This is a genomic window from Lagierella sp. ICN-221743 (genome assembly GCF_037890055.1).
In the GTDB taxonomy this organism is placed as follows: Bacteria; Bacillota; Clostridia; order Tissierellales; family Peptoniphilaceae; genus Mediannikoviicoccus.
The window spans coordinates 57,672-146,486 of the sequence record NZ_JBBKBD010000003.1 but is presented as its reverse complement, the minus strand read 5'-3'; the positions used below and the strand labels follow the sequence as shown (position 1 = coordinate 146,486).

Sequence of the window (88,815 nt, the reverse complement as noted above, 5' to 3'; positions counted from 1 at the left end):
ACCTCTACCAAATTCTTATGATTTGGAGTTTAGAGACATAGAGGCAGATACTGGGGGAGAGACAGAGGCAGGAACTATTCAGAGAGATATTGTTAGAAATAAAGTAGCAAGTATTTCTGTAGGTTTTTCTTGTAGTCCTAAGCTTGTAAAAACATTGAGTGGTTTTTCTAACAAGTCTAATCTTAAAGTTAAATACTTAGATACAGAAACATTAGAATTAAAAGAGACACAAATGTATATAGACAAGTTTCAAGTCAAATTAATAAAAGATACTTCTTATAAAGGATTGTGGGAAGTATCTTTTTCATTGGAGGAGTACTAATGTATCCAATAAGCAATGAATATAAAATAGCAATCAAAAAGAATTCTCGTAAATTTTACTGGACGGGAAATATCATCTTAAAAGACGAAACTACTATTCCCTTTACCAATAAAGATATTCTTAAAGGGTCTGGATACATTCATCGTTCATGCTCTGGATCTTCTGAACTTGAAATAGGTACAGTTTATGCTGGAGAGTTTGGAATCAGTCTTTTTTCAAATATAGATAGGTATTCTCTAGAGAATTCCAAACTAGAACTTTTTTATCATCAAGAATTAGAGAATAAAAAGATAGAAACCATACAAATGGGAATTTTTGATGTCACTGAAGCAAATAGGTCTAAGAAAATTTTAGAACTAAAAGGCTATGATTATATGCTTAGGTTTGATAAGAATTTTCCAGTAACAGATACCTTTGGTACAGCTTTTGAATTACTTACATTATCATGTGAAAAGTGCAAGGTAGAACTGGGAATGACAGAAGATGAGGTAAAATCTTTTGTAAATGGAGAGGAAGTTCTGGCAATTTATCAAGACCATGATATAGAAACTTACAGGGACTTTATTCACTATATAGCATCAACTCTTGGTGCTTTTGCTGGGGTCTCTCGTGATGGTAAATTGGTTTTAAGAAAGTATGCAGAAAGCATATCAACTGAAATTAAAACAAGAGAAAGATTTTCTTCATCAATATCAGATTTTAAAACAAGATATACAGCCATCAACTCAACAAATGCAAAGACTAAAATAGCTGAATACTACTCTTTAGAAAATGATGATGGGTTAACTATGAATCTTGGAATAAATCCTTTAATGCAATTAGGACTTCCAGAAAAAAGAAAAAGAATGTGTGAGGCTCTTCTTACTGAAATTTGCAAAATTCATCACACACCTTTTGATATGGTAACAATAGGAGACCCAAGTCTTGATGTAGGAGACAGAATAGCTATTTCTTACGAAGAAGAAAAGATTGAAGGACTTATTACTGACATTGAATATAAAATAAATAGCAAGCATAGAATTCTTGGTGTAGGAAAAAATCCCTATTTATCTAAAGCTAAGAGTAAGAATGATAAGAATATAGTAGGACTTTTAAATCAAATTGAATCTGAAAAATTAGTAGTTCATGCCTATTCTAATTACTCTGCCTTTAGTCTTTCTACAACAGATACACCAATAATTCGTATAGAATTTGCCTCCAATAAAGAAACGGAGGCAATTTTTAATGCATCTATTTTGTTAAATATCATCTGTGATACCGAAGAAAAGACAAGAAAGATTTCAAGGAGTGTCAAGAAGCAAGTAGAGGTTTTAAATAACGATGGAAAATCCTATGATCCTCCAAAGTTTGAAGAAAAAGAAGAAGTAGAGGAATTAGACTTTATTGAAAACATAGAAATACCAACAAGGATAGTTATTACTTATGTTTTCAATGATACGAAAATAGAGCATCACATTCCAAAGGAAACCTACCTAAGTGGCGACCACATTCTAAATCTTTTCTATCCACTAACTAAACTACAGGAAAAGACTATGAACAATTTCTCGGTATTAATTAGGCTTGAATCAGGTAAGGCTATGATTGGAAAAGATAACGCTCTAGCAGCTATTTCTGGTCAGTCTCTTGGTTATACGGAGGCTTGGGATGGAAAGATTAAGATTGATGAATCCTGGAAGAGAATAGAACTTAGTCATTCATTTGTGCTTAGGAAATTAAAGGCTGAATACAAAGTAGAAAGACAAGTCCCAAGGCCACTAGTATTTAATGAAAAGGTAGGAAGATTCAAATATCAAGGATTGATGCTTGGAAAATATACGGAAGAAATCACTACAGAATTTAAAGATAAGGAGGAAGGAAATGCTTAAGGGTAAATCAGTCATTGAACTAACTGATGTGAGGACAAATAGGAAGGAGATATATGAAGATGAAAACTTAATAACCAATGCAGTCTCAGATTTATTAAGACTGAATCCATCAGGTCTTATGTATCCATTAGATAATGGAACAGTTCAGTTTAAAGATGAAATATTTCCCATAGCTAATAAATGTTATGGTGGAATATTATTATTTGAAAATCCTTTGGAGGAGGATTCAAATAAAATAATTGCACCTTCAGACAATCCAATTATTGGTTATGCATCAAATGATGTTAATGATACTGACAATTCCAAAAGAGGATCTGCTAACTTGACGGAATCCAAACCAATAGATAGAGGATATAAATTTATATGGGACTTTTCAACCTCACAAGGAAATGGAAGGATTTCGTCCTTAGCTTTAACTCATTATAGAGGAGGCAAAAGCTTTTATGGGAACTCTTATGACAGAGAATCAGGAATTCTTATGTTAAACAAGGTTAGTACAAAAACGGACAAAGCTGTTCTATCTTATTATGCAGGTCTTGTTGAAGTAAACTTAAAAGACCAAAGTTTTTATTCTATTTGGCCTATGCCCGATAGACAAATTCAAATAGCTAAAATCAAGGAGTCATTTTTCAATATAGGACTTAATGATACGATTTTAGGTATGCCTACACAAGATGTTGAAGTAAATTATATTAAACCTGAAAAATTTTTTCCTAGTAGATATAGCATTAACTGTTCCTTCCATGATGGAGAAGATGGATATTGGTATGGATTTTCAACGGAAGGGGAAACGAACAGCAGGGGAAATGCTGAAATATATACGATAAAAATAAAGAAAGATGATTTGTCATTTACGGAGGATAAATGGACTTTGGAAAATGTACAACTAATGTATATAGGACGGTATCCTAGTTCAGAAAATGAAAGCCACTATCGAACGATAGCTAGCGTTGTTAGAGGCAAATATTTGTATTGTTTAAATTACAAAAAAAATGGTGTTTATAAAATAAATATTAATAATCCAGTGGACATTACATTGATTAATTTGGAAAGCGAAGTTGATATATTAAGAGGAGAATATACAAATCAGTATTTTTACAAATATGGGGATTATATAGGAACCAGACAATTTTTAATTGATAAAAATGACAATGTTATTTATACAGCTACTGTTGATATGAAGTTTTTAACTTCACCTTTAATTAATATTGGTCCATTTATGATTGGTTTTGATACAGATTCTGGTTATGGAAATTATACTCTTTATAAACTTCTATTCCTTCACACGCAATATCTTGGAACAATTAATAACCTATCAAGTCCAATATTAAAAACGGCAGATAAGACAATGAAAATAACTTATACATTAACTGAGGAGGAATAAAATGAACAAATTCTTTGAAATACTAAAAGTATGTTTTACAGCTATCGGAGGATGGTTGGGATTTTATCTTGGAAGTGTAGATGCTTTTATATACACACTACTTGCTTTTGTGATTGCTGACCATCTAACAGGAGTTTTAAGAGCAGGGGTTGAAAGAAAGCTATCCTCATCCATAGGATTTAAAGGGATAGCTAAAAAGATTATGATTTTTATAGTTGTAGGAATAGCAAACCTATGTGATGTAAATTTAATTAAAGGTGATGGAACTATGATAAGAACAGCCATCATCTTTTTTTATATAGCAAATGAAGGTCTTTCTATTTTAGAAAATTCTGTAGCTTTAGGTTTGCCAGTACCAGAAAAATTAAAAAGAGTATTGGAACAATTCAAGGAGGAAAAATAAATGAGTAATAGCCCATTAGTACAAGCAACAATTCTCTCACCTAACCATAGCGGTAGAAGAAATCAAAAGATAACGAAAATAGCTATTCACCACACAGCTGGAGTTATAAATGGTAGAAATCTTGCTGGAGTATTTGTGCCAAGGTCAAGACGAGCATCAGCTAACTACAACTTAGGTTCAGACGGAGTTATTGTTTTAGGGGTTGATGAATCTAACAGAGCGTGGACGACCTCATCTTCCTGGTGTGACAATAGAGCAGTAACAATAGAAGTAGGAAACTCTACGAGAGGACCTCAGTGGTTAGTTTCTGATTATGTTTTAAATAGACTAATTGATTTGGTGACAGACATCTGCAGAAGAAATGGAATCTATCCTTGCACCTACACTGGAGGTAAGGATGGTGTTCTTCAAAAACACGAATGGTATAAAAGCACTAACTGTCCTGGTCCATATCTTGGCAGCAAGTTTTCATATATAGCAAATGAAGTAAATAAAAGACTCAGAGGGAATAATACTGTTAGTAAAACAACAAGTGGACTATATAGAGTTAGAAAATCCTGGTCTGATGTAAGTAGCCAGAAAGGTGCATTTAAGAATCTAGATAATGCCAAAAGATGTGCTGATAGATTTAGGTTAAAAGTATTCGATGCTAATGGCAAGATAGTATATCCAGTTGGGAAGACAATCGACCAATTAGCCAGAGAAGTTATAAGTGGAAAATGGGGAAATGGAGAAGAAAGAAAAAGGAGATTAACTCAAGCTGGATATGATTATTATGCTGTTCAGAAAATAGTAAATAAATTAATTTAATACAATAATTAAAGCCTGATAGATTTCTAATTTAGAAGTTTATCAGGCTTTTTTATGTGGTAGAGTAGAGCAAAATTTATAATTTGATTGATATTGAAAATTTTTTTCAATTAAGCTATAATAAAAACCGAGGGAATCCTCGGAAAATAATCGAATGATTGGAGGTATTTTATTGAAAGATAATGAAACAAAAGTTGGTCAAATTAGAAAAAAAGAAATTCGAGATGCAGCAATGAGATGTTTTTTGAATAAAGGATTTCAGAATACAACAATGGAAGATGTGATTAAAGAAGTTGGCATGAGCACAGGTGGTGTCTATCATCATTATAAAAGCACAGCTGAAATGCTTAAAGATTTAATGCTTGATGGAAATCAGTATAGAAATAATTTAATTGATAATTATTTAGAAGCTCACATAGGTCAAGATAAATATGAACAGATGAGTGAAATTTTAGTGGATAAGTGTCTACCAGATACAGATATTACTAAGGTTTATTCTCTTTTATTACAATCAAAAAAATATAATGAAGATTTAGAGAAGATGTTTCAAGATTTGAAAACAGAAACAGTAAATCAATTAGATTCAATATCTAATAAATTAGGAATTGATTCAAAGATTTTTGAAGATGGTTTTTTAGTAAATTATATAAATGGAATGATATTAAGCTCGCAAGTTCTTAATGCAAGAGATTCATATGATGAGAATAGGAAATATCTAAAAGATACAATTTTAAATTATATTTTAGATTTAGAAAAAAATAGATAACTAAGGAGGTTTTAGAAATGAATAAGAAATTAGAAGTTAGAGATTTAATTAATGTTGGTTTGTTTGCAGTACTTGGGTTTATTTTTATGCTAATAGGCTCATTTACAGGTATGGTTCCTGTTTTGATGCCAATTGTTCCCTTAGTACAGGGGATCTTAGTTGGACCTAGTAACATGCTTTTTTCAACAAAAATTAAGAAGCCAGGAATGCTTTTTATTCAAACAATACTAATATCTTTAGCTTATGTCATTATGGGTCATGGTCCATGGGCACTTTTAACAGGAGCAATTGCAGGATTTATTGGAGAAATAATATTAAAATCAGGCTCTTATGACAGTAAAGGAAAATCTAGATTAGCATTTTCTTTTTCAAGTCTTTGTACTTTAGGAAACTATGTTCCAATTATCATCTCAAGAAATGAGTATGTACAAGAGCTTTTAAATCAAGGTTATAAGCAAGAATTTATTGACACGATGATGAAAGTTATGCCTGATTGGATTTTAATAGTCATGGCTATTTTAGGATTTATTGGTGCTTTTGTAGGTTGTAGCTTAGGAATTGTGTTTTTGAAAAAACATTTTTCAAAAATTGGTAAGTAAGAATTAGGGAGCGGGTTATTAGATATGATAAGGATAGATTTTAGAGCAAAATTATTTTTAATGTTGGTTATTTCTTTTATTATGACAATTGGAAATATTCAAAGTCTAAATCCTATATATTATGTATTAATATGTATGCTCCCTACTTTTTTATTATTTTTATCTGGACATATAAAATCTGGGATTAAAGCAATCATATTTTTTATAATATTGAATATTATAGAAATTAATATTAGGGAATTAAATGATTCTATAATATTATCACTTATACACATAGTTATAATTATAATAAAAAGAGTTTTTGCACCTATGGTTATGGGAAATTATATAATTTTAACAACTAGTGTAGGAGAAGCAATTTGTTCATTAAAAAAGGTGAAGTGTCCTGATCAGATAGCCATTCCTGTTGCGGTTATGGTTAGATATTTTTATGCAACAAGAATTGAGTATAGACAAATAAAACAAGCTATTTATTTGAGGGGTATAAGTTTTAAGAAATTTCTTAAGAATCCTATTTTATTAATTGAATATAGGATAATCCCACTATTGATGACTCTATCAAATTCTGCTGATGAATTGACAGTAGCTTCATTAACTAAGGGTCTTGCTGTCAATCAAAACAGATCAAATATTAGAGAAGCAAAGTTAACATTTGCTGACTATTTAATTTTTTTTGTTTCTATTTTGGTTTTATTTTTTTATATAAGAGGTAGAAAATATGCTTAAAATAAGAAAGCTTGATTTATCTTTTGATGGTGAAAATATCTTAAAAAATCTAAATTTTGAATGTAAAGCTGGTGAAATTACAGTTATTACAGGACATTCTGGATGTGGAAAAAGCACACTATTAAAAACAATTAATGGAGTAATACCTGAATACCTTGATGCTAATATTAGTGGAGAAATAAAATATAACAACCTAGATTTACTTAGTAAAAATATATTTGAAAGATCATGTATTATTTCAAATGTATTTCAAAATCCAAAATCTCAATTTTACTGTATGAATTCCACTGAGGAGTTAGCCTTTCAGCTAGAAAATAGAAATACTGACAAGTCAGAGATAATCAATAGAATAAAGAAATACTCAAAACTCTTGAATATAGAATACTTATTAGACAAAAATATATTTGATTTATCTGGTGGAGAAAAGCAAATGATAGCACTTGCAGCTTGTGCAATTTCTGAAAATGATATTATCTTATTAGATGAACCATCTTCATCATTAGATAATGAATCTATAGATAGGTTAAAAGAAGCCTTAGCGACATTAAAAGAATTAAACAAGATAATAATTGTTGTGGAACATAGATTGTTCTATTTAAAGGATATAATGGATAAGCTATGTATTATTGATAATGGGTCTTTAAATTTATACGAAAAAGAAGATTTAAATGATTATAATTTGAAAGTTATTGCAGAAAGATATGAGCTTAGAACATTTAATAAAATAGAGAAAAGTGATTTAGAGATTAATAAATATTATAAAGTAAATTTATTGGATGATAAAAATAATTTCAGCAATGGAGATTTATCATGTCATAATTTTAAGAAAAAATATGAAAATAATAAAATTTTTGACTTTAGTATTTCCTTTAATAAGGGAGTAAATTTTATTATTGGAAAAAATGGAATAGGGAAAAGTACTTTCATTAAATTATTGACTGGTATCACAAAAGGTTACGGAGATGTATTTGTTAATCAAAAAAAAGTTACAAAACAAAATAAAGAAATTTTTATGGTAATGCAAGATCCTAGCTCTCAGCTTTTTACAGAAAGTGTATTATCGGAAGTATCAACAGTAAGTGAAGATAAAAGCCTAAATGAAAAAATGTTGGAAAAGATGAGATTATTATCAAAGCTTGAAAAACATCCTCAAAGTTTATCGGGGGGAGAGAAGCAAAGATTGTTGATTGCTATAGCAAGGCTTAGTAATAAACCTATTATTATCTTAGATGAGCCTACAAGTGGATTATGTAAACCACAGATGAATACATTAATTAATTTCTTACACGATATGGAGAAAGAAGGAAAACTCATTATAATTATTACACACGATTATGAGTTTATAAAAAACTGTGGAGGTAATATTTATGAGTTTTCAAAATAAAATATTTTAGAATGGAGGAGTGTTGTGGACTATTTAAAACGCATTTGGGAATATGCAGAAACAGAGAAAAAGTCGATTAAACTTGCTATTATTCTTTCTAGTATAGGGGTTTTATGTGGAATTATGCCATATATTTTTGCTAGCAGCATTATAAATAATCTAATTCAAGGGAATCATGATACTAAATATTATATGTTACTATGTCTTTTTATATTTCTTGGATATAGCTTAAAATCAATTTTATATTCATTTGCACTAAAAATTTCTCATAAAGCAACCTTTTCAATTTTAAAGAACTTAAGAATAAGTATAGCTCAAAAACTTCCTAGAATGCCTTTAGGAAAGATAATAGACACAAGTAGCGGAGAATTTAAAACAACTATTGTTGACCAAGTAGAAAAAATGGAAAGACCATTAGCTCATTTGCTTCCAGAAATGACGGCAAACATATTAGGACCGCTATTTATCATTATTTATTTATTAATCATTGATTGGAGATTGGCAATTCTTTCTTTAGTTTCAATTCCAGTTGGTATGATGTTTATGGGTTTAATTATGAAAGATTACGCAAGTGATTATGCTAAATCTGTTGAGGTCAATACTAATATGAATAAGTCAATTGTGGAATATATCAATGGAATTGAGGTTATAAAAACTTTTAATCAGGGTGAGAATTCCTATTCTAAATATGAGAATAGTATTTATGCAAATGCTGAATATTTTTATAAATGGATGAAGAAGACCCAATTTTCTATGTCGTTATCTAAAGCAATATCACCTACTACTTTGATAACGATACTGCCTATAGGTTTTTTGATGTATATAGGTGGTAGCCTAGAAATTAGTAGTTTTATAATGGTCATAATACTTTCATTAGGAGTAGCAGGTCCTTTATTAGCCGCAATTAATTTTATTGACAGTTTAGCACAAGTAGGAACAACAGTTAATAGAATAGATTCTATTTTAGCAGCTGATGAACAGATTCATAGCGATAATATAACTTATTTTGAGAACTATGATATTAAGATTAAGGATTTACATTTTGCATACGATGAAAACAAAGAAATTTTAAAGGGCGTAGATTTATTTGTAGAAGAAAATACAGTTAATGCTTTAGTTGGACCTTCAGGTTCTGGGAAGTCCACTATAGCAAAGCTTATTGCTGGGTATTGGGATATTAGTGATGGAGTAATTACTATTGGAGATAAAAATATATTAGATATTCCACTTAGACAACTATATGATTTGGTAGCATTTGTATCTCAAGACACTTTCCTTTTTAATGATACTGTGATGGAAAATATAAGAATGGGAAAGGTAAATTCTAGTGATGATGAAGTAATAGAAATGGCAAAAGCTTCGGGTTGTCATGAATTTATTATGTCATTAGAAAAAGGATACCAAACGATAGTAGGTTCTGGGGGAAGTAATTTATCTGGTGGAGAAAGGCAAAGAATTACTATAGCTCGAGCTATGCTTAAAAATGCACCAATTCTTATATTAGACGAAGCAACAGCTTATATAGATCCGGAAAATGAAGTTAAATTACAAGAATCAATTTCTAAATTAATAGAGGGAAAAACTGTTATAATTATTGCTCATAGACTATCTACTGTAACTGATGTAGATAAGATTTTTCTAGTTGAAGATGGGAAAATATCTTGTGCTGGTAATCATGAAGAATTACTAAACAAAAGCAATACTTATAAAGATATGTGGAAAGCAAATCAAAAAAAATAAGGAGTGCAAAATGATTAGTGGACTTAAAAAAATTTGGAACTTTGCGGCTCTTGAGAAATCTAATTTAAATGTCTCTGTGGTCTTTGAGTTTATTTACGCTATATTTAATATGTTACAGATTGTGGCAATTTACATTGTATTAAACTCAATCTTTTCAGATAATAAAAATATGAAAGCTTCATTAATAGTTTTAATATTACTAACTTTAAGTATTATTGGAAGAAGCTATTTTAATTCTCTTGCCCAACTTAAACAGGTACACACAGGATATTTTATGGTAGCTAATAAAAGAGTAGAAATAGGGAAACTTTTAAAAACTGTACCTATGGGATATTTTAATAGAAATAATACTGCTTATATAACAGGAATAACTACTTCAGTATTGGATGATATAGAAAACACTGCACCATTTATTCTAGTAGGTGTATTAAGTGGTTTAATAAATTCAATAGTTTTTACTTTAATGATTTTTATTTTTGAATTTAAACTAGGATGTATTGTTTTTATAGGAACATTATTATACTTGTGCGCCGTATCCTATATGGAAAAGAAGTCAAGAGCCAGTTCTGCTGCTAGGCAAAAATCTCAATCAGAACTTGTGCAAAGAACTTTAGAATATATACAGGGGCTTTTTGTAATAAAAGCTTTTAATCTTGAAGGTATAAGAGATAAGGAAATAATATCGTCTATTACTAAGAATGAAAAAGTAAACTTAGAAATGGAAGGAAGTCTTACTCCATATATCATAATTCAAGATATTATTATAGCTTTCTTTAGTGTCATTATGATAGCAACATCATTGCAATTATTTTTTAAGGGAAGTATGAATATTTCAGACGGGATAATGGGTATAATAATGTCCTTTCTAGCCTTTAATCATATAAAATCAACGGGTAGTGTATTAGCAACTTTAAGACTAGCAACAAGTTCTATTGAAGAAGTTGAAAAGACTATGAGTATGCCTAAAATAGATATAGATGGCAAAAACATAGTTCCGGAAAAATATGATATAGAATTTAATGATGTTTCTTTTTCCTACGAGGATAAAAAAATATTAAAAAACATATCTTGTAAAATTAAAGAAAATACAATGACTGCAATTGTAGGACTTTCAGGTTCAGGGAAAACAACTATGTGCAATTTAATTTCCAGGTTTTGGGACATTGATAAAGGAAGTATAAAGGTAGGTGGAATAGATATAAGAAAATATAAGCTAGAATCACTTATGGAATTAATAAGCACAGTTTTCCAAGACGTCTATTTATTTGAAGATACAATTGAAAACAATATAAAATTTGGGAAACAAAATGCAAGCCATGAAGAAGTAGTTCAAGCTGCAAAAAAAGCAAGATGTCATGAATTTATAGAAGCTCTACCAGAAGGATATAACACTATTGTTGGAGAAGGGGGAGCAAGTCTATCAGGTGGAGAAAAACAAAGAATTTCCATAGCAAGAGCTATGCTAAAAGATGCAGACATAATTATATTTGATGAGGCGACAGCAAATATAGACCCAGAAAATGAAGATAAGCTTAAACAAGCTATAGAATTATTAACAAAAAATAAAACAGTGATTATGATTGCCCATAGACTAAAGACAATCAGAAATGCGGACCAAATTTTAGTCTTAAAAGATGGAGAAATAGTAGAACGTGGAAATCATGAAAAATTGATTGAAAATAATGGACTTTATTCTGACCTTATAAATGCAAAGGCTAAGGCAGAATCATGGAAATTAAATAATTAATATAGAATGGAACTATAAACAATATTAAATTTTAAGATATAGTGACTTAATGAACGGAGACTAATATGAACATAATTAAAACAAAAAATAATACACCTTTTTTCTTTAAGTTATTATATATACAGTATAGATAATTCATTTGTAAAATTAAATCTAGTTAATATCAGAAAGAGTTTCTTTCATTTTAGAGGACTAACCATGCCCAAGAGCAGGAGTCCTCCTTTTTTTGTCTGAAAACATAAAGACAAAAATAGAATGGAGGAAACATAAATGACAAAAGAATATTACCTTTATGTCGGTGGGCAAAAAATCAAAGTAAGCGAGCAGATATACAAAGTCTACTGGCAAGAAAGAGAACATGAAAAATATTTAGAGCAGGTGGACAGAAAAAACCACCTGCTTTTCTTTTCCTCTTTGGATCATGATGGGAATTTTGTAGATAACATCACTGATGAAAGCGTTGATGTAGAAAAGATTGTTGAAACACAGATGATGATTGAGGCGGTCAGAAATGCTATATCAAAACTAAACGATGAGACGTGGATAGTAATACAGGCCCTTTGGGCCGCATGAGAAAAGGCTGGGGGATATTTATTTTGTTTCAAAACATGCTATAGAATATGATCTTTCGTGCTTTCATAAATTGAATATGGGCAGTAGATGGATGACATTTAAATGAAGATACCAAGATTTTTTCATCATTTTTTTCACTCTTGGTAATATAATATATTGCCAAATTTGGAGTTGATTCAATTTTATTCTTGCAAATAACACCAGTTGTATTAGTAGCTTTTGCAATCTGGTTTATTTTATTTGTTACATTTGAAAGCACCATTGTAGGTTTCTAAATGGTTCTAAATCTACAACATAAATTTCTTTTTCTAATACATATTCTAAGAAAGTGGGATATAGTTTTGCGATTTGCAAGTTTAATTTTCTTTTTAAAAACTTCCTTTTCTTCTTTGGTTAGTTTTATTTCTATTCTTTCATTATTAAATCTATTTGCCATTTTATTCTCCTTTATAAAATATATTTCGGGGTCTTAGGGTTCTCCCTAACAAGGTAAAGATTAAAAAAATGGAGCATTCCGTAAATGATGTGTACCAAAAAAACTGGACACATTAATATTTAGTTTACATTTATGGATGCTAACCTATACAAAGTAGGTGGCATCCATTTTGTTTTCTTCTGAATCCTTTCACTGTTATAGTAGTATATATATTCATCGATTGCTTTTGAAAACTCTTTACTCAAAAACACTTCCTTTGTCCTAAGGAATATAGAGATAAGGAAATATAGGTTAAAAATAGCCTTAATTTCTTTGCCTATGATATAGGAGGTGGAGTATGAGAGTAGAAAAGTTGGAAGGCAGAAAAGAAATTTTAAAAACTGAATATACAGAAAGAGATTTAAAAGCAGAGATTAACTTTTATCTATCGGATAAATTCATCCAAGACCTCTTTCTTTTAGATGAAATTAGCCTTGAAGAATATAGAAAAGTTAGGAGAGAAAACATTAAAAGATTCAGACCCATTCTTTCAGAATTAATGCTATAAGACTTGATATATACTCATTTGTACGGGAATATAGCACTAAGAGAAAGAGAGGTGAGACGATGAAAAAGATAACAAAAATAGAAGCAAATCAAAAAGAAGAATCTATATTAAGAGTTGCTGCCTATGCAAGAGTATCGACAGATGAGGAAGCTCAGCTTGTGAGTCTTAAAACGCAAAAAGCACACTACGAAAAGATGATAGCAGAGAACAATTCATATACTTTTGCAGGTCTATACTTTGATGAAGGCATCACTGGAACAAAGAAAGAATGTAGGGATGGACTTCTAGAAATGCTAAAAGACTGTGAAGACGGAAAAATAGACTTTATCCTAACCAAATCCATCTCAAGGCTTGCAAGAAACACAACAGATTGTTTGGAAATCGTAAGGAGACTTCTCGATTTAAACATTGGTATCTATTTTGAAAAAGAAAACATTGATACCAGGACAATGGAAAGCGAGTTGATGTTATCCATACTTTCATCCCTTGCAGAAAGTGAGTCCAGGTCTATATCAGAAAATAACAAATGGTCTATAAAGAAAAGATTTCAAAATGGAACCTTTATCATATCAAGTCCACCCTATGGCTATGAGAATATAGACGGAAAGATGGTAGTGAATGAAGAAGAAGGAAAAATTATAAAAGAAATATTTGAAGAGTATCTTTCGGGTAAGGGAACACATAAAATTGCAGAAAACCTAAATAAAAGAAAGATTAAAGGACAAAAAGGAGCAAGCTGGCACGGGTCGACTATAAATGGAATCTTAAAAAATGAAAAATACACAGGGGATGTTATCTACCAAAAGACTTATACAGATGAAAATTATAATAGACACAAGAATAAGGGAGAAGAAGACCAGTATAAGATAATAGACAACCATGAAGCCATTGTAAGTAGAGAGGACTTTGAGAAAGTTCAAGACCTAATAAGGATAAGGGCTATAGCAAAAGGAAATGGAGAAAACACAAAAAGATATCAAAATAGATATAGCTTATCAGGAAAAATCAAGTGTGGCGAGTGTGGTTCAAGCTTTAAGAGAAGGCATCACTATAATGGCAAAGAAAAATATATAGCTTGGACTTGCAGTGAACACCTTAAAGATATTAATAAATGTTATATGAAGTTTATTAAAGACAAGGACATAAAACTGGCATTTGCGACTTTAGTAAACAAGCTAGTCTTTGGAAAAGATAGTATCCTTACACCACTCTTAGAATCCTTAAAGAGAGTGGACAGCAAGGAAGAAGTCGAGAAGATAAATGGAATTGAAGAAAGACTAGAAAAACTAAAGGAAAGAAAAGAGGTTCTAAGCAAACTAATAACTTCGGGAGTTTTAGATGCAAGTGTTTACGCAAAAGAAAGCAGTGAAATTTCTAGTGAAGAAAGTTATCTACTCAGGGAAAAGGAAAGAATTAAAAAAGCCATCCTTGGAAATGATGAAGAAATAAGAGAACTTGAAAAATTAATAGGAATCTTAGGAAAAAGTGAAATGATAGATCACTTTGAAGATGACTTGTTTGAAGAAATCATTGACCACATTCAAGTTGTTAATAGAGAGACCCTTGATTTTCATTTAAAGTGTGGACTTGTACTTAGAGAGGAAGTGAAAAATAATGTCTAGGTTATGTTATGGCTATACCATAAGAGACGGAAGATTAGAAATTCAAGAAAAAGAAGCGGAGAATATAAGAAAAATCTTTAAAAACTACCTTGCTGGCAATGCCCTTATAAAGTCAGCAGACCTTGCAGGCGTGAAGAAAAACAGCTCCAGTGTAAAAAGAATCCTTACCAATAAAAAGTATTTAGGAAATGAAATCTATCCCAAGATAATAGATAGAGAAAGCTTTGAAAAAGCAGGTCAAATGTTAAAAGAAAGGGCAGTGGCCATGGGACGAGTTTGGGAAAAGGAAGAAGAGATCATTAGAGTTCCATGCAAGTTTAGATACAAAAGTGAAGAAGTTCTACCACTAGATCCCTTTGAACGAGCGAGTTATAAGTATAGGTTAATCAAGGTGATAGATGATGAATAGCAAGGTCATAGTAATACCAGCGAAGAAGAAAAAAGGAAATTCCATCAAGGAATCAGAAAAGAAGAAACTGAGAGTGGCAGCTTATGCGAGGGTATCAACAGATAGCGATGAACAAGCAACTTCTTATGACACTCAAGTAGACCACTACACAAATTATATAAAGAAAAATCCAGATTGGGAATTTGCGGGAGTTTTTTCTGATGAAGGAATCAGTGGAACATATACCAAGAAAAGAGCTGGCTTTAATAAAATGATTGAAGAAGCCATGGAAGGAAATATCGACTATATTATTACAAAGTCCATATCGAGGTTTGCCAGAAATACCCTGGACTGCTTAAAATATATTCGAAAACTTAAAGAAAACAACATCCCAGTCTACTTTGAAAAAGAAAACATCAACACTATGGACGCCAAGGGAGAAGTTCTTCTTACCATTATGGCATCTCTTGCTCAACAAGAAAGTCAGTCTTTATCACAAAATGTGAAGCTAGGTTTTCAATACAGATTTCAACAGGGTCAAGTCCAGGTAAATCATAATAGGTTTTTAGGCTATACAAAAGACGAAGAGGGAAAACTTGTCATCGTTCCTGAAGAAGCAAAAATTATAAAAAGGATCTATAGAGAATATTTGGAAGGGGCAAGCCTACGAGATATAAAGGAAGGATTAGAGAAAGACAAGATAGTAAATGGAGCAGGAAATAAGAAGTGGCATGTATCGAACCTCAATCAAATTTTAACCAATGAGAAATATATGGGAGATGCCCTCTTACAAAAAACCTATACAGTAGATTTTCTAAATAAGAAAAGAGTAAAAAATGATGGAATAGCACCTCAATATTATGTAGAAAATAGCCATGAAGCCATCATACCAAAAGAAATCTTCATGCGAGTCGGGGAAGAAATGTACAGACGAGCAAATATGGTGAGCGGAAAAGGAAAGAGAAGAATTTATTCAAGTAAATACGCACTTTCAAGTATTGTCTATTGCTCTAAATGCGGAGATATTTACAGGAGAATAGCATGGAATAATAGAGGAAAGAAATATACTGTTTGGAGATGCTGCACAAGAGTAACCCATGGACCAGAAGCATGTGAAGCAAGAACCATAAGAGAAACTGATCTACAAGATGCAGTAGTTGAAGCTATCAATCAGCTTATATCGGAAAGTAGTGAATTAAAAGAAATAATAAAAGAGAATATTGAAAAAGCCATCACAGGTGATGAAAGTGGTAGGATAGAAGAAATAGACAAAGAAATGCTAAAAGTTCAAGAAGAACTTTTAAAAGTAGCTAATGCCAAGAAAGACTACACTGGACTTGCAAATAAGGTAGAAGAATTAAGAAATGAAAAAGAAAAGATACTCCTAAGTATTGCAGAAAAGAAGAACGAACAAAGCAGGCTAAAGGAATTAGAAGAGTTTTTAGACAATCAAGAATTAGAAATAGAAAGCTATGATGAAGATTTGGTAAGAAAACTTATAGAGAAGATTATAGTTTATGATGAAAGTCTTAAAGTGATATTCAAATCAGGACTTGAAGTTGAGATAGAAAATTGACAAGGATAAAAAGTAAATATACAATATAACTAACAGTACCCGACACGCTTCTTAGTATGAAGCGGACCTAGTCGGGTCTTTTGATTTTACTTAATAGACTTAATATAATTGGTATAATATTATCATAAGCAATTAAGAATAATCTTTAGCAAATAAAAAAATAAGTAGTTAAGTTAATAACTACTTATTAGGAAATCCTGAAATTGCAAATATGGCATCAATTGATATACTAGTAAATTTATCTTCATATTTATTTTTGATGGAGCTAATTGATGAGATTAAAGATTGGTATTCTTTTTCAGGAATAACTAGTTTAAGGACCAATATTAAATCGTGTAAATTTTTTCCAGTATAATTCTCATCAAAAAACTTTTCAAATATAGCGGTTTGACCAGCTTTATTCAATGAGAATGAATACATGACTTCATCATGGGCACAAACATTTCTGAAAAAATTACAGATTTTAATTATATCTATAAGTTCAGTTTTACTAATTTTTTCTTTAGACTGGTAACTATCTTTATATCTTTCACCAAAATCTCTAGCAATTTCATTTTGAAGAGATTCATCTAGGGAATTATAAAAGTAAGATATATTTCCTAAAGTAAGGAAATTTACAAGAACCCAAAGAGGAATATGGTCATGCTTTTTTATATAATGCTTAATAGGTTTCTTGCCATTTGAATTTTTATTTTCTCTACTTATGGCATTGGATAATGTCCCTATATTTTTCAAAACATAATTTAGCTGATGCTTTGATGCAGAATAATTTTCAATTTGTAAGTAAGGATATAGTCCATCTCTGTATAAGTCTGAAAAATGATAAGCACAGGATGTTTTTAGAAGTTTCTCAAAACGGAGCAGAGAAGAAAAAACCACTTCTTTTAATTCACGATCCATTTCATGAAGAGCATAAATTTCTTCAAAACTACTACCAGCTTTATATACATCATCTACCTCATTAGAAGATGTATTATCTAAAAATGGAGTTTTGTAGCCATTGATAAGGTTATAGTAATTAACTTGTGATAAAATAATCTTAGCATATTCTGGATTATTAATGTCTAAACCTCTATTTGAGAGTATTTCAATTTGTTCATCATAAGTTTTAAATGGTTTACTCATATATGCACCTCATAAAAAAACGCCCCGCCACGTATGGCAAGGGCTTGTTCCTTAACTAAATTATAGCAGAATTATACTTAAAGTCAAGGATTGTAAGAAATAATTTTTTATGATGTATAATCAAAGATAGACATATTCCCACATACGAGGCTTTCCTAAAAAATTAAAATTTATCCATACTGACCACTCAAGCCATTGTGAGTGTGTGGCGTTGTTGACAAGGGACTAAAAGGGAATAGCTGAAAAAATGCGATAAAAAATTAGGAGATATTAAAAATATAATATTAACAAATGAGTCCATAGGTAGTTAGTGAATATAATTTTATTGAGGTGATTTTTATTAAATATGTAGTCAATAATATTGAATTTATAATTTCTACGTGCATATCAGTGCTAGCTATAATTGTTTCAGCAGTTGTTGCTAAAAATATACTAAAAAAAGAATTGCAAGAAAATAGAAAATTAGAACTTGAATTAAAAAATGCTGAAATTTTACAGCAAGTGAGAAATTATAATAATACATTAGTAATAAGACAAATAGACAACTTGATAGAAATATCTTTTGAAATAATTGATTATTTGAATGAAATAGAAAGTCTAATGTTGTCAAATAAACTCTTTTATTTACTAGAGGACATTTCAAAAATTCCAACTATGATTAAGAGGTACGATTTGTTTCGGGAATTTGCCGCGGATTATAGATTAAATACTATCAATAAATATAATTATCTTATTAAAAAAATAAATAAAAACAAACATAGGTTTAAATTATTAGAAAATACTATTGAGTTCAACAAAGTAAGGATATCAATTGAACTTCCAGATTTTGAAGAACTAATGGATGATATAATACGAGATACTAAAATTTGCCAAAATATAATTTTAGAAACAAATAAGCTAGAGGAAAATATATTAACCACTGATGATGACAGAATAAATTATATGAATAAAAAAATTGAAAGTGAATTAAAAAATAAAATTTTTTCAAATAAAAATAGTTATGATGTCTTATATAATGAAATGTCATGTGCAATAAGTTTATTATATAAAATGCAACCAGTAATATCTGAATTTATAATTGACTTTGAGGAAGATGAAAACAATATATAAATATTAAATAATGTAAAGATTTTGTAAATATTAGCGGATGTATGCAGTTTTAAATATATTATCATCAAGAATATTATATTATGTTGTAAGATGAAAAACTTTTGAAAATAAATTCTTCAAGATTTATGGATATTTTATTTAAACATCCAATTTCAAGCATAAGCACAACTTAATTTTAAGTAATACTAACGTGAGACTAATAAATGAACGAAAAACAATTGTAATAAATATTTGTAGAAACAATCAATTAGCTTATTTCTAAAAGCAGCGAATTAAAAGAAATAATAAAAGAGAATATTAAAAAAGCCATCACAGGTGATGGGAGTAGGCAGATAGAAGAAATAGACAAAGAAATGATGAATGTTCAAGAAGAGCTTTTAAAAGTAGCTAATGCCAAGAAAGACTACAGTGAACTTGCAGACAGGGGTGGAAGAGTTAAGGAGTGAGAAAAAAATATACTTCTTGAAATGGCAGAAGAGAAGAATGAACAAAGCAGACTAAAGGAACTAGAAGAGTTTTTAGAAAACCAAGAATTAGAAATAGACAGCTATGATGAATAATTGGTAAGGAAACTTATAGAGAAGATAGTTGTTTATGAAGAAAAACTAAAAGTAATATTTAAATCAGGACTTGAGGTTCAGATTGATTAGTAAACAGCTCATATTAAGAGCTGTTTTTGATTTATTCAATACATGACATATGACCTCCTATAGGAGTAGATTGAAAGTTCAGTTTAGGGGTTTTGTATGAATAAATTTTGTTTTAGATATTAAATATAAGTCGACTTAGGAAAATGTTGAAAATAGCATTTTATTTGTTCATGATAAGGATATCTAGACATATCCACATCAAGAGATTTTAATGTTATAAAACATATAGTATCATGACTTGCTGCTCATATAGAGGCATCAATAGTTAATATAAGAATACTAAGAAAAACACAATTAAGCTATTGACGAATAATACTATACGACATATAATATAGACAAGGATACTATATGACATATATCATAATAAGTTTAAAAGTGAGGTGATTGGGATTGTTTGAAATAGATACTCGAGTTTTAGAGCTATGTGTTTTAATAGCAATCGATAAGGAAGATACCTATGGGTACAAGTTGACTCAAGAGTTGTCAGATGAATTTAATATTTCAGAATCTACCGTTTATCCAGTATTAAGAAGGTTGCAAAAATCCAATTATCTTGCAACATATAATAAATCCATAGATGGAAGAAATAGGCGATATTACACTTTAACAGATGATGGGAAAAAGGAATTGGAGAAGCAATTAGAAAGCTGGTCAGAGTATAAAAATACAGTAGATGATTTTATTACGAAAAGTAAGGAGGGTAGATATGATTAGGAAATCTTTTTTACAAACTTTGGATAAAAAATTAAAGAAATTTGATAATAATGAAAGAGAAGAGGCAATTCTATTTTATTCAGAGTTATTTGATGAAATGAATTTAGCGGATGAAGATGAAATACCAAATCAATATGATGTAAATAAAATTGCTAGGGAATTAAATTTATCTACGAAAATAGATGATTGGGATACTGAAAATAGTTCAATTAAGAAAATTTTTAAAGGTATACCAATAATTGCCTTAAGCATTTTATCGATACCAACAATTTTGGTAGGATTAATAGTACTCTTGGCTTTATTATTTACAGCTATTTTTTTAATAGCTGCTACTTATTTCACAGTAATCTTATTTGTTATTGGAACAGTTAAAAATTTCTTTTTAGGTGGATTTTCGATATCAAGTTTATGTTTGCTACTGGGAGTAATACTTTTAGTTATTTCAGCAACAGGGATATTGATTGAAATAATCAACCTAATTGGGAAATTAATAATAAAAAGAATCAAGGAAAAAACATCAATAGTTAGAAGGGGGTTTTAATATGAAAAAGAAATTATGGATTACCTTGGCATTGGGTATAGTTTTAACGCTTGTCGGATGCAGTATGGGAGGAAAACTAAATCTAAAATTATCTGAAGATGAATATTATATTGACAAAAATGGGTTAGATCCTGTAGTGGCATCTAGTTATACAGGAACAAAAAAATTTGAAAAAATCAAAGAATTACAAATTGATACAAATATTACAAATATAGAGTTAATATCCAATACACGTGAAAATTACAATGTAGAGATTGAAAATTTAAAATCAGACTATGTGAGTCCTATAGAGGTTGAAGAAAAAAATGATGTAATTAGTATCTCTAATAAGCTATTAAAACAAAAACCAATAGGAATACTAGACGAAGAATCATCTAAATTGAAATTGGTAATTGAAGGACCTATCGAAAACATAGATAAGATTTCTATAAATGATAGAGTTGGTTCAATAAGTATTAAGAATGCATCGCTTAAGAATGTAGGGATTAAGGGTAATGCAATTGATGTTGATCTTACTGATTCAACGATTAACAAATTAAATCTTGATTTAGAATTATCAGATTTAAGTATGAGTTCTACAAATATTAGTGATAGTAAACTAAATTTAAATAAATCTCGAATATTTGGAGAAAAAAATGAGTTTAAAGGAGATAATATATTGAATTTCTCTATTGTTGAAGGCGAACTTGGTTTAAAAAATTATGATGAGATATTTAATCAAAATACGTCCGATAAAATAAAATTAGAAGGTAAACTAAATAGATTTGAATTTATCAATGAGAGGTGAAAAGATCATGAAATATATTAAAGCTGAGATTTTTAGAATTTTTCATACAAGAAATTATCTTAAATTTATCTTTGCTATTACATTGATATTACTAGGAAGTATGATTTATTCATCCATAGACTCTAATTCGGAAGAATATTTCGAATCTATGGAAACATTTTTAAAGATTGTTAGTATTATAATTTCAATTTTTTTCAGCGTGACTATTTTTAAGAAAAAAGATATAAAAGTAGAGCTACTATCAATGGGGCTTAGTAGAAAGCACGTATTTGTATGCGACCTTATTACTTTACAAATTTTTACTCTTTTTTCTATAGTAATAATGGGAGGATTGATTTTATTATTCAGTTTATTAAAAAATCTAGTGGGATCTGATTACACTGGAGGATCATATATCGGATTTGTCTTTTTCTTGATTAGAATGATAATATTGATGATAAATGTAAACAATGGTGTCATGGGATTAACTTATTTATTGAACAATGTGGCTCTAGGCATTGCAACTTCCTTTGTTATAATTCCATCAGTTTTTCAAATAGGAATGTATATGACTGAAGGAAAAATCTACGATGTATTTAATAACCTTCTTCTTATACAACCATTCAAGCTATTAGATTTAGGATTGGCTACAGAGCAAATTGGAAATAACTTTATGAAGACAGCTGGTATTAGTTTTGTTTTTGTCTTTGTAATTTATCTAATGAGTGGATATGTAAGATTTAGTAGAAAAGAAATCAATTGAGGTGGATTATGGATGCTATAGTTAAAACAGATAATCTTTCAAAAAAATATAGTGATAAATACGCATTAAATAACTGTTCGCTAACAGTGAATAGAGGAGATATCTATGGTATAATTGGTAAAAATGGTGCTGGAAAATCAACACTGATGAAAATTCTCTGTGGAATTACCGAGAAAACTCAAGGTGATTATGAATTGTTTGGAGGAAAGAATCTTTCAGAAGGAAGAAAGAAAATTGGAGCAATTTTGGAAAATCCAACCTTGTTTGGTAATTTGACAGCTAGAGATAATTTGAGATATTTTGCCATTCAAAAAGGCATTACTAATGAGAATACTATAAAGAAATCTTTAGAATTAGTTGGATTAAACTACGATGATGGTAAGGTAGTTAAAAACTATTCAGTTGGTATGAAGCAGAGATTAGCTTTATCTGTATGTCTTTTAGGAAAACCGGAACTTTTAATTTTAGATGAGCCTATTAATGGAATAGATCCTACAGGGATAGTAGAAATAAGAAGCTTGTTGAAAAGGCTAAATGAAGAAAATGGAGTGACTATTATTATTTCTAGTCATGTACTTCCAGAATTAGAAAATTTGGTAAATAAAATAGCGATTATTAATGACGGTCAAGTGATAGATAAATTAAGTTTGGATGATTTGCATAGCAGAGATTTTAATTATATAGAAATCTACACTTCAGATATTAATAGAACTGTAGAAATATTAAAGGAACAAGAAATCTCCAAAATTGATATTCAAAATGGCAGGATTCGAGTTAAAGAAAATATAGAAGACAGTTCAGAGATTGTTAGTCTATTAGTAAATAATGGCATAAAAGTCTATGAAATTTTTAGAAAAGAAGAAACATTAGAAGATTTTTATTTAAAGATGATCAGCTAATTTGTTAATGATTTAAATTAAAATAATCAGTAAAGCTTCTATGTAATTTAAATATATAGGGAAGAGACAGCTCCACATCAGGAGCTGTTTTTGCTTTGTGTAATCATGATATAATATGTGACGGAAAGCGAATTTATTCTATAAATATATTCCCACATACGAGGCTTACTTAAAAAATTAAATTTTATCCATACTGACCATTCAATCCATGTAGAGGGTGTAGTATTGATGTCAAGAAAATAAGTATCTACAAGGAGGAAAAATGATAAAGAAAATAGGAATTGTTAGTTTATCTAGTGGTGTTTTAGGGGAAAGCTTTATTGAGCATGAAATAAAAATAGGAGTAGACAGATTAAATAAGCTAGGAGTAGAGATAGAGTTTTTACCTAATTCTTTGAAAGGCATTGATTTTTTAAAGAATCATCCGGAAGCTAGGGCAGATGATTTGATACTTGCTTTTGAAGATGACACCATTGATATGATTTTATGTGCTATTGGTGGAGAAGATACTTATAGATTAGCCCCTTATCTGTTCGAAGGAGATAGATTAAAAAATATTTTTAAACAAAAACTTTTTTTAGGCTTTTCTGACTCAACAATAAATCACTTTATGCTAAATAAGCTTGGCATAAAAACATTTTATGGTCAGGCTTTCTTGCCAGATGTGTGCGAACTATCTGATAATATGTTGGCTTATACAGAAAAATACTTTTTAGAACTTATAAAAACAGGGAAAATAAATGTGATACATCCTAGTGAAGTTTGGTATGACGCAAGGGAAGATTTTAGCGAGAAAGCTATTGGAATAGAAATGAAAAGTCATAGTAATACTGGTTTTGAGCTTTTAAGAGGAGATCCTATATTTAGTGGAAAAATTTTAGGCGGATGCATAGAATCAATATATGATATGTTCGATAATTCTAGATTTGAAGATACAGTAGAAATTTGTAGCAAATATGAGTTATTTCCAAGCCTTGAGGCATGGAAGAATAAGATTTTACTTATAGAATCAAGCGAAGAAAAAACAAAACCAGATTTATATAGGAAAATGATACTTGCTCTAAAAGACTACGGAATATTTGATAAATTATCAGGAATACTAGTAGGGAAACCTCAAAATGAAATCTATTATGAGGAGTATAAATCTATTTTATTAGAAGAAATTACCAATAAAGATTTACCTATTGTCTATAATATAAATATTGGACACTCAACTCCAAGATGTATAATTCCTTTTGGGGTAGAAGCAGAAGTAAATGTAAGTAGACAAACTATATCCTTTAATTATTAAACAAAATTGAGCTAAGCCATGAGCTGTTTTTTTCCTACTTTAGAATGATTTAGTAAATTATAAGATGCTTATTGATTAACCTATTTCCACATACGAGGATTTTGAGAAATATTTAAATTTATCCATACTGATTACTCAAGCCATGTAGAGAGTGTTGTATTTATGACAAAGGGACATTGAATAAAGGCTTAAAAAAGAAAAGAGAGCAGGCGAACTATGACTTATGGATAACAAAGATATATTATGATAACAGGACCTAATAATTCATTATGGATCTATTCAAAATTTATTGAAGACCTAGCTAGATATATGATCCGAACAGTTGCCGTAGCAGTTTAGATTGTATAAAATTTAGAAAGCAAGGATTTTACAGTAATTAATTAACAAATTATTAAAGGATGTTACAAAGTATTTAGGGTATAAGCAATGTACATTACATTGTAAAAGATATTTATATTATAGGGGAACTTATGAAATTAATTAGACCGGATAGGAAATATATCCAAAGTTATATAGAAGCAAATGAAGAAGATGAAATTTTTAGACCGAATGCAGAAAGGCGTTTTAGAAACTATGAAACAATTGTAGAGAGTTCTTATAATTTGGAACATGGTATAAATTTACCTACAGATTATGTTAGAGCTACTACATTTTGGTTGATAGATAATCAAAAATTTATTGGTGAAATTAATATTAGGCATGAATTAAATTCATTTTTAATTAACTATGGTGGTCACATAGGGTATGAAGTTAGACAATCTGAATGTATGAAGGGCTATGGAACAAAAATGCTTTCTATGGCACTTAAATATTGTAAAGAGGCTTTGAATCTAAATAAGGTTTTGATTACATGTGATGATGACAATATCGGATCAATAAAAGTTATAGAAAATAATGGTGGAATTTTGGAAAACAAAGTGAAAAATATATTACCAAGAGGAAATGTTACAACAAGAAGGTATTGGATTACTATATAGGAAAAAATATCAATTTAATCTGTGCAATATTTAAACCAATTGACATATTCCCACATACGAAGCTTTTGAAAAATATGAAATGTTATTCGTGCTTACTACTCAGCCACCTGGTAGCAATAACCCTGATTTCACGATATTAAAACAGTTAATCAACGTGAAACAACGGCAGGTGCCATGCAAAGTTTTCCCAATAGATAGTATCGATTGGCAAGAAAGCGATTGTTTAGACGGTGGCATTATTTATGAGTATTTAAGGCATTAAAATTAAAAAGCGGGTGATGTATTTATGCATCACCCGTAAAATTTTCGTTTTCAATTAATATTTTATAATATTATTTTTATGACTTGTCTAGGATATTGTGGTGTTTAATATCTAAATAAAATATCAAATTATTATCTACATAGAACTAAATAATACCAATATCATTAAACATAATATACCTCATCAAAAAATTCCTGTATGGTATAAAGTCTTTGACCAACACATTCATGGCATGCTGGTCGATAGATAAGACCAAAACGTTTAAGTTCTAGGTTCACAAGAATCACAGGATAGGAATCGTTCCAAGAAACACATTCAAATCCCTCAGATACAAGAAAATCATAAAATTCTTTTCTTTTTTTTGAATCCGTATCTCTAACGCCATATGGTATTGATTTGGGTCCTTCCTTGTAAGCGCCGTTACGATTTAGTTCGTAAACTTTGTAATAAACTTCAAATAACATTTTTCCCTCCTTGAATTTAGAGAAGAAAAAAAACACCCATCGATAGATGGATGCAGTTTTAATATGTATCCATCGTTCAAGCATTAGCACCTTTCCTTTTGGTAGGTTGCTGAAGGGTCGATGAGCTTGTCTCTCGCCTTCTCTTTATGGTGATTTAATTTTATCAAAATAAAAGGTGAATGGCAAATAATTTTAGAGGGAATCTTAATCTCTAGGAGTGATTTCCCTACCAAGGGTGACGTCCATTCATACAAAAAACGGATTAAAAGGGGTACTATAGAATGTCTTTCCAATTATCAGGGAAACCCATAAATCTATAATTAAAGTAGCTATGGTATTTATGGAAGGTATTTTGTAAATCTTTTAAGAGTGATTCCCATTGGTCATTTGAGTTTAAAATTCTCTTTATTATTAAAAGAATTGGAAAAATTTTATTTTGTTTTCCTTTATATTGTTCGTTCTCGGAATAAAGTCGAGGATTTTCTTTTAAAGGCATATTGTAAAGTCTAGTATAGTGAGCACAGATATTTCGAACCTCAACTAGGCATAAAATCCAATTTTTCAAATATTTAGGATCAGTGTTATAATAATTTGAAATTTCTTTTTGATCTTCATCTTTAAGAATACTAAACAAAGAAGATAAATTTCCAAAAGACATGAGTTCAACAGAAACCCATATTGGAAATTGACCTTCATACTTTCTTAAGTGATGTTTAACAAAGGGTTTATTTTTCTGTCTGGTAATTTCCTTTTTAAGATTCTCATTAATAATAGAGTATATGGTTTGTCCCCTTTTATTTGTTTTATAAATAAAATTATCTTCGTGCATAAGAGCACCAGAACCATACTTAATAGACAAGTAGTAAGCGATTTGAGTTCTAAGCTCTATTTCAATCTGCTCGATAGTTCTAATAAGATTATTTTTAAATTGACTGTCAAAGCAGTAAAGATTAAAAAGATGTTCTATACTTATGTGGTTTTTGTAATGTTCCTTATTATCAGACTTTTTTAGGCCAATGCCATAACCTGAAAGTCTATAATAGTTTACTTTATTTAAAATTTCTTCTGCGAACTTATCATCAGATATTAAAAGATTATGGTCGTCTTTTAGTTTTAAGATTTGCTCTTTGTAATTCAAAGCTGGCTTTAATTCCATAATAAACTCCTTAATATAAAAAAGCCCTCTCCGTGGTCCGCATGTAGAAAACCTACATTAAGCGTGGAGAGGTTCTGTTAATATGATTATAGCATACGAAAATTAAAATTTAAAGTGTTACACTAAATCAAAAAGACAAAATAAAGCTTGCAGAAGGAAAACTTTTAATATCATTATTAACTATAGGAGGTACAATATGAAATTTAACGAAACAATAAGAAAAATTTGTTTCTTTAATACTTTGTTATGATTTAATTGATTATGGTATAATGCACATAAGAATTTGAGAGGGGTGTATATTGTGAATAATAAAAATAAAATTCAAGGTTTTTTATTAATTATTTATTTTGTTATTATATGTGTATCTGGATGTTATAATAATGAAAGTAAAGAAGTATCAATTGATGAAACGCAAGGAATCTCGGTTAACAAAACAATGGAAGAAACAATTAGCGATGAAGATACAAATATATATGAAGAGGAATCAAAAGTTGAAATAACTGAAGATAATGAAGAAAAGTTAACTTTTGATAGTGAATATAGATGCAAAAACTCTTACGAAAAAATAAAAATTGTTTTTAATAGTATAGAATTAATTAGTGATTATAATGGAATACTTCCTGAAAGAGAAGCTTTTTTAATATTTCATCTAAAGTATAGTGTACCATCCACATACTCAAGAGATTTTATACATTTACCACCGATTATATCTGGTCCAAATTTAAGTTATACTAAACCAATGGGTAATAATATTACAAGAGAATTTAAAGAATATGAATCAATAAATAGTTCTCCCTACCCGTCAATAGAAAAAGAAGATGGTTTGAGCTATGATTTAGTAACTCAAATTAATTATGATTTAGGCTATATCGATTTACCTGAGCCAAATAAAAGAGGTTATGTGAAAGCGATTAATAATGATTATGTGCTTACTAATGGAGAAAGTGATGGTTTTGAGAGAGCGTTAGTTTTTGATGTCAATAAAAATGATGCATTAAATCCTGAAAATTATTTAGTGTATAATCCTCATGCAAAACCAGGTGAAGAAGTGGAACATCCAGAGGAGAAAATTTATTTTAGTCAATTTATAGAAGATAAAACGAAATAAGAAGCTACAAGAGCTATTATTCTATATAATCTGAACTCAAAATCTAAATTCGATGGAGGGACCCAAGTCATATCTATATGACAGTTATTAATCCAGAAACTGTTCTAGTAGATATTAGGGTCTAAATTACGCTAAATAGCATATTATCAACTAAAGTCAAATTGGATATTAATAGTATTAGAGAGAAAAGACAGATGATAAAACATTGAACTATTCACTTGAAAAATCTAAATACAAAATATGGGAATATAAACTATGGCAAAGATTGAAAGATTTCGATTAGAAGACAAAACAATATTAACGGGACGATGGGCATTAAGTTTTGAAAAAATGTTTGATGAAAATGGCAAATTTTCTGAAAATGTAGTGTCAGGTGATTTAGAATTAACGGAAGATCACATATCGCTTAAATTAAATGGAAAGCTAGATAATTCAACTAATATTTTAGATAAAGAATTTAATAGGATTTATGGATACTCCAGTAATGGATTATTTATTATTTTAGAAAATTGCTTTGTTGAAAATTTAAGTTTTAGTGTTCCAGGTTACGAAACAGAAATTTATATTGCTAACAGCGGATATATCATAGAGTTAAACTCTAATAAAAATATGATAAAAAATGAAATATTAGCAACTAAAGTTAAGTTTGGAATCAATTACTTGAATGATTGGCTAAATGTAGAATTACCAATAGCAAACTTTGAAGAACCTAATACTTATACATTAACATATAATAATAATTTTTTTGAGGAAAACAAATATTATACCTTGGACGGAAAATATGATATGAGTTTAAGACGAAATATCAAGGTTAATAATAATATCAATAAGGGTAGCTCAATAGAACTTGATCCATATGTTTCAATATCTACAAAAGATTATAGTGCTATATCAGTACGTGAGTTTATAGAAATATCATCTTGGCTTTTAAAATTGCATGATTTTTTATCTCAAACATATGGGAAATATGAATATTTTGAGTTTTACTTGGAAGATAAAATTAATAATTTCAGTATAGAAAAATTAGAAAATGGAAATATGAAATTTAATTTACCTTTTTATAAAGGAAGATATATATTTCCTCAGATGCTCACTGCTGAAACTAATCTTGACATTAAGGCTTTAAGATTAAATGATATAAAAGATGAATATGGTGAAATAGTAAGTAATTGGTTTGAAAATCAAGAAAGTTTAAAATATATCATTAATCTATATTATCAAAATGCAATACCGACTATGGATATAGAAAGTATTATAGTTAACAAAATAAAAATGTTAGAAGCATATTATGATAATTATATGAAAAATGAGTCAGAAAATATTACTGACTTTGATAAAAAAGTCAAAAACACAAAAACTATAATTAAAAAATGCTTGGAAGATTCCGATATTGAAATACCTGTTAAGGAGGAAATAATTAGAAGGCTAGATAAGAATGGAAGTAGAAATATTTTCTTAAGAGAAAAGCTCACAGTATTATTTCAAAAAATACCAGACGAATTAAAAGAAAAAATTTTCAACCTTAATCCTGATTGGGGAAATAGCGATGAAACCATATCTATTTTTTCCGAAAGACTAAAAGATACACGTAATTTTTATACACATGGAGCAAATGTTAACAGGCATAATAAACGATTAAAAACAATTAAAGAGTTTATAATCTCTGATATTATCCTTGATATTATAATTTATTATTATGTTCTAAAGGCCTTAGGAATTGATGATGAGAAAATAATAGAATATCCTTTTATTAGAAAGAAATTGAAAGAAATTGAATTTAATTTGGAGTAATAAAAGTATAATATTAGGCTAATTTTACGAGATAAAATAGGTTAGTCCTAAGTAAAAGTAATAAGTAAATGAAGAAATTTTCAATAGTTTAAAATCTCAAAGATAAGTGTTTAGTGTATTTAAGATTTTTTAATGTAGCAACACTATAAATATTTTAATAGGTCGTGTTAAAAGTATCGAAGATATATTAGATAATACGAATTTGATTTTAGGAGAAATTGAGATGGAGCATGATTGTGGTTTTAGAAAAGGAAATAAGTGGTTCAGATTTAGAGCTGCAGCAATTATAGTAGAAGATAACTGCGTCTTATATGCAGGAAATGACGTTGATGAATATTACTACTCCATAGGCGGAGGAGTTCATTTAGGGGAAACATCGGAAGAAGCGGTTAAAAGAGAAGTCTTTGAAGAAACAGGTGTCGAATATGAGGTAGACCATCTCGCTGTGATACATGAAAACTTCTTTGTTGGAAGCTCTGACTTAAAGGACGTCGATTGCCATGAGATTGCCTTTTATTATATGATGAAACCGAAGGGAAATAAAAATCTTAACAGCCAGAGCGTTACTATGGGCGACATAAAAGAAACTATGCACTGGATACCGATTGATGAGCTTGAAAAGTATAATGCTTATCCATCATTTATGAAAGAATTTCTGCAATCTGAACATAGCGGTGTAGAGCATATAATTACAAATGAAAAAGATTAAAATAATTAAATTTGTTTAATTGATACCAATGAGGTGAATTATGGAATACACTTTTGAAAAGCTAAACAAAGATAATTTTAATAAGTATTATGATTATTTATTATTAGCTACCAAGTTGGAACCGGAACTTATGTGTTCCTCAGATATAGATAAAGAAGAACTTTATAAAAGATTAGATGATGAATTAATAAAAAGAAGCACTTCCATACTTGCCATGTATGAAAATAAAGTGGTCGGAAGAATTGAATATCATTTTTATTCTTGTTTTCAAGATGGATATAGAATATGCTATGTAGATTAGTTATATGTATTGCCGGGCAATAGAAATAAAGGGATAGCTAAAAAGTTGTTTAGTGAAATGACTAAAGATTGCGTTAAAAATAATATTGATGAAATTCGATTAATAAGAGCTACAAATGAAAAAGCAAACCACTTTTATGAAAGTTTTAAATCTGCCAAAATTTGTGAGATGCCATTTTTTATACAGCATTTACATTAAAATATTTATATGCTTCAGGTAAAAGGTCAAATTTTAGGACGTTATAATCTATCAATAATATTTAAAGCTCGTGATAGTAATTTATTTAAAGTGAGTATCAAAAATGATATATAAAAACCAATAGTACCCGACATGCTTCTCATTATTAAATCGGAGCAAGTCGGGTCATTTTGATTGTAAAAAATTTTGCCATGTAAGGTAATGGCTTGTTCAGAAGTTATTATATAATAAAAATCTAAATACAGAATAGTGACCAAATACTCGAACAAATACCTGAAGAAAAATAAAGAAAATGCTCAATGAAAAAGTAAGAAACTAATTTAAAAATATGTCCGATATGGAATTATTTATAAATAGATTGAATTATATGACCTTACACAGTAAAATATACTTAGATTAAGTTCCAAAACGGAAATAAATCTAAATAGAAAGAGGTGTCTATTTATGGAAATAAAGCGTGATTACTATCTAGATAAATTAATACGGAAAAAAGATAATGGATTTATTAAGATTATTACAGGAATAAGAAGAAGTGGTAAATCTTATTTGCTTAATAATATATTTTATAATCATTTAATCCAAAGTGGTGTTGATGAAAACCATATTATTAAATTTGCCTTTGATTCAGGAAGAGATTTATTAAAAATTGGCGAAGATTTAATAGATTTAGATGTACTAAGCGGTGAAAGATTAGTAGATCCTAAAAAATTTTTAAACTATATCATGAGTAAAACTAATGACAAGGAAAAATTTTATATCCTCTTAGATGAAGTTCAATTGCTTAAATCTTTTGAGCAAGTCTTAAATGGATTTTTGCGTCAAGATAATTTTGATGTTTATGTTACCGGGAGTAATTCTAAATTTTTATCTAAAGATGTCATAACTGAATTTGCAGGTAGGGGTGATGAGATCCATATTATGCCACTTGTATTTTCTGAATTTCTTCAAACTTATGATGGCGACAAAGAAGACGCTTTTGCTCAATATCAAGTTTACGGCGGTTTACCAGCTGGAGTTTTAATGAAAAGGGATGAAGATAAGATGGATTATCTAAAGGGGCAACTCGAAAATGTATATTTGCGAGATATTGTTCATAGATATGATATACGTTTAACTTCTGAACTAGAAGACTTACTCAATATTTTAGCATCAGGAATTTCAAGCCTTACGAATCCAAGTAAAATAGCATCAACTTTTAAGTCAATAAAAAAATCTAAAATTTCTGCAAATACAATTGATAAGTTTATAGGCTACTTTGAAGACTCTTTTATGTTAAAAAGAGTATATAGATATGATGTGAAGGGAAGAAAATATATAGGAACGCCTTATAAAATATACTTTGAAGATGTAGGACTTAGAAATGCAAGATTAAATTTTAGGCAGATAGAACCAACCCACTTAATGGAAAATATAATTTATAATGAATTAAGATATCGTGGCTATATGGTAGATGTAGGAATGGTCATGAAAAGGGAAAATATTAATAATAAAGATATAAAGAAGCAGCTGGAAGTTGACTTCATAGCTAACCTTGGAAGTAAAAGATATTATATTCAATCTGCATATAGCCTCCCATCCACAGAAAAAATAAATCAAGAAAAAGCGTCCTTGTTAAATATTGATGACTCATTTAAAAAAATTATTATTGTGAGAGATCGAATAAAACCATTTTTAGATGAAAATGGAATACTCACTATTAATTTATTTGACTTTTTGTTAAACAAGGAAAGTTTAGACTTGTGATGAATAACTTAACTTACTAGTTATGGATATATTCCCACATACAAGGATTTTTAGAAATATGAAATTGTGTTCATATTGACCACTCAATCCATGTGGAATCAATATCTTTTATCAAAAAAATCAATAAATAAATTATAAGAATTTTGAAAGAACTTTAGAAGTCTTTTTATGTTAAAATTATCTTTCCTTAATATGAAATTTAATTTTATTTCATAAGGAATTATTATACCAAATTTAAGTAATTATTGAATACGTTTTAAATGAATTTTTAATTTTAAGGAGCAAAAAATGGTTAAGATATATATTCCAAAATATAAAGATCTATGGTTTAGAGAAAGGTTACTATCAGATTCAGATACTATGTCTTATAATAACGCATGGGGAGGAACTATTGATTTTTCAGAATCTAAGTGGCAAAGATGGTATAATTGTTGGATTGAAAAGCCAGAAGGAAAAAGGTTTTATAGATATTTGGTTAATGAAAATAATGAATTTGTTGGAGAGATAGCTTATCATTTGGATGATGTAGAGAATAAATATTTAGCAAGTGTAATTATCTATTCAAAATATCGTGGTATTGGTTATGGACGTGAAGGTTTGAAACTGTTATGCTCTTCAGCAAAAAATAATGGATTAAGAAACTTATATGATAATATAGCTTTGGGAAGTAGTGCTATAAATCTTTTTTTAGAATGTGGATTTACTGAAGAGTATAGAACCAAAGATATAGTTATGCTTAAAATAGATTTAGAGTAAAGACCTAAAGCTTACTGGCTTTTATGTATAAATATAATAATAAGAAAGAAAAATAAAGTTAGAGCAAATTATGTGGTTAATTTTTAAATTGTTGCAAGAATATTTGTAATATTAAATGTGATGACAATAATAAAAAACATTAATGCAGAACAATTTTTGAAAGGTGAAACAAATTTATAATGCAATGATAATAAAAGTTTTAAGATGTTTTCTGAAAAGTAATAATGGCTATTTTATTCATAGTATGATTTTTGACAAGTGGATATGGTAGTGTTGTTAACAAGAAAATACACTAAAGGCTTACAGATAAAAGAAGCTTTAATGATATTTTTAACTATAGGAGGATAATATGAAATTTGACAAAATAATAAGAAAAATTTATTTCTTTTTAGTTTTTTATGTTTTATCTAACTTGCTTAGTATAGAAGATGAATTTTTATATAGGCTTTTATATTCTGTGTTGTTAGTATGCACTGGATTTTATTTTTTTGAGAAATCTAAAGAGTAAGTTGATAGTGTAAAAAGTTAGGGATTGAAAAAGTACTTTATTACATGAGATAAAGATATTGTATAGGTTATAAATAATTTGAAGGGTAATAGAAATTAATAGGTTAAATTATGATAATAGACAGTTATGATAAAGACACAGAGTCAGTTATAAGTCTAAAAGACTTTTTCGGAGAAAGGAAATATATTACAGAAAAATGCTTGATAATATTTTCGAAAAGCATACTAGAATATTTACTTGATAACTTTGAATGCCAAGAAATTGGTAATATAGAATCTGTAAATGGGTCAAGGCCAGTATATAAAAGTAGCTTTGAAGGTCAGGAATTTGCCTTCTATCTTTCTATTATTGGTTCAGCTCTTTCATCAACAGATTGTGTAGTAGTTAATTGGATTACAGGTTCAAATAAATTTATCATGTTTGGCTCTTGTGGCAGTCTTGACAAGGAAAAGACTTTTGGAAAGTACATTATACCTACTGAAGCTTATAGGGGTGAGGGGGCATCTTATTATTATAAAGCTCCTTCGGATTACCTTGATATTAAAAACCATGATAAGGTAGAGGAATTTTTTATTAGGGAAAAAGCTCCCTATACTAAGGGTAAGGTCTGGACTACAGACGTTATGCTTCGTGAGACTCGTGGACTTGTTTCAAAGAGAAAGTCGGAAGGGTGTATAGCAGTAGAAATGGAGCTTGCAGGCGTTCAAGCAGCTTGCGATTTTTACGGACTTGAACTTTATAACTTTCTTGAAGCAGGAGATGTCTTAAATGAGGGCTCTTATGAAGTTGAAGGACTACAAAGTGCAAACCACAATCTTGGAAAGTTGTATTTGGCTTTAAAATTTTTAAAAGAAATATAACATTCGGGAAGTTTAAGTTAATGGTTCTATACAAAAACGAAGTAAATGGCCTTGTTGTTAAAAAATAAAATAAAAAAAGGGACTGGCATTTAAATAATTTTGCCGGTCTCTTTTTATTATTTATTTTCGTATTTCAAAAATTTGTTAGAGAGGTATAGAAATATTATTAACTCTACTGCTGCAAAAAGAGTCAGTAATCCAAAATCATGTGTGTTTATATATCTAAAGTTGTTAGCTTCAATTGCTAAAAAACTTAGTCCTACTAGTTTTAAAGACCTAAATGCTGTAGCAAATCCAAATATTGTAAAGATGCTAGATAAGAGGACTGTTATACCAAAGGACTTTATTCTTATGGCAAGTGATCCAAAAATTCCTATAATAGGAAGTGCTAACAATATGCTAATTCCTATATAATAAAAATAGATACTAAAGTCTATGTTTGAAAAATTTCCTATATATTTTCCACCAAGGTAAAAAAGTATTATAAAATATATTTGACAAAGGCAGATAATAATAAAGGCTAAAATTAATTTAGCTATTACAAAGGTCATGTTTTTCTTTGGGCTTAATCTTATAAATTTAAGACCAGCTTTATGTTCTACTGACCAAAGACTTGCTATGACAATTGCAATTAACGGTATATAGAAAAAGGAAAAATAAAATAAACTTACTTGTGTCCACAGACTTTGCCACTGGTTAGTTAATGTTTCTTTATTGCCCAAATAGTTTATGAGTCCAAATGCATTGGCTAATAAGGGGATTATAAGACTTACTAGCAAAATATTCATAAATTTTATTTTTTTAAATTCTAATTTTAACATTTTTCCTCCTATTCTTTCCACAAGTTGTAAGATTTCATTGCTTTCAAATAAATAATACTTAGTATTAAAAGTGTAATGGCAATGATTAATGTATAGAAATTTATTGGGTTTAATACTTGAACAAATTCATTTCCATCTTTTACATAAGAAATACTCAAAAGACTGGACATCCAAGCAAAGGGATTTATATAGGATAAAACTTTTGAAGTTAGCATGGTGATTATTCCAGTAAGCCCTCCTACTATAGAAATAAATGATAGGGTATAGACTTTTTTTGTCTTCATTTCTATTATCATAAAAAGCCCTAAGAAGAATAAATTTATTATCAGAGCTGATATGTTAATTACTCCAAATCTTAAAATTATTTTGCTATTTATATTGAAATTAATAGACCTCTCTGCCATCACAAGGAAGAAAGTGGCTTCTATAATCTGTAATAAAGTTAGCTTAATGGATAAACTTTTAAACTTTTCAAGTAAAATTGAATTGATTTTTTCGCCAAGGATTATTTGCATCTGCCACATCTTGTTTTTTTCCTCTATTTCAATTACTTTTTTTACAAGTGATGATATTAATATTGGGTTTAGCAGTAAAGATATAAACAAATAAGTGTCTAGGATGTAGGATAGTGGATATTTGCTATTTGAAAAAGATTTTGAAAAGCTAACTCCTGCAACCATTAGCATTTGAGCAAAGAATACTATTATTATTAAGAAGTTTATTCCAAGTCTTTTATATTTTTTTCTTTCTAAGTTCTTCATACTAAGACCTGCTTTCTTCGATAAATAGTTTTTCTAAACTTTCTTTTTCTTCTTCTATTCTATAAATATCTACTTTGCCAGCTAAAAAGTTTACTATATCTGCAACATCTTGATTATTCATTTTACCTAAAATTATCTTTTTTCCATCTAAACTATCTTCGCCAAGGTCTAAAAGACTTAGAGTTTTTTTATTGTCCGATGTGAGTAAAGATATATATGGTGGATGTAGTCTTCTGTATTCTTCTAGACTTCCGTTATAAGTTAAATTTCCGTCTTTAAGTATACCTATGTGAGTGGAAATTTTTTCTATTTCATCAAGAATGTGTGAAGAGATTAAGATACTTGTAGAAGTGTTTTTCACAATATTTTTAAACAAATTTCTCATTTCCTCGATTCCTTGAGGATCTAATCCATTTATAGGTTCATCTAAAATTAAAAGTTTGGGACTACCTATTAATGCCATGGCTATACCAAGTCTTTGTTTCATTCCAAGTGAATAATCTTTGGCCTTCTTTTTACCTACATTGTTAAGACCGACAAGGTCTAAAGTTTTTGAAATCTCTTCCTTTTTTATTCCCTTCATCTGGCATATTATTTCCAAGTTTTCATATCCTGATAGATGGTCATAAAATGAAGGGCTCTCAATTAGAGCGCCAAGATTTTTATTTAAATCTTTTTGGTTATTTGAATTTATTTCTTGTCCGAAAACTTTTATTTCGCCGTCATCTTTTTTGACAAGACCTAGAATAAGCTTCATAAGGGTGGACTTACCGGCTCCGTTTTTGCCTATTAGACCATAAATAGACCCTTCTTCGATTTCTAAAGAGTCAATATCTAAAACTCTTCTATTGTTATATGATTTTTTTAAATTTTTTATTTCCAATATTTTTTCCATAATCATTCCTCCTAAAAAATATAATAACCACCATAGATGAAAATAAAATTTACACAAGGTCACTTTTACATCACAAAGGAAAATTAATCAAAATAGTATTGTATAATAGGGTTTGAGGTTGATTAAATGGATATAAGAAGAGACTTTAATATATTAATAGTGGACGATGAAAAAAATTTGCTAGAAAATCTATATAATTTTTTAAAGGATAAGGGATTTAAAAAAGTCTTTACTGCAAAAAATTTAAAGGAATCTAGGTTTAAATTAGAAAACAATAAAATTGATTTAATAGTTTTGGACTTAATGCTTCCAGATGGAAGTGGTTTTGACTTATTAAAGGAAGTAAGGCAAACTTCTGATATTGCTGTTATTATTTTATCTGCCCTTGATGGAATAGATGACAGGAGAGAGGGTTTTGAAAATAAGGCGGATGACTATATTGTCAAACCATTTTTACCCGACGAACTTCTCTGGAGAATTGATGCGGTTTTAAGAAGAAGTAAAAAGATTAAAAATGAAGAAAAAATAGTTTTGGGAAATGTAATTTTCGACAAATCTAAGGGAATTCTTGAAAAAAATGGTGAAGAAATTCCATTGACCGCCACACAATTTAAAATTTTAGATTACTTGTCTGAAAATATAAATATGATAGTTTCAATTGACCGAATCTTAGATAATATTTGGGAAGATTCTTATGGCTATGAGAATACATTAATAACACATATATATAGACTTAGAGAAAAGTTAGAAGATAATCCTAGAGATCCTAAAATTTTAATAACTATTAAGGGTCTTGGTTATAAACTGGTTAAAGAGGAATAAAAATGTTTAATTATATTTTAAAAAGGTTTAAAAAAATTATCATTAGAATACTCTCTTTAATGTTTTTTCTAATACTTTTACTCATGATTTTTCTATACTTAAATTACAGGTTAAATGATGAATATCCAAATCCTAATGATATTTATTCATATGTGGAAAAAAATAAAAGTCAAACTTATCTCAACAAAAAAAATAAAGAGTTTTTAAAAGAAAAAGATATTTGGTCAATAAGACTTGATAAAAATGGGAAAGTAATAGAAAGTTTTAATAAGCCTAAAGAAGTTCAAGACAAATTTGAAATTACGGATGTTGCAAGGTTCACAAGATTTTATTTGGCTGACTACCCGGTATTCACATACATTGTGGAAGATGGTTTAATTTTATTTGCCTATCCAAAAAATTCTTTGGATAAATTGCCTGTGAATTACTATAATTATAAGAACTTAATTTTTAACCTAGAACTAGTATTGCTGTTTTTCATCCTGTTTTTAATATTCGTCTATATAATTTACAGGATTGACGTTAAAGAAATTTTAAAAAACATATTACCATTTCAAAGAGCAATAGATAATCTATATGAAGATGATTATGAAAGGTTAGATGAATATGGTGAGTTAAAAGATCTTGCCATTAGCATAAATAGGGCAAACGAAAAATACAACAACTTAAAAGAGTCTCAAGGAAAGTGGATTAGAGGTGTAAGTCATGATGTGAGAACGCCACTTGCAAAAATTTCATGGGAACTAAGTAAAGAGAATAAAGAAGAATTTGACACTAAAAATATACAAGACCAGGTCATAAAAATTTCAAATATCTTAGAGGGATTAAATCTAACTATATCTCTTTCTAACATAGATAAAGAAAGTTTTAGAGAAGAAAGTCCATTAAAAGTAATACGAAAACTTATTGTGGATAAATTAAATGAAAACCCAGAAAGGGAAATTATTTTTAAAAATAATATAAAAAACCAAAATGTAAAAATAAAAATGGATCCGAATTTATTTTACAGAATGCTTGAAAATATTTTAAAAAATTCATTAATTTATACTGAAGGGAAAATTAGAGTTAAAATTTCAGATTCTGAAGATGCATTAATCATTTCTATTATAGATGAAGGTGGGGGAGTTTCTGAAAATATTATAGAAAAAATTCATAATGAAGATTTGACTAACATTACGACACATGGACTTGGAATTTTTATTTCGAAACAAATTACTGAACTACATGATGGAACTTTTATTATAAAAAATAATCATCCAGGTCTTGAGGTATCTTTTGTTTTTGAATACATGATTTAAATTTCTATTATGCTATAAATTTAAATAAGCAACGTAAAAACCAGCGCACTGACGCTGGTTTTTACTTGGGCTAATTGTCTTTTGGACTATTCACTATAGATAGTCCTGATTAGTAGGATTTTAATCGGGAGAGTGACTTGTAAAATTATAATGAAATTTTAATTATAGTTAATTGTAGTTACAGGAACTCCCATGTATTTTGCATCGCTAAATCCAAGTATGGCATAGAATATAGGAGTTAAGAATATTAGTCCTGCAACAAAACCTCCACCTTTTCCAAAGGCCTTTGCTAGTTTAATTTGCGTTTTAATAGCTATAATAATGTTTACAATTGGTATAAGTAATAGTAGGAATTTTATACCGCTACCCCATGTGATTTTAAAAAGCACATATGCATTGTAAAGTGGAATTATAGCTGCCCATCCTGGTTCTCCTGCTTTGGTAAACATCTTCCACATTCCAATAAGTAATACAATTGCTACTACAACACCAAAAACAATACTGAGGGTACCACCTGCGCCTGCGGTTAAATCTTTGTAATTATCCATAATATACTCCTTCCGTTTTTATTTGCCCTATGTAAATTTTTTAGATACGGCTTAAGTAAAATTTATAAAACCTGTTTTCATATTAACCACTCCCTTCAGATATTTACAAAAATTAGAAGAACAATTAGCGTTCCTTTAGCTTAAACAAATTATATCAACCATTCTTCTTTACCACATCACCCTAAAGTATGATATTTGACAAAAACTTTTACATCATTTCAAAAAAATTAAAATTTAGCCTATAGGAGATGAAAAAATTCTTGAAAAAACATAAACGATGCACTAATGTTAATGTAAGGATATAAATAAATTAACATGGCTTATGAAGATAAAACTAAAAGAAGAGATGATTATGAAAAGAGAAAAAAAAGTAAGAAGAAAAAGAAGATAGTTATTTTACTTATCATACTATTATTGCTCTTTTCATTTTCTATTGGAAATAGAGAGGGTGTGGTATCTTCCTATAAGGCAGTTTTATATTCATACACCACATACCGTGCATTAGATAAAGAAGGGGAATATTATACTACCAGTGAATTTTTAATTTTTCCATTTAATTTTTTATACTAATAAAGTAGGGGAAAGTAAATGATAGAAAAAATACTAACAAATATAGAAGAAATAGGATTAGTTGCAAAGAGGACTTTTCTTAATGCATCAGATGACGAGAGTGTCGTATTGATGACAAGAGTTGCACCCACTAAGTAATTAAACTGTAGAAAAAAAGGCTTATTCAAAGGCTATCGTTAAAAGATATCGGTAGCAGAGAATAAGCCTTGATTTTTGGACTATAAAATAGGTGTGTGGAAACTTATCGACAGTAAAAGGTCGACAGGACAGAATGGATATTTGCAAAAATGCACCCACCTGTACCCACTTTAGAATTTATTGATTTTATGTTTGATAAACTTGATAAAAAAAAGTAATGGCAATATACAATAAACTCCTGGCAAGATAAAAAATGAAAAAGAGGAATTGATAAAAGTAGCTGTAAAAATGAAAAATAATGTGTAAGATGTTGATGTTTAAGTTGTTCTCGAGGAGAAAAATTGCTTTAAATTGTTGTTCCCGGAGATATTCTTTTCCTGAGTAGCATTAAAAAACTTACTTAGCGTATTTGTTTAAACTAAGTAAGTTTTTTTTCGTTTCAATCTCAAAACTCAAAGAGTTCGGATTTATAACCAATTCTTCGTGGATTTGAAGGCTGGTTCCTTTTGCTGACCGGTGAGCAGCTCCACTACTTTGTTTCCAACATTGACCATTTTGTCGAATTGCTCTATATTAAAATCAGTCATTGTAGTCGAGCCCTTTGGACCATATCCGCCTGGTGAACTTGACATGGCGAAATTGGAACGATGGAGAAAGTCATTGCCACCCAGTTGTTTCTCTCTCCAAACGTAGAATCCGGTTACATTTTCTAAAATTGACGGTGCCTGATAGCCGTCCGCATCATCCCCGCCATCTATGGCAAGCTGATGCAGTCTGAATTCAATCTCCTTTATGTAGGGATTATTCAATCTCACAGAGAGCAGGAAATGATATTTGTATGAGTAATGTGGCGGATTGTATGGCTTTTTTTCTCCGTCTATCTCCTTTTTAATTTCATTCTTTTTCTCCTCAACGGTTAGCATAGCGTCTACTATCTCATCAAGTGAAAAGACATCTGCATCTTCTTTCTTCGTTCCGCTTTCGATTAAAACGAATTTTCCTTCGTCATGATTGATTAGAAGCAGGTCCTTCCCGTCTAGTTGAACGCTATCGTCCGCTTGGAATGCAACGACTTCTTCCCTCGTCGATTCGCGCCATGCGATGTGGTCGCGTATCTCTTTTTCAGTATGAACCTTGTCTTCGTGATCAAAGAATGGGGAAAACTTCTTTTGGCAGTTACCACAGACGAAGTCATCGTTCTCGAGCTTTAGCCTCGAGAGAAGCCCTGCCTTTTCACCGCATATTACACATGTTTTTTTACTGAAAAGTCCCATATCTGCTACCTCCTTAAAACATTTCTATTTTTGACAATCCATCTTAGACAAAATAAAGGCGACTAAGATAATTGTTGACTGTCTATTTCTTGATTTTGTACTCTATAGAGTTCAGCATGCCGCTTACGCCATCTTTGTCGATGAGCCCGACGACAGTAATGTATACGGGAGTTCCGTCCACAACGCCGTAATATTCGTTTGCATCAACTCCATTTCTTGTCAAATCGAATTTGACATAATCCACCTCTCCAAGTTTTACGCTCGTCTTGTTGTCAAATGTGCCTACAACACCTGATGCCTTTTCCTCATTTGCCTTTGCGTCAAGATCGGCATTAAGTTTGTCCATGGTGTAATTCGTCGTTCCTTGCTTATATCCCTTGAGAGTAAAGCTCACCAAAGAATTGAGTGTTCCGTCCGGATCAACTGCGTCAATTTGTATATACTCGGTGTTGTTATCATCCTGCTTGTCCTTTGGGAAAATCATGATCTGCTCATAACCTTCCTGTGGCTTTGCCACATAGCCATCTGTAGGGGTTACGCTGATTACCTTGTTCGTGGATTGAACAGCAGTGCTCTTTTCCTTGCTTCCGCAAGCTGCCATACCCACGGATAATATCAAGCACAGAGCAATGGTCAATAATATCTTCTTTTTCATTTTAATCGTTTTACCTCCTTTCGTTTTTATTTGCCCTATGTAAATTTTTTTTAGATACGGCTTAGTTAAAATTTATAGAACCTGTTTTCATATTAACCACTCCCTTCAAATATTTACAAAAATTAGTAAGAACAAATAGTGCTCCTTTAGCTTATACAAATTATATCAACCAATCTTATTTCAGACATCACCCTAAAGTATGATATTTGATAAAAACTTTTACATTATTTCAAAAAAATTAAAATTTAGCCTATAGGAGATGAAAAAATTCTTGTAAAAACATAGACGATGCACTAATGTTAATGTAAGGTGTAAAAAATATTCAACTATTAAAACTAAAAGCTAAGCACTACTATGAGTTAAGTAAAAATGATTATGAAAAGAGAAAAAATAGGTAAGAAGAAAAAGAAGATACTTATTTTATTTATCATACTAGTGTTACTATTTCCATTCCCAATAGGAAATAGAGAGGGTGTGGTATCTTCCTATAAGGCAGTTTTATATTCATACACCACATACCGTGCATTAGATAAAGAAGGGGAATATTATACTACCAGTGAATTTTTAATTTTTCCATTTAATTTTTTATACTAATAAAGTAGGGGAAAGTAAATGATAGAAAAAATACTAACAAATATAGAAGAAATAGGATTAGTTGCAAAGAGGACTTTTCTTAATGCATCAGATGACGAGAAATATAAAACAATAACCATTAAAGTTGATGAAAATCTAAAAAACTTTTTAGAGGATAACGAGGAAAGAAATGGTGTGGATAGGCCATACCATATTCCTGACATTGCAGCACTAAACTATTATTTGTCCGTAAGAGTTGAAGATATTAGAGAGAAAGAAAATTATTATGAATGTGACTTAAGAATTATTTTCTTTGCAGAAAAATCTGCCTTTAAAGAACTGATAGCATTAGAAAAATATGTAAAGGAGCAAACAAGTGGTTTAACTGACTTAGAAAAAGTTAAGTACATTAATAACTTTATTATAGAAAGATTTACCTACGATAAAGAATACAAGGCCAGATCTGCTCTTTATGCAATGAAAAGGGGTAAGGGAACCTGTACGGCATTTTCAGAATTATTTTTAATTTTAAGTGAAGGCTCTGGATTAAAAGTTGGTAGTATTAACAGTGCTTTAATGAAGCATAGATGGAATTATGTAGTGATTGGTGAAGAAACTTATTATATTGATGTAACATTTAATGAGGCAGTAAAAGACAAAAACTGGTCCTTCTTTCAAAACACACCATTACATTTAGAAAAAGCGCAGGACCAAAAAGTTGTGGTAAAACATAAAGAATAACCTCAGATAAATTTCTGGGGTTTTTGTTTTAATGTAACAAGTAATAAGTTATCTATACTTTAAAAGCGTTTAATAAAAGAGAAAAGATAATAAAGATAGTTCTTTATTTATTTAAACAAATTAAAAAATCTTATCATCCTCTATAAAAACAAAAAATTGTGTTATTATGTAATAGCCTTCATAAAATATATATGTGAAGGAGATCTTATGAATAAGAAAAGCTTTAGCATAACCTTTACCTATGTAGGTGTACTAATTGGCGCTGGTCTTTCCAGTAGGCAAGAGGCTATGCAATATTTTATTCCCTTTGGAGAAATAGGACTTTTAGGTCAAATATAGAAAAATTTGCTGAATCTTCAATTATCGAAAATGAAAAGATAAAAAAAGCAGTTGAAGAAGAAGTGCAAGAAGAACATGAAGCTGAAAAGAAAAAAGAAAAAAGAAAAAAGAAAAGAAAATAAATTAAATTATAATGAAAAAGCTGTTGAGGTTAGTCTTCAACAGTTTTTTATTGGAATGTTATTTTGTCGAAATCAAAATTAGTAAAGATAAATTACAAAACAAAAATGGAAAGAAAATAACAAATCATTAAATAAAATTAAAATAGAAATAAATGTTGACTTTAATAAAATTAAGGTTTATACTTAATATAATTAAAGAGGGTGATGAAATGGCTATTGAAATAGTTCCTGAATGGATGGCAAATCTTGATGAAGAGGACCTGGCATTTATAAAAAATTTTATATTAGCTTCAGGATCTTTAAAAGAAATTGCAAATCAATATGAAGTTACTTACCCAACGGTAAGGTTGAGATTGGATAGGCTAATACAGAAGATACAAATAAACGAAGATAATTCTAACGAGCCTTATATATCACTAATAAAGAAGCTGGCTGTAAATGATAAGATTGATTTTGATACGGCAAAGATATTAGTTTCGGAGTATAAAAAAATGAAAGGAGAAAATTAGAATGTCATTTTATTTCAGCTTTTCTTTTATATATTTATTAATAGCAGGATTAGTACTTTACTTACAGATAATTTTATCAAAAAAAGAAATTAAATGGCTTGGTTTGATTTTGCCTATATTATCTTTTATTTATTCTCTATTCATGCTATTGGGTGCAAGTACATTTGAAGCTATTGGAGAAAATAAAAATTTAATAAATTCAATATTAGCATTTTTTATTAGTAATATTCCAACCATCATTTTATTATTTATTTACTGTAGAATTAAAAAGAAAATGAAAATGAATGCAGAAATTGATAAAATGAATATTAAAGATTTGTAGGAAAAATTTAATATTAATGAATAAACTGTTGAGGATTAAAGTCTTCAACAGTTTTTTGTTTAAAATTTATTAATCATAAAAACGATATCATAATTATTTGGATTATGTTAAAATTAAATTGGAGGAAGTTCCGCGTAAAAAATTTAGGAGGTAATTATGAAAGCAAAATCAAAAACTAGCTATAATTTATCGGTTATTTTGTTAATACCCTTGGTATAGCGATTAATTTTGTAGGTGCAAAATTATTTATTGTAATAGTTACATCCATAATTGCATTGGTATTACCATGGCAATTTGCGTATCTATTTGTGCCTCCATTATGTTTGATACTTTCTTGCATTGACAAAAAATTCAAACCATATGCTAAGAAGCTTTCGATTACGCTATTTTTTGTGTTATTGATAATGTTTTTATTCCAATTATTCATAGACAAATCAGAAGGGTTTGTATATTTAGACCTTGGATTTATTAGAGTTACTAAACTAGGAATAATAAATGGACTTGAACAAACTAAATTTATTTTGACACTTATATCACTGTTCTTGTTATTCTTTGAAACTACAAATATTGAAGATTTAATGCTGTCACTTCAAGAAAAGAAAGTTAGCCATGTAACTAGCTATATAATCATGGCTGCGATGACTATGATTTCTGAAATGATAGAAAAAAGTTCAAAAATCATCCAGGCACAAGAGGCCAGAGGAATTGAAACAAAGGATTCAATTAAGAACAGGGCAAAGGCCTTCTTCCCATCCCTTGGACCACTTATTATATCTTCACTTTCTGAAATTGATGAAAAGACTATTACATTAGAAGCACGTGGATTTTCTTCGGATAATGAAAAGACTTGCTTGAAAGAAATAAAAAAGGAAGTACCTAGTGGACTTATACTAAATACCCGTGGAATACTCAAAGGTCCACTGTCATTTATGGGAGCCATGGGGATGAGTTCCTACAGTGAAGAAGATATAGAGAATTGGTGGTATGAGGAAGATGGAGTTGTTGAGACACAGTTTTCAAACTTTATTACCAGTCTTTTTGCCATAACACAGTGCTTAGTGATTTTAAGTTTTGTAATGTATAAGTTTTGAGGATTCTAAAACATCATGAAAAGAAAAATAATTAAAATACTACAAATTATTTCAAAAATATTGCTAGGTCTTATTCTACTTGTTTTTTGCCTACACTTAGGTGGAAGTCTTTGGAACAATCGAACCCCTAAAGATGGAATTAATGAATCTATGTATATTGATATTAATGGCAGCAAGCAGTGGATAAATATTTATGGCAAAAATAAAAACAACCCAGTCCTTCTCTATTTACATGGTGGACCAGGTTCATCAACCAGCGAAATAGATTATGCTTTTACTCGTAAATGGTCAGACATCTATACGGTTGTAACATGGGATCAGAGAAATTGTGGTAAAAGTTATAATAAAGCGCAAGACCAAATAGAGCTTACGAAAGAAATGTTGTTGGAAGATGGGAAAGAAATTACGGAGTTTATAATATCCCATATGGGAGTTGATAAAATAAGTATACTGGGACATTCTTGGGGCTCAATTTATGGTGCTAATCTTGTTTTAGAATATCCTAAGTATTATGATTTATTTATTGGATGTGGTCAGCTTGTTGATATTGTAGAAAACGAAGAAGCTTTTAAATCAGAAGCAATCAAATGGGCAAAGGGTAATGAAGAAACTATGAAACTCATAGAAAAAATAAACTCTGAGAAGATTACAGTGGAATCAATAGAAGCAAAGAATGAGATTTTAAATAAATATGGATATGGAATAATGAAGGACGGATTTGACTATTGTCCGATTACGACAATTTTGTTTAATCCAAATTATTCAATTAGAGACTGGTTCTCTATAGCTTCCAGAGATAAACAAGTGTATTTAGATTTCTTTAAGTCTGATGAATTAAAGGATTTTTCATTAAAGGGAAAGTACGAGTATCAGGTCCCATATATCAATATTAATGGTGATATGGATTATCAGGTTAATTACAAATTAGCAGAAGATTACTTTAATAAGGTTATAGCACCACAAAAAGAATTATATATAATGAATAATACCACACATGCACTTATGATATCAAAATCTCAAGAGTTTTCAGATATACTTCACGACATTAACAAAAAATTTAAGAGATAAAATTATGAGGTGAATTATTTTATTAGCGAGAATGTTTAAAGCATCTATAATTGTAGGTGCTTTTTGATTGGGAAAAATATAAAAGAAATCTGCTTCAAAAGTATTTAAATTTAAGCACAAGGTTAATGAAGACAGCGCTTTATATATTTAAACAAATTAAAAAACCTTATCATCCTCTATAAAAACAAAAAATTATGGTATTATGTAATAGCCTTCATAAAATATATAAATAAAGGAGATCTTATGAATAAGAAAAGCTTTAGCATAACCTTTGCCTATGTGGGGGTACTAATTGGAGCTAGTCTTTCCAGCGGGCAAGAGGCTATGCAATATTTTATTCCCTTTGGAGAAATAGGACTTTTAGGTCAAATATAGAAAAGTTTGCTGAATCTTCAATTATCGAAAATGAAAAGATAAAAAAAGCAGTTGAAGAAGTGCAAGAAGAGCATGAGGCGGAAAAGAAAAAAGAAAAGAAAATAAATTATAATGAATAAGCTGTTGAGGATGAAAGTCTTCAACAGCTTTTTGTTTAAAATTTATTAATTGAAAAAAACGATATCATAATCACTTAAATTATGATAAGATTAAATTGGAATATTTTTTGCATAAAAAGTTTAGGAGGGAATTATGAAAGCAAAATCAAAAACTAGCTATAATCTATCGGTTATTTTACTTATACCCCTTGGTATAGCAATTAATTTTGTAGGTGCAAACTTAAACGCCGCTTTAAAACTACCGGTGTATTTGGATGCGATTGGAACTGTTTTCACGGCTGTACTATGTGGACCTTGGATAGGTTTTATTACAGGTGTTGTAACAAGTATAGTTACATCTGTTACAAATCCAACTCAGCTTCCATATTTATTTGTAAGTGGAGCCTTTGGTATAGTTGGCGGAATATGTGGTAGGAAGGGAATGTTAAAAACACCAGGCAAAACATTTATTGTGGCAATTATAATTTGGCTTGTGGCAATTATTACTTCTGCTCCAATTACAGTTATTGTATTTGGTGGAGTTACGGGAGCCAGTGGAGCAAGTGCTATCACGACATTTTTAGTTGCTACTGGAAAGGGACTATGGCATTCTGTAATTAGTTCAACTCTTCTTACAGAAACATTGGACAAGTTTTTAACTGTATTCGCAGTGTATTTTTTAATTAGATCCATTCCTAATAGAAATCTTTTAAGATATCCTAATGGAACTAAGTATATAAAAGAAAAGAAGAATAAATATGTGAGAGGTGCAAAATGATTTCTAAAGTTTTTCCAACGACAAAATTATTTATTGTTATAGTTACATCCATAATTGCATTGGTTTTACCTTGGCAATTTGCGTATCTATTTGTGCTTCCACTTTGTTTGATACTTGCCTTAATGGATAAAAAGTTCAAACCATATGCTAAGAAGCTTTCCATAACGTTATTATTTGTATTGTTGATAATGTTTTTATTCCAATTATTCATAGACAAATCAGAAGAGTTTGTGTATTTAGATTTTGGTTTTATTAGAATTACTAAACTAGGAATAATAAATGGACTTGAACAAACCAAATTTATTTTGACACTTATAACATTGTTCTTGTTATTTTTTGAAACAACAGACATTGAAGATTTAATGCTGTCACTTCAAGAAAAGAGAGTTAGCCATGTAACTAGTTATGTAATAATGGCTACAATGACAATGATTCCTGAAATGATAGAAAAGAGTTCAAAAATCATGAAGGCTCAAGAGGCCAGAGGAATTGAAACAAAAGGTTCACTAAAAAACAGGGCAAAGGCCTTCTTCCCATCACTTGGACCACTTATTATATCTTCACTTTCTGAAATTGATGAAAAGACTATTACATTAGAAGCACGTGGATTTTCTTCGGATAATGAAAAGACTTGCTTGAAAGAAATAAAAAAGACCACAGCAGACAGAATTATTTTTTATGTGTATATAGCATTAGTTGCGATTGCATTGGTGTGGAGGTTTAAATAATGATAGAACTTAAAAATATTTCATTTAAATACGAACTTCAAGAAGAAAAAACTCTAAAGGATTTGAACCTTCATGTTAGAGAAGGAGAGTTTATTGGAGTTATTGGAAAAAATGGAGCTGGAAAGACCACTTTGTGTAACATCATCAGAGGAATAATTCCAGACTTTATCCAAGGAGAAATCTCGGGAGATATTTTAATCGACTCAAAAAATATAAATCATATTGAACGTGGTGAGATGGCAGAGCTAGTTGGCTTTGTATTCCAAAATCCATTTAGTCAAATTTCTGGGATTAAAAAGACTGTTTTTGAAGAGATAGCCTATGGCTTGGAGAACTTAGGCATTGAAAGAGAAGAGATGAAAAGAAGGGTAAAAGATGTTATCCAATTACTAAAGATTGAAGACCTTCAAGACAAAAATCCTCTTGAGCTATCTGGTGGACAGTCACAAAGGGTTGCAATAGCGTCAATTATCGTTATGAATCCAAAGATTTTAATATTTGACGAACCTACAAGTCAGCTTGACCCACTGGGAACGGAAGAGATATTCGACATTTTAAAACTTCTAAAATCAGAACAAAAAACTATAATTCTAGTTGAACACAAAATCGACTTAATAGCAGAATATGCAGATAGAGTTATTGTAATGGATGAAGGTGAAATTGTATTTGACGGAGAGACTCACGAAGTTTTATCAAATGAAAAAATTGAACATCATAATGTATCCATGCCAATAGTTTCCAAGCTCGCATACAGTTTAAACGAAGAAAAAGCTGGATTTTTCAAAAATATTCCTATTACCTTAGAGGAATGTAAAAGAGAATTGGAGGACAATTAATGGGCAAATTAGAATTTAAAAATATTAATTTTAGCTATCCAAATGGATTCAAGGCCATAAATGATTTGAGCTTGACTATAGATTCTGGAGAAAAAGTTGCTATTGTTGGACAAAATGGTGCTGGGAAATCCACTTTTGCTAAACTTATGAATGGACTTCTAAGACCAAGCTCTGGTGAAATTCTATTAGATGGCAAAAACACAAAAGATATGACCACAGCTCAAATTTCCAGAAGAGTTGGCTATGTGTTCCAAAACCCAAACGACCAAATCTTTAACTCTACTGTTTATGATGAAGTTGCATTTTCATTAAGGGCCTTAAAGGTGGAAGAAGATGAACTAGATAGACGTGTAAGGAAGGCTTGTGAAATATGTGAGCTTTCAGAGCTTTTAGACGACCATCCATACGACTTGCCATTTTCAACTAGAAAGTTCATCACAATTGCGATTACAATTGCAAATAATTGCGATGTGTTCATATTTGACGAACCAACAGCGGGACAAGACGCTTACTCCATTAGCTGTTTAAAAAGAGTTATCGACCATCTATATAGCTTAAACAAAACCATAATCACAATAACCCACGACATGGAATTTGTTGTAGAAAACTTTGACAGAGTTATAGTTATGTCCAACAAAGAAATAATAATGGATGGAGATAAAAAAGAAGTCTTTGATGAAGATGAAGTGCTACAAAAAGCCTACATCCAACCACCGGTTATAAAAAGACTTTGTAATTCCATTAACTTAAACGAAAAGTTGTTATTAGTGGATGACTTTGTGGACTATGTGAAGAAGATGGAGGGAAAAAATGATTAATTGTATTTTGGATTTTGACCCAGGAGTTGATGATGCAGCTGCATTATTTGTAATGAAAAAGGCAAAAAACCTAAATCTACTTGCCCTTTCATCCGTAAATGGAAATGTATCTTTAGACCATACAACAAGAAATATGCAGTGTCTAGCAAAACTTTTGGACATAGACGTTCCAATGGCAAAGGGACAAGAGGTACCATTAGTAAGAGAGCCTTTCTTTGCAACGGTTCATGGTAATGACGGCATTGCAGGCTTTAGACATATGATTGAGTCAAATGACGTTAAAGAACTTACAAGTGAAAACTCAGTTATAATGATGCATGAGATTATTCAAAACTCTAAAGAAAAAATTACAATAATTGCAGTGGGGCCGCTTACAAATATTGCATTATTATTAAAAACTTTTCCAGAAGACAAGGAAAAAATTGAACAAATTAGCATTATGGGTGGATCAATCACTTCAGGCAATGTAACAAGCCTTAGCGAATTTAATTTCTATGTGGATCCAGAAGCTGCAAAGATTGTCTTCGAAAGTGGAGTAGACATTATAATGGCAGGGCTCAATATAACGGAAAAAGCAAACATAACAAGAGAGCAAATCATGCTATTAGATACAATTGAAAATAAAAAATCAAAATTTGCACATAGAATACTAGACTACTATCTATCAAATGACTCGGGAATTCATGACCCATGCTCTGTAATCGTATTAGACGACCCGGAAGTTTTTGAAATGGAAGACATGTATATTAAAATAGATGTACAAAATGACGAAACAAGGGGAATGAGCTACAGAGACTTGCATAAAGAAAGAAATGGTCACTATAACTGTAAAGTAATTACCGAAATAGACATAGAAAAGTTTAGAAAAATATTAATGGATGCATTTATAGAGTAAAAGACTCCGAGAAAATCTCGGAGTTTTTTTAATATAAAATATTAATCAATTAATCTTCGACAAGCTAAAATTTATTTAGAATATCATGGTGCCCGATGTCTAAAAGAAATATTAATTCCTTATTCTCATAAAACCAAATAATTCTTATATCCATATTTACTGATGATTCCCAAATCCCGTCAGCCCCTTGAATTTTTTTAGTCCTTAAAGAAGGATGAGTAGGATTTTCAATAAAATATTTAATTTTATTTTTAGTTTGTTGTTTTTCTTTTTGAGACAATTTCTTATAATGTTTTTCAAATGCCTTAGAGTATGTTATTTTATAAGACACTATTTATCCAACTCCTCAAAAAGGGAATCTATGGAGTCAAAGGTAGGTTGGTCGCCCTTTTCAATTGATTTTTTTATTTCGTTTACTTCAGATTTTAAATTTTTTATTATATGCTCAGGATAAATTGCTACAGGAACAAGAATTATTTTTCCATCTTCTTCTATTACTTCAAACTGATCGCCTTGATTAAGTTCCATTGCATTTACAATATCCTTTGGAATAGTAACCTGTGATTTAGCTTTTAATTCAACTAACATAATAACCTCCTTAGTTAGAAATTCATACTTTCTAACTAAATTATAATTCTTTTATAGGAAAAGTCAAGATTTTCGTGTTACCAACTCTGCAATTCAATACTAATAAAAAGCACAATTTGATATAATTATTAAAAAGTGGAGGGCTAATGTGATTATAAGAAAAGCAGTTTCAAAAGATATTGAAGCGGTGGTTTCAATTTATGACAAGATACATACAGCAGAAGAAAAAGGCGAAGTTGTTATTGGATGGAAAAGAGATATTTATCCAAAAAGAAAAACTGCGGAAGATGCTATTCTTAGACAGGACCTCTTTGTAATGGAAGAAGATGGGGTTATTTTTGGTAGTGGAATAATCAACAAGGAACAAGTGGATGTGTATGCAAAAGCAAAATGGCAATATGACGCAGAACCAGACGAAATAATGGTACTTCACACCCTTGTAATTGACCCAGAGAAAAAACGAAAGGGACTTGGAAAGAGCTTTGTAAAATTTTATGAAGAGTATGCAAAAGATAATGGATGCAAGTACCTTCGTTTAGATACAAATGAAAAGAATGTTAATGCCAGAGGGATGTATAAAAAAATGGGATATAAGGAAATCGGAATTGTTCCATGTGTGTTTAATGGCCTGGAAGATGTTAATTTAGTTTTAATTGAAAAGGCACTGGAGATATAAATTTAAAAAACAAAAAAGGAAGATATGTATGCTAGTGATTGAAATTTTAATTTTATGTTTTATGTTTTTTGTACTATGTATTTTAGGAACGGGAACTGATGATAAAAACTTAAAAAATTATATGTCATATCCAGATGAGATTAAGGAAAAAATTAATCAAGTTGAAGAATATAGAGGGAGATTTAAAGAAAAAAGTAAACTAGCTACCTTTGTGGCAAACTTTTTATTATTCCTAGTTCTATTTTTAATAATGGGAATATTTATTAGAGGAAGAAGTTTCAAGCATAATTTCATATCCTTATTTATTTTAGGGCAGTCGCTAAACTTATTTGACCTTATTGTAATTGATTTATTATGGTGGAGAAATACGAAGCGCATAAGATTTATTAAAATCCCTGAAAAAGCTCTTTATCAAAACCCAAAAAAACATATTGATTCTTTTTTACGTGCCTTTATAATGTACTTTTTTATAGCCTTGATTGATGGATATGTATTGACTTTGTTTTAATAAAAGACAATTTCATTGAAGTGTCGGGAGTATTAACGGAAAAAATGATTAAAGATTTTAATGAAGATTATAAGTTGAGTTTTGCAGAAGATATTAATCTATATTGCAAATTTAATAACTTAAAAATTGGAAATAAGTATTGTAGTGCACATAATGGAAGAGAGGTATATTTGACGGATATAACAGATGATGAGTTTCAAAGCATTAAGAATATAATCCTTCCTTTAGAGGAGTTTTTAAAGGTAGATGTTTTTTATTCGTAAATTTTTATTTTAAAAAGGTAGTAGACAAAGCTATTATCTTTTTTTATTTCCCAGAGAATAGTATTGACAATCAATATCAATACGACTTATAATTGTATCAGAGATTATTCTCTAAAAAAATTTTATTGGAGGTAGTATGAATAAAAAAACAAAAAACAGTAAGAAAAGCATATCACTGCTATTAGCGACGGCCATAACTTTTTCAAGTTTAATATCAGTTAATACATATGCTAATGAATCTTCCTCAGAGTTATCCTTAGAGAGAATTTATGGGAAAGATAGATATGAGACATCCATTAATATTCTTGAGAAGATGGATACAAATAAAGTATATTTGACTAATGGGAATATCTTTGCAGATGCTTTATCCGTTGGTCCTTTAGCAGGGAAAGAAAATGCTGCAATAGTTCTTAGTGATGGTAAGACTTTAGATGTGGATAAATTAAAATCAAAATCAATAACTGAGATTACTATTGTAGGCGGTGAAAACTCAATATCAAATAATCTTGAAAATAATTTGAAAAAAAACTTCAAGGTATCAAGGATTGCTGGTAAAGATAGATATGAAACATCTCTTAAAATAGTTGAAAAAATGGGTGTGAACAATATTGCCATAGCTACCGGAAGGGACTTCCCAGATGCTTTAAGTGCAGGAGCATATTTATCACAAAAAGGAATGCCTTTACTTTTAGTTGATGGACCTCTAGCTGGAAATATTCCTCAAAAATATAATGTTGTTTATACTTTTGGAGGAGTAAATTCGATTAAAAAAACTTTTGGAAAAAGAATTTCTGGTAAAGATAGATATGAAACTTCGATGCAAATAGCTAAAGAATTTGGAAGTTTTGACACTGCTGTATTGGCATCTGGAAGGGTTTTTGCAGACGCTTTAGCATCAACACCTCTTGCAAAAAAACTTCATGCACCAATATTATTAACTAATGGAAATGACATTTCTAATGAAGTATTTAAGTTTAAAGGTCTTAAAAAAGTAGTTTTAGTTGGAGGGGAAAACAGCCTTTCTAAGGAGTTGGAAAAGAAGTTACTAAACCCTAATAAAACTGAAGAATCTAAAGTAGATAACAAAACTCCTAACAAGAATAATGGAAATTCACAAAATAATATTGATAATTCAAAAGAAGTAGATATTAAAGATGGAATTTTAAAAAAAGCAATAATAAACCAACTTAAGCATCAAAATATTTACAAAGATGGTCAGAAAATAACTGAAAAAATGATGTCACAGTTAAATGGACTTGATTGTAATCTAAATTTCACTCAGTCAAGAATGGGAGGAATAAAGTCATTAGAAGGTTTAGAGTATGCTGTAAATATGACAAGTCTTGATCTTACAGGAAATGAAGTCATTGACTTAACTCCTTTAAAAAAATGTAAAAACCTAGAAACTCTTGAATTAGATGATCAATATTTAGCAGAGAGTGGACAATACCTTACAGACATAAGTCCTCTTAAAGATCTTACAAAATTAAAAAAATTAGTTTTAAAAAATAATAAAATAGAAGATTTAAGTGCAATAGGAAGTTTAACAGAACTTGAAGAGTTAAATCTATATGGAAATAGAGGAATAAAATCAATAGCTGGATTTGAAAATCTAAAAAAATTAAAAAAATTACTCTTGAATAGAACGGGAGGAATTACTGATATAAGTCCTCTAAAGGAATGTAAAGATCTTGAAGAATTATCTATTCAAAGCAACAAGATTTCTTCTATTGAAGCTCTAAAGGATCACGAAAAATTAACACTTCTTGATATTTCAGGAAATAAGCAAATAACAGACTTATCACCTTTAGAAAAGTCAACTAAATTGACTAGACTTTTAGCTAATGGAAATAAAATTGAAAGCCTAGATAGTTTAAAGAACTTAACAGAGTTAAAGGAAATTCACGTTTCAGAGAATAAAATAAAAGATCTAAGCCCGTTGGGAAAATTAGTAAATCTTGAAGATTTAGATATAAGTAACAACCCAGACATAGAATCATTAGAGGTACTAAAAAAACTAACAAATATATCAGAGCTTAAGATTAATAATGCAAAAAAAGTAAAGGACTTTTCTCCTATATCTAAACTTACAAAGCTTGAAGATTTAACAATCATTAGATCTGGATTGACTGATATATCATTCTTAAGAGGACTTAATGAAATAACAGAAATGAATTTACAAATGAATCAAATTTATGATATAAATCCTCTTGTTGATATGGCAAATCTTAGAGAAGTAAAACTAGGTCGTAACAACATTTCTGATGCCTCACCTATTGGAAAGCTTAGAAGCAAATTTAAAGTTGCAGTAGAAATGGGCTCTCAAGAAGTTGATATTGTTACCACAAATAGTCTTGTGAAGAATCCTATAATTGATCAAAGTGGAAATAAGCACGATATTAGGGAAAAAGAGGGAAAGATAAAAAATAATGGTGAAAATATAGAGATATTAAACTTTAATGAACTTGAAAATGGAAAAACTATCGAAGTTAAATGGGGAAAAGATCAAGAGTTTAATGGTACTTTATTTATAAATATTCAAAAGCTTAAAGTGGTATCATCTATAAAAATCGAAAATACTGAGACAAGCCTAGAAAAAGGAAAGAGCCTTAAATTAATAGCGACTGTTGAAGGAGAAAACCTAAAAGACGAAGATAAGAAAGCTAAATTTGAAATTGAAGGAAATCATAGTCCTAATACAAGCATAGACCAGGAAGGACTTTTAACAATAGCAGGTGATGAGACTAGTACTAAAATTATTGTTAAAGCAACTTCAGTGTTAGACAACAAAAAAACTACTACAAAGGAAATAACAGTAACTTCTCCAGCTAGAGATATTAGTACTAAATTAAAAAAGGGAAATTCTAAATCTATAGATATAGATAAAAATGACACTGATGCAAAAGAGTGGTTAAAGGCTTTAAAAGAAGGAAATGCCACTGTACTAAAAGGTCAAGAAAAGCTTGGACAGTTACCTTATAAATTTGGAGAAAAAAGTCTTGGATATTATGCAGGAGAATATGGATCAAACAATTATACTGGCCTTGTAATTTTTGGACTTAATAACGAGGATAAGGTTATTGTAAAAGTTCCAGGCTTTGAAGACGTAGAAATAAAAGTAGTTAATTATAGCACACCAATAAGATATAATTTAGAAATTGTTCAAAAAAACAAGTAGGATATAAAGATTCCAGGATTACAGAGATTCTGGAATCTTTTTTTATCAAAAATTATTATGTATTGAAAACTTAGGAATTTTTAACTATAATCGAATAATAGATAGTTATTATCATTTAATTTATGGAATGGAGAGGAAGTGCAATGGATTTCATTGATATCAATAAAGAAAATAATAAAACAATCTTACTTATTCATCCAATTTCTTTTACTGCAGAGGGTGTAAAGGATTTGGTTATAAATAATATGCCTACAGATTATCGTTATATTATTCCTGAATTGGCAGGTCATGGAAGGTCTAATGAAGTATTTAAATCTGCGGAAATTGAAGCTGAAAAAATTGAAAAATATTTGTTGGATAATAATATTAATGAATTAGATTTAGCTTTTGGAGCTTCCCTTGGTGGAGTTGTTTTGTTGAATATATTGAAGAACAAAAGAGTTAAAGCTAAGAAATATGTTTTTGAAGGATGCAGTTTATCGAAAATATCTCGAATTACAGAAACTATATTAAGGAAGGCTGCCATTAAGGAACATAAAAAGGCAATTAGTGATAGAAATTATGCTGTAGAAAAAATGGCAGAAAAATATGGAGATGAAATTAGCGAATTAGTTGCGGACTGTTTTATAAAAATGGATGATGAGAGTATAAAAAACATAGTTCATTGTGGCGCCTTTGTAAATGTTCCAAATTTATCTAAAGAAGAACAAGAAAAATGTATTTTTTGCTATGGATCCAAGGAGTTTATTCTTAAGGATGCAAAAAAAGTTATACGAAAAGAGTTTCCCAATGCTATTTTAAAAGTTTGGGAAGGGTTTAATCATTGCAGTAAAATTACGAAAGATAGCTCAGAGTATTGCAAATTTTTAGAAAGTCAATTATAAAAATTTATAATAAAACAAGGAGCAAATATGCTAATAATAGTTTCTGCAAAAAATGTGGAAGAAGCTTATAAAAACATTGTGGATAAAGGTAAAAGGAACACGTATATTTTTGAAGAAAGAGGATTGCAAGATTTCTTTTTTGAGTATAGGGACAGTTTTAAATCTTACGAGAAGTATTGGGAATTAATTCCCTATGGTGTTTCAAAGATTAGTAATGAAGATGTATTCTTAATTAAAGAATTTGCAGAGTCTGTTAATGAATTTATTGATGAAAAAATTAGCTCAAATCTTGAACTGGAAAATAGAATAATAGACAGATTTAATTTATCCATCTCAAAGATTAGAAAATATGTCCAAAGTTTAATTAAGCTATGTGACCATGCAATAAAAAATAATGATGACTTGTATGGTATAGGTGATTAAGTAAAAAAGCTGCTGAGGCTTATAAATTCATATGGCTTCAACAGCATATTTTTTTGCGATTTATTCTCTCCCGTTATTCATCTTCGATAACAAAGCCTGTAACCCGTGACTGAATTGCAAGTTGGGTTCTACTTGTAAATCCAGTTTTTTCCAAAAGATGTTTTATATGGGTCTTTACTGTGTTTTGCGAAATGTGTAATTTATTTGCGATTTCTTCGTTACAGGCTCCGGTGGTCAGAAGCCTTAGAACTTCAATTTCCCTTGGAGTTAGTTCTGAGGAGTTGGTCATCCCAAGTCTAACTTCTGGAGTTTCATCAGGGTATATGGATTCGCCAGAAAGGGTTCTTTCAATAATTTCTAAAATTGTTTCTTCAGAGACTTCTTTATACCAAAAGCTGTCGATGCCAATTTTTTTTGCTTTTTCCATCCATGACACCTCTGGCATGCTTGTTACAGCAACTATTTTTATATCTGGTTTTAATTTTTTGATTTTTTCTGCTGCCTCTAAGCCGTTTGAACCATCTTGCATGAGAATATCCATAATAACTAGGTCAATATGACTTTTTAAAACATAGGTATCTGCAAACATTGCACTATCAATACAATATATAACTTCATATTCTTTTGATTGGTTAATAGAAAGTTTAAACAGTTCTCTGGAAACAAATTGATCATCCACAATCATTATTTTATAAGTCATAATTTTCTCCTTTTATCCAAGATAGTTCAAGTTTAAAGTTTGGTTTCGTAAATATTTTAATTGTACCGTCAAAGGGTTCTAAACGTTGACGAATATTTTTTAGTCCACCTTTTTCAACGATGGATTCTTTTGCTTTTAACCCGTCATTTTCAATTTCACATTGAATTCTAAATTCATCTTCGTATAGGTAAATCCAAATATTTTTTGCCTGTCCATGACGAATCGCATTGTTCAACGCTTCATGGACTATGTCCACTAAAAGTATCCAGTCAGTTTCATTTGATGGCGCCTTTCCATTTACATGAACTTCTACACCTATATCATTTGCCGTAGAAATCAGTTTTTCAAATTTTGTTTTATTTTCTGCTCTGTCCTCGCTATCTTCCAATATTAAAAGACTTTCCATCCAAAGTTTTATCAGTTTGTCCCGTTCTTCCTTTGTCTTATGAGTTTTTTCCAAATAACGTTTAAAGTATATTAGGGATTGCCCGATTTTATCGTGGATTTTTATTTTTGCTTTCAAAATTTCCTTTTGCCTTGTGTATTCGCCCACATTTTTTTGGTAATCCCTTAAACTTTCGTTAATTTTTTGAATCTGCTTAATTTTCTTTTCTATTTCTTTGTACAGTGCCCATTCTAATGTTATATTATATGCAATAGTTTCCCTTACAGAGCCATGATAAATAACTTTTATTTGCCATATTTCCCCGAGGCATTCAAAAACCAGGGGATCTCTTTGTAAAATAATTGTGCTTGGTCTGATTTTATTGTTCTTTATATTTTCTGCACAGACAACGTCATTAACTAGCATCTTGCCAAAGACTTCGTAGCTGATGTCTTGCATCATTCTATTTACTAAAAGTGGAGTTCCATCTAGCTTGGAAAAACAAATTCCATTGGTAAGGTTGTCCATGCTCTCTTTAATTGAATTATGCCCAATACTCTTGTTTTTTGTTTTAGAAAAGTCTTTGATTAAAATAAACTCCAGCATACAAATTAAAATGTTATATAAAATTAAAAATTGTAGTGGAAAATTTATAAAATTTTTTGAAATATAAAACCTTCCTCTTCCAATTTCTGCTAAAACCTGCACTGGAATAAAACTTAAAATAAAAATACTGAGGGCAAATATGAAAAAACGTGAATGAGTTTTATTATTTGCCGTCATTATTACAATTTCCATACTGATAATTAAAATTATCATATTAATTATAAATAGAAGGGTTAAACTAAATGTGTCTAAATTTAATAAAGTCATAGGGCACTCCTCTCAAAAGAAATTATCCAGTTAATTTCTTTATCAATTAAATCTTTTGTAATTGTGAGTTTAGAGTCGTGTTGGAAATTTTCTAAATCTAAATTTTCAGTAAATTTATTATTAGGCACTATGTTGATTTTTAACTTGAGTACATTTTCTTCTTCTATAAAAGAAACGCTTATGGAACGAAGATAGGAAAAATAAAATTCCAAAATCATTTGAAAAATTTCGTATAACTCAAGGCAAATGTTAGAATCAAAATCTCCATTTACGTCCCATTTTAGATTTGTATCGATGTCGCTTAGCTTTAAATAATCCAAAGATTCATTAAAGGCAAGCTTTAACTCCGCAAGGTTTAAGTTATTTTTATTTTTTGTTAGCAAAAATAGATTTGAATATCTCTTTATGTATACATCTAGGATGCAGGCATATTTCAAAGTCTTTTCAAAATATTTATTGTCTTTTGGCAAATTCATCAAAATAGATTTAAGTTTGTCAAATTGAGGTTTTAGTTTCAAGTGAATATATTCTCTTATTTCACGCTGCTCCTCAACTTCTGCCATGTTTTTTTTCAATTTATTATTCGCTTTTAAAAGTTCATTTTCGCTGAGCATGTCGTCATTTAAATCCAATAGTTTTTGTTTAAGATCATTAAAATCTCGGAGGTCCACAAACCAAAATGAGGTACCTCCCTTAATTTTTGCGCTTTCAAGAAGGGTATTTTCATCGAGTACAATTGGATTATCGACTGCTTTTTCAATTAAATTTTTATCAATATCTGGATAGTTTTTAGGACTAAAAATAATTTTTCCATTTGAATCTATTATTCCAATGCTCAAAGATGATATTTTTAAAAATGATTCATAGCCCCTGTTGGAAGGTAAGAGCCTCTTAAATACTAGGGATTCTATGAATAGAACCACCATTAAAATATTAAACTCTGCACTTTTAAAAATAATTTTAAAATATTCAAAGACTTCCGAGTCAATCATATATAGAAATGTGTAAAGACCCCAAAGCAAAAGAATTGAAACAGGTATAATCACTTGAGTTATTTGTTTATTTACGAATGAAGGTATCATTGTATATACAAGGGTTGCTAGTGACAGTATGCCAATATAGAAAAGTCCTATGTAAAAAAATGGGCCGTACTTGTTAAAACCTCTTGCATTTTCATCTAAAGAAAAGGCGAGACCGTGTAAGTGATTGGTTAATATAAAGGCGAGCAAAATAAAAGTAGGAATACATAAGAGATTCCAATATTTACTTATATCTTCTCTTTCTGACTTTCCAACAAATAGGGAAGTTAAAAAGACTAGATGTATCAAAGTGATTGGAAAAATATAATAAAGATATCTAATGTTGCTAACGGCAAATTCATTTTCGATTAAGATTTCGTATTTAATAGTTCTAACTGCTAAATAGCAAATCAAAATAACACCAATGGTTTTAAATCTTCTAACCACAGTTTTTCTTAAGACTCTACTTTGCATATTGTGCATCCACATAAAAATCACAAAACTATATAAAAAAAATACAATTGTGTTTACAGGAAATTTAACGATTTCATAGTAATCTAAATAATGCAAAACACAAGCCAAAAAAATTAAAAATATTGAAACTATATAGCTGATAATTTCCTTGCGATACATTTTTATCTCCTTTGTGAAAATAACAAATTACAAATTTAATAGGTTAAAGTAATCTTTTTATTATTATATCAGAGATTTTCTATTTATTCTATTTTCATTTTAGTTTGATTGTTGTAACCAAAAATTTTCAAATATCATTCTTTAGGGTGATGTGTAAAGAATAAAACTTTAGTAGTATAAAGATAGAAAGATAGATGTTATATATTAGCATAGGAAAACTTGGTAAGAATAAAAAGAAATTAAAAAGGAGGGCAATATGGGATTTATTAAAGCGTTTACAGGAGCAATGGGTGGAACTTTTGCAGATCAATGGTTGGATTTTTACCTTCCAGATGAATCACTTTCTGCAACTGCAGGTGTTTTTCCAGCAAAAGCTTCTGGACAAAACAATGGTCGTGGTGAAAACACAAAGGGAAATAAAAATATAATTAGCAATGGAAGTAAAATTATAGTTCCTGAAGGTACAGCTCTTATTACATTGCAAGATGGAATGATTACAGGTATAGTTGCAGAACCTGGTGGATTTATATTTTCTTCAGATGATGTAAATTCTCAAAGCATTTTTGCAGGGGACGGAGCTTCAGCTTCACTTATTAAATCTACATGGGAAAAAATTAAATTTGGTGGCCAAGCAGGCGCACAACAACTTGCCTTTTATGTAAATTTAAAGGAAATACCTAATAACCGCTTTGGTACACAAAGTGAAATCTATTGGGATGATGCTTTCTTTGGAACTCAAGTAGGTGCAGTAACAAGGGGAACTTACACATTAAAGATTATAGATCCTCTTTTATTCGTTAAAAACTTTGTACCACAAAAATATTTACAAGCAGGCGCACCGGCATTTGACTTTAACGACATGGACAATGATGCGGCAGAACAATTATTCAATGAAGTTGTAGGAAGTCTTTCTGCAGCATTTTCAAATTACACCAACGACCCTACTAGGGGCAATCGTATGAGCAAGATTCAAGGGGATCAAATTGGATTTGCAAAGTCACTTTCATTTGCAGTGGAAGATGGATACCAATGGAAGACCTCAAGGGGTTTAGAAATTGTAAAGACAGCCATACTTTCAATTGAATATGACGAAGATACAAAGGCTCTTATGTCTGACGTTAAAAAGGCGGACGCTCTTTCAGGAAATCGTGGAAATGCATTTTTCCAACAAGCTGCTGCAAGAGGTATGCAAGCTGCTGGAGAAAATGGCGGCGGTGCCAATATGGCATTTATGGGAATGGGAATGAATGCTGCTGGTAATATGATGGATGGAACAAAGCAACCAGAAGCACAAAGTTCATACCAACCAAACTTTGGTGTAGCACAACAAAATAATGCACAACAAAATAATGCACAAAATGTAAATCAAAATCAAGAAGATCCTACAGATAAGTTAATTAAGATGAAAAAACTTCTTGATGCAGGAGTTATAACACAAGAGGAATTTGATAATTTAAAAAATGAACTCTTGGGATTGTAGAGGTGACTTATGGATGCCGAAAAAGATATGAAAGTAATAGACACGAACAATGGCCTTAAAGACGGTCAAATAAAATGTCCAAAGTGTGGAGCAACTGACATACAGACAAATACGAAAACTGGAAAACTTAGATGTAACTTTTGTAGACATGAATTTGAGCTAGACCTTGCGCCGGAAGATGCAGACATCAGTACTTTGAAGGGTACTTCCATAGGAAGTGGTGCAAAGGACATTGATGCAGGTGCAGAGGATTTAATTACATTAAAATGTGAAAGCTGCGGTGCGGAAGTTGTAATCGACACTAAGACTTCAACACAGGCAAGATGCCACTGGTGTAGAAATACATTGTCACTTAACAATCAAATTGAAAATGGTGCAATTCCCGATGTAATTCTTCCTTTCAAAGTTTCAAAGGAAGATGCTGAAGAAAAGATTGAGGAGTTTGTAAATGACAGAAAGTTCTTTGCACACCCTAAATTTACTAGAGAATTTACTACAGAAAATATCTGTGGTGTCTATATTCCATACATGCTAGTGGATGTAAATGCACATATGGATCTTTTTGGTCAAGGTGAAATTGAAACTGCTCGTAGGGAAATAAAAAGCGATGACGATAAAACAGAATATGAATATGATGTGGATGTTTATGATGTTGAAAGGGAGTTCGATATATTTATAGACGACCTTTCAATCGAAGCTAGCAGTGACAAATTAGATTACACTTCTAAAGAAAAGACAACTAATATAATCAATGCCATTATGCCTTTTGATACGGAAAATTGCGTTAAGTTTAATGCCAATTATATAAAGGGCTATACATCAGAAAAAAGAGATACCAATATTAGTACCTTAAAGGAAGTTGTGGATGCTCAAAGTTCTGACGTTGCTAGAATTGCGGCAAAGGAAACCATCACCCAATACGATAGAGGAGTTCACTGGGAAGAAGAGGACTTTGAAGTAAAGGGGGATTCTTGGAAGGCTGCTTACCTACCTGTGTGGTTATATAGCTATATGCAGACAAAGGGAAACAAGAACTTATTACACTATGTGGCAGTAAACGCAAGAACCTTGGAGACCATGGGAAGTGTTCCGATTAACTTTATAAAACTATTTATCGTTTCTGTTTTTGTGGAAATTGCAGGTGGAGTGTTGGCATATATACTAAATATTATCGCTGCAATGGAAATGTTTAACGACACAAAATTCCAAGACAGTAAAGAATTTTTCTGGATACTTCTAGCATCAGGCTTTGTATTTTATACAACTATCTATCTTAGATACCGAAACTCTGACGAAAGACATCATTATGAGGATGAAACAAAATATGAGATTTCAAACTTGATAAAGAATGATGCCTTTGTAACTAAGAGATACAATGTTAGAACTGAATTGATAAATGATGAAAATAGTAGTGAACTAAAGGGAAACAGACTAAATCTTAATAAAGATAAAAAATTGAAGAAGGCAAAGGAAAAAGGCGTTCTCGATGAAGCCATGGAAAATAAAAAAAGATTGAATAAGAAGTCCAATAATAAAAAAGAGTAAAAGAAGAGCCATTGTACCAGGAGGTAAGAAATGAAAAAAATAATTGCTTTTATAATAATAGCAGCTTTATCCCTTGGCTTTGGAATTTCAATTAGAGGTTCAACTCCAGTTACAGATGCGAAGTTAAAGACGGCGATTTCAGTAACAGATGGCAAGATCCACAGCGAAAACGAAGGAAAGCTCGTAATAGTTTCTGGCAAACTTGAACCAGAGCTTCCAGCTATAGACCCAGCTTTAGACATATCCATTCCATATATTAAAGCCTATAGAACTGTAAAAGAGTTTGATCATAAAGAAGGAACGAATTATATTTATGATTGGTTTGAAATAGGAGAAGACTACTCAGAAGAAAACAACGGTGGCGTTAATGGAGAGTATCTTGTAAGTGGAATGGTTATAGCAAAGACACATATCGGAGAAATTGAAATTGATCCACAACTACTAAAGGGGCTTAGTGCAAATACAAATTGGAATGATATTAGTGAAGATAACTTTGGTGAATACTCATTTAATATTTTAAAAGATAAAAACACTGGAGAGGTTTATCTTTCAGAAGGTGATCGATGTCCACAATATGGTGCAACTTATAAAGGACAAAACTACAAAGATATGGTTGGAGAAATTTGCTATTCATACACAGTTGTTGATGAAAATGCCCCCCTTGAATATACAATTTTAGGAATTCAAAAGGGAAATAAGATAGTGGAAGACACTGGAATTGACTGTTTACCTTTGGAAAAGGGAATTCACGATACAAAGGATTTTAGAAAACTTGTCGTTTCTAGCAATACTAAAATGTATGTAGTGCTTATTGCTATAGGATTTTTGTTTATGGGCTTAGCTGTCTACTCAATAGTACAATTAAGAAAAGAAGAGTAGGTTCTGAAATTGACAAAAATAATTTTTGGTCAATATGTACATGGGAGGTACTTATGGCTATTAAAAGATTAAAAAAATTAACTTTAATATTTGCATTTGTTGTCCTTTGTACAACATCTTGCAAGTCATCTAAGATAGAAGGTTTAAGTAGTGAAATAAATTCGAAAATTAATACTAAGCAAGAAGAAACTGAAAATAATTTAGCTTCAAAAAAAGATTTAGAAGTTGTACAGGGAGCAAAAGAAGGTTCGCTATCAAATCTCGTTGTGGATAGGGAGATTTGGAATGAATTTATGGATGAAAAGTATTTTGCCCAGGCCAAGGGACCTAGAGATGGATTTCATATTCCAAAAATCCTTTTAGATTCAAAAGATGCAAAAAAGGCAAATAAAGAGATAGAAGAACTTGCAAATGGTTTGAAAAAATCATACGAAACTTATCAAGATGTGGCAAATAGTGATGTACTAGGAATATTTTCAATATTTTCAGTTTATCAAGATGAAAATATTTTAAGCGTTCGTATACAATACACCGATATTAATGAAGCGGACATGGAACTAAACAAAATATATAATTTTTCTCTTCCAGATGGAAAACTACTTAGTGATGATAAAGTCTTAGAAAATTTTGGTATTAAAAGTGAAGATAAAATTTCCCTAATGGAAGAGGGGATTTCAAATGACTACAAGCTCTATAAGGAAGCTTACGATAGAAATGTAGAGGACGATTCATTTATATATAATATTGGAAACTTGGAAGGACTGTCTTTAAATAATCTATGGGATACTTCTAATGATAAAGGTAATAAATTTTTTGTAGACGAAGTTGGAAGGCTTATGTTTTTGTATACTCAATACATGAACACAGAAGCTGGAACGTTTACAGAAGCTACAGAACTTGGAAAAGAATCTATAAATAGTTCTCCTTATTTAAATGAATATGTAAAAATGGCAAGGGAACTTGGCGTAGATGTTAAAGATGAAAACAAAAAAGCATTTATGATATACTTAGGATCTTCAATGGATGAATTTAGTTTGAAAGAAATTTTATTAAAACTCTATCCTTGGCAAGAAGTGTATTACGAATATAAAGACCCTTCTCTATTGTTGAATATAAGAGAAAATGAAGAGACATATAAACACGAAATTATGGGAGAAGAATACTATCTTATAGTCCCTAAGTTTAAAAACACTACCATATCATTAAAAGAGCTGGAGATTTCAGATGGAGGAGAGTTAAAGGAAAGACCAAACTACACTTTAGAAAAAATTTCTTTAACTGGTCCTACTGTAATATGTCAAAACATAAGTGACACAGCACCAAATGCAAAAATAACTTTGAGATATAAAGACGATGTATATGAATTTTCGCCAAGCATTAGTTTAAAAGATGGAAGTGTAATGCTTCCAGATGAAATAATAAATGCTGAAAGCATATTGGACTGGAATATGTTAACTAGGCAAGAAATGTATTCAAATACGATTTTCGAAAAAATAGTTTCCCTAATGGGCAGAGGATAGTATAAAAATATGGACTGACTTCGTAAAGAAGTTCGGTCCTTTTTTATTTTTTATTATCCTCAAGAAAGAACTACAATTTGTTTATTTTAGAACTTTATCACAGAAATGTATTGATAAAGGTTATCAGCAGGAGTATAATTAACTCAAAGGGAGAACCGTTATCAATGGGATATAGCTTGTATTAAGTATTAAAAAGGAAGTGAGTTTTATGATTAAGGTTTCAAATTTACATAAGTGTTATGGTTCGGGACAGGGAAGGATTGAAGTTCTTAAAGGAATTGATTTAGAGTTTGAAGATAAAAAAATAATTTGTGTTCTTGGTCCGTCGGGGTCAGGAAAATCAACTCTTCTGAATATTTTAGGAGGTATAGAAAACATTGATGGTGGAGAGGTTGATGTATTCAACAACAAATTGAGTAAGATGTCAAAAAGAGAATTGGAAAATTATAGGCGTGAGTATTTAGGTTTTATTTTTCAGTTTTACAACTTAATCAGCGACTTAAATGTCTTTGAAAACATCGAGGTTGGAAAATTTTTATCTAAAAATCCAGTAGATATAAATGATTTAATTGATAAGCTTGGACTTACTGAGCATAAATATAAATATCCCAATGAAATTTCAGGAGGGCAGGCACAAAGAACATCAATAGCAAGGGCAATTATAAAAAGACCAAGGCTTTTAATTTGTGACGAACCTACTGGCGCCTTGGACTATGACAGCGCAAAGGATGTTTTAAGGATAATAGAACAACTTAATAGGGATTATGAATCCACTGTAATTATAGCCACTCACAATGTTCAAATTGCAAAAATGTGTGATTTAATTTTATCTTTGCATAATGGAAAGATAAAGAGCTTTGAAGTTAATACTAATAAGCTTTCCGCAAAGGAAGTGGTATGGTAAATGAAAAATCCTATTAATAAGAGAGTTTATAGACAGATAAAATCAAAGCCTTTCAAAGTTATTCCAATTTTTATTTCACTGGTATTTATAGTTGTGTTTGCATCCTCTTTTTTCATATCTCAAGAGTCTGTTAAAAATCTTTATTACAGTCAAATTGAAAAGGGCAAGGTTGAAGACGGAAACTTCACAACTATTTATGAATTGTCAGATGATTTAAAGGAAAAAATAGAAGATTTGTCTTTAAAACTATACGATAATTTTTATTTTGAAGCTGATGTAAAAGACAAGAAAAGCTTAAGAGTTTTTAAAAATAGAAAACATATAAATGAAGCTCAAATTTATGAAGGTCGACTTGCAAACTCTGAAGACGAAATTGCAATTTCTGCAAACTATGCAAGGGCAAATCATTTAAAGTTAGAAGATATTCTTAAAATAGGAAATAAAAGATTTAAAATTACAGGTCTATTTTCATTGCCAGACTATTCGTCACTGCTAAAGAACAGAGATGATCTTGTTATGGATACTGGCCATTTTGGAGTTTGCCTTTTAAGCGATTCAGGATTTAAAAAATTTTCCAATGAAAAGATAACATATAATTACTCTTATCATACTGAAGACGATTTAAACGAAAGAGAAGCGAAGGAAAAACTAAAGGATATTTCAAAAGTTGTAAACAAAGAAAACTTGATGATTGATGGCGTTACAAGGTTTGATAACAAACGTATAACCTTTATCATTGATGATATGGGAGGGGATGTTCCAACTATGACCTTGACATCAATACTCCTTTTTATTGCAATTGCATTCATAAGTGCGGTGCAAATAAAGAGCTTGATAGAAGAGGAAGCTCCAATAATTGGAACCCTACTTGCGTCTGGATATAGAAAAAAAGAGCTTTTGCTTAATTACATGGCAATGCCACTTTTTATCGCCATTATATCATCGGTAGTGGGAAATATAATTTCATATACTTATCTGTATAAAAAATATGCAGCCCTTTATTATGCATCCTATGACCTACCGAAATTTGAAGTGACCTTTTCTGCCCGTTCATTTGTCATTACATCTTTTTTACCAATAATAATCTATTTGGTAATAAATTATGTTGTAATTAGCAGATGCTTACAATTTAGTCCTGTAAATTTTTTAAGAAAAAATTTAAAAAAGACCAAGAGGAATACAAGACTAAAACTGAAAAACATTTCGTTTTTAAGGAAATTTAAAACGAGAATTATATTTTCTAATAAGTTAAATTTTGTAGCTCTTTTATTTGGAGTATTTTTAGCAAATTTAATTTTAGTATTTTCACTTTCTGCAAAGCCCGTATTCAAAAATTATGCTAAAAATATGCAAAATGAGATGAAGTATAATCATATCTATTTTGTAAAGCAAAGGGAAAATAAAGAGGTGAACGCAGATATTGCCACAGTGGTAAATGCGGAATTGGTTGATAGTGAAAACAAAGAAATTCAATTCTATGGAGTAGATAAAAATAGCAAATACAAAAATCTAAACGTAGAAGATTTAAAAGAAGATGAAGTTATAGTTTCTTCTGGATTTTCAAAAAGATTTAGTTTAGAAAAATCAGACACATTTAGAATAAGGGAAAGCTACAACAGTAAGATAAAAAAATTAAAGATAAAAGACATAGACAAGGACAATAGTTTGTTTCAAATATTTACAAGTAGAGAATCTTTAAACAAAATAATAGAAAGAGACAAAGATTATTTTAATAGTTACATGTCAGATAAAAAGTTAGACATTTCAAAAGACAATCTAATTACTGAATTAAACAAAAATGAAATGTCAAAATTTATGGACCATTTCCTAGACTCCTTTGGAGTTGTATTTACCATGTTAATAGTAGTCTCCTTAACATTTTATTTTATACTAACCTCAATGATTTCATCCTTAATAATTGATAAGTCAAGGGTTAATATAACATATCTTAAAATTTTTGGATTTAAAGACAGAGAAATTTCAAAAGTTTATATAAATACCATATTCTTAATACTAATAGTGTATCAGATAATTTTAATACCTATTTTGGACAAGCTCATAAAATATATGCTATTTATAGCCATGGAAAAATTTGATGCATATTTTGATATACCAGTTCCAAAATCAATATTTATATTGGCCTATGTACTTAGCATTGTAACATTTATATTGGTTCATCTAGTAGAGAAGGTTAAAATATCAAGGCTAAATATGGTTAAGGAATTAAAAATAATAAACGGATAAAAAAGTGGACTGACTTCGTAAAGAAGTTCAGTCCACTTTGCTTTAGCTGTTTAATTTAAGACCACATCAATGCATACGTCATAAATTGTTTTATAAATATTATTTATTGACAAAATTCATAGCAGCTGCTAAAATTTAAAAATGTTTTTATAGGAGGAATTATGGATACAAATAAAAGATTTGAAAATGAAAAACTAAAGAAGTTCCAAGTTTTAAATGGAGCACAGCTAAAGTATATAGCATTTTTATCTATGCTTATAGATCATGTAAACAATAGTTTGATAACGCCTTTTCTAGATGGAAAGGGATTTTTACTTCATCTATCCAATCTGTTTTCAATTTTAGGTAGAATTGCGTTTCCATTATTTATATTTTTTGTAGTAGAAGGTTTTTTTAAGACGAGAAATAGAAAGAAATACTTTTTAACTCTTTTGATTTTCGGTTTTATAACTGAAATACCTTTTGACATCTTTACGTCAAAAACAATTTATCAACCTGATTGGAATAACATTATGTTTACTTTGGCTCTTTGCCTACTAACAATTTGGATTATTGACAGCATCAAGGACAAAATTAAAAACAAGGTGTTATGGTATATTGTATCAATAATAATCGTTGTAATCTTTGGATTTATATCCATGGAACTAAGTCTTGACTACGACTACCACGCCATAGTCATTGCATACATTTACTATATTTTCTACGACAAGCCACTACTTGGAGCAGGCCTTGGATATCTTTCAGTATTAAAAGAACTCTATTCATTTTTAGGTTTTGGTATGACCCTTACCTACAATGGCGAAAGAGGAAAACAGTACAAATGGTTAAATTATTTATTCTATCCAGTGCACATGTTGATACTTGGACTAATAAGAATATATTTTAATCTTTAAGAGATCACCCTTCGGGGTGGTTTTTTTATTGCAGATAATTAATCCTTTTTGGGTATAAAGAAAGTATAATAATAGAGGGTGATAGTATGTGTGAAGCTAGTAGTGACGAACTTATATTTAGGGATAAACTGGAAGAAACTGTTTTAAGTTTTGGCAAAGGCAGTCAAGAGGGAGCGAAGGTCTCAATTAGAAGTTGCCAAGGTGATTTTGGATATGTGTCCATTAGTCATCAAAAACAAATTGCCAAAGCCTTTGGTTTAGATGAAAAAATCATCAAGACCATAATCAAGTTTATGCCATCCATTAAGGAGTCAAAGGTTGAGTATGAAATTATTTGTTGCACTGGACCTAGATGTGCCAAGAATGGCTCCATGGAAGTTTTAAAAACTGTTAAGAGTATACTTGGAATGGATTTTAATGATACTTCTAAAGATGGCCGCATTAGACTTAGAGCACAAAATTGTTTTAAAAAGTGTAAAGATGGGCCGAATATTATGATAAATGGAAAATTCCACCATAATATGGATGTGGAAAAGACAAAAGAGATACTCGACCAAATTAAATAGCATTGCTATGGAAGAATCGGATGAGGTTATGAAATTTTTTAAAATTATATCGGTGTTATTTGTCTTTCTACTTATTACTTTTTCAATTAATAAGTATATGCTTTTAAAGGAAAGGGATAAGATTATAGACTATGGAGAAAAGATTGAAATAAGGGGCAAAAAAATAAATATTGTTGAAAAGGGTCCAAAGGATAAAAAGGTTATAATCATCGATCCAGGATATGGAACCACAGCACCGGGCCTTGACTTTTCGCCTCTAATTGATGAACTTTCAAAAGATTTTCATGTTATTGCAATTGAACCATTTGGATATGGTGACTCGGATGTTATTGGTGCACCTAGAACTGTGGAAAACATTACTGAAGAGCTACATGAAGTTATTCAAAAGCTTGGATATAAGAACTATATTTTATGTTCCCATTCAATCTCCGGGGTGTATTCAATTTACTATCTTAACAAATATCATGATGAAGTGGCAGGGTTTATTGGAATGGATACGTCGGTGCCACATCAATTGGAGTACACTGGCAACACTTTTCTTCCAATCCTTAGAAAATGGTCCAACAAGCTTGGCCTAATAAGAGCTCTATCGTGGATAAATCCAAAGTGGTTTATGGCGGATAATGATTATTATAGTGATGAAATAAAAGCGCAAATAAGGTATAGGCTATATAGAGACTTTGCAAATGATGACAATTTAAATGAGGGACGAAACTTTGCAAATAACTGGAATAAAATAAAGGATTTACATTATCCAAAACAGACAGAAAAAATATTTTTCCTAACAAAGAAAGAGGACAAGGATAAGGACTGGCGATATATCGAAACTAAAAATGCCATTGATCAAAACTACGGAGAAATATATTTAATGAGTGGAAGTCACTACATCTTTAGGGAAAACTTTATGGAAATGTCAAAAATAATAAGAGAAAAATTTTTGTAGATATAAAGAGGCTATCTTACGATAGCCTTATTTTATTTCATCACCTAAGTGCCTTAACTTATCAACTTGTTCTTCCCTTCCCAGTACAATTAGCACATCGCCGATTTTAAAAGTGTAATCCCCTGGAGGGTTGAAGAGCATCTTTCCGTCTTCAATCTTTTTTATTGCTAGGACAATAAGTCCAGTCTTCTTAGGTATTTGTGCTTCAATTAAATTTTTGTTTTCCAAGTAAGAGCTGTTCATAACCACAACCTCTTCAAGGTCCAGCTCCACTTCGCCAACCCTTGTAAATACATCTAGGAATGAAATAATATTTGGTTTTATCATTAGTGAGGCCATCCTCTTGCCACTTATTTCTGTGGCAGATAGAGTTTTGTTTGCGCCAACCTTTAATAATTTTTCACTTCCAGACTTAGTAATGGCATTTGCAATAATATATATTTCTTTATTCAAATCTCTTGCAGTAAGCACCGTTACAATATTATCTACTTCGTTATCCAAAGTTGCAATAAGGCCCTTGGCCCTTTCGATTCCCGCATGCTCCAAAATACTTTCTTCAGTGGAATGACCTTCTACAACCAAAATATTGTGGTGGCTATAGTCGTCCAGGTCGTCACGATTGTCAGTGATAACGACAAAATCCAAATTTTCACTAATAAATTTATTTATGATTACCTCTGCCAACTCTCCAGAACCACAGATTATGTAGTGATTATTCAAAGCAGAAATTTTTTTGTCCATCTTACTTCCCTTCCATAAATCTACAACCTTACCTTCAACAAACATGGCAACCACCGTTGTAAAGGCATATCCAACTACACCAACTCCTAAAAATATCATAAACACGGAAAATATTTCCGATAGGTTGCTGGTGGTACCAATTTCACCAAAACCTACAGTGGATATAGTTATGACTGTCATGTATAGTGCATCTACAAAGTCTACTTTTAACAGGATTTTATAACCTATTACACCAATAACAAGTAGAAGTGCAAATGCATAAAAAATAAATTTGAGTTTTCTTTTTTCGTCCATGGCTTCTCCTTATTGATTAGATTATACTCTAGTTTAAAGTAAAAGACTATATGATAAAAAGAAAACCTCTTAATTAGTTTTAACCAATCAAGAGGCAAGTATATTTATCGTATTACTTTGAATCCTAATATTTCTACATCTTTTGACAAATGATAATCTTTTACAGGTTCATCTTCCATAAGGTCTGTGGATAAATATTTTTTATTGTCGTCGGGGAAGACCGTTGCAACTACGCTGCAACCTTTTTCCATGGCTTTAATTGCGCCAATAAAGTTTGCCCCTGAAGAAATTCCCACACCAAGACCTGCCTTAGCAAGTTTTTGTGCCATTAGTATGGAGTCTCCATCAGATGCAGAAATTATATCATCAAGCTCATCTAATTTACATAAATCTGGAATAAATTCATCACTTATTCCTGCAATTCTATGGCTTCCAATTTTTTTGCCGCCGGTTTCAAGGGTAGGGGACTCTAGTGGTTCCAGTGGAAATACTTTCGCATTTGGATTTGCTTCCCTAATTGCCTTGCCTACACCCATAACGGTACCACCTGTACCAACCCCTGCTACAAAACCGTCAGCTACAAGACCAATTTCTTTTAAATTATCTACAATCTCTCTACCAAGACTAATGTATTGTCCAGTAGAGTTGTCTTCATTTTCAAATTGTCGTGGAAGATAAACTCCGTCAGCCTTCGCCATTTCTTCTGCCATTTCTATAGAGCCGGTAAATCCACCTTCTTCTTTAGAAACTTCAACTATTTTAGCACCAAAGCTTCTAATAAGTTTTTTTCGTTCGTCACTCATCCAGTCTGGCATAAATATTACAACGGGATGATTTAAATATGCACCAATGGCACAAAAGGCAATGCCGGTATTGCCGCTGGTTGCTTCAACTATTGTATCTCCAGGTTTAATGTCACCCTTTTCATAGGCAAGCCTAAGTACATGGTAGGCCATTCTATCTTTTACACTTCCAGAAAGGTTGAAGTACTCCGCCTTTGCAAATATTTTTTTAACTTCGCCCTTATATGTGAAATCTATTTGAACCATAGGAGTGTTTCCTATAAGATTGTTTAAATCTTCAATTTTTCTCATTTAATACCCCCTTTTTGTTATTATAAATGAAAAAGCTAAGAAAGTAAATTAATTCAAAAAAATGAAAAAACATCAAGCACTTCAAGCACTCAACCCATCTTAAAAAATTTATTTTTCAATTAAGTAAACATTGTTGTAGAAATGGTATTTAGTCTAAAATTGAGTGCTTGAAAAGTCTTCTTTAATGTTATAATAGATACATAAATTAAAAATACAATGTATTAAACAAAATGAAAACTCGGAGGAGTTAAAATGAATAAAAAGATTATTATAGTAGTCATATTGGTGCTTTTGATTGTTCCATTTATATATAGTTTGACTACAAAAAGCTATGACAAATCAAATGTGGATGGAAAATTTTACGCAGCAGAAGATGTGGAATTTTTATATGATTTAAGATATAAAAAAGAAGGCGAATTAAAAAAAGAAAGTGTAATTTTTAAAAAGCAAATGGAAGCTATAGAAGAAGCGAAGGACTTTATCGTTCTTGATTTATTTTTATACAATGATGAATACGATAGAAAAAAGATGAGCTTTGACAATCAAGTTGAAGAAATGACAGACGCACTAATTGAAAAGAAAAAAGAAAATCCAGAAATGGATATCGTCTTTATAACCGATGAGCTTAACAATTTTTATGGAGCATACACTCAAAAAAATATAAAAAAATTAATGGAGGGTGGCATTGATGTGACCATAACAAATCAAAGGCAAATTAGAGATTCGAACCCACTATATTCTGGATTTTATAAATTTTACTTGAGCTGGATGGGTTCCCCGGAAGGCGGCATAATAAGAAATCTATTTGATCCTAATGGTCCAAAGATTACAGTAAGGTCTTTTTTAAGACTTCTAAACTTTAAAGCCAATCATAGAAAGGTGTTAGTCACTGACCAAAGGGCCATTGTTTCATCTTCAAACCCACATGACCCAAGTTCGAATCACTCTAATGTTGCCGTAAGTTTTTATGGCAAGGCCATGGAGGACCTTATAAAGTCGGAGCTTGGTCTAGTGGAAAAAGATTATCCAAATATTAAGAGCTTTAAGGCAGAGGCTATAGAAAAATCCGATGTAGATTTAAGAGTTATAACTGAAGGAAAGATTTATGACGCACTTAAAGAAAATATTTCTAAAACACAAAAGGGCGACAAAATAAATATTGCCATATTTTATATTGCAGATAGAAAATTATTAAGTGAACTAGCAGAGGCTTCTAACCGTGGGGTAGAAGTAAATATAATTGCTGATTTAAACAAGGATGCCTTTGGAATTGAAAAAAATGGAAGTCCAAATAGGCCCGCACTTAGTGAGCTAGTGGATAAAAATCCAGATATTAATGTTAGATGGTACGAGACCCATGGTGAGCAGTTCCACACAAAACTTGCCTTCTTTGACTTTTCCAAGGAAGATAGCAGAGCTATTTTAGGAAGCGCCAACTTCACAAGAAGAAATATTCAAAACTATAACCTTGAAACGGATGTTGAAATGATTCTTCCAAAGGACGGAAAAATTTACAAAGACATTAAGAGTTATTACGAAAGAATTTGGAATAACGAAGATGGAGAATACACTGTGCCAATTGAAAAATATTACGAAGATGGATTTATTTTAAGAAATCTTTGGAAGTTCCAAGAAAAGACGGGGCTTTGTACATGGTAGAAATGGGGGAGATAATATGAAGCTAAGTGTGGAGTGTGACTTTGTTTCAGAGGAGATAATTGTAGTTTGTGAAATTGATATATCTAAATATTTAAAAGAGAAAAATAATTTTTGTTTCGCTTTGGCAAAGTCTTTCAATATTGAGAAAATTTTATTAAATGATAAGAATTTAGAATTTAATAAAGAAGATTATAAAATGGAATTTCTGCCTGAGATGCTTAAATATACTGTAACTTTACCAAAGGATAAGGAAGGCAATTTAATAATTAAGTATAGAGGAAAGTTGTCAGGTTATTATAGGTATTTTGAAGAAAAAATTATTCACTTTTCATTTTATAACGGATGGTATCCAATAGGATTTGATGCAGAGACAAATTTTGATGTTAGGATAAAAAGATATAAAAATTATGAACTTGTTAAGGGAGAGTTTGACGAAAGAGAAAAAATTTGGAAAATTAATTATACAGATCCTGTAGTTGACGATTGTAACATAATCCTTTTAAATAGAGATTTTTATAAGATAAAAGAAAGTGAATATCTTAAAATATACTATGAGGAATTTCAAAGGCCATATGTAGAATATATTTTTAAAAATCACAATTTGGCAAGAAAATATCTTGAAGATCTTTATGGCAGAAAAACTTCTAATAAAGAAGACATGGTTATTCTACCTTACAATGAGATTTGGGAAGATTCTGCATATAAGAGGAAAGATCTTGTTGTAATAACTTCAGACAAAGATTATGATGACTTTGAATCGAGTTCATCATTTAAGGGACTTGCCCATGAACTTGCCCATAGTTATGCGAAAGGTGCAAATGTAAATTCTTGGGAGGACTGGTTAAATGAAACGATAGCGGAATGGTCCGCATACTTATTTGTTCTAAACTGTGAAAAAAGAGATATTGAAGAATTTATAGAATATCATAGGGGTGAAGTTGGTAATAAAAAACTTATATTAAATGAACTGGGTAGAAAAAGACCAAAAGAAGTTCATAGTGTAGGAACTTTAATATTCTATGAGATATATAAAAATTATGGAGTAGAAGCCATAAAAGATTTATTAGTTGCTTTTGATAGAATAGATGGTAAGAATACTAAAAACTATTTGGAGTATTTGGATAATCATAATAATAAAAAGTTATCAGATGAAATTAGAAAACATATTATAAGAGATTAGGCGAGGGTCTAATCTTTTTTTATTGACGAGTATCGACTATCGATATATAATTAAAGTATCGATAGTCGATACTAAGGAGGGAGATTATGTTACGATTTAGATTTTTAACCTATGCCAACTTTGGACTTTTTGAAAATTGGTATAAAGAGATGGCGAAGAAGGGCTATGAAATAGAAACTGCAAAATTTTCTTTTATGCACTTCTTTAAAAAAACCGAGCCAAAGGACGTGGATTATAAATTCGTTATTTCAAATAACGAAGACAAGTACAATGCATTTTCAAAACAGGAGCTTGACGACCTAAATGAAATGGCAAAGGGATATGGCTATGACTTTATTTTTAAATCTTACAATATGAACTTATATAAAACTAAAGCAAAAGATAAAAGTTTATATAATGACGATGTGGAAGAGCTAAAAATATTACGGACATCTGTAAAAAGAGAAATCATTTCAAATGCAATTTTGTCCGTAGTGCTACTACTTTTACACTTCTTCACCTTTGCAAACTTTTTATCTGAAGAGTTTTATTATTCTAACTATAGTATGGTACTTGGTCCATCCGTACTTTTAATGTTGATCTTCGACTTGTTGGCCCTTGTAGACTATTCTGTATTCTATAGAAGAAATAGAGAGGTAAGTTGTAGTAGGGACTTGAAGTTTAGTAGGCTTAGCTTTTCAAAGTTCTTTGTATATCTTATAATGGCAAGTTTGATTTTGATAATAGTAGGCATAACTTTACAATTTGTGGATGTAAATCCAACACTTGGATTAAAATACACTCTACTACTTTGGTCACCATTTGTTTTAATGTGTCTATTGGTGTTTCTTTTCAGAAAGAAGATTAAGACTATGAATATCAGCACAGCTTCAAAAAAGAAATTTTTTATTCTAATGGTCGTTGCAATATTTGGTATAAACTACTTTATGAGCTATAACATTATAAATAAATTGCCCTATAATAAAAATACCGAAGTTAGTGGCGGCTATGAAGTTACGGAACTTAGCAAGGGGATATTTTTAACTGAACACAAAATCTATTCTAATAATGACTTTAGCGTTGAAAGAACTATATCCAAAGACGAAGATACGGCAAAAAATCTCTATAAGAGGATTATAAAAAATGCTAAAAACCATCCGTACTTCGGAGAACATGTAAAAGATATTTCAAAAGAATATGAATATGATAAGACCTACAAGCTTTCTGAAGGAAACAGATATGCAGTCTTAAAGGGCAGAGTCATATTAGTTGTAGAAGGAGAGATTAATAATCCTGAAATTAAAACTGAGATTTATAAATTTTTAGGTGATGTAAATGGCAAGAGGTAAGTTTCAAACGTTAACTGAACCTATGTACTATATTTTACTTGCCCTTTGTGAAACGCGAAATGGTTCTGAAATAACTTCGTGGGTTAGTGAAATTACAAATGAAAGAATAAATCTTGCTCCGGGAACCCTCTATGCACTGTTGGCGCAGTTTTTACAAGAAGATATTATCGAGAGGGCAAAGATTGATGGTAACGGCAAGTTCTATACCATTACTAATGAGGGAAGGGAACTTCTTGAAGAAGATAGAAATAGAATCATGATGATGGTTAAGGACTTTGATAAATTTTATAAAAGCTAGAAAGATAGTATCAAGTAAATCAAACTGGGTATATTAAATTAAGATAGGGGGAGATAGAATGAAAGATTTTAATTTTAATATTGCTACTAAAATTTTATTTGGTAGGGATAAACTTGATGAAATTCCTGAAGAGATTAAGAAGTATGGCGATAAGGTACTACTTGTTTATGGTAAGGGAAGTATAAAAAAGATTGGCCTATATGATAAAATTGTAAAAGTTTTAGAAGACGCCAAGATTTCATACCATGAACTTTCAGGTGTAGTACCAAATCCAAGAATCGACAAATGTCGAGAAGGGGTGGACTTGGTAAAGAAAAATAATATTGACTTTATCCTTGCAGTAGGTGGAGGCTCTACAATTGATACAGCAAAGCTTGTGGCTGCTGGTGCTAAAGCAAACTGTGACCCATGGGATATAGTTATTGGAAAACATGACCCAGTTGACGCAGTACCACTTGGATCAGTACTAACTCTTTCAGCAACTGGTTCTGAAATGGACGTGGCTTCAGTTATAACAAACGAAGAAACAGGACAAAAGCTTGGATGGGGCAGTGAATATGTACTACCAAAGTTTGCTGTTATGGATCCTGAAGTTACATTCTCCGTTGATAAATATCACACAGCAGCGGGAACAGCGGACATTATGAGTCACACAATGGAAAATTATTTTTCCTTAAACGACGGAGCTTACTTACAAGATAGATTTGCAGAAGGAGTATTAAAAACTTGTATAAAATATGGTCCAATTGCAATTAAAGAGCCGGAAAATTATGAAGCTAGAGCAAACTTAATGTGGGCAGGAAGCTGGGCAATCAATGGACTACTTGACAGTGGAAAGTCTACTGCATGGTCAGTGCATCCAATGGAACACGAACTTTCTGCACTTAAAGACATTACACATGGTGTGGGCCTTGCCATACTTACACCATATTGGTTGGAGTATTGCTTAAATGACGAAACAGCAGAAAAAATTGCAGAGTTTGGACATAATGTGTTTGATTTAGACAGAGGAAACTCCTTTGAAGAAGATGCAAAGAGAGCAATAGAAGAGTTGAGAAAGTTCTTTGTATCAATTGGTATTCCAAAGACTTTAAGAGAAGAGGGCTTTAACGAAGAAGATCTTAAAGTCATGGCGAAAAATTGCATGGCAAATAGAGCTAAACCAGAGATAGCAGGCTTTGTTCATTTGGAAGAAAAGGATGTATTAGAAATTTACAAAATGGCGTTATAGGTTATGAATAAGGGGGAGACCCCTTATTTTTTTGTGATAAATTAAAAAATATTGTTGAGATTTCAATCTTTAATCACAATCACAAACTACATATAAAAAAATATATGATAAAACTTCATAAAAAGTATTGAACAATATTCATTTTAGTGTTATTATTATTCTTGTCGAAAATGAACAGTGTTCAATTAGGTGTGAGATTATGCTAAATAAAAATAAAAACAAAAGAGAAAAAGAAAAAAGAATAATGGAAGAGACCATAAAACTCTTTGAAGAAAAGGGAATTGAAAAGACTTCCATTAGGGATATCATGCGAAGTACAAAGCTTGGTCTTGGAACTTTTTATCTTTATTTTAAAGACAAGAAGGACCTGGAAGAAAAGATTGTCACAGATGTAATGGTTGATGTGCTATATGATGCAGAGAAATCTTGCAAGGGAAGTAGCGCTACTGAAAGATATAACTCATTTATTGGTTACATCATCGATTATATGGTGGAACATCCAATGGAACTTGAGCTGATTTCAAAAAATTTGAATTGGGTTTTATATTCCAAGGTTGAAAATGACGAAAGATTTAAGGAAGCCGACAGTGCTCTTAAATTTATACTGAGCAAGTATCAGGAGCTGTTTTCTGAAAGGCATACTGAAGCGGAGCAATTATATATTTTATCCCTAACTATGCACATAGTTATTTCAACATGCAAGTCTTCCATGATGGAAGGTTCACTGCTTAATGTAGACGAAATGAAATCTGTACTATTTAAAATAGTAGAGAAAATTTTTAGATAAGGTGAGAATATGAAAAAATTTTCAAGATTTGTTTCTCATCATCCAAAGTTAGTTCTTATCATAATGACTTTGCTTCTTATACCATCATTTATTGGTTACAAAAAGACCGATGTTAATTATGATATCCTAACTTATTTACCTTCTGACCTAAAGTCTACAGAAGGACAAAAGATACTTGATGAGAACTTTAATAATGCTGCAACCGGGATGTTAATCTTAGAAGGTTCAGACCAGGATGCAGAAAAATTAAGAGAAGAAATTTTAAAGATAGAAGGGGTTGAAGATGTAATTTCAAAGTCCTCCATAGTTGGAGAAGGCATACCGAAAGATTTTTTGCCAAATGAGGTGAAGGATGTTTTCTATTCAGAAGACAGTACCTTGATGCTTGTAAAGTTTAAAAATTCTTCATCTTCCTTTGTGACCATGTCAGCAATAGAAAAGATAAGAGAGCTTGACTCAAAACCGATGTACCTAAGCGGAATTTCGTCACTTGTAAAGGATACAAAGGATGTTATAGATAAAGAAACTCCTATATATGTGGCACTGGCAGTGGTACTTGCTTTAATTGTGTTATCACTTACAAATGAATCTACGGTTATACCGTTTTTATTTTTGCTCACAATAGGCTATGCAGTTGTATATAACTTTGGAACCAATATATTCCTTGGAGACATTTCCTATATAACCAAGGCTATTGCGGCGACACTTCAACTGGCGGTGACAATGGACTATTCCATATTTTTATACCACAGATTTGTCGCAGAAAAGAAGAAGAGAGAAACCATTGAAGACGCCATGGAAAGGGCAATTCAAAATACAATTTCATCCTTATTTGCTTCTTCCTTAACCACATTTGCAGGATTTATTGTTCTGATTTTGATGGAACTTGGACTTGGTAAGGACATTGGCCTTGTAATGAGTAAGGGAGTTTTAATTGGACTTATATCAACGGTAACTGTACTTCCACCAATGCTATTACTGACAGACAAAGCAGTAAGTAAGTACAATCACAGAGTGCTTATGCCATCTTTTGACAGGCTATCAGAATTTAACATAAGACATAAGAGAGTTATTTCCCTTGTGTTCCTATTACTTTTCATCCCAGCGATTTATGGATCCATAAATACAAATGTATACTACAACCTAGATAGATCACTACCTCAGGACTTGGACTCCATAGTTGCACTTAAAAAGATGAAAAAAGATTATGATATGGCAACAACTCACTTCATTATAGCTAAAGAAAATATTTCAAATACTTCTATAAATAAGATGATAGATGAACTCGAAGATGTAGATGGAATAAACTCAGTTATTAGTACAAACACCATGATTGGTTCTAGCGTGCCAGATGAGCTTTTACCTAAGAAGTTACAACAAAACTTTGCAAAAGACGGATACAAGATGTTAATGGTAAATTCAAAGTATCAAACAGCTTCAAAGGAAGTTAGAAATCAGATAAAAGAAATGAGAGAGATTATAAATAAATATGATGAAGAAGGATATTTAACAGGAGAAGCGGTTTTAACTGACGACCTTACAATTATTTCAAATTCCGACTTCAAAAGGGTAAACATCGTATCAATTGCCGTAGTCTTTCTAATCTTGGTATTTGTGTTTAAGTCCTTTGCTATTCCAATTATATTAATTGCTGCAATAGAACTGGCAATTCAAATCAATATGGGAATTCCATTCTATTTAGGACAGACAATACCATTTATAACTTCAATAATCATAGGAGTTATACAACTTGGTTCAACAATAGACTATTCAATCTTGTTAACAGACAGATTTATGCATGAATATAGTAAGTCAAATGACGTTGATGGATCTTTAAAGATTGCCACAAAGGAAACTTCAAAGTCCATCGTTACATCCGCATTGTCATTTATGGCTGCTACAATCGGCGTGGGACTATATTCAAAGATGGAGATAGTATCGACAATCTGCACCTTCCTTGCAAGAGGTGCAATCATAAGTATGGCAGTAATTATACTTCTTTTACCTGCTGTGCTTTCAATAGTATTTCCATTTATTAAAAAGACTACAAAAGGATTAAGAGGAGGAAAAAATGAATAAAAATTTACAAAGGGCTCTTGCAGTTGCTCTTGCATCCTCACTTGCAATTGCAAACACAAGTTTTGCAGCCCAAAGTACAATAAATAAAAGTGAAACAGTTTATGTAATCAAAGAGGACAATAAAGTTAAGGAAAAATTGGTTTCTGTTTGGTTAAACTCTGATGAAAATATTAATGGTAAAGATAAGACCGATCTAAAAGATATAAAGGATTTAAAAACTGAGGAAAAGATAGAAGAAGAAAATGGATATATAAACTGGAATAGGGACAAAAAAGATGTGTATTATCAAGGTGTGACTGATAAAGACATTCCGGTTGATGTGGAAATTGAATACTATCTCGATGGAAAGAAAGTAAGTAACAAAGATCTTGAAGGAAAGTCTGGTAAGTTAAAAATTGTAGTAAACGCAAAGAATAAAAACTTTAAAAATGAAAAGATAGATGGACAAAATAAAAAGATATATGCACCATATGTTGTTATGAGTGCAATGACATTTAGTGAAGAAAATGTTTCAAATATTGTTGCAAAAAATTCTAAAGTTATAAAAGATGGCAAGAATCAAGTTGTTACAACAGTTCTTACTCCAGGGCTAAAAGACAACTTCAAAGATATTTTAGAAGAAAAGCAAATGGAAGAGTTTAAAGACAGCGCTGAAATGGAAATGGTTATTAAGGACTATGTGCCTATTGAATCATATGTTGTAATATCCAACGAGCTTTTCCAAGAAGATGTTAAAATGGACTCAATTGGAAAACTTAGAGATGGACTTCAACAGCTTGAAGATAACTCTCAAAAACTTGTAGATGCATCAAAAAAACTTACCGATGCAACAGATAAGTTAAGTGGAGGAATTAATGAACTATCAAATGGCGCAACAAAACTTAAAAGTGGTTCAAAGGAACTTTATGACAAGACTGGAGTTTTAGAAAATAAACTTGGAGATGCACTAAATCAAGTTAAGTATTTGCCAGGAGTTATTAATCAAATGGCAGATGGCTCAAACAACTTGGCATCAGGCATAAATAAGTACACTGAAGGTGTTTCAAAATTAAATGAAAATAGCTCAAAGTTAGTTGGTGGTGCAACACAACTTAAAGAAGGATCAGAAAAACTTGACGAAGGCCTTGGAAAATTAAAAACTGCCACAGGTCAACTAAGAGAAGGATCAGAAAAACTTGGAAATTTAGAAGGGGAAAAAGATTCTGTTGTAGCAAAAGTTAGTGAACTTCAAAACGGAATTTCAAGTCTATCTAATGGAGCAAAAAGTCTAAACAGTGGATTAAATGAAGCTGTAAATAGCTCTGAAAAACTTTTAGCAGGTAGTACCGAACTAAACAATGGAATACAAGGACTAAATGAAAAAGTACAAGGTATGTCCATTCCAGATATGTCCGGACTTAAAAATATAAATGTGTCAGATGACTTAGGAAATATCGCATCAAATGCAAATGCCATTGGAGGAAATATTCAAGGAATTAAAAACTCCATTGGAACACTTTCACAAGTGGCAGCTACTTTAGAAGCGAATGGTGAAAGTGAAAAAGCTGCACAGATATATGCTGTTATAAATAGCATTGGAGAAGCTTCACAAAATATTGGCGCAAATACACAAAATATTGGTGCATCAACTCAAAATGTTGCAAACACATTAGCAGTACAAAAGGGCATGGAACAAAATATGGGAGCCCTTGCAGGTCTTGGTGAGTTAAAAGAAGCAACTGCAAAACTTGCACAGGGTTCAAGTGAATTAAATCAAGGAATGGCAAGACTACCAAAGGGTCTAGAAGAACTAAAACAAGGCTCTTCACAACTTAGTCAAGGAGCAGATAAAATAAATGCATCAGTTAACCAAGGAATTGAAAAGCTTGAAGGAGAAGTTGATCCAGCAAAATTATTAAATTTATCAGACTCACTTACAAAGCTTGATGAAGCCACAGGAAGTTTAAAAGAAGGTTCAACTAAACTTGCAGCAGGAACAGCAGAAAATGTTAAGGGCGTGGAAGCTTTTGCTGATGCAATAAAGGAACTGGATAAAAATTCTGAAGCATTAAATAAAGGTGCAGGAGAACTTTCCGGTGGACTAAACCAATTCAAAGAGAAATCTCAAATGCTTGGAGATTTAACAAAGGTTAATTCACAAGGCCTAACACCTTTAAGAAATGGTATAAAGCAACTTGATGATGGAATAGGATCACTTTCAACAGGAGCAACTAAACTAGAAGATGGAAGTAAGTTATTAAACACCAACATGAATCTATTTAGTGAAAAGCTTATGGAATTCAAAGACAAGGGAATTGATGAAATAGATAGAAAGACCGATAAGTTACCACAGTTTAAAGATGTTTTGGACAAGATGTCAGAAATGGCAAAAGATGATTCTTCATTCACAGGCACATCAGAAGGTTTTGACAGTAAGTATAGAGTAATTGAAAAGATAAAATAATTTAAAAGACAGGGTATGATTGCCCTGTCTTTTTGTACTATTTCTTAGAAGATTTTAAATAAAATGGAATTGCAAGAAGTTGCGCAATAATTGAAACAAAAACCATCAACAAAATATTTTTTTCATATAGCATACCCATGAGGGCGCTTCCTAAAAACCAAAACACACCAAAGGAACATTCAAATATTCCATAACCGGTGGCGCGACTTTGCTTTGGAACAATGGAAGTTACCGCCGCCTTTAATATGGACTCCTGAGCACCCATGCCAACGCCCCAAAGGGCAAGGCCTATAAAAACTGCAAGTGTTGAAGTCTTTGTAAAAATGAAAACCCCAAAGGGTGCTGAAATGATTGTGGATAACACCAATGCCTTTACACCATTTCTGTCATACATATAGCCAAACACCATTGCAGCTACAGCGTCAATTAACATTGCTCCCGCATATAAAAGAGGAATTGTTTCGCTGTTGATTAAGGACGAAGTTACGATACCTTGTCCTAGGGCGCCAAAGGTCTTTGAAATATGCATTACAATAAGTGCATAATCTATAAATCCAAAGGCAAATAGACTTATACCAATGATGTAGTAGATAAATTTGTCCTTTATTTTAAATGGAATGTATTCCTTAGGCTCTGGTTCAAAATGTTCAGGGTTTGGAAATTTATATTTTGTTACAAAGAGCATAATAATTGTAATTAGTCCAGGGATTAAAAGAAAGGCAAAACAGGTTTTATAAATTTCAAAGGTGCTGCCTTCAGTTTTAAAAAGCATTACCACATAGAGAAGCACAGGGCCGAGAAAGGCACCGATTTGATCCAGTAGTTCTTGTATTCCAAAGCTCTTTCCAACTCCCTCGCCTGAAGCGGCAAAGGACATAATGGTATCTTTGGCAGGCTTTTTAATTGCCTTACCCATTCTTTGAATCACAAGTAAAATTGACGCCGCAACCCAACCATGCTCGCCTACAAGGGCCAGGGCAGGTACGGCTAATATATCTAATATGTAACCAAATATGGTCATTGTCCAGTACTTGTGAGTCCTATCGGTAATTCTTCCGAAGACATATCTCATGGAGTAGCCAATAAGCTCACCAAGTCCTGAAATAAAACCTATGGTACCAGCGGAGGCACCGAGCAGTGACAAATAAACGCCTCTAATACTGGAAGCTCCCTCGTGGGTCATGTCTGAAAATAATGACACTATTCCAAATAGAATTATAAACACCATTGCCGGTGAAAATTTTTTTGATTTTTCTTTCAACTGTCTCATCTCTTTCATTAAACTAATACTATTATATCAACTATATCTTCATATATAGAAGAAAGTTAAAGTGAATTTGAAATACAGAGATATTAATAGTAAAATTTAGTGTAATAAAGGAGGACGTATGGTAGAAAAAATATTAGCAAGCAAATTTATAAAATACATTATTGAATTTGCAATAATCTATGGATTAATAATTGTGGTAGAGCTTAGTTCAAACAAAAAGGTTCCAAAGTCAGTAAGAACTTTTATCACGATTATTCTAGGACTCTTCTATGTGATTGCAATAGCTGCAACAGGAGCATATACAATTTTTGGAACTGGCGAAGCGGTTTGGAAAAGAATTATGACGGGATTAATTACAATTGTACTTGCGTGGTTCTTATATAAGATTGTAAAGAAGTATTGGAAGAGTATTAAATAAAAGGAGTAATATGAAAGTTAAAAAAATAGGAGTTGTAAGTCTATCTTCAGGTATTCTTGGAGAAGATTTAGCAGCACACCAAGTTGAAATTGGAAAAAAGAGATTAAATGATATGGGAATAGAGGTTAAGTTTATGGAAAACTCTTTAAAGGGACTAGACTATCTTGATAAAAACCCTTCAAAGAGGGCGGAGGATTTAATAAATGCCTTTAAAGACGATTCCATTGACATGAT

At 30.7% G+C, this 88,815-nt stretch carries 92 protein-coding genes, 3 pseudogenes and 1 riboswitch (1 of these 96 cut by a window edge); of the genes and pseudogenes, 74 read left to right on the top strand and 21 right to left on the bottom strand.

The features are described 5' to 3' along the window. The 12 genes and pseudogenes from WKS98_RS02770 to WKS98_RS02715 all read left to right on the top strand — a co-directional run. The coding region (locus WKS98_RS02770) for a hypothetical protein (RefSeq protein WP_498916695.1) at nucleotides 1-322 on the top strand (322 nt) is incomplete at its 5' end. Continuing rightward, nucleotides 322-2,187 (top strand): hypothetical protein, encoded by a 1,866-nt coding sequence (locus WKS98_RS02765; protein WP_498916693.1) that lies wholly within the window; start codon nucleotides 322-324, stop codon nucleotides 2,185-2,187. The genes WKS98_RS02770 and WKS98_RS02765, both read left to right, overlap by 1 nt. Next, a complete protein-coding gene (locus WKS98_RS02760) occupies nucleotides 2,180-3,571 on the top strand; it encodes a hypothetical protein (RefSeq protein WP_498916692.1) in 1,392 nt (463 codons plus the stop codon). Before WKS98_RS02765 ends, WKS98_RS02760 begins: the two co-directional genes overlap by 8 nt. Nucleotide 3,572: 1 nt before the next feature. Further along, complete coding sequence (locus WKS98_RS02755; RefSeq protein WP_498916690.1) at nucleotides 3,573-3,974, top strand: phage holin family protein; 402 nt, start codon at nucleotides 3,573-3,575, stop codon at nucleotides 3,972-3,974. Then, nucleotides 3,975-4,784, top strand: coding sequence for an N-acetylmuramoyl-L-alanine amidase (locus WKS98_RS02750; protein WP_498916688.1), 810 nt, complete (start codon nucleotides 3,975-3,977; stop codon nucleotides 4,782-4,784). Between the two features lie 154 nt (nucleotides 4,785-4,938). Further along, on the top strand, nucleotides 4,939-5,550 hold the full coding sequence (locus tag WKS98_RS02745) for a TetR/AcrR family transcriptional regulator (protein ID WP_498916686.1): 612 nt from the start codon (nucleotides 4,939-4,941) through the stop codon (nucleotides 5,548-5,550). A 17-nt stretch (nucleotides 5,551-5,567) separates the two neighbouring features. Further along, a complete protein-coding gene (locus WKS98_RS02740; RefSeq protein ID WP_498916684.1) occupies nucleotides 5,568-6,149 on the top strand; it encodes an MptD family putative ECF transporter S component in 582 nt (193 codons plus the stop codon). A gap of 24 nt (nucleotides 6,150-6,173) precedes the next feature. Next, nucleotides 6,174-6,875 (top strand): energy-coupling factor transporter transmembrane component T, encoded by a 702-nt coding sequence (locus tag WKS98_RS02735; RefSeq protein ID WP_498916682.1) that lies wholly within the window; start codon nucleotides 6,174-6,176, stop codon nucleotides 6,873-6,875. Beyond that, on the top strand, nucleotides 6,868-8,259 hold the full coding sequence (locus tag WKS98_RS02730; RefSeq protein ID WP_498916678.1) for an ATP-binding cassette domain-containing protein: 1,392 nt from the start codon (nucleotides 6,868-6,870) through the stop codon (nucleotides 8,257-8,259). Before WKS98_RS02735 ends, WKS98_RS02730 begins: the two co-directional genes overlap by 8 nt. Nucleotides 8,260-8,283: 24 nt before the next feature. Beyond that, nucleotides 8,284-9,999, top strand: a complete 1,716-nt coding sequence (locus tag WKS98_RS02725) for an ABC transporter ATP-binding protein (RefSeq protein ID WP_498916676.1) — start codon at nucleotides 8,284-8,286, stop codon at nucleotides 9,997-9,999. A gap of 10 nt (nucleotides 10,000-10,009) precedes the next feature. Then, nucleotides 10,010-11,746, top strand: a complete 1,737-nt coding sequence (locus tag WKS98_RS02720) for an ABC transporter ATP-binding protein (protein ID WP_498916675.1) — start codon at nucleotides 10,010-10,012, stop codon at nucleotides 11,744-11,746. A gap of 270 nt (nucleotides 11,747-12,016) precedes the next feature. Next, nucleotides 12,017-12,310: pseudogene (locus WKS98_RS02715) on the top strand (sigma-70 family RNA polymerase sigma factor); the annotation flags it as partial. Nucleotides 12,311-12,371: 61 nt separating this feature from the next. On the opposite strand, the pseudogene WKS98_RS02710 reads toward WKS98_RS02715, so the two are convergent. From WKS98_RS02710 to WKS98_RS02700, 3 genes and pseudogenes are all read right to left on the bottom strand, one after another. Continuing rightward, nucleotides 12,372-12,515 (bottom strand): annotated as a pseudogene (locus WKS98_RS02710) (relaxase/mobilization nuclease domain-containing protein); the annotation flags it as partial. Further along, a pseudogene (locus WKS98_RS02705) lies at nucleotides 12,492-12,755 on the bottom strand (plasmid mobilization protein); the annotation flags it as partial. The pseudogenes WKS98_RS02705 and WKS98_RS02710, both read right to left, overlap by 24 nt. 119 nt (nucleotides 12,756-12,874) lie before the next feature. Then, nucleotides 12,875-13,006, bottom strand: a complete 132-nt coding sequence (locus WKS98_RS02700) for an IS3 family transposase (protein WP_412368029.1) — start codon at nucleotides 13,004-13,006, stop codon at nucleotides 12,875-12,877. Nucleotides 13,007-13,092: 86 nt separating this feature from the next. Here WKS98_RS02700 and WKS98_RS02695 point away from each other — a divergent pair, with 86 nt between their 5' ends. From WKS98_RS02695 to WKS98_RS02680, 4 genes are read left to right on the top strand one after another with little or no spacing between them, the layout of a single operon-like run. Then, a complete protein-coding gene (locus WKS98_RS02695; protein ID WP_412368026.1) occupies nucleotides 13,093-13,302 on the top strand; it encodes an SHOCT domain-containing protein in 210 nt (69 codons plus the stop codon). A gap of 59 nt (nucleotides 13,303-13,361) precedes the next feature. Next, nucleotides 13,362-14,924, top strand: coding sequence for a recombinase family protein (locus tag WKS98_RS02690; protein ID WP_498916673.1), 1,563 nt, complete (start codon nucleotides 13,362-13,364; stop codon nucleotides 14,922-14,924). Further along, nucleotides 14,917-15,333, top strand: a complete 417-nt coding sequence (locus tag WKS98_RS02685; protein ID WP_019131795.1) for a recombinase family protein — start codon at nucleotides 14,917-14,919, stop codon at nucleotides 15,331-15,333. Before WKS98_RS02690 ends, WKS98_RS02685 begins: the two co-directional genes overlap by 8 nt. Then, nucleotides 15,326-16,888 (top strand): recombinase family protein, encoded by a 1,563-nt coding sequence (locus WKS98_RS02680; RefSeq protein ID WP_498916701.1) that lies wholly within the window; start codon nucleotides 15,326-15,328, stop codon nucleotides 16,886-16,888. The genes WKS98_RS02685 and WKS98_RS02680 overlap by 8 nt, the downstream gene beginning before the upstream one ends. A gap of 180 nt (nucleotides 16,889-17,068) precedes the next feature. Here WKS98_RS02680 and WKS98_RS02675 read toward each other — a convergent pair whose 3' ends face one another. Further along, nucleotides 17,069-18,013, bottom strand: a complete 945-nt coding sequence (locus WKS98_RS02675; RefSeq protein ID WP_498916671.1) for an Abi family protein — start codon at nucleotides 18,011-18,013, stop codon at nucleotides 17,069-17,071. Nucleotides 18,014-18,403: 390 nt separating this feature from the next. On the opposite strand from WKS98_RS02675, the gene WKS98_RS02670 reads away from it, so the two are divergent. The 8 genes from WKS98_RS02670 to WKS98_RS02635 all read left to right on the top strand — a co-directional run bounded on the left by WKS98_RS02670 (nucleotide 18,404) and on the right by WKS98_RS02635 (nucleotide 25,724). After that, nucleotides 18,404-19,123, top strand: coding sequence for a hypothetical protein (locus WKS98_RS02670; protein ID WP_498916669.1), 720 nt, complete (start codon nucleotides 18,404-18,406; stop codon nucleotides 19,121-19,123). A gap of 1,040 nt (nucleotides 19,124-20,163) precedes the next feature. Continuing rightward, nucleotides 20,164-20,487 carry a PadR family transcriptional regulator gene (locus WKS98_RS02665; RefSeq protein WP_498916667.1) on the top strand — a complete coding sequence of 108 codons (324 nt, stop codon included), beginning with the start codon at nucleotides 20,164-20,166 and terminating at the stop codon, nucleotides 20,485-20,487. Next, the gene (locus WKS98_RS02660) at nucleotides 20,480-21,028 is read left to right on the top strand and encodes a DUF1700 domain-containing protein (protein ID WP_498916665.1); all 549 of its coding nucleotides are present in this window, start codon (nucleotides 20,480-20,482) and stop codon (nucleotides 21,026-21,028) included. Before WKS98_RS02665 ends, WKS98_RS02660 begins: the two co-directional genes overlap by 8 nt. Before the next feature lies 1 nt (nucleotide 21,029). Further along, nucleotides 21,030-21,815, top strand: coding sequence for a DUF4097 family beta strand repeat-containing protein (locus WKS98_RS02655; protein WP_498916663.1), 786 nt, complete (start codon nucleotides 21,030-21,032; stop codon nucleotides 21,813-21,815). Nucleotides 21,816-21,822: 7 nt separating this feature from the next. Further along, a complete protein-coding gene (locus WKS98_RS02650) occupies nucleotides 21,823-22,557 on the top strand; it encodes a hypothetical protein (RefSeq protein WP_498916661.1) in 735 nt (244 codons plus the stop codon). 8 nt (nucleotides 22,558-22,565) lie between these two features. Then, on the top strand, nucleotides 22,566-23,456 hold the full coding sequence (locus WKS98_RS02645; RefSeq protein WP_498916660.1) for an ABC transporter ATP-binding protein: 891 nt from the start codon (nucleotides 22,566-22,568) through the stop codon (nucleotides 23,454-23,456). A 262-nt stretch (nucleotides 23,457-23,718) separates the two neighbouring features. Next, a complete protein-coding gene (locus tag WKS98_RS02640) occupies nucleotides 23,719-24,747 on the top strand; it encodes a S66 family peptidase (protein WP_498916658.1) in 1,029 nt (342 codons plus the stop codon). A 470-nt stretch (nucleotides 24,748-25,217) separates the two neighbouring features. Then, entirely contained in the window at nucleotides 25,218-25,724 is a 507-nt protein-coding gene (locus WKS98_RS02635) for a GNAT family N-acetyltransferase (protein ID WP_498916656.1), read from the top strand. A gap of 426 nt (nucleotides 25,725-26,150) precedes the next feature. Here WKS98_RS02635 and WKS98_RS02630 read toward each other — a convergent pair whose 3' ends face one another. After that, nucleotides 26,151-26,450 carry a hypothetical protein gene (locus WKS98_RS02630; RefSeq protein WP_498916654.1) on the bottom strand — a complete coding sequence of 100 codons (300 nt, stop codon included), beginning with the start codon at nucleotides 26,448-26,450 and terminating at the stop codon, nucleotides 26,151-26,153. A gap of 66 nt (nucleotides 26,451-26,516) precedes the next feature. Continuing rightward, a riboswitch (SAM riboswitch) is annotated at nucleotides 26,517-26,603 on the bottom strand. 121 nt (nucleotides 26,604-26,724) lie between these two features. Continuing rightward, nucleotides 26,725-27,606 carry an Abi family protein gene (locus WKS98_RS02625; RefSeq protein WP_498916653.1) on the bottom strand — a complete coding sequence of 294 codons (882 nt, stop codon included), beginning with the start codon at nucleotides 27,604-27,606 and terminating at the stop codon, nucleotides 26,725-26,727. A 301-nt stretch (nucleotides 27,607-27,907) separates the two neighbouring features. Between WKS98_RS02625 and WKS98_RS02620 the strand changes: the two genes are divergently transcribed. The 8 genes from WKS98_RS02620 to WKS98_RS02585 all read left to right on the top strand — a co-directional run bounded on the left by WKS98_RS02620 (nucleotide 27,908) and on the right by WKS98_RS02585 (nucleotide 35,580). Beyond that, the gene (locus tag WKS98_RS02620; protein WP_498916651.1) at nucleotides 27,908-28,714 is read left to right on the top strand and encodes a hypothetical protein; all 807 of its coding nucleotides are present in this window, start codon (nucleotides 27,908-27,910) and stop codon (nucleotides 28,712-28,714) included. A gap of 255 nt (nucleotides 28,715-28,969) precedes the next feature. Beyond that, entirely contained in the window at nucleotides 28,970-30,505 is a 1,536-nt protein-coding gene (locus tag WKS98_RS02615; protein ID WP_498916649.1) for a HEPN domain-containing protein, read from the top strand. Nucleotides 30,506-30,728: 223 nt separating this feature from the next. Then, nucleotides 30,729-31,214, top strand: coding sequence for an NUDIX hydrolase (locus WKS98_RS02610; RefSeq protein ID WP_498916648.1), 486 nt, complete (start codon nucleotides 30,729-30,731; stop codon nucleotides 31,212-31,214). Nucleotides 31,215-31,254: 40 nt separating this feature from the next. After that, nucleotides 31,255-31,515 (top strand): hypothetical protein, encoded by a 261-nt coding sequence (locus WKS98_RS02605; protein WP_498916645.1) that lies wholly within the window; start codon nucleotides 31,255-31,257, stop codon nucleotides 31,513-31,515. A gap of 9 nt (nucleotides 31,516-31,524) precedes the next feature. Next, nucleotides 31,525-31,713, top strand: a complete 189-nt coding sequence (locus WKS98_RS02600; RefSeq protein ID WP_498916643.1) for a GNAT family N-acetyltransferase — start codon at nucleotides 31,525-31,527, stop codon at nucleotides 31,711-31,713. A 444-nt stretch (nucleotides 31,714-32,157) separates the two neighbouring features. Further along, nucleotides 32,158-33,456 carry an ATP-binding protein gene (locus WKS98_RS02595; protein ID WP_498916641.1) on the top strand — a complete coding sequence of 433 codons (1,299 nt, stop codon included), beginning with the start codon at nucleotides 32,158-32,160 and terminating at the stop codon, nucleotides 33,454-33,456. Between the two features lie 288 nt (nucleotides 33,457-33,744). Next, nucleotides 33,745-34,212 (top strand): GNAT family N-acetyltransferase, encoded by a 468-nt coding sequence (locus tag WKS98_RS02590; RefSeq protein WP_498916640.1) that lies wholly within the window; start codon nucleotides 33,745-33,747, stop codon nucleotides 34,210-34,212. 618 nt (nucleotides 34,213-34,830) lie between these two features. Continuing rightward, complete coding sequence (locus WKS98_RS02585; RefSeq protein ID WP_498916638.1) at nucleotides 34,831-35,580, top strand: nucleoside phosphorylase; 750 nt, start codon at nucleotides 34,831-34,833, stop codon at nucleotides 35,578-35,580. 116 nt (nucleotides 35,581-35,696) lie between these two features. On the opposite strand, the gene WKS98_RS02580 is transcribed toward WKS98_RS02585, so the two are convergent. The 3 genes from WKS98_RS02580 to WKS98_RS02570 are packed head-to-tail and all read right to left on the bottom strand — an operon-like array spanning nucleotide 35,697 to nucleotide 38,057. Then, the gene (locus WKS98_RS02580) at nucleotides 35,697-36,401 is read right to left on the bottom strand and encodes an ABC transporter permease (RefSeq protein WP_498916636.1); all 705 of its coding nucleotides are present in this window, start codon (nucleotides 36,399-36,401) and stop codon (nucleotides 35,697-35,699) included. A gap of 8 nt (nucleotides 36,402-36,409) precedes the next feature. Further along, nucleotides 36,410-37,162, bottom strand: coding sequence for a hypothetical protein (locus tag WKS98_RS02575; RefSeq protein WP_498916634.1), 753 nt, complete (start codon nucleotides 37,160-37,162; stop codon nucleotides 36,410-36,412). Nucleotide 37,163: 1 nt separating this feature from the next. Further along, nucleotides 37,164-38,057 carry an ABC transporter ATP-binding protein gene (locus tag WKS98_RS02570; protein ID WP_498916632.1) on the bottom strand — a complete coding sequence of 298 codons (894 nt, stop codon included), beginning with the start codon at nucleotides 38,055-38,057 and terminating at the stop codon, nucleotides 37,164-37,166. A gap of 126 nt (nucleotides 38,058-38,183) precedes the next feature. Between WKS98_RS02570 and WKS98_RS02565 the strand changes: the two genes are divergently transcribed. Together WKS98_RS02565 and WKS98_RS02560 are read left to right on the top strand one after the other, a co-directional pair. Next, nucleotides 38,184-38,879, top strand: coding sequence for a response regulator transcription factor (locus WKS98_RS02565; protein WP_498916630.1), 696 nt, complete (start codon nucleotides 38,184-38,186; stop codon nucleotides 38,877-38,879). A gap of 2 nt (nucleotides 38,880-38,881) precedes the next feature. Then, nucleotides 38,882-40,177, top strand: coding sequence for a sensor histidine kinase (locus tag WKS98_RS02560; RefSeq protein ID WP_498916628.1), 1,296 nt, complete (start codon nucleotides 38,882-38,884; stop codon nucleotides 40,175-40,177). 158 nt (nucleotides 40,178-40,335) lie between these two features. Here WKS98_RS02560 and WKS98_RS02555 read toward each other — a convergent pair whose 3' ends face one another. Beyond that, the gene (locus tag WKS98_RS02555) at nucleotides 40,336-40,725 is read right to left on the bottom strand and encodes a DUF5684 domain-containing protein (protein ID WP_498916626.1); all 390 of its coding nucleotides are present in this window, start codon (nucleotides 40,723-40,725) and stop codon (nucleotides 40,336-40,338) included. 315 nt (nucleotides 40,726-41,040) lie between these two features. Here WKS98_RS02555 and WKS98_RS02550 point away from each other — a divergent pair, with 315 nt between their 5' ends. Further along, nucleotides 41,041-41,295: a hypothetical protein gene (locus WKS98_RS02550; RefSeq protein ID WP_498916624.1), complete on the top strand. Its 255-nt coding sequence runs from the start codon at nucleotides 41,041-41,043 to the stop codon at nucleotides 41,293-41,295. A 605-nt stretch (nucleotides 41,296-41,900) separates the two neighbouring features. Here the strand turns inward: WKS98_RS02550 and WKS98_RS02545 are convergent. Then, nucleotides 41,901-42,707: a DUF4428 domain-containing protein gene (locus tag WKS98_RS02545; RefSeq protein WP_498916622.1), complete on the bottom strand. Its 807-nt coding sequence runs from the start codon at nucleotides 42,705-42,707 to the stop codon at nucleotides 41,901-41,903. Between the two features lie 82 nt (nucleotides 42,708-42,789). Continuing rightward, nucleotides 42,790-43,362, bottom strand: coding sequence for a hypothetical protein (locus WKS98_RS02540; RefSeq protein ID WP_498916620.1), 573 nt, complete (start codon nucleotides 43,360-43,362; stop codon nucleotides 42,790-42,792). A gap of 375 nt (nucleotides 43,363-43,737) precedes the next feature. Here WKS98_RS02540 and WKS98_RS02535 point away from each other — a divergent pair, with 375 nt between their 5' ends. The 6 genes from WKS98_RS02535 to WKS98_RS02510 all read left to right on the top strand — a co-directional run bounded on the left by WKS98_RS02535 (nucleotide 43,738) and on the right by WKS98_RS02510 (nucleotide 45,968). Beyond that, complete coding sequence (locus WKS98_RS02535) at nucleotides 43,738-43,956, top strand: hypothetical protein (protein ID WP_498916618.1); 219 nt, start codon at nucleotides 43,738-43,740, stop codon at nucleotides 43,954-43,956. An 18-nt stretch (nucleotides 43,957-43,974) separates the two neighbouring features. Beyond that, on the top strand, nucleotides 43,975-44,676 hold the full coding sequence (locus WKS98_RS02530) for a transglutaminase domain-containing protein (protein WP_498916616.1): 702 nt from the start codon (nucleotides 43,975-43,977) through the stop codon (nucleotides 44,674-44,676). 207 nt (nucleotides 44,677-44,883) lie between these two features. Then, nucleotides 44,884-45,015 carry a hypothetical protein gene (locus tag WKS98_RS02525; RefSeq protein WP_498916614.1) on the top strand — a complete coding sequence of 44 codons (132 nt, stop codon included), beginning with the start codon at nucleotides 44,884-44,886 and terminating at the stop codon, nucleotides 45,013-45,015. A 75-nt stretch (nucleotides 45,016-45,090) separates the two neighbouring features. Next, nucleotides 45,091-45,219: a hypothetical protein gene (locus WKS98_RS02520; protein WP_498916612.1), complete on the top strand. Its 129-nt coding sequence runs from the start codon at nucleotides 45,091-45,093 to the stop codon at nucleotides 45,217-45,219. 127 nt (nucleotides 45,220-45,346) lie between these two features. Next, nucleotides 45,347-45,646: a DUF2089 family protein gene (locus WKS98_RS02515; protein WP_498916610.1), complete on the top strand. Its 300-nt coding sequence runs from the start codon at nucleotides 45,347-45,349 to the stop codon at nucleotides 45,644-45,646. 1 nt (nucleotide 45,647) lies between these two features. Then, on the top strand, nucleotides 45,648-45,968 hold the full coding sequence (locus tag WKS98_RS02510; RefSeq protein WP_498916608.1) for a hypothetical protein: 321 nt from the start codon (nucleotides 45,648-45,650) through the stop codon (nucleotides 45,966-45,968). Between the two features lie 193 nt (nucleotides 45,969-46,161). Here WKS98_RS02510 and WKS98_RS02505 read toward each other — a convergent pair whose 3' ends face one another. Further along, on the bottom strand, nucleotides 46,162-46,308 hold the full coding sequence (locus WKS98_RS02505; RefSeq protein ID WP_498916703.1) for a hypothetical protein: 147 nt from the start codon (nucleotides 46,306-46,308) through the stop codon (nucleotides 46,162-46,164). Here WKS98_RS02505 and WKS98_RS02500 point away from each other — a divergent pair. From WKS98_RS02500 to WKS98_RS02465, 8 genes are all read left to right on the top strand, one after another. After that, nucleotides 46,244-47,059: an energy-coupling factor transporter transmembrane component T gene (locus WKS98_RS02500; RefSeq protein ID WP_498916606.1), complete on the top strand. Its 816-nt coding sequence runs from the start codon at nucleotides 46,244-46,246 to the stop codon at nucleotides 47,057-47,059. The two genes, WKS98_RS02505 and WKS98_RS02500, sit on opposite strands and share 65 nt — an antisense overlap. 15 nt (nucleotides 47,060-47,074) lie before the next feature. Beyond that, nucleotides 47,075-48,127, top strand: a complete 1,053-nt coding sequence (locus WKS98_RS02495; RefSeq protein ID WP_498916604.1) for an alpha/beta hydrolase — start codon at nucleotides 47,075-47,077, stop codon at nucleotides 48,125-48,127. Nucleotides 48,128-48,370: 243 nt separating this feature from the next. Continuing rightward, a complete protein-coding gene (locus WKS98_RS02490) occupies nucleotides 48,371-48,502 on the top strand; it encodes a hypothetical protein (protein WP_498916602.1) in 132 nt (43 codons plus the stop codon). Between the two features lie 252 nt (nucleotides 48,503-48,754). Next, nucleotides 48,755-49,378 (top strand): ECF transporter S component, encoded by a 624-nt coding sequence (locus tag WKS98_RS02485; protein ID WP_498916600.1) that lies wholly within the window; start codon nucleotides 48,755-48,757, stop codon nucleotides 49,376-49,378. After that, nucleotides 49,375-50,106 carry an energy-coupling factor transporter transmembrane component T family protein gene (locus WKS98_RS02480; protein ID WP_498916599.1) on the top strand — a complete coding sequence of 244 codons (732 nt, stop codon included), beginning with the start codon at nucleotides 49,375-49,377 and terminating at the stop codon, nucleotides 50,104-50,106. Before WKS98_RS02485 ends, WKS98_RS02480 begins: the two co-directional genes overlap by 4 nt. Beyond that, the gene (locus WKS98_RS02475; protein WP_498916597.1) at nucleotides 50,106-50,942 is read left to right on the top strand and encodes an energy-coupling factor ABC transporter ATP-binding protein; all 837 of its coding nucleotides are present in this window, start codon (nucleotides 50,106-50,108) and stop codon (nucleotides 50,940-50,942) included. The genes WKS98_RS02480 and WKS98_RS02475 overlap by 1 nt, the downstream gene beginning before the upstream one ends. Beyond that, nucleotides 50,942-51,760, top strand: a complete 819-nt coding sequence (locus WKS98_RS02470; protein ID WP_498916595.1) for an energy-coupling factor ABC transporter ATP-binding protein — start codon at nucleotides 50,942-50,944, stop codon at nucleotides 51,758-51,760. The genes WKS98_RS02475 and WKS98_RS02470 overlap by 1 nt, the downstream gene beginning before the upstream one ends. Beyond that, on the top strand, nucleotides 51,753-52,655 hold the full coding sequence (locus WKS98_RS02465) for a nucleoside hydrolase (RefSeq protein WP_498916593.1): 903 nt from the start codon (nucleotides 51,753-51,755) through the stop codon (nucleotides 52,653-52,655). The genes WKS98_RS02470 and WKS98_RS02465 overlap by 8 nt, the downstream gene beginning before the upstream one ends. Before the next feature lie 64 nt (nucleotides 52,656-52,719). Here the strand turns inward: WKS98_RS02465 and WKS98_RS02460 are convergent, their stop codons facing one another. Beyond that, nucleotides 52,720-52,986, bottom strand: coding sequence for a type II toxin-antitoxin system RelE/ParE family toxin (locus WKS98_RS02460; protein WP_498916592.1), 267 nt, complete (start codon nucleotides 52,984-52,986; stop codon nucleotides 52,720-52,722). After that, entirely contained in the window at nucleotides 52,986-53,243 is a 258-nt protein-coding gene (locus WKS98_RS02455) for an AbrB/MazE/SpoVT family DNA-binding domain-containing protein (RefSeq protein WP_498916591.1), read from the bottom strand. Before WKS98_RS02455 ends, WKS98_RS02460 begins: the two co-directional genes overlap by 1 nt. Nucleotides 53,244-53,391: 148 nt before the next feature. On the opposite strand from WKS98_RS02455, the gene WKS98_RS02450 reads away from it, so the two are divergent. From WKS98_RS02450 to WKS98_RS02425, 6 genes are all read left to right on the top strand, one after another. After that, a complete protein-coding gene (locus WKS98_RS02450; protein ID WP_498916589.1) occupies nucleotides 53,392-53,919 on the top strand; it encodes a GNAT family N-acetyltransferase in 528 nt (175 codons plus the stop codon). A gap of 28 nt (nucleotides 53,920-53,947) precedes the next feature. After that, the gene (locus tag WKS98_RS02445; RefSeq protein WP_498916587.1) at nucleotides 53,948-54,427 is read left to right on the top strand and encodes an ABC transporter permease; all 480 of its coding nucleotides are present in this window, start codon (nucleotides 53,948-53,950) and stop codon (nucleotides 54,425-54,427) included. 44 nt (nucleotides 54,428-54,471) lie between these two features. Continuing rightward, complete coding sequence (locus WKS98_RS02440) at nucleotides 54,472-54,690, top strand: hypothetical protein (RefSeq protein WP_498916586.1); 219 nt, start codon at nucleotides 54,472-54,474, stop codon at nucleotides 54,688-54,690. 136 nt (nucleotides 54,691-54,826) lie between these two features. Beyond that, nucleotides 54,827-57,868 (top strand): cell wall-binding repeat-containing protein, encoded by a 3,042-nt coding sequence (locus tag WKS98_RS02435; protein ID WP_498916585.1) that lies wholly within the window; start codon nucleotides 54,827-54,829, stop codon nucleotides 57,866-57,868. A 122-nt stretch (nucleotides 57,869-57,990) separates the two neighbouring features. Further along, complete coding sequence (locus tag WKS98_RS02430) at nucleotides 57,991-58,752, top strand: alpha/beta hydrolase (RefSeq protein ID WP_498916584.1); 762 nt, start codon at nucleotides 57,991-57,993, stop codon at nucleotides 58,750-58,752. Between the two features lie 27 nt (nucleotides 58,753-58,779). Continuing rightward, complete coding sequence (locus WKS98_RS02425) at nucleotides 58,780-59,175, top strand: hypothetical protein (RefSeq protein WP_498916583.1); 396 nt, start codon at nucleotides 58,780-58,782, stop codon at nucleotides 59,173-59,175. A gap of 73 nt (nucleotides 59,176-59,248) precedes the next feature. Here WKS98_RS02425 and WKS98_RS02420 read toward each other — a convergent pair whose 3' ends face one another. From WKS98_RS02420 to WKS98_RS02410, 3 genes are read right to left on the bottom strand one after another with little or no spacing between them, the layout of a single operon-like run. After that, nucleotides 59,249-59,875 (bottom strand): LuxR C-terminal-related transcriptional regulator, encoded by a 627-nt coding sequence (locus tag WKS98_RS02420; RefSeq protein WP_498916581.1) that lies wholly within the window; start codon nucleotides 59,873-59,875, stop codon nucleotides 59,249-59,251. Further along, the gene (locus tag WKS98_RS02415; protein ID WP_498916579.1) at nucleotides 59,865-61,133 is read right to left on the bottom strand and encodes a sensor histidine kinase; all 1,269 of its coding nucleotides are present in this window, start codon (nucleotides 61,131-61,133) and stop codon (nucleotides 59,865-59,867) included. Before WKS98_RS02415 ends, WKS98_RS02420 begins: the two co-directional genes overlap by 11 nt. Then, entirely contained in the window at nucleotides 61,130-62,785 is a 1,656-nt protein-coding gene (locus WKS98_RS02410) for a hypothetical protein (protein ID WP_498916577.1), read from the bottom strand. Before WKS98_RS02410 ends, WKS98_RS02415 begins: the two co-directional genes overlap by 4 nt. Before the next feature lie 256 nt (nucleotides 62,786-63,041). Between WKS98_RS02410 and WKS98_RS02405 the strand changes: the two genes are divergently transcribed. From WKS98_RS02405 to WKS98_RS02365, 9 genes are all read left to right on the top strand, one after another. Continuing rightward, entirely contained in the window at nucleotides 63,042-64,265 is a 1,224-nt protein-coding gene (locus tag WKS98_RS02405) for an SHOCT domain-containing protein (RefSeq protein WP_498916576.1), read from the top strand. A 9-nt stretch (nucleotides 64,266-64,274) separates the two neighbouring features. Continuing rightward, a complete protein-coding gene (locus tag WKS98_RS02400) occupies nucleotides 64,275-65,810 on the top strand; it encodes a TFIIB-type zinc ribbon-containing protein (RefSeq protein ID WP_498916575.1) in 1,536 nt (511 codons plus the stop codon). A gap of 30 nt (nucleotides 65,811-65,840) precedes the next feature. After that, nucleotides 65,841-66,689: a hypothetical protein gene (locus tag WKS98_RS02395; protein WP_498916573.1), complete on the top strand. Its 849-nt coding sequence runs from the start codon at nucleotides 65,841-65,843 to the stop codon at nucleotides 66,687-66,689. Between the two features lie 53 nt (nucleotides 66,690-66,742). Continuing rightward, nucleotides 66,743-68,209, top strand: a complete 1,467-nt coding sequence (locus WKS98_RS02390; protein WP_498916571.1) for a hypothetical protein — start codon at nucleotides 66,743-66,745, stop codon at nucleotides 68,207-68,209. Between the two features lie 208 nt (nucleotides 68,210-68,417). After that, nucleotides 68,418-69,113: an ABC transporter ATP-binding protein gene (locus WKS98_RS02385; protein ID WP_498916570.1), complete on the top strand. Its 696-nt coding sequence runs from the start codon at nucleotides 68,418-68,420 to the stop codon at nucleotides 69,111-69,113. After that, a complete protein-coding gene (locus WKS98_RS02380; RefSeq protein WP_498916568.1) occupies nucleotides 69,114-71,357 on the top strand; it encodes an FtsX-like permease family protein in 2,244 nt (747 codons plus the stop codon). It abuts the gene before it with no gap. Between the two features lie 161 nt (nucleotides 71,358-71,518). Then, nucleotides 71,519-72,250, top strand: a complete 732-nt coding sequence (locus WKS98_RS02375) for a TraX family protein (RefSeq protein ID WP_498916566.1) — start codon at nucleotides 71,519-71,521, stop codon at nucleotides 72,248-72,250. Nucleotides 72,251-72,336: 86 nt separating this feature from the next. Then, entirely contained in the window at nucleotides 72,337-72,816 is a 480-nt protein-coding gene (locus WKS98_RS02370) for an NADH-quinone oxidoreductase subunit NuoE family protein (RefSeq protein WP_498916564.1), read from the top strand. Between the two features lie 28 nt (nucleotides 72,817-72,844). Then, nucleotides 72,845-73,759: an alpha/beta fold hydrolase gene (locus WKS98_RS02365; RefSeq protein ID WP_498916562.1), complete on the top strand. Its 915-nt coding sequence runs from the start codon at nucleotides 72,845-72,847 to the stop codon at nucleotides 73,757-73,759. A 27-nt stretch (nucleotides 73,760-73,786) separates the two neighbouring features. On the opposite strand, the gene WKS98_RS02360 is transcribed toward WKS98_RS02365, so the two are convergent. Beyond that, nucleotides 73,787-74,794: a potassium channel family protein gene (locus tag WKS98_RS02360; RefSeq protein ID WP_498916560.1), complete on the bottom strand. Its 1,008-nt coding sequence runs from the start codon at nucleotides 74,792-74,794 to the stop codon at nucleotides 73,787-73,789. A 104-nt stretch (nucleotides 74,795-74,898) separates the two neighbouring features. Next, nucleotides 74,899-75,888: a PLP-dependent cysteine synthase family protein gene (locus WKS98_RS02355; RefSeq protein ID WP_498916559.1), complete on the bottom strand. Its 990-nt coding sequence runs from the start codon at nucleotides 75,886-75,888 to the stop codon at nucleotides 74,899-74,901. Between the two features lie 252 nt (nucleotides 75,889-76,140). Here WKS98_RS02355 and WKS98_RS02350 point away from each other — a divergent pair, with 252 nt between their 5' ends. The 8 genes from WKS98_RS02350 to WKS98_RS02315 all read left to right on the top strand — a co-directional run bounded on the left by WKS98_RS02350 (nucleotide 76,141) and on the right by WKS98_RS02315 (nucleotide 86,893). Continuing rightward, the gene (locus tag WKS98_RS02350; RefSeq protein WP_498916557.1) at nucleotides 76,141-77,547 is read left to right on the top strand and encodes a phospholipase D family protein; all 1,407 of its coding nucleotides are present in this window, start codon (nucleotides 76,141-76,143) and stop codon (nucleotides 77,545-77,547) included. Between the two features lie 16 nt (nucleotides 77,548-77,563). After that, nucleotides 77,564-78,727, top strand: coding sequence for a M1 aminopeptidase family protein (locus WKS98_RS02345; protein ID WP_498916556.1), 1,164 nt, complete (start codon nucleotides 77,564-77,566; stop codon nucleotides 78,725-78,727). Nucleotides 78,728-78,813: 86 nt separating this feature from the next. Further along, a complete protein-coding gene (locus WKS98_RS02340; RefSeq protein WP_498916554.1) occupies nucleotides 78,814-80,055 on the top strand; it encodes a DUF2812 domain-containing protein in 1,242 nt (413 codons plus the stop codon). Next, nucleotides 80,042-80,353, top strand: a complete 312-nt coding sequence (locus tag WKS98_RS02335; protein WP_498916552.1) for a PadR family transcriptional regulator — start codon at nucleotides 80,042-80,044, stop codon at nucleotides 80,351-80,353. The genes WKS98_RS02340 and WKS98_RS02335 overlap by 14 nt, the downstream gene beginning before the upstream one ends. A gap of 58 nt (nucleotides 80,354-80,411) precedes the next feature. Next, nucleotides 80,412-81,584, top strand: a complete 1,173-nt coding sequence (locus WKS98_RS02330; RefSeq protein ID WP_498916550.1) for an iron-containing alcohol dehydrogenase — start codon at nucleotides 80,412-80,414, stop codon at nucleotides 81,582-81,584. A 199-nt stretch (nucleotides 81,585-81,783) separates the two neighbouring features. Continuing rightward, a complete protein-coding gene (locus WKS98_RS02325; RefSeq protein WP_498916548.1) occupies nucleotides 81,784-82,371 on the top strand; it encodes a TetR/AcrR family transcriptional regulator in 588 nt (195 codons plus the stop codon). A 9-nt stretch (nucleotides 82,372-82,380) separates the two neighbouring features. Beyond that, entirely contained in the window at nucleotides 82,381-84,450 is a 2,070-nt protein-coding gene (locus WKS98_RS02320) for an efflux RND transporter permease subunit (RefSeq protein WP_498916546.1), read from the top strand. After that, a complete protein-coding gene (locus WKS98_RS02315) occupies nucleotides 84,443-86,893 on the top strand; it encodes a methyl-accepting chemotaxis protein (RefSeq protein ID WP_498916544.1) in 2,451 nt (816 codons plus the stop codon). The genes WKS98_RS02320 and WKS98_RS02315 overlap by 8 nt, the downstream gene beginning before the upstream one ends. Before the next feature lie 37 nt (nucleotides 86,894-86,930). Here the strand turns inward: WKS98_RS02315 and WKS98_RS02310 are convergent, their stop codons facing one another. Next, a complete protein-coding gene (locus WKS98_RS02310) occupies nucleotides 86,931-88,172 on the bottom strand; it encodes an MFS transporter (protein ID WP_498916542.1) in 1,242 nt (413 codons plus the stop codon). 109 nt (nucleotides 88,173-88,281) lie between these two features. Here WKS98_RS02310 and WKS98_RS02305 point away from each other — a divergent pair, with 109 nt between their 5' ends. Further along, a complete protein-coding gene (locus tag WKS98_RS02305; RefSeq protein WP_498916541.1) occupies nucleotides 88,282-88,581 on the top strand; it encodes a hypothetical protein in 300 nt (99 codons plus the stop codon). Between the two features lie 10 nt (nucleotides 88,582-88,591). After that, on the top strand, nucleotides 88,592-88,815 hold the 5' portion of the coding sequence (locus tag WKS98_RS02300) for a S66 family peptidase (RefSeq protein ID WP_498916540.1). The gene runs 808 nt beyond the window's last position; the window shows 224 of its 1,032 coding nt (coding positions 1-224); the start codon lies at nucleotides 88,592-88,594; its stop codon lies off the right edge, out of view.

Excerpts from the sequence above, each read along its gene's own strand:
- WKS98_RS02595 (WP_498916641.1), top strand. The coding sequence starts at position 32,158 with ATGGAAATAAAGCGTGATTACTATCTAGATAAATTAATACGGAAAAAA.
- WKS98_RS02475 (WP_498916597.1), top strand. The coding sequence starts at position 50,106 with ATGATAGAACTTAAAAATATTTCATTTAAATACGAACTTCAAGAAGAA.
- WKS98_RS02765 (WP_498916693.1), top strand. The coding sequence starts at position 322 with ATGTATCCAATAAGCAATGAATATAAAATAGCAATCAAAAAGAATTCT.
- WKS98_RS02535 (WP_498916618.1), top strand. The coding sequence starts at position 43,738 with ATGAAAAGAGAAAAAATAGGTAAGAAGAAAAAGAAGATACTTATTTTA.
- WKS98_RS02425 (WP_498916583.1), top strand. The coding sequence starts at position 58,780 with ATGCTAATAATAGTTTCTGCAAAAAATGTGGAAGAAGCTTATAAAAAC.
- WKS98_RS02440 (WP_498916586.1), top strand. The coding sequence starts at position 54,472 with ATGATTAAAGATTTTAATGAAGATTATAAGTTGAGTTTTGCAGAAGAT.
- WKS98_RS02745 (WP_498916686.1), top strand. The coding sequence starts at position 4,939 with ATGATTGGAGGTATTTTATTGAAAGATAATGAAACAAAAGTTGGTCAA.
- WKS98_RS02355 (WP_498916559.1), bottom strand. The coding sequence starts at position 75,888 with ATGAGAAAAATTGAAGATTTAAACAATCTTATAGGAAACACTCCTATG.
- WKS98_RS02370 (WP_498916564.1), top strand. The coding sequence starts at position 72,337 with ATGTGTGAAGCTAGTAGTGACGAACTTATATTTAGGGATAAACTGGAA.
- WKS98_RS02695 (WP_412368026.1), top strand. The coding sequence starts at position 13,093 with ATGAGAGTAGAAAAGTTGGAAGGCAGAAAAGAAATTTTAAAAACTGAA.
- WKS98_RS02430 (WP_498916584.1), top strand. The coding sequence starts at position 57,991 with ATGGAATGGAGAGGAAGTGCAATGGATTTCATTGATATCAATAAAGAA.
- WKS98_RS02540 (WP_498916620.1), bottom strand. The coding sequence starts at position 43,362 with ATGAAAAAGAAGATATTATTGACCATTGCTCTGTGCTTGATATTATCC.
- WKS98_RS02365 (WP_498916562.1), top strand. The coding sequence starts at position 72,845 with ATGAAATTTTTTAAAATTATATCGGTGTTATTTGTCTTTCTACTTATT.
- WKS98_RS02605 (WP_498916645.1), top strand. The coding sequence starts at position 31,255 with ATGGAATACACTTTTGAAAAGCTAAACAAAGATAATTTTAATAAGTAT.
- WKS98_RS02635 (WP_498916656.1), top strand. The coding sequence starts at position 25,218 with ATGAAATTAATTAGACCGGATAGGAAATATATCCAAAGTTATATAGAA.
- WKS98_RS02350 (WP_498916557.1), top strand. The coding sequence starts at position 76,141 with ATGAATAAAAAGATTATTATAGTAGTCATATTGGTGCTTTTGATTGTT.
- WKS98_RS02650 (WP_498916661.1), top strand. The coding sequence starts at position 21,823 with ATGAAATATATTAAAGCTGAGATTTTTAGAATTTTTCATACAAGAAAT.
- WKS98_RS02585 (WP_498916638.1), top strand. The coding sequence starts at position 34,831 with ATGATAATAGACAGTTATGATAAAGACACAGAGTCAGTTATAAGTCTA.
- WKS98_RS02575 (WP_498916634.1), bottom strand. The coding sequence starts at position 37,162 with ATGAAGAACTTAGAAAGAAAAAAATATAAAAGACTTGGAATAAACTTC.
- WKS98_RS02720 (WP_498916675.1), top strand. The coding sequence starts at position 10,010 with ATGATTAGTGGACTTAAAAAAATTTGGAACTTTGCGGCTCTTGAGAAA.
- WKS98_RS02555 (WP_498916626.1), bottom strand. The coding sequence starts at position 40,725 with ATGGATAATTACAAAGATTTAACCGCAGGCGCAGGTGGTACCCTCAGT.
- WKS98_RS02520 (WP_498916612.1), top strand. The coding sequence starts at position 45,091 with ATGAAGCTGAAAAGAAAAAAGAAAAAAGAAAAAAGAAAAGAAAATAAA.
- WKS98_RS02490 (WP_498916602.1), top strand. The coding sequence starts at position 48,371 with ATGAATAAGAAAAGCTTTAGCATAACCTTTGCCTATGTGGGGGTACTA.
- WKS98_RS02565 (WP_498916630.1), top strand. The coding sequence starts at position 38,184 with ATGGATATAAGAAGAGACTTTAATATATTAATAGTGGACGATGAAAAA.
- WKS98_RS02730 (WP_498916678.1), top strand. The coding sequence starts at position 6,868 with ATGCTTAAAATAAGAAAGCTTGATTTATCTTTTGATGGTGAAAATATC.
- WKS98_RS02580 (WP_498916636.1), bottom strand. The coding sequence starts at position 36,401 with ATGTTAAAATTAGAATTTAAAAAAATAAAATTTATGAATATTTTGCTA.
- WKS98_RS02645 (WP_498916660.1), top strand. The coding sequence starts at position 22,566 with ATGGATGCTATAGTTAAAACAGATAATCTTTCAAAAAAATATAGTGAT.
- WKS98_RS02685 (WP_019131795.1), top strand. The coding sequence starts at position 14,917 with ATGTCTAGGTTATGTTATGGCTATACCATAAGAGACGGAAGATTAGAA.
- WKS98_RS02495 (WP_498916604.1), top strand. The coding sequence starts at position 47,075 with ATGAAAAGAAAAATAATTAAAATACTACAAATTATTTCAAAAATATTG.
- WKS98_RS02640 (WP_498916658.1), top strand. The coding sequence starts at position 23,719 with ATGATAAAGAAAATAGGAATTGTTAGTTTATCTAGTGGTGTTTTAGGG.
- WKS98_RS02625 (WP_498916653.1), bottom strand. The coding sequence starts at position 27,606 with ATGGAATTAAAGCCAGCTTTGAATTACAAAGAGCAAATCTTAAAACTA.
- WKS98_RS02400 (WP_498916575.1), top strand. The coding sequence starts at position 64,275 with ATGGATGCCGAAAAAGATATGAAAGTAATAGACACGAACAATGGCCTT.
- WKS98_RS02465 (WP_498916593.1), top strand. The coding sequence starts at position 51,753 with ATGATTAATTGTATTTTGGATTTTGACCCAGGAGTTGATGATGCAGCT.
- WKS98_RS02435 (WP_498916585.1), top strand. The coding sequence starts at position 54,827 with ATGAATAAAAAAACAAAAAACAGTAAGAAAAGCATATCACTGCTATTA.
- WKS98_RS02545 (WP_498916622.1), bottom strand. The coding sequence starts at position 42,707 with ATGGGACTTTTCAGTAAAAAAACATGTGTAATATGCGGTGAAAAGGCA.
- WKS98_RS02680 (WP_498916701.1), top strand. The coding sequence starts at position 15,326 with ATGAATAGCAAGGTCATAGTAATACCAGCGAAGAAGAAAAAAGGAAAT.
- WKS98_RS02590 (WP_498916640.1), top strand. The coding sequence starts at position 33,745 with ATGGTTAAGATATATATTCCAAAATATAAAGATCTATGGTTTAGAGAA.
- WKS98_RS02345 (WP_498916556.1), top strand. The coding sequence starts at position 77,564 with ATGAAGCTAAGTGTGGAGTGTGACTTTGTTTCAGAGGAGATAATTGTA.
- WKS98_RS02515 (WP_498916610.1), top strand. The coding sequence starts at position 45,347 with ATGGCTATTGAAATAGTTCCTGAATGGATGGCAAATCTTGATGAAGAG.
- WKS98_RS02690 (WP_498916673.1), top strand. The coding sequence starts at position 13,362 with ATGAAAAAGATAACAAAAATAGAAGCAAATCAAAAAGAAGAATCTATA.
- WKS98_RS02470 (WP_498916595.1), top strand. The coding sequence starts at position 50,942 with ATGGGCAAATTAGAATTTAAAAATATTAATTTTAGCTATCCAAATGGA.
- WKS98_RS02755 (WP_498916690.1), top strand. The coding sequence starts at position 3,573 with ATGAACAAATTCTTTGAAATACTAAAAGTATGTTTTACAGCTATCGGA.
- WKS98_RS02740 (WP_498916684.1), top strand. The coding sequence starts at position 5,568 with ATGAATAAGAAATTAGAAGTTAGAGATTTAATTAATGTTGGTTTGTTT.
- WKS98_RS02560 (WP_498916628.1), top strand. The coding sequence starts at position 38,882 with ATGTTTAATTATATTTTAAAAAGGTTTAAAAAAATTATCATTAGAATA.
- WKS98_RS02380 (WP_498916568.1), top strand. The coding sequence starts at position 69,114 with ATGAAAAATCCTATTAATAAGAGAGTTTATAGACAGATAAAATCAAAG.
- WKS98_RS02330 (WP_498916550.1), top strand. The coding sequence starts at position 80,412 with ATGAAAGATTTTAATTTTAATATTGCTACTAAAATTTTATTTGGTAGG.
- WKS98_RS02510 (WP_498916608.1), top strand. The coding sequence starts at position 45,648 with ATGTCATTTTATTTCAGCTTTTCTTTTATATATTTATTAATAGCAGGA.
- WKS98_RS02610 (WP_498916648.1), top strand. The coding sequence starts at position 30,729 with ATGGAGCATGATTGTGGTTTTAGAAAAGGAAATAAGTGGTTCAGATTT.
- WKS98_RS02455 (WP_498916591.1), bottom strand. The coding sequence starts at position 53,243 with ATGTTAGTTGAATTAAAAGCTAAATCACAGGTTACTATTCCAAAGGAT.
- WKS98_RS02320 (WP_498916546.1), top strand. The coding sequence starts at position 82,381 with ATGAAAAAATTTTCAAGATTTGTTTCTCATCATCCAAAGTTAGTTCTT.
- WKS98_RS02405 (WP_498916576.1), top strand. The coding sequence starts at position 63,042 with ATGGGATTTATTAAAGCGTTTACAGGAGCAATGGGTGGAACTTTTGCA.
- WKS98_RS02410 (WP_498916577.1), bottom strand. The coding sequence starts at position 62,785 with ATGTATCGCAAGGAAATTATCAGCTATATAGTTTCAATATTTTTAATT.
- WKS98_RS02660 (WP_498916665.1), top strand. The coding sequence starts at position 20,480 with ATGATTAGGAAATCTTTTTTACAAACTTTGGATAAAAAATTAAAGAAA.
- WKS98_RS02420 (WP_498916581.1), bottom strand. The coding sequence starts at position 59,875 with ATGACTTATAAAATAATGATTGTGGATGATCAATTTGTTTCCAGAGAA.
- WKS98_RS02675 (WP_498916671.1), bottom strand. The coding sequence starts at position 18,013 with ATGAGTAAACCATTTAAAACTTATGATGAACAAATTGAAATACTCTCA.
- WKS98_RS02615 (WP_498916649.1), top strand. The coding sequence starts at position 28,970 with ATGGCAAAGATTGAAAGATTTCGATTAGAAGACAAAACAATATTAACG.
- WKS98_RS02485 (WP_498916600.1), top strand. The coding sequence starts at position 48,755 with ATGAAAGCAAAATCAAAAACTAGCTATAATCTATCGGTTATTTTACTT.
- WKS98_RS02305 (WP_498916541.1), top strand. The coding sequence starts at position 88,282 with ATGGTAGAAAAAATATTAGCAAGCAAATTTATAAAATACATTATTGAA.
- WKS98_RS02570 (WP_498916632.1), bottom strand. The coding sequence starts at position 38,057 with ATGGAAAAAATATTGGAAATAAAAAATTTAAAAAAATCATATAACAAT.
- WKS98_RS02750 (WP_498916688.1), top strand. The coding sequence starts at position 3,975 with ATGAGTAATAGCCCATTAGTACAAGCAACAATTCTCTCACCTAACCAT.
- WKS98_RS02310 (WP_498916542.1), bottom strand. The coding sequence starts at position 88,172 with ATGAAAGAGATGAGACAGTTGAAAGAAAAATCAAAAAAATTTTCACCG.
- WKS98_RS02550 (WP_498916624.1), top strand. The coding sequence starts at position 41,041 with ATGGCTTATGAAGATAAAACTAAAAGAAGAGATGATTATGAAAAGAGA.
- WKS98_RS02340 (WP_498916554.1), top strand. The coding sequence starts at position 78,814 with ATGTTACGATTTAGATTTTTAACCTATGCCAACTTTGGACTTTTTGAA.
- WKS98_RS02505 (WP_498916703.1), bottom strand. The coding sequence starts at position 46,308 with ATGCAAGAAAGTATCAAACATAATGGAGGCACAAATAGATACGCAAAT.
- WKS98_RS02325 (WP_498916548.1), top strand. The coding sequence starts at position 81,784 with ATGCTAAATAAAAATAAAAACAAAAGAGAAAAAGAAAAAAGAATAATG.
- WKS98_RS02360 (WP_498916560.1), bottom strand. The coding sequence starts at position 74,794 with ATGGACGAAAAAAGAAAACTCAAATTTATTTTTTATGCATTTGCACTT.
- WKS98_RS02335 (WP_498916552.1), top strand. The coding sequence starts at position 80,042 with ATGGCAAGAGGTAAGTTTCAAACGTTAACTGAACCTATGTACTATATT.
- WKS98_RS02315 (WP_498916544.1), top strand. The coding sequence starts at position 84,443 with ATGAATAAAAATTTACAAAGGGCTCTTGCAGTTGCTCTTGCATCCTCA.
- WKS98_RS02630 (WP_498916654.1), bottom strand. The coding sequence starts at position 26,450 with ATGTTATTTGAAGTTTATTACAAAGTTTACGAACTAAATCGTAACGGC.
- WKS98_RS02655 (WP_498916663.1), top strand. The coding sequence starts at position 21,030 with ATGAAAAAGAAATTATGGATTACCTTGGCATTGGGTATAGTTTTAACG.
- WKS98_RS02760 (WP_498916692.1), top strand. The coding sequence starts at position 2,180 with ATGCTTAAGGGTAAATCAGTCATTGAACTAACTGATGTGAGGACAAAT.
- WKS98_RS02735 (WP_498916682.1), top strand. The coding sequence starts at position 6,174 with ATGATAAGGATAGATTTTAGAGCAAAATTATTTTTAATGTTGGTTATT.
- WKS98_RS02480 (WP_498916599.1), top strand. The coding sequence starts at position 49,375 with ATGATTTCTAAAGTTTTTCCAACGACAAAATTATTTATTGTTATAGTT.
- WKS98_RS02385 (WP_498916570.1), top strand. The coding sequence starts at position 68,418 with ATGATTAAGGTTTCAAATTTACATAAGTGTTATGGTTCGGGACAGGGA.
- WKS98_RS02375 (WP_498916566.1), top strand. The coding sequence starts at position 71,519 with ATGGATACAAATAAAAGATTTGAAAATGAAAAACTAAAGAAGTTCCAA.
- WKS98_RS02395 (WP_498916573.1), top strand. The coding sequence starts at position 65,841 with ATGAAAAAAATAATTGCTTTTATAATAATAGCAGCTTTATCCCTTGGC.
- WKS98_RS02415 (WP_498916579.1), bottom strand. The coding sequence starts at position 61,133 with ATGACTTTATTAAATTTAGACACATTTAGTTTAACCCTTCTATTTATA.
- WKS98_RS02445 (WP_498916587.1), top strand. The coding sequence starts at position 53,948 with ATGCTAGTGATTGAAATTTTAATTTTATGTTTTATGTTTTTTGTACTA.
- WKS98_RS02530 (WP_498916616.1), top strand. The coding sequence starts at position 43,975 with ATGATAGAAAAAATACTAACAAATATAGAAGAAATAGGATTAGTTGCA.
- WKS98_RS02390 (WP_498916571.1), top strand. The coding sequence starts at position 66,743 with ATGGCTATTAAAAGATTAAAAAAATTAACTTTAATATTTGCATTTGTT.
- WKS98_RS02525 (WP_498916614.1), top strand. The coding sequence starts at position 44,884 with ATGAATAAGAAAAGCTTTAGCATAACCTTTACCTATGTAGGTGTACTA.